This window comes from Rahnella sp. EDr1-12 (assembly GCF_049206505.1).
Classification (GTDB): Bacteria; Pseudomonadota; Gammaproteobacteria; order Enterobacterales; family Enterobacteriaceae; genus Rahnella; species Rahnella rivi.
Map to the genome: position 1 here is coordinate 286,966 of NZ_JBLZNY010000004.1, position 96,134 is coordinate 383,099.

The 96,134-nt window shown below is 53.3% G+C and carries 88 protein-coding genes, 1 rRNA gene and 1 pseudogene (1 of these 90 running past the window's edge); 37 read left to right on the forward strand and 53 right to left on the reverse strand.

The features are described 5' to 3' along the window. On the reverse strand, window positions 1-99 hold the 5' portion of the coding sequence (gene fdnG / locus ACO0U8_RS17980; RefSeq protein WP_421671374.1) for a formate dehydrogenase-N subunit alpha. The gene continues 2,949 nt to the left of window position 1, outside the view; the window shows 99 of its 3,048 coding nt (coding positions 1-99); the start codon lies at window positions 97-99; its stop codon lies off the left edge, out of view. Window positions 100-244: 145 nt separating this feature from the next. On the opposite strand from fdnG, the gene fdhD reads away from it, so the two are divergent. From fdhD to yiiM, 4 genes are all read left to right on the forward strand, one after another. Next, window positions 245-1,087 carry a formate dehydrogenase accessory sulfurtransferase FdhD gene (gene fdhD, locus ACO0U8_RS17985; RefSeq protein WP_136374795.1) on the forward strand — a complete coding sequence of 281 codons (843 nt, stop codon included), beginning with the start codon at window positions 245-247 and terminating at the stop codon, window positions 1,085-1,087. 208 nt (window positions 1,088-1,295) lie between these two features. Then, the gene (gene sodA, locus ACO0U8_RS17990; RefSeq protein ID WP_056775847.1) at window positions 1,296-1,916 is read left to right on the forward strand and encodes a superoxide dismutase [Mn]; all 621 of its coding nucleotides are present in this window, start codon (window positions 1,296-1,298) and stop codon (window positions 1,914-1,916) included. Between the two features lie 277 nt (window positions 1,917-2,193). Then, entirely contained in the window at window positions 2,194-4,137 is a 1,944-nt protein-coding gene (locus tag ACO0U8_RS17995) for a methyl-accepting chemotaxis protein (RefSeq protein ID WP_421671375.1), read from the forward strand. 115 nt (window positions 4,138-4,252) lie between these two features. After that, entirely contained in the window at window positions 4,253-4,933 is a 681-nt protein-coding gene (yiiM, locus tag ACO0U8_RS18000; RefSeq protein ID WP_056775851.1) for a 6-hydroxyaminopurine reductase, read from the forward strand. A gap of 43 nt (window positions 4,934-4,976) precedes the next feature. Here yiiM and ACO0U8_RS18005 read toward each other — a convergent pair whose 3' ends face one another. Then, on the reverse strand, window positions 4,977-5,336 hold the full coding sequence (locus ACO0U8_RS18005; protein ID WP_056775854.1) for a YibL family ribosome-associated protein: 360 nt from the start codon (window positions 5,334-5,336) through the stop codon (window positions 4,977-4,979). Window positions 5,337-5,501: 165 nt separating this feature from the next. Here ACO0U8_RS18005 and ACO0U8_RS18010 point away from each other — a divergent pair, with 165 nt between their 5' ends. After that, window positions 5,502-5,924, forward strand: a complete 423-nt coding sequence (locus ACO0U8_RS18010) for a hypothetical protein (protein ID WP_390973700.1) — start codon at window positions 5,502-5,504, stop codon at window positions 5,922-5,924. Here ACO0U8_RS18010 and ACO0U8_RS18015 read toward each other — a convergent pair. Continuing rightward, a complete protein-coding gene (locus tag ACO0U8_RS18015; protein ID WP_056775858.1) occupies window positions 5,893-7,386 on the reverse strand; it encodes a PLP-dependent aminotransferase family protein in 1,494 nt (497 codons plus the stop codon). The two genes, ACO0U8_RS18010 and ACO0U8_RS18015, sit on opposite strands and share 32 nt — an antisense overlap. Before the next feature lie 144 nt (window positions 7,387-7,530). Here ACO0U8_RS18015 and ACO0U8_RS18020 point away from each other — a divergent pair, with 144 nt between their 5' ends. Next, entirely contained in the window at window positions 7,531-8,139 is a 609-nt protein-coding gene (locus ACO0U8_RS18020; protein WP_122097578.1) for a LysE family translocator, read from the forward strand. A gap of 5 nt (window positions 8,140-8,144) precedes the next feature. On the opposite strand, the gene ACO0U8_RS18025 is transcribed toward ACO0U8_RS18020, so the two are convergent. From ACO0U8_RS18025 to ACO0U8_RS18035, 3 genes are all read right to left on the reverse strand, one after another. After that, on the reverse strand, window positions 8,145-8,693 hold the full coding sequence (locus ACO0U8_RS18025) for an MltR family transcriptional regulator (RefSeq protein WP_056775860.1): 549 nt from the start codon (window positions 8,691-8,693) through the stop codon (window positions 8,145-8,147). 136 nt (window positions 8,694-8,829) lie between these two features. Then, window positions 8,830-9,978 (reverse strand): mannitol-1-phosphate 5-dehydrogenase, encoded by a 1,149-nt coding sequence (locus ACO0U8_RS18030; protein WP_122097155.1) that lies wholly within the window; start codon window positions 9,976-9,978, stop codon window positions 8,830-8,832. A gap of 122 nt (window positions 9,979-10,100) precedes the next feature. Continuing rightward, a complete protein-coding gene (locus ACO0U8_RS18035) occupies window positions 10,101-12,014 on the reverse strand; it encodes a PTS mannitol transporter subunit IICBA (protein ID WP_056775864.1) in 1,914 nt (637 codons plus the stop codon). A 501-nt stretch (window positions 12,015-12,515) separates the two neighbouring features. Between ACO0U8_RS18035 and ACO0U8_RS18040 the strand changes: the two genes are divergently transcribed. After that, the gene (locus ACO0U8_RS18040) at window positions 12,516-12,800 is read left to right on the forward strand and encodes a deoxynucleoside kinase (protein WP_421671376.1); all 285 of its coding nucleotides are present in this window, start codon (window positions 12,516-12,518) and stop codon (window positions 12,798-12,800) included. A 111-nt stretch (window positions 12,801-12,911) separates the two neighbouring features. Further along, window positions 12,912-13,337: a nucleoside triphosphatase NudI gene (nudI, locus tag ACO0U8_RS18045; RefSeq protein WP_056775869.1), complete on the forward strand. Its 426-nt coding sequence runs from the start codon at window positions 12,912-12,914 to the stop codon at window positions 13,335-13,337. A gap of 99 nt (window positions 13,338-13,436) precedes the next feature. On the opposite strand, the gene ACO0U8_RS18050 is transcribed toward nudI, so the two are convergent. The 10 genes from ACO0U8_RS18050 to ACO0U8_RS18095 all read right to left on the reverse strand — a co-directional run bounded on the left by ACO0U8_RS18050 (window position 13,437) and on the right by ACO0U8_RS18095 (window position 25,338). After that, complete coding sequence (locus ACO0U8_RS18050; protein WP_421671377.1) at window positions 13,437-14,231, reverse strand: DsbA family protein; 795 nt, start codon at window positions 14,229-14,231, stop codon at window positions 13,437-13,439. Window positions 14,232-14,317: 86 nt separating this feature from the next. Further along, window positions 14,318-15,037 carry a nucleoside/nucleotide kinase family protein gene (locus ACO0U8_RS18055; protein WP_421671378.1) on the reverse strand — a complete coding sequence of 240 codons (720 nt, stop codon included), beginning with the start codon at window positions 15,035-15,037 and terminating at the stop codon, window positions 14,318-14,320. Further along, window positions 15,015-15,542 carry an MltR family transcriptional regulator gene (locus ACO0U8_RS18060; protein ID WP_122097153.1) on the reverse strand — a complete coding sequence of 176 codons (528 nt, stop codon included), beginning with the start codon at window positions 15,540-15,542 and terminating at the stop codon, window positions 15,015-15,017. Before ACO0U8_RS18060 ends, ACO0U8_RS18055 begins: the two co-directional genes overlap by 23 nt. Before the next feature lie 42 nt (window positions 15,543-15,584). Next, complete coding sequence (locus ACO0U8_RS18065; protein ID WP_421671379.1) at window positions 15,585-16,853, reverse strand: zinc-binding dehydrogenase; 1,269 nt, start codon at window positions 16,851-16,853, stop codon at window positions 15,585-15,587. Continuing rightward, window positions 16,850-18,253 carry a PTS mannitol transporter subunit IICB gene (locus ACO0U8_RS18070; protein WP_421671380.1) on the reverse strand — a complete coding sequence of 468 codons (1,404 nt, stop codon included), beginning with the start codon at window positions 18,251-18,253 and terminating at the stop codon, window positions 16,850-16,852. The genes ACO0U8_RS18065 and ACO0U8_RS18070 overlap by 4 nt, the downstream gene beginning before the upstream one ends. A 30-nt stretch (window positions 18,254-18,283) precedes the next feature. Beyond that, window positions 18,284-18,730 carry a PTS mannitol transporter subunit IIA gene (gene cmtB, locus ACO0U8_RS18075; protein WP_421671381.1) on the reverse strand — a complete coding sequence of 149 codons (447 nt, stop codon included), beginning with the start codon at window positions 18,728-18,730 and terminating at the stop codon, window positions 18,284-18,286. Between the two features lie 326 nt (window positions 18,731-19,056). Next, complete coding sequence (locus ACO0U8_RS18080) at window positions 19,057-19,779, reverse strand: DUF3053 domain-containing protein (RefSeq protein ID WP_056775880.1); 723 nt, start codon at window positions 19,777-19,779, stop codon at window positions 19,057-19,059. 398 nt (window positions 19,780-20,177) lie between these two features. Continuing rightward, window positions 20,178-22,247 (reverse strand): glycine--tRNA ligase subunit beta, encoded by a 2,070-nt coding sequence (gene glyS / locus ACO0U8_RS18085; RefSeq protein WP_421671382.1) that lies wholly within the window; start codon window positions 22,245-22,247, stop codon window positions 20,178-20,180. Window positions 22,248-22,256: 9 nt separating this feature from the next. After that, entirely contained in the window at window positions 22,257-23,171 is a 915-nt protein-coding gene (glyQ, locus tag ACO0U8_RS18090; RefSeq protein ID WP_056775883.1) for a glycine--tRNA ligase subunit alpha, read from the reverse strand. A 166-nt stretch (window positions 23,172-23,337) separates the two neighbouring features. After that, a complete protein-coding gene (locus tag ACO0U8_RS18095; protein WP_421671383.1) occupies window positions 23,338-25,338 on the reverse strand; it encodes an autotransporter outer membrane beta-barrel domain-containing protein in 2,001 nt (666 codons plus the stop codon). Window positions 25,339-25,526: 188 nt separating this feature from the next. Between ACO0U8_RS18095 and ACO0U8_RS18100 the strand changes: the two genes are divergently transcribed. The 11 genes from ACO0U8_RS18100 to ACO0U8_RS18150 all read left to right on the forward strand — a co-directional run bounded on the left by ACO0U8_RS18100 (window position 25,527) and on the right by ACO0U8_RS18150 (window position 37,903). After that, a complete protein-coding gene (locus tag ACO0U8_RS18100) occupies window positions 25,527-26,099 on the forward strand; it encodes a DNA-3-methyladenine glycosylase I (RefSeq protein WP_421671384.1) in 573 nt (190 codons plus the stop codon). Next, on the forward strand, window positions 26,096-26,539 hold the full coding sequence (locus ACO0U8_RS18105) for an N-acetyltransferase (RefSeq protein ID WP_056775887.1): 444 nt from the start codon (window positions 26,096-26,098) through the stop codon (window positions 26,537-26,539). The genes ACO0U8_RS18100 and ACO0U8_RS18105 overlap by 4 nt, the downstream gene beginning before the upstream one ends. 223 nt (window positions 26,540-26,762) lie before the next feature. Further along, the gene (locus ACO0U8_RS18110; RefSeq protein WP_056775889.1) at window positions 26,763-27,425 is read left to right on the forward strand and encodes an OmpA family lipoprotein; all 663 of its coding nucleotides are present in this window, start codon (window positions 26,763-26,765) and stop codon (window positions 27,423-27,425) included. A gap of 95 nt (window positions 27,426-27,520) precedes the next feature. Beyond that, window positions 27,521-28,531 carry a LacI family DNA-binding transcriptional regulator gene (locus ACO0U8_RS18115; protein WP_421671385.1) on the forward strand — a complete coding sequence of 337 codons (1,011 nt, stop codon included), beginning with the start codon at window positions 27,521-27,523 and terminating at the stop codon, window positions 28,529-28,531. Window positions 28,532-28,668: 137 nt separating this feature from the next. Then, the gene (locus ACO0U8_RS18120) at window positions 28,669-30,795 is read left to right on the forward strand and encodes an alpha-galactosidase (protein WP_390973720.1); all 2,127 of its coding nucleotides are present in this window, start codon (window positions 28,669-28,671) and stop codon (window positions 30,793-30,795) included. A gap of 59 nt (window positions 30,796-30,854) precedes the next feature. After that, window positions 30,855-32,141 (forward strand): MFS transporter, encoded by a 1,287-nt coding sequence (locus ACO0U8_RS18125; RefSeq protein WP_122097144.1) that lies wholly within the window; start codon window positions 30,855-30,857, stop codon window positions 32,139-32,141. 46 nt (window positions 32,142-32,187) lie between these two features. Continuing rightward, complete coding sequence (locus tag ACO0U8_RS18130; protein ID WP_421671386.1) at window positions 32,188-33,243, forward strand: LacI family DNA-binding transcriptional regulator; 1,056 nt, start codon at window positions 32,188-32,190, stop codon at window positions 33,241-33,243. A gap of 213 nt (window positions 33,244-33,456) precedes the next feature. Beyond that, a complete protein-coding gene (locus ACO0U8_RS18135; RefSeq protein ID WP_122097142.1) occupies window positions 33,457-34,212 on the forward strand; it encodes a sugar phosphate isomerase/epimerase family protein in 756 nt (251 codons plus the stop codon). A 22-nt stretch (window positions 34,213-34,234) separates the two neighbouring features. Beyond that, window positions 34,235-35,527: an MFS transporter gene (locus tag ACO0U8_RS18140; RefSeq protein WP_136375954.1), complete on the forward strand. Its 1,293-nt coding sequence runs from the start codon at window positions 34,235-34,237 to the stop codon at window positions 35,525-35,527. After that, entirely contained in the window at window positions 35,527-36,504 is a 978-nt protein-coding gene (gene ghrB / locus ACO0U8_RS18145) for a glyoxylate/hydroxypyruvate reductase GhrB (protein WP_056775900.1), read from the forward strand. Before ACO0U8_RS18140 ends, ghrB begins: the two co-directional genes overlap by 1 nt. Window positions 36,505-36,643: 139 nt before the next feature. Next, entirely contained in the window at window positions 36,644-37,903 is a 1,260-nt protein-coding gene (locus ACO0U8_RS18150; RefSeq protein ID WP_056775902.1) for a valine--pyruvate transaminase, read from the forward strand. Window positions 37,904-37,973: 70 nt separating this feature from the next. On the opposite strand, the gene ibpB is transcribed toward ACO0U8_RS18150, so the two are convergent. Together ibpB and ibpA are read right to left on the reverse strand one after the other, a co-directional pair. Next, window positions 37,974-38,408, reverse strand: coding sequence for a small heat shock chaperone IbpB (gene ibpB / locus ACO0U8_RS18155; RefSeq protein WP_056775904.1), 435 nt, complete (start codon window positions 38,406-38,408; stop codon window positions 37,974-37,976). A gap of 140 nt (window positions 38,409-38,548) precedes the next feature. Continuing rightward, the gene (gene ibpA, locus ACO0U8_RS18160) at window positions 38,549-38,959 is read right to left on the reverse strand and encodes a small heat shock chaperone IbpA (protein ID WP_122097139.1); all 411 of its coding nucleotides are present in this window, start codon (window positions 38,957-38,959) and stop codon (window positions 38,549-38,551) included. 393 nt (window positions 38,960-39,352) lie between these two features. Between ibpA and ACO0U8_RS18165 the strand changes: the two genes are divergently transcribed. Then, entirely contained in the window at window positions 39,353-39,730 is a 378-nt protein-coding gene (locus ACO0U8_RS18165; RefSeq protein WP_056775908.1) for a YceK/YidQ family lipoprotein, read from the forward strand. Window positions 39,731-39,771: 41 nt separating this feature from the next. Here ACO0U8_RS18165 and ACO0U8_RS18170 read toward each other — a convergent pair whose 3' ends face one another. The 6 genes from ACO0U8_RS18170 to dnaA form a co-directional block, all read right to left on the reverse strand. After that, complete coding sequence (locus ACO0U8_RS18170) at window positions 39,772-41,037, reverse strand: DUF3748 domain-containing protein (protein ID WP_421671387.1); 1,266 nt, start codon at window positions 41,035-41,037, stop codon at window positions 39,772-39,774. 170 nt (window positions 41,038-41,207) lie between these two features. Continuing rightward, window positions 41,208-42,023, reverse strand: a complete 816-nt coding sequence (gene yidA, locus ACO0U8_RS18175) for a sugar-phosphatase (protein ID WP_056775912.1) — start codon at window positions 42,021-42,023, stop codon at window positions 41,208-41,210. A 142-nt stretch (window positions 42,024-42,165) separates the two neighbouring features. Beyond that, window positions 42,166-44,580 (reverse strand): DNA topoisomerase (ATP-hydrolyzing) subunit B, encoded by a 2,415-nt coding sequence (gyrB, locus tag ACO0U8_RS18180; RefSeq protein WP_183849941.1) that lies wholly within the window; start codon window positions 44,578-44,580, stop codon window positions 42,166-42,168. 19 nt (window positions 44,581-44,599) lie between these two features. After that, window positions 44,600-45,688, reverse strand: coding sequence for a DNA replication/repair protein RecF (gene recF / locus ACO0U8_RS18185; RefSeq protein WP_056775916.1), 1,089 nt, complete (start codon window positions 45,686-45,688; stop codon window positions 44,600-44,602). A 9-nt stretch (window positions 45,689-45,697) separates the two neighbouring features. After that, a complete protein-coding gene (dnaN, locus tag ACO0U8_RS18190; RefSeq protein ID WP_013573353.1) occupies window positions 45,698-46,798 on the reverse strand; it encodes a DNA polymerase III subunit beta in 1,101 nt (366 codons plus the stop codon). A gap of 4 nt (window positions 46,799-46,802) precedes the next feature. Next, window positions 46,803-48,194: a chromosomal replication initiator protein DnaA gene (gene dnaA / locus ACO0U8_RS18195; RefSeq protein ID WP_056775918.1), complete on the reverse strand. Its 1,392-nt coding sequence runs from the start codon at window positions 48,192-48,194 to the stop codon at window positions 46,803-46,805. Window positions 48,195-48,878: 684 nt separating this feature from the next. Here dnaA and rpmH point away from each other — a divergent pair. The 5 genes from rpmH to mnmE all read left to right on the forward strand — a co-directional run bounded on the left by rpmH (window position 48,879) and on the right by mnmE (window position 52,736). Next, window positions 48,879-49,022 (forward strand): 50S ribosomal protein L34, encoded by a 144-nt coding sequence (gene rpmH / locus ACO0U8_RS18200; protein WP_072158100.1) that lies wholly within the window; start codon window positions 48,879-48,881, stop codon window positions 49,020-49,022. A gap of 18 nt (window positions 49,023-49,040) precedes the next feature. Continuing rightward, on the forward strand, window positions 49,041-49,400 hold the full coding sequence (gene rnpA, locus ACO0U8_RS18205; protein ID WP_072158101.1) for a ribonuclease P protein component: 360 nt from the start codon (window positions 49,041-49,043) through the stop codon (window positions 49,398-49,400). Further along, window positions 49,364-49,621, forward strand: a complete 258-nt coding sequence (gene yidD, locus ACO0U8_RS18210) for a membrane protein insertion efficiency factor YidD (protein WP_072158102.1) — start codon at window positions 49,364-49,366, stop codon at window positions 49,619-49,621. The genes rnpA and yidD overlap by 37 nt, the downstream gene beginning before the upstream one ends. A 2-nt stretch (window positions 49,622-49,623) precedes the next feature. Continuing rightward, on the forward strand, window positions 49,624-51,258 hold the full coding sequence (yidC, locus tag ACO0U8_RS18215) for a membrane protein insertase YidC (RefSeq protein WP_056775922.1): 1,635 nt from the start codon (window positions 49,624-49,626) through the stop codon (window positions 51,256-51,258). 113 nt (window positions 51,259-51,371) lie between these two features. Next, window positions 51,372-52,736, forward strand: coding sequence for a tRNA uridine-5-carboxymethylaminomethyl(34) synthesis GTPase MnmE (gene mnmE / locus ACO0U8_RS18220; protein ID WP_056775924.1), 1,365 nt, complete (start codon window positions 51,372-51,374; stop codon window positions 52,734-52,736). Window positions 52,737-52,807: 71 nt separating this feature from the next. Here the strand turns inward: mnmE and ACO0U8_RS18225 are convergent, their stop codons facing one another. Beyond that, complete coding sequence (locus ACO0U8_RS18225) at window positions 52,808-53,407, reverse strand: short chain dehydrogenase (RefSeq protein ID WP_421671399.1); 600 nt, start codon at window positions 53,405-53,407, stop codon at window positions 52,808-52,810. A gap of 98 nt (window positions 53,408-53,505) precedes the next feature. On the opposite strand from ACO0U8_RS18225, the gene ACO0U8_RS18230 reads away from it, so the two are divergent. Continuing rightward, entirely contained in the window at window positions 53,506-54,393 is an 888-nt protein-coding gene (locus ACO0U8_RS18230) for a LysR family transcriptional regulator (RefSeq protein WP_056775928.1), read from the forward strand. On the opposite strand, the gene ACO0U8_RS18235 is transcribed toward ACO0U8_RS18230, so the two are convergent. Next, on the reverse strand, window positions 54,387-55,667 hold the full coding sequence (locus tag ACO0U8_RS18235) for a c-type cytochrome (protein ID WP_421671388.1): 1,281 nt from the start codon (window positions 55,665-55,667) through the stop codon (window positions 54,387-54,389). The two genes, ACO0U8_RS18230 and ACO0U8_RS18235, sit on opposite strands and share 7 nt — an antisense overlap. 145 nt (window positions 55,668-55,812) lie before the next feature. Continuing rightward, window positions 55,813-57,708 carry a methyl-accepting chemotaxis protein gene (locus tag ACO0U8_RS18240; protein ID WP_421671389.1) on the reverse strand — a complete coding sequence of 632 codons (1,896 nt, stop codon included), beginning with the start codon at window positions 57,706-57,708 and terminating at the stop codon, window positions 55,813-55,815. A gap of 323 nt (window positions 57,709-58,031) precedes the next feature. Between ACO0U8_RS18240 and ACO0U8_RS18245 the strand changes: the two genes are divergently transcribed. Continuing rightward, on the forward strand, window positions 58,032-58,757 hold the full coding sequence (locus ACO0U8_RS18245) for a 4'-phosphopantetheinyl transferase family protein (RefSeq protein ID WP_390973736.1): 726 nt from the start codon (window positions 58,032-58,034) through the stop codon (window positions 58,755-58,757). Between the two features lie 92 nt (window positions 58,758-58,849). Then, entirely contained in the window at window positions 58,850-59,419 is a 570-nt protein-coding gene (locus ACO0U8_RS18250; protein WP_136375916.1) for an NADPH-dependent FMN reductase, read from the forward strand. Window positions 59,420-59,481: 62 nt separating this feature from the next. Here the strand turns inward: ACO0U8_RS18250 and ACO0U8_RS18255 are convergent, their stop codons facing one another. Both ACO0U8_RS18255 and ACO0U8_RS18260 read right to left on the reverse strand, forming a co-directional pair. Beyond that, window positions 59,482-60,819, reverse strand: coding sequence for an NCS2 family permease (locus ACO0U8_RS18255; RefSeq protein WP_421671390.1), 1,338 nt, complete (start codon window positions 60,817-60,819; stop codon window positions 59,482-59,484). 296 nt (window positions 60,820-61,115) lie between these two features. Beyond that, window positions 61,116-61,949, reverse strand: coding sequence for a sugar phosphate isomerase/epimerase family protein (locus tag ACO0U8_RS18260; RefSeq protein ID WP_217204188.1), 834 nt, complete (start codon window positions 61,947-61,949; stop codon window positions 61,116-61,118). A gap of 121 nt (window positions 61,950-62,070) precedes the next feature. Here ACO0U8_RS18260 and ACO0U8_RS18265 point away from each other — a divergent pair, with 121 nt between their 5' ends. Then, complete coding sequence (locus ACO0U8_RS18265; RefSeq protein WP_122097128.1) at window positions 62,071-62,763, forward strand: TetR family transcriptional regulator; 693 nt, start codon at window positions 62,071-62,073, stop codon at window positions 62,761-62,763. 67 nt (window positions 62,764-62,830) lie between these two features. Here the strand turns inward: ACO0U8_RS18265 and phoU are convergent, their stop codons facing one another. The 23 genes and pseudogenes from phoU to ravA form a co-directional block, all read right to left on the reverse strand. Further along, window positions 62,831-63,559 carry a phosphate signaling complex protein PhoU gene (gene phoU / locus ACO0U8_RS18270; protein ID WP_056775944.1) on the reverse strand — a complete coding sequence of 243 codons (729 nt, stop codon included), beginning with the start codon at window positions 63,557-63,559 and terminating at the stop codon, window positions 62,831-62,833. A gap of 10 nt (window positions 63,560-63,569) precedes the next feature. Next, entirely contained in the window at window positions 63,570-64,337 is a 768-nt protein-coding gene (gene pstB, locus ACO0U8_RS18275) for a phosphate ABC transporter ATP-binding protein PstB (RefSeq protein WP_013577692.1), read from the reverse strand. An 87-nt stretch (window positions 64,338-64,424) separates the two neighbouring features. Next, on the reverse strand, window positions 64,425-65,312 hold the full coding sequence (pstA, locus tag ACO0U8_RS18280; protein WP_056775945.1) for a phosphate ABC transporter permease PstA: 888 nt from the start codon (window positions 65,310-65,312) through the stop codon (window positions 64,425-64,427). A gap of 1 nt (window position 65,313) precedes the next feature. Then, window positions 65,314-66,270: a phosphate ABC transporter permease PstC gene (pstC, locus tag ACO0U8_RS18285; protein WP_056775946.1), complete on the reverse strand. Its 957-nt coding sequence runs from the start codon at window positions 66,268-66,270 to the stop codon at window positions 65,314-65,316. Window positions 66,271-66,364: 94 nt separating this feature from the next. After that, on the reverse strand, window positions 66,365-67,405 hold the full coding sequence (gene pstS, locus ACO0U8_RS18290) for a phosphate ABC transporter substrate-binding protein PstS (RefSeq protein ID WP_122097126.1): 1,041 nt from the start codon (window positions 67,403-67,405) through the stop codon (window positions 66,365-66,367). Between the two features lie 210 nt (window positions 67,406-67,615). Next, window positions 67,616-68,341: pseudogene (gene rluF, locus ACO0U8_RS18295) on the reverse strand (23S rRNA pseudouridine(2604) synthase RluF); the annotation flags it as partial. Window positions 68,342-68,441: 100 nt separating this feature from the next. After that, window positions 68,442-70,271, reverse strand: coding sequence for a glutamine--fructose-6-phosphate transaminase (isomerizing) (gene glmS / locus ACO0U8_RS18300; RefSeq protein ID WP_056775950.1), 1,830 nt, complete (start codon window positions 70,269-70,271; stop codon window positions 68,442-68,444). 132 nt (window positions 70,272-70,403) lie between these two features. Then, window positions 70,404-71,771 carry a bifunctional UDP-N-acetylglucosamine diphosphorylase/glucosamine-1-phosphate N-acetyltransferase GlmU gene (glmU, locus tag ACO0U8_RS18305; protein ID WP_421671391.1) on the reverse strand — a complete coding sequence of 456 codons (1,368 nt, stop codon included), beginning with the start codon at window positions 71,769-71,771 and terminating at the stop codon, window positions 70,404-70,406. A 271-nt stretch (window positions 71,772-72,042) separates the two neighbouring features. Continuing rightward, complete coding sequence (locus tag ACO0U8_RS18310; protein WP_056775953.1) at window positions 72,043-72,465, reverse strand: F0F1 ATP synthase subunit epsilon; 423 nt, start codon at window positions 72,463-72,465, stop codon at window positions 72,043-72,045. A gap of 33 nt (window positions 72,466-72,498) precedes the next feature. Continuing rightward, complete coding sequence (atpD, locus tag ACO0U8_RS18315) at window positions 72,499-73,881, reverse strand: F0F1 ATP synthase subunit beta (protein WP_056775954.1); 1,383 nt, start codon at window positions 73,879-73,881, stop codon at window positions 72,499-72,501. Between the two features lie 32 nt (window positions 73,882-73,913). After that, window positions 73,914-74,777, reverse strand: coding sequence for a F0F1 ATP synthase subunit gamma (atpG, locus tag ACO0U8_RS18320; protein WP_056775955.1), 864 nt, complete (start codon window positions 74,775-74,777; stop codon window positions 73,914-73,916). 71 nt (window positions 74,778-74,848) lie between these two features. Further along, window positions 74,849-76,390 carry a F0F1 ATP synthase subunit alpha gene (atpA, locus tag ACO0U8_RS18325; protein WP_056775956.1) on the reverse strand — a complete coding sequence of 514 codons (1,542 nt, stop codon included), beginning with the start codon at window positions 76,388-76,390 and terminating at the stop codon, window positions 74,849-74,851. Window positions 76,391-76,402: 12 nt separating this feature from the next. Then, window positions 76,403-76,936 carry a F0F1 ATP synthase subunit delta gene (gene atpH / locus ACO0U8_RS18330; RefSeq protein WP_056775957.1) on the reverse strand — a complete coding sequence of 178 codons (534 nt, stop codon included), beginning with the start codon at window positions 76,934-76,936 and terminating at the stop codon, window positions 76,403-76,405. Window positions 76,937-76,950: 14 nt separating this feature from the next. Continuing rightward, window positions 76,951-77,421 (reverse strand): F0F1 ATP synthase subunit B, encoded by a 471-nt coding sequence (gene atpF, locus ACO0U8_RS18335; protein ID WP_056775959.1) that lies wholly within the window; start codon window positions 77,419-77,421, stop codon window positions 76,951-76,953. 65 nt (window positions 77,422-77,486) lie between these two features. Continuing rightward, window positions 77,487-77,726, reverse strand: coding sequence for a F0F1 ATP synthase subunit C (gene atpE / locus ACO0U8_RS18340; RefSeq protein WP_004093904.1), 240 nt, complete (start codon window positions 77,724-77,726; stop codon window positions 77,487-77,489). A gap of 50 nt (window positions 77,727-77,776) precedes the next feature. After that, the gene (gene atpB / locus ACO0U8_RS18345; protein ID WP_056775961.1) at window positions 77,777-78,559 is read right to left on the reverse strand and encodes a F0F1 ATP synthase subunit A; all 783 of its coding nucleotides are present in this window, start codon (window positions 78,557-78,559) and stop codon (window positions 77,777-77,779) included. A 22-nt stretch (window positions 78,560-78,581) separates the two neighbouring features. Further along, window positions 78,582-78,980, reverse strand: a complete 399-nt coding sequence (gene atpI / locus ACO0U8_RS18350; RefSeq protein ID WP_056775962.1) for a F0F1 ATP synthase subunit I — start codon at window positions 78,978-78,980, stop codon at window positions 78,582-78,584. Between the two features lie 648 nt (window positions 78,981-79,628). Further along, window positions 79,629-80,249 carry a 16S rRNA (guanine(527)-N(7))-methyltransferase RsmG gene (gene rsmG, locus ACO0U8_RS18355; RefSeq protein ID WP_056775963.1) on the reverse strand — a complete coding sequence of 207 codons (621 nt, stop codon included), beginning with the start codon at window positions 80,247-80,249 and terminating at the stop codon, window positions 79,629-79,631. Between the two features lie 132 nt (window positions 80,250-80,381). Continuing rightward, on the reverse strand, window positions 80,382-82,271 hold the full coding sequence (gene mnmG / locus ACO0U8_RS18360) for a tRNA uridine-5-carboxymethylaminomethyl(34) synthesis enzyme MnmG (protein ID WP_056775964.1): 1,890 nt from the start codon (window positions 82,269-82,271) through the stop codon (window positions 80,382-80,384). A gap of 379 nt (window positions 82,272-82,650) precedes the next feature. Beyond that, complete coding sequence (gene mioC, locus ACO0U8_RS18365) at window positions 82,651-83,094, reverse strand: FMN-binding protein MioC (RefSeq protein WP_056775965.1); 444 nt, start codon at window positions 83,092-83,094, stop codon at window positions 82,651-82,653. Window positions 83,095-83,182: 88 nt separating this feature from the next. Then, on the reverse strand, window positions 83,183-83,644 hold the full coding sequence (asnC, locus tag ACO0U8_RS18370) for a transcriptional regulator AsnC (RefSeq protein ID WP_056775967.1): 462 nt from the start codon (window positions 83,642-83,644) through the stop codon (window positions 83,183-83,185). A 14-nt stretch (window positions 83,645-83,658) separates the two neighbouring features. Then, window positions 83,659-85,134 carry an ATPase RavA stimulator ViaA gene (gene viaA, locus ACO0U8_RS18375; RefSeq protein WP_421671392.1) on the reverse strand — a complete coding sequence of 492 codons (1,476 nt, stop codon included), beginning with the start codon at window positions 85,132-85,134 and terminating at the stop codon, window positions 83,659-83,661. 2 nt (window positions 85,135-85,136) lie between these two features. Then, window positions 85,137-86,645: an ATPase RavA gene (gene ravA, locus ACO0U8_RS18380; protein WP_414070239.1), complete on the reverse strand. Its 1,509-nt coding sequence runs from the start codon at window positions 86,643-86,645 to the stop codon at window positions 85,137-85,139. A 267-nt stretch (window positions 86,646-86,912) separates the two neighbouring features. Here ravA and kup point away from each other — a divergent pair, with 267 nt between their 5' ends. The 7 genes from kup to rbsR all read left to right on the forward strand — a co-directional run bounded on the left by kup (window position 86,913) and on the right by rbsR (window position 94,831). Continuing rightward, window positions 86,913-88,781, forward strand: coding sequence for a low affinity potassium transporter Kup (kup, locus tag ACO0U8_RS18385; RefSeq protein WP_112165435.1), 1,869 nt, complete (start codon window positions 86,913-86,915; stop codon window positions 88,779-88,781). Between the two features lie 214 nt (window positions 88,782-88,995). Then, window positions 88,996-89,415: a D-ribose pyranase gene (rbsD, locus tag ACO0U8_RS18390; RefSeq protein ID WP_421671393.1), complete on the forward strand. Its 420-nt coding sequence runs from the start codon at window positions 88,996-88,998 to the stop codon at window positions 89,413-89,415. A gap of 7 nt (window positions 89,416-89,422) precedes the next feature. Next, window positions 89,423-90,928 (forward strand): ribose ABC transporter ATP-binding protein RbsA, encoded by a 1,506-nt coding sequence (gene rbsA, locus ACO0U8_RS18395; RefSeq protein ID WP_421671394.1) that lies wholly within the window; start codon window positions 89,423-89,425, stop codon window positions 90,926-90,928. A gap of 6 nt (window positions 90,929-90,934) precedes the next feature. Then, the gene (gene rbsC, locus ACO0U8_RS18400; protein WP_056775976.1) at window positions 90,935-91,906 is read left to right on the forward strand and encodes a ribose ABC transporter permease; all 972 of its coding nucleotides are present in this window, start codon (window positions 90,935-90,937) and stop codon (window positions 91,904-91,906) included. Window positions 91,907-91,929: 23 nt separating this feature from the next. Then, window positions 91,930-92,820 (forward strand): ribose ABC transporter substrate-binding protein RbsB, encoded by an 891-nt coding sequence (gene rbsB / locus ACO0U8_RS18405; RefSeq protein ID WP_056775977.1) that lies wholly within the window; start codon window positions 91,930-91,932, stop codon window positions 92,818-92,820. A 70-nt stretch (window positions 92,821-92,890) separates the two neighbouring features. Then, window positions 92,891-93,820: a ribokinase gene (gene rbsK / locus ACO0U8_RS18410; protein WP_421671395.1), complete on the forward strand. Its 930-nt coding sequence runs from the start codon at window positions 92,891-92,893 to the stop codon at window positions 93,818-93,820. Next, window positions 93,821-94,831: a ribose operon transcriptional repressor RbsR gene (gene rbsR / locus ACO0U8_RS18415; RefSeq protein WP_136376560.1), complete on the forward strand. Its 1,011-nt coding sequence runs from the start codon at window positions 93,821-93,823 to the stop codon at window positions 94,829-94,831. It begins immediately after the preceding gene. Here rbsR and ACO0U8_RS18420 read toward each other — a convergent pair. After that, window positions 94,814-95,503 (reverse strand): FadR/GntR family transcriptional regulator, encoded by a 690-nt coding sequence (locus ACO0U8_RS18420; protein ID WP_056775982.1) that lies wholly within the window; start codon window positions 95,501-95,503, stop codon window positions 94,814-94,816. The genes rbsR and ACO0U8_RS18420 overlap by 18 nt on opposite strands. Window positions 95,504-96,037: 534 nt before the next feature. Between ACO0U8_RS18420 and ACO0U8_RS18425 the strand changes: the two genes are divergently transcribed. Next, window positions 96,038-96,134 (forward strand): 16S ribosomal RNA (locus tag ACO0U8_RS18425); the annotation flags it as partial.

A 96,134-nucleotide genomic window follows, 5' to 3' on the forward strand; every position in this document is an offset into this window, starting at 1 on the left:
CGCCAGCGCGATTGTCGGGGCAAACCCCAATAATGCCGCTGTTGTGCCGGCCATACCGCCCGCACATATTTTGAATAATTGTCTTCTGCTGACTTGCATGAAAGACTCCTTCCCATCATTTGTTAACACATTGCTTTTCAAATTGCCGCTTTCCGCCGCAGTGGCGTAAGCGGTAAAATTAAGGCCTAAAGTCCTGACAGTTTGTACGGCTTATGTAGCCGGAATGTTTATAAGGTTATTGCTAATGGATGTCCATCAAGTAAACGAACTGGGCAAAAAAGATGATAAAAAAGTGACTCAGATCATCGGAGCGAGCCAAAAAACGGTGATGCAGCGCGCACATCTTGATGAGCCCAAAGATGACTGGATTGCTCAGGAAGTGCCCGTTGCGCTGGTCTATAACGGCATCTCGCACGTGGTGATGATGGCCTCGCCAAAAGATCTGGAAGCCTTTGCGCTGGGCTTTTCGCTGTCAGAAGGGATCATTGAATCCCCCGGTGACATTTTCGGGATGGAAGTGACACCCACCTGTAACGGGATAGAAGTGAATATCGAGTTATCGAGCCGCCGTTTCGCCGGGCTGAAAGAGCGCCGCCGCGCCATGGCGGGGCGCACCGGCTGCGGCGTTTGCGGCATCGAACAACTGGGTGACCTGTTCCGCCCGCTCGCGCCGCTGCCGTTTACCCAGACCTTTGCGCTGGCGAATCTGGATAACGCGCTGAATCAGCTGAAATCCGTGCAGGAAATCGGCCAGCTGACCGGCTGTACCCACGCTGCCGCGTGGATAACCTCGCAGGGCGAATTACTGGGTGGCTGTGAAGACGTAGGCCGTCACGTGGCGCTGGATAAAATGCTGGGTATGCGCGCAAAACAGAATGACTGGACATCCGGCGCGGCGCTGGTTTCCAGCCGCGCCAGCTATGAAATGGTGCAGAAAGCCGCGATGTGCGGCATCGAAATTCTGTTCGCCGTCTCCGCCGCCACCACACTCGCGGTCGAAGTCGCCGAAAAATGTCACCTGACGCTGGTCGGTTTCAGCAAACCGGGCCGGGCGACGGTGTATACGCATCCGCAAAGACTGCGTTAACGCTTTAAGCTTCACGTGCCTTTAGACAATTTAGGATTGTTTGCGGTTATCTGGTTCTAAGCCCCGTATAACAGGCGCTTACGAGTACCCGTACAAAGGGTGGAGCATAGATAATCATTTTCAATATCATTTAATTAACTATAATGATCCGACTGATTACGCGGTGCTCACAATGACGGTGCCGCCCTACACTATGGAGACGATGAACATGAGTTATTCACTGCCATCACTGCCTTACGCATACGACGCACTCGAGCCGCATTTCGACAAAGAGACGATGGAAATCCATCACTCTAAACACCACCAGGCTTACGTGAACAACGCGAACGCTGCACTGGAAAGCCTGCCAGAACTGGCAAAACTTTCTGTTGAAGAGCTGATCGCAAACCTGGACAAAGTCCCTGCGGATAAGAAAGTTGCACTGCGTAACAACGCAGGTGGCCACGCTAACCACAGCCTGTTCTGGAAAGGCCTGAAAACCGGCACCACCCTGCAGGGCGAACTGAAATCTGCTATCGAACGCGATTTCGGCAGCGTTGACGCTTTCAAAGAAACGTTTGAAAAAGCAGCAACCACTCGTTTCGGCTCCGGCTGGGCGTGGCTGGTTCTGAAAGACGGCAAACTGGCCGTTGTTTCTACTGCTAACCAGGACAGCCCGCTGATGGGCGAAGCCGTTTCCGGCGCATCCGGTTACCCGCTGCTGGGTCTGGACGTTTGGGAACACGCTTACTACCTGAAATATCAGAACAAACGCCCTGACTACATCAAAGCTTTCTGGGATGTGGTGAACTGGGACGAAGCTGCAAAACGTCTGGCTGAAGCGAAATAATTTCGCCCTGCCGCCCTTAACGGGCACGATGTTTTCGCCAATGGCGGGTCTGTGACCCGCCTTTTTTATGCCCTGCTTATTCTGCTAAAAACGTTACTCTGATCACTGTTTTACAGCGAATTATCCGCCTGGTTCCCCCCCTTTTCAGACACCGCTCGCATTAATCAAAAATACATCGCAGATCCTATTAAGTTTACCGCCAAATCTACCGATAGATTCTTCACAAAGGCGTAACAAAGCCGCCAACTTTGGCAGGGATGTTTTACGGAGAACGATTATGGGTAACGGCACGGGTCTTTCGCAGTGGATGAATAATCTCAGAGTCGGTACGAAACTGGGTCTGGGGTTTGGGTTAGTGTTAGTGATCGCCGCCGTGATCACCGTGGCGGGCATGGTCAAATTAAATGACATCAGCCAGCGCGCTGAAAAAGTGGATTTCAGTAATCAGATGAATGCATTGCTGAATGACGCCCGCCTGAGCCGCACGCTGTATCAGCTGAAATATGAACCGACGTATCTCCAGCAAAATCAGGAGAAAATCGACGCACTTTCACAGCTGATCGCTCAGTCAAAAGGCAAGCTTGAATGGGACGCCACCAGCCAGGCAAATCTCGATCAGGTACCGGTAAAAATCCGCGAATATCAGCAGGCACAAAACGCCTTTAAACAGGCCGTTGACAGAAAAGACGCCGTGCGTGCCAGCTGGAATCTTTCCGAAACCGAAGCCGTGGTAACACGTTTACAGGATCAGCTTCGCGTGGAAGATGCCGATCCGTCAATCCGTCTGTCTCTGGCAGAAGTGGTTCAGAAGCTTATCAGCGTGCGTTATTACGTGCGCGGCCTGCTGCTGAACATGGATAAAGAATCCGAAGCCACGCTGCTCAAAGCCATTGATGAAACCCAGGCAAATGCAAAAAAACTGAATGCCCTGTTACTGCCCAACCAGCAGGCCACTCTGGCTCCGCTGATGAGTGCGCTGGCGAATTATAAAAGCCACGTCGTCGCTTATATGCCCGCGTATGAAGATGAGCAGAAGAACTCGCAGTTGCTGTCAGTCAAAGCCAGTGAGATGAATACGCTGGTAGCAAAAATCTTCAAAAATGAACTGGCGAACACGCACCTCGATATCAGCCGCGCGCAAATGATGATGATGGTGATCACGCTCGTCGTCCTGCTGGCCGGTATTCTGATCGCATGGCGCATTACCCGCCAGATCACCCAGCCGCTGCGCGATACGCTGAAGACCGCCGAGCTGATTGCCAAGGGCGATTTGACGGCAGCCCATCCGACGGCGCGCCGCGACGAACTGGGTATGCTGATGAATGCGGTTTCGGCGATGAGCCAGAATCTCAGCACCATGATTTATGAGATCCGCTCGGGTGTGACGCAGGTTTCCCACGCTGCCGCAGAAATCGCGGCGGGGAATACCGATTTGTCTTCCCGTACGGAACAACAGGCAGCCGCCGTGGAAGAAACGGCAGCCAGTATGGAACAGCTGAGCGCAACGGTGAAACAGAATGCCGATAACGCCCATCACGCCAGCAAACTCGCCAGTGAAGCGTCCGGGACCGCCACGCTCGGCGGCAAACAGGTCAGCGACGTGGTCGATACCATGCAGCAGATTTCCGGCAGTTCTAAGCGCATTGCCGAAATTACGTCGGTCATCAACGGTATTGCCTTCCAGACCAACATTCTTGCGCTGAACGCCGCAGTAGAAGCTGCGCGCGCCGGAGAGCAGGGACGCGGATTCTCGGTCGTGGCTTCTGAAGTTCGTACGCTGGCACAACGCAGTGCGCAGGCCGCGAAGGAAATTGAAGGGCTGATTGCTGAGTCGGTTGAGCGTGTGAATACCGGCGCGAAGCTGGTGGAAAACACCGGCCGCACCATGCAGGACATCGTGAAATCGGTTTCTCACGTGCGCGATATTATGGGTGAGATTGCCTCGGCGTCTGACGAGCAAAGCCGGGGTATAGCGCAGATATCACAGGCGATTGTCGAGATGGACAGCACCACTCAACAGAACGCCGCGCTGGTTGAGCAATCCTCTGCCGCCGCCGATTCGCTCGAAGATCAGGCTGCCACGCTGACGCAGGCAGTATCCGTATTCCGTCTCGCTGATAACCGCAACATGCAGCACGCACCTGCCGCCAATACCCTGCGTCGCCCGACGTTACCGCCAGTGCAGAATAAATCCAGCCAGGAAAACTGGGAAACGTTCTGATATTCCCTTTCATCCGGCGTGCGTCTCCCCGACGGCGCGCCGGATGATTCTTCCTACTCACACCCTCTAATGCAGGTTATGCTGAGCTCAACGACTGATGAGTGGCGGAGACCTTATGCATTATCCCGACGTTTATATTGGTGCTATTGAGCAGTATCCCGGCTATTCCCCCAGCGCGATTGCCAAACGTCAGGTCAACGGCGGCATGGCATTAACGTCGCTGGGTCTGGAAGGCGATCAGCAGGCTGAAACGTCTTACCACGGGGGCACTGACCGCGCGCTGTGCCACTTTCCCCGCGAGCATTACGCCTGGCTGCGTCAGCAATTTCCCGAGGATGAAGAGCGCTTTCATCCGCCCGCGTTCGGCGAGAACCTTTCCACGCTGGGCATGACGGAAGAAAATGTCTTTATCGGCGATATTTTTCGCTGGGGCGACGCGCTGATTCAGGTTACGCAACCCCGCTCGCCCTGCTACAAGCTGAACCATTTTTTCGACTGCAAAAATCTGTCGCCGTTACTGCAAGACAGCGGCCGCTGCGGTTGGTTGTATCGCGTCGTGGCGACCGGAAATGTCAGTGGCGACAGGCCTCTGGAACTGATGACCCGCAACAGCGAGGTGTCGGTCGCTGAAGCGATTTCCATCGCATTTTCTATGCCGTTCGATGAAGAACAGTATCGTCGTCTGATGTCTGCTGCGGGGATTTCGGCCAGCTGGAGCAAAACGATGCAAATGCGGCTGATTAATCGCAAGATTGAGGATTTTGGACGCAGATTGTTTGGTGCGCAAGGGAAGTGATTTATAGCACCCTCCCCTGTGAAGGGGGAGGGTTGGCGTGACATTAAAATTCTTTTTTGGCGAAACCGGTCACGACTTTCAGGCCCATTTCGCGGCCCAGTGCAGTCATCGGGTGAACCACCACGATACCGCGTACGGTTTTCTTCAGCGTGCCCATATCAGCCTGTTCTTTCTTGGTGATTTCACGGCTGAACAGCTTTTCCAGTTTCTGCGCTTCGGTGCTGAGTTTTTTCACACGCACATCTTTCAGACGCGCAATCTCGGCGGCCAGCTTTTCTTTCTCTTCTTCATGTTTGGCAATCAGCTCAGAATTCCCCTGCTGAATAACGGCCGGGTCTTTGTGATTCAGTGCATCAAGCATGTCGCTGAGACGCTTGATCTCGGCTTTTTCAATTTCTTTCATGGTGACCAATTCGTGTAGTGAACAATTGGGGTAAGTGTAACAGCCCGATGCGCGAGATGCTCGATTTGTGGGGCATACATTTTCCTCTTAATACTTTCAGGATGTTTGCATCGGCATATCAGATTAAGGTGTGCGCCATCATTCTACCTCATGGAAAGAGACATCATGAACCCAACATTCAGCCGCGATCACCGTCTGGAAATGCATTTAAACAACGGCATGTTCAATGGAAAACCGCTTTATATTCATTACACGTCTGCGCAAACCTTCCCCCAGATTATCAACAGCCGTTGTTTTATGGCCCGGCCAAATTATGACCGTCGCGGCGTCGCGGCCAAACCGGGTATCTATCTTGTGCGTAGCATACATGCCTTCAATGCCGAGAAAGCGTTTCAGCAACTGTTTCTCGGCGAAGCTAAATACCGCGACAGCGCTAAGTTCTGCTTCCTCTTTACCTTCAACAGCGATCCCCATTTAACCGGACATCCTGTTTCTGCCGGAAGCAGCGTTGAAGAACTGATCCATCCCGGAAACATCAGTTTTTCAAAAATTAATATTATTTATCAGGGAATGAATCCGTTCCTGTGACTTCCAGCCCCGGCGGCAAACCGCACATCTCACAGGCGCGCTGACCAATGCGGATCATCGCCGAAATATAACGTGTGTCGAAGACATAGCAGCAGGATAACCGCAGGCCGTTGATATAACGCCCGCTCGGCGAATAGAGTTGCCCCGGCGTCATGCAGATTTTATCTTCCAGCAATTGGCGGAATAAGGTTACGCAATTCACGCCAGGCGGGAAATCCACCCAAATAACAAAACCGCCCGACGGTTGCGTCGCACGCGTTCCCTGTGGGAAATGCTGAGCAATCAGCGCGCGTGCCTGCTCGACCTGTGAGGCATAGCGCCGGCGTAAGGCGCGCAGGTGATGGTCGTAACCGCCGGATTCGAGAAATGCCGTCAGCGTTTGCGAGAGCAGCGCAGATTCAGCCATCGACGACACCGCTTTCAGCTTATGCAGCTTCGCGGCAAAACGCCCGCCTTCCATCCAGCCGATACGAAAATCCGGCGCCAGGGTTTTCGTAAAACTGGTGCAGAACAGGATCCAGCCATCGCGATCAAAGGATTTCACCGCCGGAGAGAGCGTCGCGCCGAACTGAATTTCCGCGTATAACCCGTCTTCTATCAATGGTACCTGATGATCGTTCATCATCCGCGCCAGCCGTTTTTTCGCGGCGAGCGGCATGGTAAAGCCCAGCGGATTTTGCGCCGTCGGCATGGCGATCACCGCGTTCAGGCGCTTTTCGGTGAGCAGCATGTCGAGGACATCCAGCGAAAGGCCCGTTTGCGGATCGGTCGGGATTTCCACCGCTTTCAGCCCGAGGCTGGCAAGCAACGGCAGCAGATAAAAATAGGTCGGCGTTTCCAGCCCCACGCTGTCGCCCGGCTTGGTGGTGACGCGCAGCGCCAGCTGTAACGCTTCCATACAGCCGTGGGTAATGGTGATGTCGGTCGGTTCTAATATCATACCCAGCGTCAGCGCACGGCGGGCAATTTGCTGTCGCAGCGGCGGATGCCCCGGCGGCAGCGCATATTGGCCGATCAGATTGGGCTGACGGCGCAGCAAAGACGACATAATGCGCCCCAGTTTTCCGCCAGGATAAAAGTCATTGGATTGCGGGCAGGCCAGCGAAAGATTGGTGTACGTCGGGTCAATTTGCGCGGCGAACACTTTGTCGATCAAATCCAGCACTTCATCTGCCGGTTCGGCGGCAGGCGTCTGCGGCTGTACGTGCGGCGCAGGGTTCAGCCCCGGCAACGCGGCGCGAACATAGAATCCGGACTGCGGCCTCGCCTCGATAAACCCGCGATCTTCCAGCCGCCGGTACGCCGCAACCACCGTATTGATGCTGACCGACCAGGTTTGCGCGCTGCGCCGCACGGAAGGCAAACGGCTGCCCGGTGCGAGCGTGCCACGGCGGATGGCGTCCGCCAGTTGTTCCGCCAGCTGGTTGTAACGGGTGTCGCTGAAATCCGCGGTGTCAGTCATGGTGTCAGTTCCGTGAAAAGTGATGGGCACAGTGTGTATTTACGCAATCTGTAACCCTGACAATAGCGTATTTCTGGCTCTGTTACCTTTGCTGTTCACTGTTTACTCTGGTTATCTGGAAAACAGGGGATGCAGGAACATAAAATGATCGATACCGCTTTTGTCAGTTACGTCACCGTGATGTCTATTACGCCCGGCCCGAACAATCTGTTGCTGGCGGCCTCCGGGGTGAATTTCGGGCTGCGTCGCAGTGTGCCCATGATGGTCGGTATCACGCTGGGCTGCGTGGTGCAGTGCGCGCTGATGACCTCCATGCTGGCGATCTTACTCAGCTGGATGAACGCGGTACGCCTGCCGATGGCGGCCGTGGGTTGCGCCTATCTTTTCTGGCTGTCGTGGAAAATTTACCGTTCAGGTTCGCCAAAAGAAGGCGAAAAACAACAGCCGATGAACCTGCTCAGCGGCGCGTTATTTCAGGCGGTGAACCCGAAGGCCTGGCTGATGGCAACCAACGTGGCGATTCTGTTCACGCCGCCGGACGGCAATATGCTGCATCATACGCTGCTGATTTGTGTCGGCTTCGCGCTGATCAATCTGCCGTGCATTCTGGTGTGGGTGGTGATGGGTGACAGGTTACGTCAGGCGTTACGTGTGGAATGGAAACTGAAAATGTTCAATACGATCATGGGCGGCATGATGGCCTTAACCGCGCTGTGGTTGCTGGTGGGCGAAGTGCGCCATGCCATGATCTGAGGAAATTACTTCTGAACGGGCGAAAGTCTTGAGGGCTGCTGATTACTGATATGGGCGATAAGCCCGGTGACAGAAAGCACCATGGTTGAGCGGACGATTTGCTGGTAACGCTGGCGTTGCATGGCGATCAGCGATTCGTCGGCTTCGCCCGGTTTCAGGAACGTGGGGGCGGGCGGCAGTTCCGTCACACAGTGCAATTCCCCAAACGGACCGAGTATTTCATCATCGGTAAAACGGTACTCTTCGCCGTCGTAATTCAGCTCTTCACGCAGCGCCATCAGTAATTCCGCATCTTCATACTCATGACGGCTGATCACCCCCAGCGCGTAAATCAGTTTAAGACGCACGGAGAGATCGCCCAGCGGGCCGGTGCCGGTCAGCAGGGGTTCAACGGCGTATTTCACCGCGTAATCGTCCTTACGGAAAACCTGCACCACCAGAATATCCAGCGCTTCGGCCAGCAATTCTACGGAGGTCATCAAAAAGCTGCGTACGGTTTTACCCGCATTGAGCTTCTCAAGAACACGGTTTTCAAATGCCTGAGCTTTTTCCATTGGGCTTTCTTGCGATAAAGAACGGATACTTTTAACGCCCTTGGCGTCATCCCTGAAACGCACGTGTCGGGCAGTCACTGCCTGCCCGACAGGGCTTTCTTTGCCTGGTATTGGCGAAATCAAAACGAACGCAGTATTAGTGCATGGATTCGTAGATTTTTACTGCTTCGGCGACCACTTCGCCCTCTTCCGGCAGCCCGGAAATCTGAGCAAGGGCAGCTTTCGGCCCCACTTTCTCCAGCAATTCGGTCAGCTCTTTCGCCTGCGGATCCTGCTCGCTGCGGTAACGCATCGCAGCGGCAATCCCGATAACCAGGTTATTGTGTGGCAGGCGATATTCCTGCGTGCCCAGCAACGGTTTGATCAGACGATCGCCCGCGCTCAGTTTACGCAGTGGCTGACGGCCAACGCGCTCCACGTCATCGTGCAGATACGGATTTTCAAAACGAGTCAGAATTTTTTCGATGTAAGCGAAGTGTTTTTCCGGGTCAAAACCGTAACGGCGGATCAGCACTTCACCGCTTTCTTCCATTGCACCGCGCACAATCAGACGCACTTTCTCATCCAGAATGGCATCACGAATCGTCGCATGGCCTGCCTGCTGACCGAGGTATGCGGTGATGGCATGCCCGGTGTTAAGCGTGAACAATTTACGTTCGACGAACGCCATCAGGTTGTCGGTCAGTTCCATACCGCCGATGTCCGGCAATGCACCTTTGAACTGGGTTTTATCGACAATCCATTCGCTGAAGGTTTCCACCGTCACTTCCAGCGGATCGGTGGTGCCGGCTGCGGCTGGCGGAACGATGCGGTCTACAGCGGAATCGACAAAGCCGATATGCGCTTCCACCCAGGCTTTTTCTTCTTCCGGCAACGCATTGAAGACGTGCTGTTTGAACTGGCTGGTACCGCGCACCATGTTTTCACAGGCGATGATGTTCAGCGGCTTTTCGTTGCCCTGCTGGTGACGCAGCACCAGACCTTTGGCGACGTTTGGCGCGATTTTTTCCAGCACGGTCGGGCCGACGGCGGTGGTCATCAGATCAACTTCAGCGATCAGATTAATCGCTTCCTGGCCGGCGCTGTTGACTGCGCTGACGTTGCTGACCGTCTCAACGGTGGCCTGTTCGCCGACCACGTGTACGTCATAACCTTTACGGCTGTTCAGCGCGTCCAGCAGCACGGGGCTGACATCGGCAAAAGTCAGTTCGATACCGGCATCTGCCAGCAATTTACCGATAAAACCGCGGCCAATGTTACCTGCGCCAAAATGTAGTGCTTTCATAATATTTCCTTCAAATCGGGGGCTATAAGTAGGTAAAGCTGGGGAGCCGCCCGGCTCCGAATCAACAAGCGGGTCTCGTAAGACCCGCTGAGTGACGCTCTGTGACTGCTTATACTTAAGGCTTAACCGCGCAGAATGCTCAGCACTTCGTCAACGCTGGTGGTGTTTGCCAGACGGTCGATGACGCCATCTTCGTCGAGCGCAGTGGTCAGTTTGGTGATCACGTTGATGTGCTCATTATTGCGTGCGGCGATACCGATAACCAGACGCGCGGCATCATCTTCATCATCGCCCCAGCGGATACCCGCCGGATACTGGCAGAACACGATGCCGGTTTTCAGTACGCGATCTTTCGCTTCGATGGTGCCGTGTGGTACCGCGATAGATTCGCCCAGATACGTGGAGGTCAGCTGCTCACGGGCCAGCATCGCTTCAACATATTCTGCCTGAACATACCCGCCTTTCACCAGTTGCTCACCGGCAAAGCGAATCGCTTCTTCTTTTGTGGTCGCCTGCAGGCCGAGGAAGATGTTGCTTTCGCTCATGCGGAACAGGTTTTCGTTGTCATGGTCAGCCACGATGCTGTCGCCGAGCGTGGTGGTCACTTTCTCTTTGTACTGGCTGGCTTTGTTCACTTCCACCAGACGGGAAGTCAGATCAGTGTACAGGCCGCTGTCGAGGAAGTTGGTCAGCGAAATGTGCTGAGCGTGCGGCACCTGACGCATAGCGCGTTCAGTCAGGTCACGGTGGGTAATCACCAGATCCACGTCATCAGGTAAATTGTTGATGGCGCTGTTGGTGACGCTGATATTGGTCAGCCCCGCATCCTGCACTTTTTTGCGCAGCACACCGGCACCCATTGCGCTTGAACCCATACCGGCGTCACAGGCTACGATGATTTTACGTACGGTAGACAGGTCGCCCGCTACGCCAGTCGCTGAAGGTTTGCCGCCTTTAGATTCGGCTTTCATGTCCTGCATGCGACGGGTTGCTTCGTCCAGATCGTCACCGTCTTTCGCTTTGGTGGTTTTCAGCAGCAGCGCAGAAACCACGAAGGATACCGCAAAGGCTGCCACGATAGCCGCGATGTTAGCGAAGTACGCGCCTTTTGGCGTCATCGCCAGAACCGCCAGGATAGAACCCGGAGATGCCGGAGAAACAAGACCGCCGTTCAGCAGCGTCAGGGTGAACACGCCAGTCATACCACCCAGGATAACCGCCAGCAGCAGACGTGGATTCATCAGAACGTATGGGAAATAAATTTCGTGGATACCACCCAGGAAGTGGATGATTGCCGCGCCGCCAGCAGATTGCTTCGCGCTGCCACGACCGAAGAACATGTACGCCATCAGGACGCCCATACCCGGACCTGGGTTCGCTTCGATCAGGAAGAAGATAGATTTACCGGTTTCAGTCGCCTGCTGGATACCCAGCGGAGAGAAGATACCGTGGTTGATGGCGTTGTTGAGGAACAGAATTTTCGCCGGTTCAACAAAGATAGAGGCCAGTGGCAACAGGTTATGAATAACCATGATGTGCACGCCGGCAGCCAGCACTTTAGACAGCGCTTCTACCAGCGGACCGATCGCCAGGAAGGCGAGGATTGCCAGCAGCATACCGATAATACCGGCTGAGAAGTTGTTAACCAGCATCTCGAAGCCGCTTTTGATTTTACCGTCAACCCAACGGTCAAAGCGTTTGATACACCAGCCGCCCAGCGGGCCACCAATCATCGCACCGAGGAACATCGGCATATCCGCACCGACGATCACACCCATCACGGTGATTGCACCGACCACACCACCGCGATCACCGCCGACCAGACGACCACCGGTGTAACCGATGAGCAGTGGCAGGAGATAAGTGATCATCGGGCCAACCAGTTTCGCTAGCGTCTCATTTGGGATCCAGCCGGTTGGAATGAACAGAGCCGTAATGATACCCCAGGCGATAAACGCGCCGATGTTGGGCATTACCATGTTACTCAGGAAGCGACCAAAGTTTTGAACTTTGATCTTAACGTCTGGTGAAAACATAAAACGCACCCCTATTGATACGCGCTGACAATAGAGCGCGTGATATCAGTTAATTATCGGTGACGGTTAATTCGGTTTTTGTGCCACTGCTTTAAAAATCCGTCCGTCGAATTGCTGTCTGCGAGGCGGACTCTACCACGTGATTATAGGCCCCGCGTACCCACCCGACATCCCGTGACGCAGATCACACGTATACCCTCACCACCCCCTGCCTTTTGGTGATCGCCATCACAAAAACACCCTGTAACCCGGCTACAGTGGCGATAATTTAAGCTTGCCACCGCTAAAAATGTGACTTGAGTCACCATTTTTTAACGAGTCTTTATCATTAAAACGTGATATTCGTCACAAAGTATTTTTCGACGAACTTGTGTATTTCGCTTAAAAAGCATTCAGACGTGTCCGAACCGCGCAGAAATGAGTTTACGGGAGGGGTGTTGAAAGAAAATTACAGGGGGGGGAGTAGGGAAAAGCACCTTTCTGAAGAGGTTATCTGCGTGTTTGTTTAAGGAAGATTCGCATACAATCGCTATAGACGAAAAAAGCGTTCACCATTCTCTCCTTCCTTATCTTTTCGATGATACGGCAAACTATGGTTATCTTATCCAGCTTAATTTCATGATACAGCGCGCGCTAATTATAAAGTCATGGGTGGATAAGGGATTCAATCTGGTAATGGAACGCTCCCACCTTGAGGATTACATCTTTATTAATTTTATGTTTAAGGCTGAATGTATCAGCAAAACACAATATGAGGCATATATTACCCCGTGGAATATTCACTGATTTATCTCCATAACGACGAAATACATGGAGTCCGGCCAGAAGAATTTCCTGATGAAACAGACATCTTTTCTGATAAAGTTTTTCAAAAAGCAATGTTATTAAGGAGAAATAATGCGCCAGAGAATAATTGTGTGCCCTGTAATACAAAATGAAGGAGAGTTTCTACTTTGTAAAATGGCCAATGATCGCGGGGTTTTTCCTGGGCAATGGGCTCTGCCTGGCGGAGGGCTAGAACCTGACGAAACCATTGAACTCGCTCTCAGGCGCGAAATCATGGAAGAGTTAGGAGAAGAACTTATTATCACTGACATTAAGCCATGGGCTTTTCGTGATGATACCCGAATAAAAACTTACCCCGATGGCACGACCGAAGAAATTTACATGATTTATCTTATATTCGACTGTGTAAGTGGAAATCGTAATATTACGTTCAACGAAGAATTTCAGGAAGTCATCTGGGTACTTCCTGAATTAATGAAAGATATGGATTTAAATGAGGCGACCCGGGTCACTTTTACCCAAAAAGGCATCATTTAAAGAGGTGCCTTTCGGGGTTATAGCCAGAAGTAGCCGTTCATTTTTTAATTAATGTCAGTGCGGGAAAACCCGACGCCTTGCGACGCCGGGGTTAATGTCTTACTTCCCGCCCTGCGCCTTCACAATGGCTGCCTGTAAATCGTCGGCAGATACAGCGCCTGGCAGCACGGTGGTGTTTTCTGCGGTGGCACCGCTGACTGGCATCACGACAAAACCTGGCGTGCCGCTGAAGCCCAGCGTACGGGCCAGTTCGTCGTTAGCGGCGATGGCTTCGTGCGTGGCTTTACGTTGTGCCTCGGTCGGCAGTGTGGCTTTTGCCGCTTTCACTGCGCCTGCGATATCCGCATCGGTCAGTTTGCCTTCATCATGACCGGTGCGGTAAATGCTGTTGTGATAATCGAAATACGCCCGCGCGCCCTTCTCTTTCCACACGGCCATACCGGTTTCAGCGGCGGTGATGGAAGGTTTCCAGCGGTCACCGAAGATTGGCCACTCTTTGAAGACGAAACGCACATTCGGGTTCGCTTTCACGGTCTGTTCAACCACCGGTGCCATACGGCTACAGTACAGGCACTGATAATCGAAGAATTCGACAAACGCGACTTTCGCGTCTTTCGGGCCATAGCTTGGCGTCGCCGGATCGCTGGTCAGGGTTTTGGCGTTTGCCAGCACCGCGCTCAGGGTTTGTTCCTGCTGCTGATCGGCCTGCTGCGCCTGAAGCTTCTGGCTGACCTGCACCAGAATTTCCGGGTGTTGCAGCAGGTAATCCGCTGCAATTTTACCAATAGCAGCCTGCTGTGCAGGGGTGAAATCGGCGGTTGCGCTGTCGGCAGCCGTTGCCAGCGTCGGAGCCAGTATCAGGGAAGCCAGCAAAGTCATCGTCTGACGTTTCATTAAACATCCTTAAAGTGAATACGGGAAAAAGGGACAGTTGCCTTCAAAAGTAGAGGAATTCCACCGGCTTTGCAGGCTAAAAATTGTCATTTTTTATAAACCTGCACGTGATAGCTGCCGTCTGACGTCATCTCCAGCATGATGTCCGCCCGCCTGCTGTCTTCCAGCACCCGCGTCACATTCGGCCCGTCAGTGGCAGCATAAAAATCACCGGCCTGCTGCGGCGTAAGGCCGCCCCGAATTTTACGGTCGATCAGCCGCCCGCGAAGGTCGTCCGGGCTGGCATGAATAAAAATACTCAGATCGCAATATGAGGCCAGTTCCCGCCAGCCTTCATCTTTGAGCAACAGCCAGTTTCCTTCCACAATCAGCACCGGCGCGGTGACATGAATCGCGTCTTCGACCGGTTCATGAAGCGTCCGGCTGTACTCCGGCCAGCGACTGCCCGGCGTGCGTAAGTCGATCAGGGCATCGCGCAATTTATCCACATCAAATGTCTCTGCGGCGCCTTTTTTCTGACGTAATTGATGCGCGTCCAGCCAGGCATTGCGGCGATGGAAACCGTCCATCGGCAAGGTCTGGACCGGCACTAATCCTGCCGTCTCCGTGGAAAGCGTTTGCCAGAACGCCGAAAGCGTCGATTTACCGGTTCCGGGCGGAGCCACCAGAAACACAATCAGCGGGCGATGTAACTGACGTTGTTGCGCGGAAAAACGCTGTAAAAGGGGAAGATGTAACTGCCCGATATCGTGCTGTGGGAAAAACGCCTGCGTGATCAGCCCGTTAATGGTCAGCGTCACGTTCATAGGTCAGTTCCTTGAGTAAATCCGTCACGGCCAGCGACAACGCCGTTTTCACCAGACCGCCATAGCGCGCAGTATTGAAGATCTCAAAACCGGCATATTTCATTTTCTCAATCGACTGAAACATCAGCGGGTTATCCGTTACGCAACGTAAGTTTTTAACGAATTCATACGCGGTGTCGTCATGAAATTCGACGATCCCCGCCTGCGCGTTGAGATGCTCATCCAGTTGAGAAAACAGCAAAATATCGGCATAGACGGATTTTTTGATTTTCCCCAGGGCATAAATCAGCCGCAGGGAAACATCTATGCTGTCGAGCGGGCCTGATTTGGCGAGCAACGGCCTGACGGCAAATTCGCGAATATCCTCGTCATTATTGATGAAGAGATGAGGAAGGAACTGTTTAATGCCGCTGAGTAAAATAGCGTTCGCGGCATTCAGAAAATCATTGAGGTTCGTCCGGGCGGAAAGCGTCTCCAGCACCTGATCTTCAGTTAATCCAGTCATCCTTCCCTTAACCATCGTTTTTAATGAGGAGAATCGATGATATTACAGCCCGGTGGAAACACCAAAGTGGCTGAGCAGTACGCGTTCCGCCTGTTCATTCCAGACGCCGTGCGTCGGTGCGACCTCCTGCGCCAGCCGGGCAAACAGCGGATCGGTTTTGCCTAATTCTGCAAAATCGTCAATGGCGGTCAGCGGCAGGGAAATGCCGTTATAAATAAGCTTTTTACCGCCAGGAATATGCGGCAGATTGAGCACCGTGTCGGGAACGGCATCCAGACCGCCGATATGCGTGATCATATAGGATGGCTGAATACGACCGGCCGCCGTCAGCGCCAGCGCCTCTTCCATATCGCCGGTCGAGCCGCCGGACGTGCCGACAATATGCGTCGAACCGTAGTGAACGTTGTAGAAATTGAAGGGAACGCTGAAGTTTTTGTCGGTCGGCCCGGCAAAGAAGTTCAGGCAACCGTCTTCGCCCAGCAGCGCATCCCCCAGTTCAATCACTTCCGCCACCGCCGCGTACACAAATACATCATCAAAGCCTGCGCCGCCGGTCATTTGGCGCAAAGCCGCCACCGGATCTGGCAACGTTTTGCTGTTGATATACACCAGCTCGATGCCTTTTTCTGCCGCCATCGCCACAGGTAAAAGCTGTTCTGCGCGCGCCAGCCGTTGCTCGTCGATATCCACCACCACAATTCGCGCCGGGCGCACGTCGCCGTTGATCGCATAATCAATCGCGCCGATGCCCATCGGCCCCGCGCACGCCAGCAGCGCCAGATTTCCCCCCGCTTTGATGCCCATCTGATGCTCATACACATATTGCGTGGTGTGATAACTGGCGTGATACGCGCCGATAATGCAGCACATCGGCTCGGCGAGCGACGCAGCGGCAAAATAGCGGCTTTCGTACGGCAGAACACAGCCCATATCGATAGCCAGTTTCGGGATGATCATGTACGTCGCATTGCCGCCAAAAGTTTCGTAGCTGTAGCCAGCGGAATAGCCGCTTGGCAGCCCCATCGCCGGTTGCAGCACGAAGCGTTTCCCCACTTCAAACCGGTTTCTGAGATTTTTGCCCACCTGCACAATCACACCCGCACATTCGTGCCCCGTGATGGCCGGATGTTCGGCGATATCCTCCGGCACACGTTTATGTTCGCCGCCCAGCAATGCCGCTTTATACGTCGAGAGGCAAACGCTGTCCGAGACGACGCTCACCAGCAATTCGTCATCCGTGATGTCGGGCAATTCAAACTCACGCAGTCTCACATCTTTTTTTCCGTAAATGGCGGCGACGTTGGTTTTCATGCTGTTGCTCCTTGCTGAAGCGGGGAAGTGATATCGGCAAACAACGCATCAAGCGCCGGGTCGCCGAGATAGTTTTTTATCAGAATCAATGGCTGATCGGTCACCCGCTGCGCACGGCCTTCGAGGCTGGCATGGGTGACAATAATGTCAGCGTCGGCCGGAATGTTTTCGATGGAGTAGTGCTTCACTTCGATTTCATAACCGGCTTTTTGCAGCTTTTTGCGAAACGTTGTCGCGCCCATCGCACTCGATCCCATTCCCGCATCACAGACAAACGCTATCAGACGGATATCGCCGGTGACCGGCTGCACCGCATTTTTACCTTCAGCTTTACGCCTTTTACTGGCAGCCTGAGAATCCGCAAACGTGTCTTCCGCAGGCGATTTATCCAGTTTCAGGATGGCCGAGGCGACGACAAAAGAGACGACAGTACCGGCCAGCACGCCGGCGCAGGTTCCCAGAAAGCCCCCGCGCGGCGTCAGCGCCAGATAGGCAAAGATAGAGCCAGGGCTTGGCCCCGCCACCAGCCCCGTGCCAAACAGTTCGAAGACATAAATGCCGGTCATGCCGCCCGCAATCATGGCGATAATCATCAGCGGTTTCATCAGCACATACGGGAAATACAGTTCGTGGATGCCACCGAGGAAATGAATGATCATCGCGCCGGGTGCTGACTTCTTACTCAGCCCTTTGCCGAACAGGGAAAACGCCAGCAAAATGCCCAGACCGGGGCCGGGATTGGAGGCCACCATGAAATAAATCGATTTTCCGGCGACGGCGGTGTCCTGCATGCCCAGCGGATAGTAAACGCCCTGATCTATCGCATTATTCAGAAACAGCACTTTGGCCGGTTCATTAATCACTGACAGCAGCGGCAGATAACCGGTCGCCACCAGCGCCTCAATGCCCTCTTTCACCACGTTATTGGCGGCCATTACCGCCGGGCCGATCACTTCATAGGCCAGCAGGCACAGCAACATGCCGAGAATGCCGAGGGAGAAATTATTGATGACCATTTCAAAGCCCGCAGGAATGCGCTTCTCGAGCGCCTTATCGACGACTTTGATGACATATCCCCCCAGCGGCCCCATCACCATTGCACCGATGAACATCGGAATATCGGCCCCGACAATGACGCCTATGGTGCCGATTCCGCCCATTACCGCACCGCGCTTTCCGCCAATTAAATGGCCGCCGGTTGAGCCAATCATCAGCGGCAATAAATAGGTGATCATCGGGCCGACAAGCTGACCGAAGTGCGGGTCAGGGGTCCATCCGGTGGGTATAAATAACGCGGTAATAAAACCCCAGGCAATAAATGCGCCTATATTAGGAATAACCATTGCCGTCAGAAAGCCGCCAAAAGCCTGCACTCTGGCGCGCATAGATTTATTAGCCATATTAAAATCCTGTGTGATGTTAGGATAAAACTAATAACGCTGAATGATATTAATTAATTCCTCTGAATTATTTGCATTGAGTAATTCATCAATAACTTCATCTTCGCAAAGCATTTCACTTAACGCCTGAATTGCCTCAATATGTGAATCAGAATCTTTCGCGGCTAATCCGATAAGCAAGCGAACCGGCGGGCTTTCAGCATCAAAGCTGACGCCTTCGCGCAGCAACGTCAGGCTCAGCGCCGTACCTAGCGCACCGCACTCCGGCCTTGCATGGGGCATAGCAATGCCGGGGGCAAGCAAATAATAAGGGCCGATTTCACGGGTAGTCTCTTTAATCGCCTGAATATAGTCCGGCGTAATATATTTTCTTTGCAGAAGATTTCCCATCGATAAATCTATCGCCTCAGACCAGTTTTCAGCGGAGGAATATATCGCAATACTTTCACGTTCGAAAAAAGCCATTAATGACGACATAACTCATCCTTATTTTATCGATGATAATTCACTTTCATGAGCATATTCTTTGAAATGGATTTAATCAAACCGGCAAGGATTTGTGACCGACATTATAAAAACTGTCATGGCGATAATAAAATCCAACCAAGATCACACGAATAACGTCATTTTCATAAATAAGGATTTAACGCAACAGGCTAATTGTGGATGAATCCACAGAATTCATTTTTATATTATTGTGTTAATTTGTGATGGAGATCTGATTCACCTGATTGCATTCGCTTCAGATAATAAAAAAGCCACGCAGACATCGCGTGGCTTAACATAAATCGTTTTTAACCGGCTTAGCGGCTGAAATCGCCCTGCGCGACTTTCTGCGCCTCAAGCAATGTCTGCTGTTTGCCCACCAGATTCGACATCATGGTGTTGTACTGCGTCGCCTGCTGCTGCGTCGGGAACTGCACGCCGCCGTTGGCGAATGCCACCTGAGCGCCCTGCTGTTGCAGGTAATCACCGACAGAGACGATATCCTGCGTGAAGCTTTGCAGCGCAGGCACCAGCGGGGTCAGCACGTTAGCGGGTTGCGTCACTACGGTGCTGTACACCTGGCTGTAAACCGCTTTCAGATCGTCCGGCTGTTTCAGTGCAGCCATCGCGGTATCGGCTTTCACTTTCGAGTCACGCAGCTGTGCATTGAGCAGGCTCAGCGTACCGGCCGCCTGTTGCAGCGCACCGCGTTGCGTCATGTAATCCTGCGGTGTGCGCACCTGACCGATTGCGTTGACCACTGGCACGAAGCTGCCATCGACAGCGCCTTTCATCTGACGGGAGAATGACAAAATAATGCCGTAGTCATTCGCGTAATTACCAAAACGTTGTTTCTGATCTTCGCTCAGCGATGGCAGGTTTTGCCCGCTGCGCATCACGGTATTTTGCAAATAATCGATAAAGGCTTTGCGTTGTTCCGGTTCTTTATCGCCACATGCCGTGAGCTGGAAAACGACCAGCAGTGCGATAAACGGCGCCAGCCAGCGAGAAAATGCACCGCTTCTGATCCCTACAGCCATGAGTCCTGACTCCTGATTTCAATGTTCTTCTTCCGGCCAGTTCCCTGCCGATGCTGTGCATTCCATGCGGGTTATAGGATAGAACAATTGGGGGGAGAACGCTTTTTAAAAAAGCCTGTAAAAACGTTAAATTCAACTTAACGTTGAAGTTCAAGGTCAGGAGCAACGCCGGGGGCTTTTTAATTCCCAAGCAGAATGGTTTTATTTTTAAAAGGTGTGGATTGGCGTGCTTAAAAATGGCACCGGATGAAGGGTTCAGGACGTGAGGCCCGACACCTGAAATGAGGGTATCGCGTAGCGCGCAGTGAAAAGAGTGTGGAGTCCAGAGGGAGAACGTTTATTCTCCCTCTGGTCGGTGTGGGCCGACGCCCGCAACCTTAACTTACAAAATCACCGTCTTACTGAAGCAGCGAAATATCTGCGACCTGCAGGAACAACTCCCGCAGTTTAGACAGCAATGTCAGACGGTTGATACGCACTGCTTCGTTCTCATCCATCACCATGACGGTGTCAAAGAACGTATCGACGGTTTCGCGCAGCGCAGCCAGTTCCACCAGCGCTTCTTTGTACTGACCAGCAGCAAACAGTGGTTCCAGCTTGTCGCGCAGCACCACCAGATGCGTCGCCAGTTTCAGCTCAGCAGGTTCTTTCAGCACGGACGCGTGAACGTGATCCAGCAGAACGTCGGTGGATTTCGCCAGAATGTTGGATACGCGTTTGTTGGCCGCAGCCAGCGTTGCCGCTTCGTCCAGCGTACGGAAGTAACTCACGGCTTTCACACGGGCATCGAAATCTGCCGGTTTGGTCGGACGACGTGCCAGCACAGCCTGAATGGTATCGACCGCGTGACCTTCTTCCTGATACCACGCACGGAAACGACCGAGCATGAAATCAACCACTTCATCGACAACCTTGGCGTTAGTCAGCTTGTCGCCGTACAGGCGCACCGCTTCTTCGGTCAGGGTTTGCAGATCGAGTGACAGGTTTTTCTCAACGATGATACGCAGAACACCGAGCGCTGCACGACGCAGTGCAAACGGGTCTTTGTCGCCTTTAGGATGCTGACCGATGCCGAAAATACCGGCCAGGGTGTCCATCTTGTCTGCGATAGCCAGGGCACAGGCCACCAGCGAAGCCGGCAACTCGTCGCCCGCAAAGCGTGGCTGATAATGTTCGTTCAGCGCAACCGCGACTTCTTCCTGCTCGCCGTCGTGACGCGCATAGTGCATGCCCATCACGCCCTGCGTGTCGGTGAATTCGAAGACCATGTTGGTCATCAGGTCGCATTTTGAAAGCAGGCCCGCGCGTTTGGCGTTCTCAACGTTGGCACCGATTTTATCGGCGATCCAGCCAGACAGCGCCTGAATACGGTCGGTTTTGTCACGCAGCGTACCCAGCTGTTTCTGGAACAATACGGTTTCCAGACGCGGCAGGTTATCTTCGAGACGTTTTTTGCGGTCGGTATTGAAGAAGAATTCGGCATCGGCCAGACGCGGACGCACCACTTTCTCGTTACCGGAAATGATTTGCTGCGGATCTTTCGATTCGATGTTGGCCACAAAGATGAAGTTCGGCAGAAGTTTGCCCGCAGCGTCGTACACCGGGAAATACTTCTGGTCGCCTTTCATGGTGTAAACCAGCGCTTCAGCCGGTACCGCCAGGAATTTCTCTTCGAATTTCGCGGTCAGCACCACCGGCCATTCCACCAGAGACGCCACTTCTTCCAGCAGGCTTTCGCTCAGATCGGCGATGCCGCCAATCTCTTTCGCCGCTTTCTCCGCATCCTGTTTGATCAGCGCTTTACGCTGTTCGTAATCAGCAATGACTTTGCCGCGTTCCAGCAGAATTTGCGGATACTGATCGGCGTTGTCGAGGGTGAATTCAGGTTCGCCCATGAAGCGGTGACCGCGGATCGTGCGGGCAGAATCGATACCGAGGATTTTCGCCGGGATCAGTTCATCGCCTAACAGCAGAGTCACGGTGTGAACCGGACGCACAAACTGCACGTCGGAATCGCCCCAGCGCATCAGCTTAGGAATAGGCAGTTTGGACAGTGACGTTGCGATCATCGCAGGCAGCAGCTGTTGCGCGCTTTCGCCTTTGACGTGCGCACGGTACACCAGCCATTCACCTTTGTCGGTGACCAGACGATCGGCCTGATCAACGGTGATACCGCAACCGCGAGCCCAGCCTTCAGCGGCTTTGCTCGGTTTGCCTTCGGCATCAAACGCCTGCGCCACAGCCGGGCCGCGTTTTTCAACTTCGCGGTCAGCCTGAGATTCATGCAGACCGGAGACTTTCAGCGCCAGACGGCGCGGCGCGGCAAACCATTTTACGTCGCCGTGTGGCAGATTCGCCGCATCCAGCTCCGCAGTCAGGTTGGCTGCAAAAGATTCAGCAAGGCTGCGCAGAGCCTTCGGTGGCAGTTCTTCCGTGCCGATTTCCACCAGAAATGTTTTTTCAGTCATGGACTTATCTCACTTCTCGTTCTTTTTGCACATCGGGAAGCCCAGCACTTCGCGGGAAGCGTAATACGCCTCAGCTACCGCTTTAGTCAGGGTACGGATGCGCAGAATGTAGCGCTGACGTTCAGTCACAGAAATCGCTTTACGCGCGTCGAGCAGGTTGAAGCAATGGGCCGCTTTCAGGATGCGCTCGTAAGCAGGCAGCGCCAGTGGCTTTTCAAGCGCCAGCAGGGTTTGCGCTTCTTTCTCGTGCTGTTCGAAGCAGGAGAACAGGAAATCAACGTCGGCGTATTCGAAGTTATAGGTGGATTGCTCCACTTCGTTCTGATGGAACACATCGCCGTAGGTGGTTTTGCCCAGCGGACCGTTGCTCCAGACCAGATCGTAAACGCTGTCTACGCCCTGGATGTACATCGCCAGACGTTCCAGACCGTAAGTAATTTCACCGGTCACCGGTTTACATTCCAGGCCGCCGACCTGCTGGAAGTAAGTGAACTGCGTCACTTCCATGCCGTTCAGCCACACTTCCCAGCCAAGACCCCAGGCGCCGAGCGTCGGGTTTTCCCAGTTGTCTTCAACGAAGCGAATATCGTGGATCAGCGGGTCGAGGCCCAGCTCTTTCAGCGAGCCGAGGTACAGCTCCTGAATGTTTTCCGGTGAAGGTTTGATCATCACCTGGAACTGATAATAGTGCTGCAGGCGGTTTGGGTTTTCGCCGTAGCGGCCATCCGTCGGACGGCGTGAAGGCTGAACATAGGCTGCCGCAAAAGGCTCTGGGCCGAGTGCGCGCAGGCTGGTCATCGGATGCGAAGTACCCGCGCCGACTTCCATATCCAGCGGTTGAACAATGGTGCAGCCCTGCTGCGCCCAATAATCTTGCAGTGTCAGGATCAGGCCCTGAAATGTCTTGGTATCAAACTTTTGCATGTTGGATTCGCACGCGAGAAAGTGGGTTTAAAGAGAGTCCGACAGTATACCCGCTGAACGGAAGATAATCAGCCAGAATCAGGCGAGTGAGCGTTACCGAGAGGGAGTGTTTAGGTTTTGGCGCGCATTTTCGGAAAGTAAAAGGGGCTGAGTGCCCCTTTCGTGGTTAAAACCGGGCACTGATCCCGGCGTTGTAAGACGTTTGTTCGCCGGAATCCAGGCCGGTGGTTTGGGAAATCGCCGCAAAAGCCGAGACGCTGTGGGTTATCTGGACATTCGCCCCGACCGTCATATCGACCCAGTCGTTGTCCTGTTCGCCGGTGGTGCGGCTGAAGCGTGTGCGGGTGGATTTGATCGCGCCGGTGGCGGTGTAAGTGTCATCGCCAAACTGACGGTCATAGGTCACCTGCGCATACGGATTCACGATCCCCAGATCTGCGTTCAGGCGCCAGCCCAGCGCGCCGATTTGCGAGTGAGACGTCTGATCACCAAAGCGCATCGAGGTACTGTTGTTGCCCTTCTCGCTGTATCCCTCAATGCTGCTGTAATCCCAGCTGTATTGCGCCACCGGGCCGGTTTTCAGCACCGGTAAAATCGGGAAATCCCAGCCAGCGGTGACGCGTCCGCCAATCTGTTTGCCGTCCGTTTCACCGCGCTCGGTACGGGTGGTGGGTCCGAGTTTGATGCTGCGGTTGATATCATCGTAATTCAGCGAGCCGTAATGCACATCGCCGTTGATCCAGCCATTTTCGGCGATTTTCACGCCGGTAAAGGCTGTCGCCATCCAACCGCGCGTGCGGTAGCTGTAATGGTCCGTCGGATCCTGTTTATCGTCTGAACCGGAAATCATCAGCCCCATCATCCAGCGATCGGTCATCTGATAATCCATCCCGATATTGAGCGAGTTAGAGGTGAGATCGCCCTCGCCCAGCGACGGATTGATTTTGCTGTCGCCACTTTGCCCGGCGTAACCGCCAAACATACCGAAAGTCCCGGCGTCATTCTCCTGCGTGCGTAACTGCTGATAGCGGCTGTCGAGCAACCCCTGCGTATTGCGCGCCAGCGCCAGCGAACCCTGATTCAGCGCGGTGACCTCCAGCGGGCCGTTGATCACGGACTGCATGTACTCGGCGATCAGCGCATGTGCCTGCGGAGTCGGGTGGAAATGGTCAGAGAACAGAAACGCTTTGCTGGCGTCAAAACCCGGCAGGCTGGAGGTACATTCTGAGGCTGAAGTGCCCACCGGACAGGCGGTCCCGGCAGTATTTGCGAAACCGTACAGCGCCGGATCGGCGACCACTTCATTGAACAGCCCGTTGATATCCACGCGTGCAATATTGCCGCCGGTTCTGGCCAGCGCGATATCTTCGGTGGTGTTGTACGTCTCGGTCAGGCCGCCCGCCACGTCTTTCAGCGCGTCATAGGCCGCTGCCAGCCCTTTGGCGAGGACGTCCTGCACCAGCGGGATCCCCGAGCCTTCCGCCGCCGCTGCCGCCAGTGCGTTGTGAATCGCCTCGGTGCGGGCATCCGTATTCGGTGTGTTTTGCGCATTCAGGTACTGATAGGCCGCTGCCAGCGCCTGTTGCTGCACCGGCAACAAGCCGACCTGAATCACGCCTTCCATCAGCACCGGCGTCAGGCCGATATTGGGCACCGTCGGCACCACGACCGTTCCGGCTCCGGCTTTGAGTAAATCATTGACCTGAGAAGCCGCCTGCGTGGCGCTGTTGGTGGCAATCTCCACTGCCGTGATCGGGTTCAGGCTGAGCGCCGCGGCGGCCAGATCGTTGCCGCCAATCCAGTGAATATACAGCCCTTTCGGATCGGCTTTGCCGCCGGTCGAGGCCAGATAGCTTTTGACCTGCTCCTGCGTGGTGTCATCGGAATCCAGCCCCGGCACCGCGACGCCGCCGCCTTGGGCATAGTTCAGGCCGCCCTTAGCAGAAGGTGTCAGCGTCGTGCCGATATTGTTGGCGAGGATTTCGTCATAAAGCGGATGCGAACTGCTGTCGAAGGTCCAGCGTCCATTATTGCCGGTGTCACTCAGGCTGTCGCCGAAGACATAAAGTTGATCGTAAGCCTGCACCCGAGCCTGTAAACCCAGGCACAGCGCGACGGCGAATGCGCTTTGTGTCAGCCGTAATGCGGCGGTTTTTCTGCCTGTCATTGTCGTCGCTTCCTCAAAAAATGAGCGGTTCTCATCCCTGAAATGTAAGGATTGAGTCATGAATGGCTTTAAATATTGTTCAGATCCGACCAGCGTCAAGGCGGAGCATGAGAAATTGCGACGTTGCAGAGTTATCCGAGAAGCCACACACTGGCCGACGTATTCAGGCTTCTTCTAAGGACAAAAGAATGGCGACCACCCGTTGTAGCTGGGTTTCAAAAGAACCGATTTATCTCGAATATCACGATAAAGAATGGGGCGTGCCGGTCAAAGATGGCCGTGAGCTGTTTGAAATGTTGTGCCTCGAAGGCCAGCAGGCAGGGCTCTCGTGGATCACCATCCTGAGAAAGCGCGAAAACTACCGCCAGAACTTCCACCATTTCGATCCGGTGCGCATTGCCAAAATGACCGATGGGGATGTTGAGCGCCTGGTGCTTGACGCCGGAATTGTGCGCCATCGCGGAAAAATCAAAGCGATCATCCTGAATGCACAGATTTATTTAGCCATGCAGGCCAGCGGCGAAGATTTTTCAGACTTCATCTGGCGCTTTGTTGATCATCAACCGGTCATCAATAATCCGCTCGGACCTGAAGGCGTACCGGCAACCACTGCCGTGTCAGATGCCTTGTCTAAAGCGCTGAAAAAGAAAGGGTTCAAATTTACCGGTTCGACCATCTGCTACGCGTTTATGCAGGCCGCCGGACTGGTGAACGATCATCAGGCTTATTGTTTCTGTCATCCGAAAAATCAACCCGCATGATCCGCCGCTCAGTACCTGCCGACACCGAAGCGATTATGCATCTGTGGCTGCGCAGTACGGTGGCGGCACACCCGTTTATTGAGGTGTCTTACTGGTACGAAAGTTTGCCGATGGTGCGCGAGACGTTTCTGCCACAGGCCCAAACCTGGGTTTCTACCGCCGAAGACGGTGGGATCAATGGCTTTATCGGCGTCTTAAATCAGCAGTTTATCGGCGCGCTGTTTGTGGATGAACGCGTGTACGGTAAGGGCATCGCGCAGCAATTAATGGACGTGGTCAAAAAACATTACCCGCTTTTGCTTCTCGAGGTTTATCAGCAAAATCACCGCGCCGTGGCGTTCTATCGCAAAGAAGATTTCTTAGTGGTCAACGACACGGTTCATCCCGGAACCGGTCTTCCGACCTGGGTTCTGCGCTGGCATCAGCCCCTTTTCGAATAATTTCCCAAAATCCCCTAAAAGACAAAAACGGATAACCGGAATTCTCCTACTGCTTAACGTCACGAAATTGCGCATAAATGGCGCCAGAACGCCGCAGGGCGGATGTCCGCCCGTTGCATTTGTTTATGTTTTGACACCTTTTTCTGTGCAACTTACCAGAAACCCGGCAGTCATAATGCAGCGGTCAGTTTCTAAATAAAAAACATCCTTAAAGGGAAAAAAGATGAGCAAAAGATTACTTGTGGTTGCTGGCGTACTTTGCGTCACGATGGGCCTGTCAGCCTGTACCACCAATCCGTACACCGGCGAATCAGAAGCAGGAAAATCCGGCATCGGCGCAGGGCTGGGTGCAGCTCTGGGCGCAGGCGTGGGGATGCTTTCATCTTCTAAACACGATCGCGGCAAAGGCGCCCTCATCGGTGCCGCAGCAGGTGCTGCGCTGGGCGGCGGCGCGGGTTATTACATGGATGTGCAGGAATCTAAACTGCGCGACAAAATGAAAGGCACCGGCGTCAGCGTGACGCGTCAGGGCGATAATATCGTGCTGAACATGCCAAACAACGTGACCTTCGATACCAACAGCAGCACGCTGAAACCGGCGGGCGCGAATACGCTGACCGGCGTGGCGATGGTACTGAAAGAGTATCCGAAAACGGCCGTGAACGTCGTGGGTTATACCGACAGCACCGGCACGCGCGCGCTCAACATGAAGCTGTCACAGCAACGTGCTGACGGCGTCGGCAGTGCGTTGATCACCCAGGGCGTTGATGGCAGCCGCGTTCGTACCACCGGTGCAGGCCCGGATAATCCGATTGCCAGCAACAGCACCGAAGCCGGTAAAGCGCAGAACCGTCGCGTTGAGATCACCCTCAGCCCGTTGCAGTAACGGCTTCACCTGCCGTATAACGCCGGGGCCAGATGGCCCCGTTTTTATGCATCCTGTGTTATTCTGGCGTTCTCACCTGCGTAACGGATGCCAGTATGTCTCTGAAAGCTATCGCGAAAGATCTCGGTCTGTCTGTGACCACCGTCAGCCGTGCGCTGAACGGTTACGACGATGTTTCAGCGGACACTAAAGCGCGGGTACAGGCAGCGGCGGATTTACGCGGCTACCGGCCCAACACCCTCGCCCGCCGGTTAAAAATGGGCAAGATCGATGCCGTTGGCCTCATTTTCCCCTTCACTTCACATCCGTTAAGCAATTCAGCCTTTGTCGAAATGGTGGGCTGTATCACCCGCGAACTCGCGAAATATGAAATTGATCTGCTGCTGGTGCCGGATGAACTGGGCACGTTTTCGTGGCGACGCCTGATTGAAAGTAAACGCGTGGACGCCATGCTGGTCGCCCATACGCTGGATGATGATCCGCGCCTGCTGGATTTGCAGCAGCGCAACTTTCCGTTTCTGGCGCTCGGACGCAGCCGTTGCCTGACCCAGGATTACGCCTGGTTCGATTTCGATAACCGCGCAGGCATGCAAATGGCGGTCGATCACCTCGCCGCGCTTGGGCATCAGCGCATCGCGTTTCTCGGCGAAAATAATCAGCAGTCGTTTATCGGCCAGCGTCATCAGGGCTATCTCGACGGGCTTCTGACCCACAAACTGCCGCTTTACGACGGGTACGTGAACAAAGTCAGCCCAAGCCGCCGGGCCGGATATCAGTCAACGCAGGCATTGCTGGCCCTGCCGCTGCCGCCGACGGCGATTGTCTGTGACTGCAATATGCACGGTGAAGGCGCGGCGCTGGCGTTGTACGAAGCCGGATTGCTGCTCAACGGCGGCGTATCACTGATTATTTATGACGGTTTACCCTCTGACAGCCTGCCAGACGTGGCGGTCACCGCCATCCGTCAGGGCACCCGGGAAGCGGTCGGCCTGCAAATCGCCGGCATGACGATGGCACTGATCCGTAACGAACCGGTGAGCGGTTTGCAGGTGCTCTGGCAACCAGAATTGCAGGCGGGCGTCACCGCACATCCACCGCGTCAATAATTCCCCTTTCGGTTATTTTTCCACCCTATATCACAAATTTGCACAATCACATTTCCCATCCGAAACGTTTCGGATCAATAGTTACTCCACCAGATAGCGTTTTATCGCTGCAAATTACCCTGTGGAGTAGTGACACTATGGAAAACCCGATCGTCCATTTAACCAGCGAACACAGCAGCCTGATCGTCCGTTGTGCGCCGTTCGCTGAAATCCTCTACTGGGGAAACCGCCTGAGCCAGTTTTCGGCAGACGACGTCATTTCCCTCGCCCGCGCCGTACCCAATGGCCGTATTGATGTGGAAGCACCGGTGAATTTCAGCGCCGATTCAGGCCGGGGCTCGTTTGGTACGCCGGGCGTGGAAGGCCACCGCGACGGGCTGGACTGGTCGCCGGTATTCGATACCACGGACGTGAAACAGCAGGGAAATCAGCTGATCATTACCACCGAAGACGCCATCGCTGGTTTGCAATTTCGCAGCGAACTGCGCCTCGGTGACAGCGGCGTGTTGCAGATGCGCAATGCGCTGACCAGCCTGAAACCCGGCACCTATCAGGTGACGCGGCTGGCCGTCACGCTGCCGCTGCCGGAGCGCGCCGCCGAAGTGATGGCGTTTCATGGCCGCTGGATCAAAGAGTTCCAGCCGCACCGCACGCTGCTCGATCACGGCGGCATCATTCAGGAGAACCGCCGCGGGAAAACCTCTTCCGAATATTTCCCGGCGATGATGATCGGTCATCCGGGGTTTAGCGAGGAACAGGGCGAAGTCTGGGGAATGCATCTCGGCTGGAGCGGTAACCACCGCCTGCGTGCCGACATCAAAATCGACGGTCGCCGACTGGTTCAGGCCGAAGCGCTGTATCTGCCGGGCGAACAGCGTCTTGAACAGGGTGAAACGCTGGAAACGCCGTGGTTGTACGCCAGCTATTCTGCTGCCGGGCTGAACCGCATGAGTCAGCAGTTTCACCGCTTCGTGCGTGAAGATATTTTGCGTTTCCCCGGCGACAAACCGCGGCCGGTGCACCTCAATACCTGGGAAGGGATTTATTTCGATCACGATCCCGACTACATCATGCAGATGGCGACACAATCCGCCGCGTTGGGCGTTGAACGCTTCATTATCGACGACGGCTGGTTCAAAGGGCGTGACCACGACCGCGCCGCGCTGGGTGACTGGTATCTCGATGAGAAGAAATACCCGAACGGCCTGAAACCGGTGATCGACCACGTCAAACAACTCGGCATGGAATTTGGTATCTGGGTCGAGCCGGAGATGATTAACCCGGATTCCGATTTATACCGCGCCCATCCCGACTGGCTGCTGGCCTTGCCGGGGTATCAGCAACCGAGCGGACGCCATCAGTTCGTGCTCGATCTGAACAATCCGCAGGTCTTTGATTATCTGGTGGAACGCATGAGTTGGCTGCTCGGTGAACACGCTGTGGATTACGTGAAGTGGGATATGAACCGAGAAATCGTTCAGCCGGGCCACGAAGGCCGCGCAGCGCTGACCACGCAAACCCGGCAGTTCTACCGCCTGCTCGACGTGCTGGGCGAACGTTTCCCGCAGATTGAATTTGAATCCTGCGCGTCCGGCGGTGGCCGCATTGATTTTGAAGTGCTCAAACGCAGCCACCGTTTCTGGACATCCGACAACAACGATGCGCTGGAACGGCAGAAAATTCAGCGCGGCATGAGCTATTTCTTCCCGCCGGAAGTGATGGGCTCGCACATCGGCAACAAACTGTGCCATGCCACGTCGCGCCAGCACAGCATTGAATTCCGCGGCCTGACGGCGCTGTTTGGCCACATGGGCATTGAGCTGGATCCGGTGAAAGAAGGCGAAGCCGAACGCGCCGGTTTTGCGAAATACACCCGTCTTCATCAGCAGCTTCGCCCGTTACTGCACAGCGGCGACGTCTACCGCGTGGATACGCAGGATGAAACGGTGCTGATTAACGGCGTGGTCAGCGAAAACAAAGATCGCGCCGTGTTTCTGGTCAGCCAGCTGGCGATGCCGACCTGGTCATTACCCGGTGTGTTACGCGTGCCGGGGCTGAAAACCGATGCCCGCTATCGCGTGACGGTGCTGGACGAACCGGCTCTGCTGGCGGGTGGCGGCAGCGGTCACACCATGCGGGTGCAACCGGCGTGGCTGCATGCCTCTGTGGCATTGAGCGGTGAATGGCTGGCGAATGCCGGGCTGACGCTGCCGGTGCTGGATCCGGAAAGCGCTCTGCTTCTGGGCTTCGAAGAAATCAGATAACAACAAAAAAACGCCGGTACGACAGTGCCGGTTTTCATGGTTTCGGCAAGGAAATCACTATGAACCCTACACAAACTTCCGATCGTTGCTTCTATAAAAAAAATACTAACTTCTGGATATTTGGCAGCTATTTCTTCCTCTACTTCTTCATTATGGCGACCTGTTATCCGTTTTTACCGATCTGGCTGTCAGACGTTATCGGCCTGAGTAAAACGGAAACCGGCATCGTGTTTTCCAGCATGTCGCTGTTTGCCATTCTGTTTCAGCCGTTCTTCGGCATCATTTCTGACAAACTTGGCCTGAAAAAACATCTGTTGTGGATCATCGCCGTCCTGCTGTTTCTGTTTGCTCCGTTCTTCATTTACGTGTTTGCGCCTCTGCTGAAAATCAATATTGTGCTGGGCGCAATCCTGGGCGGTGCGTACATCGGCTTCGTCTTCGCGGGCGGTTCAGGGGCTACCGAGGCCTATATCGAAAGGGTCAGCCGCAGCAGTGCTTTCGAATATGGCAAAGCGCGTATGTTCGGTTGTTTCGGCTGGGGGATTTGCGCTTCCACCGCTGGCGTATTATTTAACATCAACCCGGATATCGTGTTCTGGATGGGCTCCGGCGCGGCAGTTATTCTGATGGTATTGCTGCTGATTTCCCGCCCGCAGGAAAACAAAAATGCGCAGGTGATGGACAAACTCGGGGCCAATCAGCCGCAATTCTCGCTGAAAACGGCGGCATTGCTGCTGAAAGAACGCAAACTGTGGATGTTGATTTTGTACGTGGTCGGTGTTGCCTGCGTTTACGACGTGTTTGATCAGCAGTTCGCCACCTTCTTCAAAACCTTCTTCTCCTCGCCGCAGCAGGGCACGGAAATGTTCGGCTACGTGACCACCGCCGGGGAATTGTGCAACGCGCTGATCATGTTCTGCTCACCCTGGATCATCAACCGCATTGGCGCGAAAAATACGCTGCTGCTGGCGGGGACGATCATGTCGATTCGCATCGTCGGCTCTTCGTTTGCCACCACGGCTGCCGAAGTGATTGTGCTGAAAATGCTGCATGCGCTGGAAGTGCCGTTCCTGCTGGTCGGCGTGTTCAAATACATCACCCAGATTTTTGATGTCCGGTTCTCGGCGACCATTTATCTGATTGGGTTTAACTTTGCCAAACAGCTGGCGGCGATTTTCCTTTCTGCTTTCGCAGGCAGCCTGTATGACCGCATCGGGTTCAGCGATACCTATCTGATCCTCGGCGGTATCGCCTTTGCGGTGACGATCATATCCGCCTTTACGCTCAGCAGCAGACCGAAGCCTCAGGCGGTTTCCGCCGTGCGCACGGCCGAAGGTTTGCGCTGACTTGCGGTTACAGCCTTTCGACACTCTGTGCTAGTCTCCGTGGAATATGCATGAGGGGAGAAAGGTTGTGAGCAAAAAACAGGAACCGGGCGCGGCGGTTCGCGCTACGATACGTGACGTTGCCAGTGCAGCAAAAACCGGTAAAACCAGCGTTTCACGTTATCTCAACGGTGAAAAACACCTGCTGTCCGATGATCTCAAAGAGCGCATCGGACGGGCGATCTCCCTGCTGGATTATCAGCCCAGCCAGATGGCCCGCAGCCTGAAAAGCGGCCATACACGTCTGATCGGGCTGATCCTCGCCGATATCACGAATCCGTATTCTGTCGATGTGATGCGCGGCGTCGAAGCCGCCTGCCGTCAGGAAGGGCTGACGTTGCTGGTCTGCAACACCAATAACGAGCTCGATCAGGAAAAGCATTACCTGCAGTTACTCAGCAGCTACCGCGTGGATGGCATGGTGGTCAACGCCGTGGGTATGCGTGAAGCGGCGATCTCTACGCTGCAACAGGCCAATTTACCGATGGTGCTGATTGACCGCAAAGTCGCCGATTTTGCCTGTGACGTGATTGCACTGAACAACGTCGAAGCCACGCAGATGATGACCGATCATCTTCTGCAACAAGGCTTTGAAGCCGTGCTTTTCGTCACCGAACCCGCCAACGTCAATACCCGCCTGGATCGCCTGCGCGCCTTTTTGCAGCGCATGCAGCAATCGCCAGAATGTATCGCCGAACAGGGCGAAATCGAGCTGAGCAACACGGACGGGCTGGAGACGTTGCTGCGCGATTTTGTCGCACGCCATCCAGACAAACATAAAGCGGTGATGTGTGTGAACGGAGCGCTGACGTTACAGGTGTCACGCGCCCTGCGCAGGCTGGATATCACCTGGGGGCCGGACATCGGTCTGTCAGGTTTTGACGAACTGGTGTGGGCAGATCTTGCCGGCGTTGGGATCACCACGTTCAGGCAGCCGACCTATGAAATGGGCGTCGCAGCACTCGGCCAGCTGGTGACGCGCATTCAGGGCAGCACCGCACCGGTCAAAGACCTCGAATTCTCCGGCGAGCTGATTGCACGCGCCTCCACCGCACGCCGCTGATCGCTTTCTTCTCCCCTTTTCTCTCCCGTTCTTCGTGAGCGGGATCATGTTTCTGACCTTCGGGTCTTTTGATTGGAACCGGTTCCAATTAGGTTATATAAAGCGAAACAAATTATTAACAAGAGCACGCAGCGCCATTTGTTCCACTAAGATAATGTCTTCTAAACGCTCGCTGGCACCGCATTCCGGTGCGTTTTAACAGGACAAAGAGTCATGCAAAGAGAGATCGTCATCGTTACTGCCGCTTACGGTAACAGCGTCGTCCGCGCCCTTGGCGGGCAGTCAGAACTGCTGCCGGTCATCGCTGCCGCGAAGGCCGACGGCGTGGAAATCCGCCGTGAACTCTTCACCGGCGAAGAGCTGAACGCCCTGGCGCAACTTGCTGAAAAGATTAAACAGAACGGGCTGTTCGCGGTGTATTCCGTGCCCTTCGCGCTGTTTAACACCGGCGGCAAGCTGAACCCTGACGCGGAACAGTATTTCGATGAGGCCCATACTTTAGGTGCCCGCACCATCAAGTTCTCACTCGGCGAGTTTGAGCCGGGCGCGGACCTGACGCCGCTGAAAGTGCTGCTGGCAGCGAAGCCCGTGAAGCTGGTGGTGGAAAATGACCAGTCGAGCGAATGCGGGATACTTTCGCGCATTAATGCCTTTATGTTTGCGGCTGAATCCCTGCACCTGCCGCTGGATATGACGTTCGACATGGCGAACTGGCTGTGGGTAGGACAGGATCCGGCAACGGCAGCTGAACGGCTGGCGCGTCACGTTGGTTACGTCCACGTCAAAGCGGCAGAAAAGCGTGGCGGAAAATGGCACGCCGTGGCACTCGATGACAGCGATGGCAGCTGGATCCCGTTACTGAAAGCCCTGCCTCAGGATGTGCCGCGCGGCATTGAATTCCCGCTCGAAGGGGAAGATTTGGTCGCCGTGACACGGTATTACGTCGAGCTGTTGCGTAAAACATACTGAGGATCCATCAGGAGAAACCGTTATGAACCAGTCCAGGATTGCACCGCGTCGCTGGTGGTACATCATGCCGATCGTGTTCATCACTTACAGTCTGGCTTACGTCGACCGCTCGAACTTCAGCTTCGCGTCGGCGGCCGGTATCAATGATGATCTCGGCATCACCAAAGGGATGTCGTCCCTGCTGGGCGCACTGTTTTTCCTGGGTTATTTCTTTTTCCAAATCCCCGGCACCATTTACGCCGAAAGGCGCAGCGTTAAGAAACTGATTTTCTGGTGCTTATTGCTGTGGGGCGGGTTTGCCTCTCTGACCGGCGTGGTGAATAACATTCCCATGCTGGCCGCCATCCGCTTTGCGCTCGGCGTGGTCGAAGCCGCGGTGATGCCCGCGATGCTGGTGTACATCAGCAACTGGTTCACCAAGTCAGAGCGCTCCCGCGCCAACACGTTTCTGATCCTGGGTAATCCGGTCACGGTGCTGTGGATGTCGGTACTTTCCGGCTATCTGATCGAATCGTTTGGCTGGCGGGAAATGTTTATCTTCGAAGGTATTCCGGCCGTGATCTGGGCGATTATCTGGTGGTTTACCGTCAAAGATAAACCCGAAGACGTCGGCTGGCTGAGCGCGCAGGAGAAAAAAGCCCTGAGCGAGCAGCTGGCAAAAGAGCAAAAAGAGATCCAGGCGGTGGGCGGTTATCGCGAAGCTTTCCGCTCGCGCAGCGTCATTCTTTTGTGTCTGCAATATTTCTTCTGGAGCATTGGGGTCTACGGCTTTGTGCTGTGGCTGCCATCGATCCTGCACGACGGTAAAGAGATGGGCATGGTCGAGGCGGGCTGGTTATCTTCCGCCCCCTATCTGGCCGCCACGCTCGCCATGATCCTGGTGTCGTGGGCCTCGGACAAAATGCAAAATCGCAAACTGTTTGTCTGGCCGCTGCTGCTCGTCGGTGCGCTGGCGTTCTTCGGCTCCTGGGCAACCGGCAGCCATAACTTCTGGCTGTCTTACGGTTTACTGGTCATCGCCGCGGCTGCAATGTACGCACCTTACGGCCCGTTCTTCGCCATCATTCCTGAAATGCTGCCTAAAAATGTCGCCGGTGGCGCGATGGCGCTGATCAACAGCCTTGGCGCGCTGGGCTCTTTCTTTGGTTCGTGGTTTGTTGGTTATCTGAACGGGAATACCGGCAGCCCTTCCGCCTCTTTTATTTTTATGGCCGTGTCGTTGCTGGTCTCCGCAGGCCTGACCCTGCTGGTGAAACCGCAGCAGGCCGCAACAAAACCTGAAGATGTTTCCTTAACCCAAGGGAGTAATAATTGATGAAGCCGTCTATTGTCCTGTACAAAAAACTGCCCGCCGATCTGCATCAACGTCTCGAACAGCACTTTTCTATCACTGAGGTGGATGGCATCACCGATGAAAACCGCGCTGCGGTGTTTGATGCGCTGCAAAATGCCGAAGGGTTACTGGGGTCTGGCGGCAAGATTGATAAAGAGCTGTTTGACCACGCGCCGCGTCTGCGTGCGGTATCCACCATTTCCGTGGGATACGATAATTTCGACGTGGCAGAGCTGACCCGCCGCGAAATTCCGATGATGCATACCCCGACCGCACTGACCGACACCGTGGCAGATACGGTCATGGCGCTGGTGCTTTCCACTGCGCGCCGCGTGGTGAATGTCGCCGAACGCGTGAAAGCCGGTGAATGGACAGATAACGTCGGCCCTGACTGGTTCGGCACCGACGTACACCATAAAACCATGGGCATCGTCGGCATGGGCCGCATCGGTCTGGCTCTGGCGCAGCGCGCACATTTCGGCTTCGACATGCCGATTCTGTATAACGCCCGCAGTCAGCATAAAGAAGCGGAAGAGAAGTTTGGCGCGCGCAAATGCGAACTGGATGAGCTGCTGAAAACCGCTGATTTCGTCTGTATTCTGCTGCCGATGACCGAACAAACCTTCCATCTGATTGGCAAAGAAGAGCTGGGGAAAATGAAATCCAGCGCGATCCTGATCAGCGCCGGTCGCGGCCCGGTTATCGATGAACCTGCTCTGATTGAAGCCCTGAAAGCCGGGACGATTTATGGCGCAGGGATGGACGTATTCGAGACAGAGCCACTGCCAAAAGACTCACCGTTGCTGAGCCTGCCAAACGTGGTGGCGCTGCCACACATCGGGTCTGCCACGCATGAAACCCGTTACGACATGGCCGCCTGTGCCGTCGATAACCTGATCGCCGCCCTGACCGGCGAGGTGAAAGAGTTCTGCGTTAACCCGGAAGTGTTGAAGAAGTAAGTTTCATCGCCCCGCAGTGATCCTCCCCTTCCGGCACGTCCGGGAGAGGAGGACATTTCAAAACCCGGTGGTCCGATTGCACTGCTTTGCCGCAGGCGTTATTGTGGACATCACATTTCGATAACATACAAAGCTTTCTATGACGTTTTCTGCTTTCGGTGACAAATTTACCCGTTTTTCAGGCATCACCCGCCTGATGGGCGACATGAATGACGGTTTACGCACGCCCGGCGCGGTGATGCTCGGCGGCGGTAATCCGGCGCAAATTCCTGAGATGCAGGATTATTTCCAGACGTTGCTCAGCGAAATGCTGGCCACTGGCAAGCTGACTGAAGCCTTGTGTAATTACGATGGCCCGCAGGGCAAAGACGTTCTGCGCCATGCGCTGGCAGAAATGTTACAGAAAGAACTGGGCTGGCAGCTGGATGCGCAAAATATTGCGCTGACCAACGGCAGCCAGAGCGCCTTCTTCTATTTGTTCAATCTGTTCGCCGGACGTCGCGCCGACGGCAGCATGTCAAAAGTGTTGTTCCCGCTGGCACCGGAATATCTGGGATATGCCGATGCCGGGCTGGATGAAAACCTGTTTGTCTCGGCCAAGCCGAACATCGAATTGCTGCCGGAAGGCCAGTTCAAATATCACGTCGATTTCGATCATCTGAACATTTCCGATGACATTGGCCTTATCTGCGTCTCACGCCCGACCAACCCGACCGGCAACGTCATCACCGACGAAGAGCTGATCCGCCTCGACGCACTGGCACAGCAAAAGAATATTCCACTGTTAATCGATAACGCCTATGGCGTGCCGTTCCCTGGCATCGTCTTTACCGACGCCACGCCGCTGTGGAATCCAAACATCATTCTGTGCATGAGCCTGTCGAAACTCGGCCTGCCAGGGTCGCGCTGCGGTATCGTGATCGCCGATGAGAAAATCATCAAAGCAATCAGTAACATGAACGGCATTATCAGCCTGTCTCCGGGCAGCGTCGGCCCGGCCATCGCTCATGAGATGATTGCGCGCGGCGATTTGCTGCGTCTTTCCGAAGAGGTGATCAAACCCTTCTATTTCCAGCGCGTGCAGGAAACCATCGCCACGCTGCGCCGTTATCTGCCGGAAGAACGTTGCCTGATCCATAAACCGGAAGGGGCGATTTTCCTGTGGCTGTGGTTTAAAGATTTACCGATCACCACCGAAGTGCTGTATCAGCGCCTGAAACAGCGCGGCGTGCTGATGGTGCCAGGCGATTACTTCTTCCCAGGGCTTGAGCATCCGTGGGCGCATACGCACCAGTGCATGCGCATGAATTACGTGCCGGACGCCGAGCAAATCGAGCGCGGCGTTCAGATTCTGGCGGAAGAAGTGGAAAAAGCGCACGCGGAAACGCAGGCACTCTGAGCCGATTTGCAGGCATAAAAAAACCGGGGTTCATCACCCCGGTTTTCTGTTTACACTCAATGTTCAGGTCTTATGACGGCTGGTTTTCCAGCGCAGGTTTTTCACTGCCGATCGCGATTTTCTGCGGTTGCAGCGCTTCCGGTACATCACGCACCAGGCTGATGTGCAGCAAACCGTTGACGAACTCGGCTGCTGACACATGCATATGCTCAGCCAGCGTGAAACTCAGGGTAAAAGGTTTGATAACCAGGCCCTGATGCAGGTATTCCACCTTCGTATCCGCCTGTTCCGGCGTACCACTGACGGTCAAACGCGGCCCTTCCACTTCTATATTCAGGTCACTTTGTTTAAAACCGGCCAGTGCCAGCGAGATGCGATAATGGTTATCGTCTGACTTCTCGATGTTATACGGCGGAAATGCCTGATCTGAACCCTGCATTGAACTGGCTAATTTATCGAAACCAATCCACTGACGCAGTAACGGGGAAATATCATAATTACGCATGGTGTAACTCCTTCTTTGAAGCGAGATTAACAATTCCGTCCTCCATTTTGGATGTGACGGTTCAGCTCCCTGACGGCGAGCCTAAACTTTTTCATTTTCTGACGGTCAATATCCTGATTGACGGGATAGCGACCGTTGAATTAACGAATGTCGATACGGCGCGGTTTTGATGATTCAGGAACAATACGTTCCAGATCGATATACAACAGGCCATTGGACAAATTAGCGGCTTTTATTTGGATATGCTCTGCCAGCTGGAATTTGCGTTCGAAATTACGCTCAGCAATGCCCTGATATAAATAAGTGCGGTCGGTTTCTGTCGGCGCATGCGCACCTTTAACCACCAGCATGTTGTCGTGAGCCGTGATGTCCAGCTCGGATTCTGCGAAACCGGCTACCGCGATAGCAATCCGGTAATGGTTTTCGTCAACCAGCTCGACATTATAAGGGGGATATCCGCCACCCTGATTCTGACCCGATTCGATGAGATTAAATAAACGGTCAAAACCAATAGCAGAACGGTACAACGGGGATAAATCAAAATTACGCATTCTTACTTCTCCTGATATTCAGCGAGTGTTTGTTTTAGCCCTCCGGTCGGACAGGCTGCAACGCATTCCTTCATAACAAACGGTCATGAGAAAAGATCCCTTACGGCGTATCTTTCTGCGTCTCCCTTTAAAAATGGAGACGAAAGGAATATTTTCAAGCGGGGAAAAACAAAAAAATTTCGTTTTCGTTGAACCGGAATAGCCAAAATACAGCACATCGACAGGCGAAAAATCAGGGACAGCAGGCGGTTTCCTGCAGGATTTCAAATAGTAATTACACTTAATGGGATCGCAGCCACAGAGCTACAGCTTGCTTTGTTAATTTTTTGTGTTGAGTGTTATAAGTCACCTTGACTTAAAAGCTCAGCCTGACAGCATAAGATGAGTTCTAACATGATGAAATTTGCATTAACGCCGCTGATGACAGGATGTGTTTTCTTAGCGACGAGCGGTTGCTCCAGCGTGATGAGCCATACAGGGGGTGACACCGGATATTATTCGGGCGCCCGTGCTGATGTGAATATGATAAAAAGCGATGACACCAGCTGGGCCATGACGCCGCTGCTGTTGATCGATTTACCGTTCAGTGCCGCGCTGGATACGCTGCTGCTGCCTTATGATTATTATCGCAGCGGAAAAGTGACGACGCGCGATCGCGTCAAAGCCAGCGAAGAACGCAATATCGCGCTGAGTAACGGGGTCGATATCGATCACATCCCGCCAATGACCACCTCCGATCGAGGTCACAAATCTTCGGCACATAAAAAGTAACCCCATGAAACCGGCCAGAACAGGCCGGTTTTTAACAAACGTTAATCACTGTCTGCCACGCAAAGCTGCGCATATCCTTCCAACTGACGCATAAACGCCACTTTACGGCCATCCGGTGAATACACGACCGCATCAGCGCACGGCGCAATATCCGATCGTGGCGTTAACCGCTGCATCTCTCCGCTTTGCACATCCAGACGCATCACGCTGTTATCACAGATCAGCGCCAGGGATTTCCCGTCCGGGCGCCAGCTGAACGCAGACTGAACGCCCTGAACGCCATGGCTGATTTGCACCGGCTCGCCGCCGTTGGGGGAAACCGTCCACACCTGCACCACCGCGTTATGATCTTTCATCAGAAAGGCTATCTGTGTGCCGTCCGGCGACGCACGCAGCCAGTGGCGCGGCTGGGTGGCGATGCCGTTTTCGGTAAACGTGATACGCCGCTGCTCTACCCCCGCCGGTGGCGCAGGCAGCGTTTCCGGCGTGCCCTGCAAGGGTTTATCACCGGCCTTGCGGTAATCCGCATCATTTTCCGGCAAATCCACCACAAAGATTTCCGGGTGCTTTTCGCCCTCTGCTGAAAGCGTGTCGCCGATAAAGGCCAGTGCCCGGCGCTGACGGGAACCATCGGCTTTCACATAGCCTTCCTGTCCGATCCAGCCTTCTTCATAAGCACGGTTGATGTCATCGCTGCCGGGCTGAGGAGCAGGCGTGGTGTCGCTGACCAGCACGCTGAAATGGCTGCCATCGTATTCGCGGGGATGCTGTTTTGCTGAGGTCACAGGACCACCGGCAAGGGCGATGCCGACATTACGCAGATCAAGCACCGGATCGTGCTCATGCAAAACGTGGTCGTTATAGGTGAAACTCAGACGGGAGCCGTCCGGGCTGAAAACATGAACGTGCGTCCCCCCGCGCAACGCGCCGGGAGTGTAAGGCGCGGTGATGTCCAGGGCATCCAGCGTGACGGCCTGTTCGCGCGCGGGTTCAGAGACGATGACCCCGCGACGATGATGGAAATCATACTGCCACAAGGCATCGGGATTTTCCGGGCCATGAATAAACGCGTAACGGGCGGGCTCATCCGGGCTGACCGTCACCACACCCACGTGTGCGCCGTCCTTCGCCTGGTAAAGCACCTGAGTTTCACCGGTTTCAACATTCACCCGCTCAATGGTTGAGCCGGTAAAAGAACCGCCATGCGGACGCACGTCATACACCAGCCACTGACTGTCCGGCGTCCAGACGTTGATATTGGTGAGCTGATGCCCGCGGGCATCCGTAGTGAGTTGTTTTTCGGTCATGCGTTCAGGTGTGCCCTGCCGTTCAAGGAGTGCCTAAGAATAGGGGACTCAAACGGCAGTGGCAATCTTCAGCAATCGCCGGCACCTTTCACTTCCCCGACCAGGAAGAGATAAGACAACGCGCCCATAATGCACCGGGGAAGAAAACAGGCCGCAACTATCAGAGAGGATCAGTGGCCCAGCACGAACTTATTCACGGCAAACGCCACACCGTCTTCGGTGTTGGTTTTAGTGACGAACTGGCTGACGGCTTTCACGCTGTCGAGCGCGTTCCCCATCGCGACGCCAATACCCGCAAACTCCAGCATAGCAATGTCGTTTTCCTGATCGCCCAGCGTCATTACGTTTTCGCGCGCGATGCCCAGTTTTTCCGTCAGCGTCTTCACGCCTTCGCCTTTATTGACGCGCTTATCCAGGATTTCGAGGAAGTACGGCGAACTTTTCATGATGGTATAGCGCTCTTTGGCTTGCGCCGGAAGCTGGCTGATGGCGCGATCCAGCAGTTCAGGATCGTCAATCATCATGATTTTTGGGAAGGTCAGCGACGGATCCATTTCCTCAGCCGGACAGAATTGCAACGGTATACCGGTGGTGAACGACTCATGCACGGTATAGCGGCTGACGTGGCGGTTGGCAGTGAACAGATCGGTTTTGGTCAGTGCATGGAAATGCACACCCAGCTCACGAGCGAGTTTCTCAAAGTAGTGATAATCGTCAATCTCGAGGGCTATTTCGGCAATCACGCTGCCATCTTTCGCATTGTGCACCAGCGCGCCATTGTTGGTGATGCAGTAACAACCGTCCTGCTGCAAATCCAGTTCCTGCAAATAACGCTGCACGCCAATGAAAGGACGCCCGGTCGCCAGAACGATTTGCACGCCTTTGGCACGCGCATCGGAGAGCGCTTTTTTTACCGCAGGCGTGACTTCGTGCTGCGGATTGAGCAAGGTTCCGTCCATATCAATTGCAATCAATTCAATAGCCATAGCATCCTCAGAGTTTGATTAATCTTTCTCAATGCTAACGCGATCACCCGCTGTAAAGCCAGTCAGAATGCGGGCTGCGTCAGACGAAAAAAAAGTCCGAAGCGGTTTCCCGGTTCGGACTCTTTATCAGCTTATGCCACTATCAGATATCGATATTGGCCGCTTTCAGGGCGTTCTCTTCGATGAAGGCACGGCGCGGTTCAACCGCATCGCCCATCAGGGTCGTGAACAACTGATCAGCCGCAATGGCATCTTTCACGGTCACGCGCAGCATGCGACGTTGTGTTGGATCCATTGTGGTTTCCCACAGTTGCTCAGGGTTCATTTCGCCCAGACCTTTATAACGCTGAATCGACAGACCGCGACGTGACTCTTTCACCAGCCATTCCAGCGCCTGCTCAAAGCTGGTCACTGGCTGACGGCGTTCGCCACGTTCGATGTAGGCGTCTTCTTCGATCAGGCCGCGCAGTTTTTCACCCAGCGTACAGATTTTGCGGTATTCGCCGCCCTGAATGAAGTCTGCATCCAGATCGTAATCGGTATCCACACCGTGAGTACGAATACGCAGGATTGGCTCGAACAGCTGGTGTTCAAGATTTTCGCGCACAATCGCACTGTAGCTGCTGCCGTGCTGCTCTTTTTCGTTGAGCAGGGACACCAGCGTTTCGATCCATTCCTTCACTTTCGCTTCGTCAGCGAGCTCAGCACCGGCTAAGGTTGGCTGATAGATCAGGTTGTTCAGCAGCGCACGCGGATAACGACGTTCCATACGGCCAATCATTTTCTGCACGCTGTGATGTTCAGCGACCAGTTTCTCCAGCGGTTCACCCGCCAGGGCTGGTGCATGGGCGTTGGCGTGTAACGTTGCCCCGTCCATCGCAATGGAGATCTGATACTGATCCATCGCTTCATCATCTTTAATATACTGTTCCTGCTTACCTTTTTTCACTTTGTACAACGGAGGCTGTGCGATAAACACGTGGCCACGTTCCACAATTTCAGGCATCTGACGGTAGAAGAAGGTCAGCAGCAGGGTACGGATGTGTGAACCATCGACGTCGGCATCGGTCATGATGATGATGCTGTGATAGCGCAGTTTGTCCGGGTTGTATTCGTCACGGCCAATGCCACAACCGAGCGCAGTAATCAGCGTCGCCACTTCCTGAGAAGAGAGCATTTTGTCGAAGCGCGCTTTCTCAACGTTGAGGATTTTACCTTTCAACGGCAGAATCGCCTGGTTCTTACGGTTACGGCCTTGTTTTGCAGAGCCGCCCGCTGAGTCCCCTTCCACTAAATACAGTTCGGAATGAGCCGGGTCACGTTCCTGGCAATCAGCCAGTTTGCCTGGCAAACCAGCCAGATCCAGCGCGCCCTTACGACGGGTCATTTCACGTGCTTTACGGGCTGCTTCACGCGCACGGGCTGCATCAATGATTTTCCCGACAACGATTTTCGCATCCGCCGGGTTTTCCATCAGATAATCCACCAGCTTCTCGTTCATCAGTGACTCAACGGCTGTCTTCACTTCGGAAGAAACCAGTTTGTCTTTGGTCTGAGAAGAGAACTTAGGATCCGGCACTTTCACCGAAACCACGGCGATCAGGCCTTCACGGGCATCGTCGCCGGTGGCACTGATTTTGGATTTTTTGCTGTAGCCTTCTTTATCCATGTACGCGTTCAGCGTACGGGTCATCGCAGAACGGAAGCCCACCAGATGGGTGCCGCCGTCGCGCTGTGGGATATTGTTGGTAAAGCAGTAAATATTTTCCTGGAAACCGTCATTCCACTGCAACGCCACTTCCACACCGATATCGTCTTTCACGGTTGAGAAATAGAACACCGTCGGGTGAATTGGGGTTTTGTTTTTATTCAGGTATTCCACAAAGGCTTTGATACCGCCTTCATAATGGAAGTGATCGTTTTTGCCGTCGCGCTTATCCAGCAAGCGGATCGCCACACCCGAGTTCAGGAACGACAGTTCACGCAGGCGTTTCGCCAGAATGTCGTACTCGAATTCAGTCTGATTGGTAAAGGTGTTAAAGCTCGGCCAGAAACGCACGGTGGTACCGGTGACGTCGGTATCGCCCACGACTTTCAAGGGTTCCTGTGGCTCACCGTGCACGTAAGTCTGGGTGTGCACTTTGCCTTCACGACGGATAAGCAGTTCCAGTTTTTCCGACAGGGCGTTAACGACGGAAACACCCACGCCATGCAAACCGCCGGACACTTTGTACGAGTTATCGTCAAATTTACCACCGGCATGAAGTACGGTCATGATGACCTGAGCAGCTGAAACGCCCTCTTCTTCGTGAATGCCGGTTGGAATACCACGACCATCATCCTGCACGGAAACAGAGTTATCCGCATGGATCGTGACCTGAATCTCTTTACAGTGGCCCGCGAGGGCTTCGTCGATAGCGTTGTCCACAACCTCGAATACCATGTGGTGCAGACCAGTGCCGTCATCGGTATCGCCGATATACATGCCCGGGCGCTTACGCACCGCGTCCAGCCCTTTTAATACCTTGATACTTGAGGAGTCATAAGAATTCGACATCAACGTTTCTCGCTCATTTTTAGTCCTGTGATAGAACGGCTATTTTACCTTGTTCCACGCGGAACATCTTGCCCTTTTCACCCATCATGTCGGTCACTTGCTCAGCGCTTATCGCACTGACAAAAACCTGTGCCTGGGTGGCTTTCAGGCGATCGGCCAGCAACCGACGTCGGTCGGCGTCCAGCTCGGAGGCAAAATCGTCAAGAAGATACAGGCAACGCCGCCCGCTCTGTCGGGTGAGAAACTCACCCTGCGCTAATCTGAGCGCACACATCAGTAATTTCAGCTGCCCACGGGACAGCAAATCTTCCACCGGCGTGCCGTCGGCACGAATGCGGAAATCCGCTTTGTGCGGACCTGACGCGGTGTACGTTAAGGCTCTGTCGCGTTCAAAATTACGCTCCAGCAACTCGCCGTACTCGGTTTCCTTGTCCCATCCACGCTGGAAAGAAAAACTGAGGGCGAATTCGGGCAGGAATTGCGCGCAGGTCGCGCTGATATCAGCCGCGATCGCTTCGCTGTATGCTGCCCGCCATTCGCTAATGCGCTCGGCTAACGGGATCAATTCCTGATCCCAGGCACGAATTTGCGCATAACGACTCACCTGTCGCAGCGCGGCGTTGCGCTGCTTGAGTAACCGTCGCAGGTTGCTCCAGGCGATAAAAAAACCGGGATCGTGATGGAAACAACCCCAGTCGATAAATGCCCGCCGGTACTTCGGCCCGCCATTAAGCAGGGTGAAACCTTCGGGGGTGATAAGTTGCATGGGCAGCATCTGGGCCAGTTCAGACACTTTGTGCCCGTCAGTGCCATCAATGCGCACTTTACTGTCGCCCTGACGGCTTTTACTCAGACCGATCGACACTTCGCGATCGCCACCATCATCCACACGGGCATGGAGAACAAACTCCGGCTGATCGTGACGGATAACGCGCCCGGCCTGCAAACTGCGAAAAGCGCGGCCATGCCCCAGGGTATACACCGCTTCGAGCACACTGGTTTTACCGCTGCCGTTGGGACCGACCAGAAAGTTAAAACCAGGCGACGGATCTAAATCCGCCGCCTCAATGTTGCGGAAATCTTTTATCAGTAAGCGCGTTAAGGCCATTAATTCAGACTAGAGCCTCATCGGCATGACAACATACGCGGCCGACTGGCTGGCAGCGTCTTCGATCTGCACGCTGGAGACGGAGTCCGTCAGCAGCAGATTAACGTCTTCGCACTTGAGCGCATTCAGCACATCGAGCACGTAACTGACGTTAAAGCCGATTTCCATTTCGGTACCTTCGTAACCGACATCCAGAATTTCTTCTGCTTCTTCCTGTTCCGGGTTATTCGCGGTGATTTTCAGCTGGTTATGGCTGACATACAAACGCACGCCGCGGAATTTTTCATTGGACAGGATCGCTGCGCGGGCAAACGCCTGTTTCAGCAAATCGCACCCGGCCTGCAGCGTTTTGTCCGGATTTTTCGGCAATACGCGGCGATAGTCAGGGAAACGACCGTCAACCAGTTTAGACGTAAAGATGAAGTCGCCGACGTGAGCACGGATATTGTTGCTGCCAATTTGCAGCTGCAATGTGGTGTCACCGCCGTCGAGCAGACGCACCAGCTCCATCACACCTTTACGAGGCACGATCACCGAATGCGACGGCAAAGACTGGCCGATAGGCATTGAACACACGGCCAGACGGTGGCCGTCGGTCGCAACAGTACGCAGTTCTTCACCTTCGGTTTCGAACAGCATGCCGTTTAAATAGTAACGAACGTCCTGATGCGCCATAGAAAACTGCGTGGCTTCGATCAGACGTTTCAACGTGGCCTGCGGCAGGGTGAATTCTACTTCGCTTTGCCAGTCGTCGAGATTAGGGAAATCTGTGGCCGGCAAGGTCGACAGCGAGAAACGGCTGCGGCCTGATTTTACCAGCATGCGGTCGCCGTCAAGAGCGACGGAAATTTCCGCGCCTTCCGGCAATCCACGGCAGATATCAAAGAATTTACGCGCCGGCACCGTGGTGGCACCCGCTTCATGTGGCTGAGACAGCGCGACTTTCGCCACCATCTCCATTTCCAGATCCGTCCCGGTCAGCGACAGCGCGCCATCCGTCACCTGTAATAACAGGTTACCCAGAATAGGCAGCGTTGGTCGTCCACCCAGCGGGCTACTGACCTGTTGCAGTGGTTTCAGTAAATGCTCACGTTCAACAATAAATTTCATAGCGCTAGGAAGATAATGTTCTGATTAAGTTGGAGAAATCTTCTTTGATGTCGTGACTTTCTTCACGCAACTGCTCGATTTTACGGCAGGCGTGCAACACCGTGGTATGGTCCCGACCACCGAACGCATCGCCGATTTCTGGCAGGCTGTGGTTGGTCAGCTCTTTCGCCAACGCCATCGCCATCTGGCGTGGGCGGGCTACCGAACGGGAGCGCCGTTTGGAAAGCAGGTCAGCGACCTTGATTTTATAATATTCGGCCACTGTTTTCTGAATATTATCGATAGTGACCAGCTTCTCCTGCAGCGCTAACAAATCACGCAGCGCTTCACGCACGAAGTCGATGGTGATCGCACGACCGGTAAAGTTGGCGTTCGCGATCACGCGGTTCAGTGCGCCTTCAAGCTCACGCACATTAGAACGCAGACGTTTGGCAATAAAGAAGGCCACTTCACCCGGCAGACGGATATCATTCTCGTCAGCCTTTTTCATCAGGATCGCCACGCGGGTTTCTAACTCAGGCGGCTCGATCGCGACCGTCAGACCCCAGCCGAAACGGGATTTCAAACGATCTTCCACACCGTTGATCTCTTTTGGATAACGATCTGAAGTCAGGATGATCTGCTGATTGCCTTCCAGCAGGGCATTAAAGGTGTGGAAAAACTCTTCCTGTGAACGTTCTTTATTCGCAAAGAATTGAATGTCATCGATGAGCAACGCATCGACGGAGCGATAGTAGCGTTTGAACTCTTCGATGGCGTTGTTTTGCAGCGCTTTGACCATGTCCTGCACAAAACGCTCGGAGTGCATGTAGACCACTTTTGCATTGGCTTTACGCGCCATAATGCCGTTGCCGACCGCGTGCAATAAGTGGGTTTTACCCAAGCCGGTGCCGCCATAAAGGAAAAGCGGGTTGTACGCGCCACCCGGGTTATCTGCCACCTGACGCGCCGCCGCGCGGGCCAGTTGGTTAGACTTACCTTCTACGAAGTTGTCGAAAGTGTGTTTTGGGTTGACGTTAGAACGGTAAGACAACTCTGGTTGTACCGGCGAGCTGTCCCAGCTTGGACGGGAAGGTGCGAGGCGCGGAATAGCCGGTGCTGCCTGCGAACTGACGCTGGTAGCTACGGGCTGGCTGACGCGCTGAATCAACGGCTTACTGCCCACTTCAAAACGCAGCAACGGGGCATTCGCTCCACAGAAATCGTTAAGCAAGCCGTTAATATTATTTAAGTATTTGTCGCGAACCCAATCCAGGACAAAACGATTCGGAGCGTAAAGCGCCAGCGTATTGTCGTTGAGTTCCGCCTGTAGGGGGCGTATCCACATACTGAATTCTGTGGCAGGTAGTTCATCCTGCAAACGGGCAAGACATTGCTGCCAAAGCGAAAGTGACACGGCGGACTCCACTCGAACAAGATCAAAAAAGAAAAGGATCAGGATATTTTTTAAATCATGATTTTTGACACACGCTCCGCCCGTTGAATGGGGGAAATTTCTTTCACCACCCTGTCAGTGGCGTAAAGTCACGTGCGAACCGCTTTTTGCGGTTTTTGTCGACGGCATCCCGGCTGGGATCGCGATCGGAATGGCGGATCATAACGCAATCCGACACAGAGATCCTCCCCTTCCTGACAGTTTAGATCCTTTTTATCCACAGGCAGCGGTCGGCAAGTGGGTAAGCTTAGCCGATCCTTTTATAATTAGACGATGTAATCATCACTCTGGTGAAAAAATAGGACTCCGCTGAGGCATTTTTCATCAGTTTGCGCACAAGATCTCAGCCCTGTGGATAAGGATCGCCCGAGGATCCTTGCGATTTATATCAGAGTCCGTATAATTCTCAGCCCTATGTGTCAAGCCTGTGTTCCTGATGGTCATAACCAGATGGATTTGCGGTGTGACCACAGGCCATTCTGGTAAACATTTGGACCCTTTCTGGCAATCTAAATTGACTCAGGACTGTACAGTTATTACAATCCCGCTTCTTTATATGTTGCGACAAGGGCATCGGTCGTATTTTCGCCGACATGTCTTCGCGTTTACTGATCAGTAATAATTTAAGTTTAGGTAGAAATCGCTATGAAACGCACTTTCCAACCGTCCGTATTGAAGCGCAACCGCACCCACGGTTTCCGTGCTCGTATGGCAACCAAAAATGGTCGTCTGGTTCTGGCCCGCCGTCGTGCGAAAGGCCGTACTCGTCTGTCAGCTGCTTCCAAGTAATAAAAGCTAATCGAATTAGTGGTTAAGCTCGCTTTTCCCAGGGAGTTACGTTTGTTAACTCCCCGTCATTTCACTTTCGTCTTCCAGCAGCCACAACGGGCTGGCACGCCGCAAATTACGATACTCGGCCGCCTGAACGAGCTGGGGCATCCCCGCATCGGTCTTACCGTCGCAAAAAAACACGTCAAACGCGCTCATGAACGCAATCGGATCAAACGCCTTACCCGCGAGAGTTTCCGACTGAATCAGCATGCGTTGCCGGCGATGGATTTTGTGGTAGTAGCCAAGAAGGGTGTCGCCGATTTAGACAATCGCGCGCTGACGGAAGCGTTGGAGAAATTATGGCGTCGACATTGCCGACAGGCACCCGCATCCTGATTAAACTGATACGTGGTTATCAGTTGTTCATCAGTCCCTTGCTCGGGCCGCATTGCCGCTTTCGACCAACCTGCTCTCAATACGGTATTGAAGCAATTGGTCGTTTTGGCGTGTTAAAAGGCAGTTGGTTGACTTTGAAACGCGTATTAAAATGCCATCCTTTGAACCCAGGTGGTGATGACCCCGTACCGCCGAAAACCGACAATAACAGAGAACTCTAACGATGGATTCGCAACGCAATCTTTTCCTCATCGCTCTGCTGTTCGTGTCTTTCATGATCTGGCAGGCATGGCAAACGGACCACGCTCCGCAACCGGCCAACCAGACCACGCAACAGACTGCGAACACTGCAAACGGTGATGCTGCTAACCAGGCTGTTCCTGGTAGCGGACAGGGCAAATTAATTACAGTTAACAGTGATGTGCTGTCATTAACAATCAACACCCGTGGTGGCGACATTGAGCAGGCTCTGCTGAAGGCTTACCCTACGACGTTGGGTTCTGACCAGCCATTCCAGTTGCTGGAAACCACTCCTAATTTCATCTATCAGGCACAAAGCGGTCTGACAGGTAAAAACGGTCCAGATAATCCGGCGAACGGCGAACGTCCTCTGTTCCAGACCAGCTCGGATACCTTCACGATGACCGAAGGTCAGTCTGAACTGCGCATTCCGATGACTTACACGGCGGCAAACGGGGCGATTTACACCAAAACCTTCGTGATCAAACGCGGTTCTTATGCGGTTAACGTTGAATACAACATCAACAACACCACATCTACCCCGCTTGATCTGACGATGTTTGGTCAGCTGAAACAAACCACCGATTTGCCTAAGCACCGTGATACCGGAAGCAATAACTTTGCTCTGCACACGTTCCGCGGCGCGGCATACTCCTCAAGCGATGACAAATATCAGAAATACGCGTTCGATAAGAGCGAAGTGCTGAATGTCACCACTCAGGGCGGTTGGGTTGCAATGCTGCAGCAGTACTTTGCGACTGCATGGATCCCGTCTGCGAAAGACACCAATACTTTCTTCACCACCACCAATAACGGTATCTCAACGATTGGCTTTAAAGGCACGCCGTTTACCGTTGCACCAGGTGCGCAGCAACAAGTTGCTTCCATCTTGTGGGTTGGCCCGGAAATTCAGGACAAAATGGCGGCTATCGCGCCTCACCTGGATCTGACGGTTGACTACGGTTGGTTATGGTTCATCTCTCAGCCACTGTTCAAACTGTTGAAATTCATTCAAGGGTTTGTCGGTAACTGGGGCTTCTCGATCATCGTAATCACCTTTATTGTCCGCGGTATCATGTACCCACTGACCCGCGCACAGTACACGTCGATGGCGAAAATGCGTATGCTGCAGCCGAAACTGGCCGCCATGCGTGAACGTATCGGTGATGACAAACAGCGCATGAGTCAGGAAATGATGGCGCTGTATAAGTCTGAGAAAGTGAACCCGCTGGGCGGTTGTCTGCCGCTGGTTATTCAGATGCCTATCTTCCTGGCACTGTATTACATGCTGTCTGGTTCCATTGAATTGCGTCATGCGCCTTTCATCCTGTGGATCCATGACCTGTCAGCGCAAGACCCGTACTACATTCTGCCGGTTCTGATGGGTATCACGATGTTCTTCATTCAGAAGATGTCGCCGACCACCGTCACTGACCCGATGCAGCAGAAGATCATGACCTTCATGCCGGTCATCTTCACCGTGTTCTTCCTGTGGTTCCCGTCTGGTCTGGTGGTGTACTACATCGTCAGTAACCTGGTTACCATTCTCCAGCAGCAGCTGATTTATCGCGGGCTGGAAAAACGTGGCCTGCACAGCCGCGACAAGAAAAAGTCATAAGTTAATGTCAGGGCGGGTTTCGTCCTGACAGCTAAACTTGGTGATAAAAAGACAAAGGCGGTCATTTGACCGCCTTTTGCATATCCGTAAAAAGACCAACAGAGAAAATTGCTATGAGCACCTCAGATACCATTATTGCCCAGGCAACGCCCCCCGGCCGCGGTGGTGTGGGCATTTTGCGCATTTCCGGCCGTGCGGCGCGTGATGTGGCACAGGCTGTCTTAGGTAAATTGCCAAAGCCGCGTTATGCCGATTATCTGCCGTTTCAGGATGCAGACGGCAGCACGCTGGATCAGGGCATCGCGCTGTGGTTCCCCGGCCCAAATTCCTTTACCGGCGAAGACGTGCTGGAACTGCAAGGCCACGGCGGGCCGGTCATTCTCGATTTGCTGCTCAGACGCATCATCGCGCTGGAAAACGTGCGAATTGCGCGTCCGGGCGAATTCTCTGAACGCGCTTTCCTCAACGATAAGCTCGACCTGGCACAGGCCGAAGCGATTGCCGATCTGATTGATGCGAGTTCAGAGCAGGCCGCGCGTTCAGCGGTGAACTCGCTTCAGGGTGCATTCTCTAACCGTATTCATCATCTGGTGGAAGCACTCACTCACCTGCGGATCTTTGTCGAAGCGGCTATCGACTTCCCGGATGAGGAAATCGACTTCCTGTCCGACGGTAAAATTGAAGCCAAACTCAATACGGTGATGGGCGATCTGGACGCGGTGCGCGCCGAAGCGCGTCAGGGCAGCCTGCTGCGTGAAGGGATGAAAGTAGTGATTGCCGGGCGTCCGAACGCCGGAAAATCCAGCCTGCTGAATGCATTAGCTGGCCGCGAAGCGGCGATCGTGACCGATATTGCCGGGACGACCCGCGATGTGCTGCGCGAACATATTCATCTGGATGGTATGCCATTACATATCATCGATACCGCCGGTCTGCGCGAAGCCAGCGACGAAGTTGAGCGCATTGGTATCGAACGTGCCTGGAATGAGATCGAACAGGCTGACTTAGTGCTGTTTATGGTCGATGGCACGACAACAGCCGCCACTGAACCTGCGGATATCTGGCCGGAGTTTATGGCCCGCCTGCCTGCCACATTGCCTATCGTGGTGGTGCGTAATAAAGCCGATATCACCGGCGAAGCGCTGGGGCAAACAGAAGTGAATGGTCACTCACTGATTCGCCTTTCCGCCCGTACCGGGGATGGCGTCGATTTGCTGCGCGATCATCTGAAACAGGTCATGGGTTTTAATCACAATATGGAAGGCGGATTCCTTGCCCGCCGCCGTCATCTGCACGCACTGGAAGATGCCGCACAACATCTGGTTCAGGGTAAAGATCAGCTGTTGGGCGCCTGGGCAGGGGAATTGCTGGCGGAAGAACTGCGGCTGGCACAGCAGTCGCTGAGTGAAATCACCGGCGAATTCACCTCCGACGATTTGCTGGGCCGTATTTTCTCGAGTTTCTGTATCGGTAAGTGATTTCTTCGCCGAAAGACAAAAAACCCACATTGCAAAATGTGGGTTTTTTATTGTCTTCAGTGCGACGCGGATTACCACACTTTATAAACGCGGCCTGTCTGGGCACCTTCGACACTGCGTCGGTAGGCTTTTGCCACTCGTGCAGCCGGTGCGGCGTCGAAGCCGGGGAAAAACGGGCCGTAACTTGTCAGCGATTCTTCGACAACCGTCGGGCTGACGACGTTGATACGGATCCCACGCGGCAATTCGATGGCAGCGCCGCGCACGAAACCTTCCACAGCAGCATTCACCGTGGTGGCGTTGGCACCCTGACGGATCGGTTCCTCGGCGATAATGCCGCTGGTCAGGGTGATCGAGCCGCCATCATGCAGGAAGTGCTGGCCGATCAGACCGATGCGCACCTGCCCCAGCAGTTTGTCTTGCAGACCGGTGTTAAACTGTTCAGCCGTCATTTCGGTCAACGGGCCAAAATGCAGACTGCCGGTGGTCGCGATGATCGCATCCAGTTTACCGGTATTGCTGAAAAGCGCTTTGACGCTACTTTCATCGGTGATATCCACCTGAAAATCCCCGTGAGTCTTCCCCGCTGTGATCACGTCATGATTTGTCTCAAGCTCGCTGACCACGGCTTTGCCTAATGTTCCCGTCCCGCCAATCACTAAAATTTTCATCATGTGCTCCTCAGTTGGTGACAGGAACATCATTGACCAAACTTCAGGTTAGATATATAGAACGATTATTCACTCTGAACTAACCACAGGTTAGCAATATGGATAAATTACGGAATATGGAAGTCTTCGTCACCGTGGCTGAAACCGGAAATTTCAGCGCGGCGGCGCAGAAGCTGGGGATTTCTGCCGTGATGGTCGGCAAACATATTCAGCAACTGGAGCGGCATCTGAGTACGCGTCTGGTGCAGCGAACCACGCGTAAGCAGAACCTGACCGAAGCGGGCGCTGTTTTCTACGAGAACAGTAAACGCGTCCTGGAGCAGGTGAAATGGGCAGAAAGTACCGTGGAAGGGCTGCAAACCGCTCCCAGCGGGCTGCTGCGCATCAGCGCGCCGGTGTCGCTGGGGGCGAACGTGGTATCGCCTTTACTGGCGCGCTATCTGGAGGCATTTCCGCATGTGCAGGTCGAGCTGACACTGAGCAACGCCCGTGTGGATTTGATTGAGGAAGGGTATGACGCGGCGATCCGCATCGGGCCGGTGGGTGATGACCGGCTGGTTGCGCGGCCAATGAAACCTTATGAAATGGTGATTTGTGCCACGCCGGCCTATTTAAAAAAATATGGAACACCCGCCACGCCGGAAGAACTGAAAAATCACTCATGTCTGATCCATGCCGTCTGGAATCACAGCGACGGCTGGAAGCTGACCAACACCGACGGCAGCACCTCGAAATGGCCGCTGTCCGGCCGCTATATCTCCAACGACGGAAACGCTCTGCGCTGCGCCGCCTTGCAGGATGCCGGACTGCTGTTGCAACCAAAGGTGTTACTGGCCGACGATCTGGCTTGCGGACGGATGGTGTCGGTGATGGAGGATTTTGTCCCCGTTCCCAGACCCATCAGTCTGGTCTATCTGCCCGATTTCAGGCCGCGCCCGAAGCTGACCAGTCTGATCACCTTCTTTGCGGAACAGGCAGATTACTGACCGCTCTGGCCTGACGTGGTGGTGAGTTTGCGCATCGCTTTCACCTGCGCGGCGCTGACCGCTCCGGCCTGGTTTCCCCAGCCATGGCGGATAAAGGTCACCACGTCGGCAATCTCCCGATCGTCCAGCCCGGCAGAAAAGCCCGGCATTTTAGCCGCTTTCGTGTCGAACTGCGTCGCGGGTGCCGGTGAACCGTTCAGGACAAGATTGATAAGCGAGGAGGGATCGTCGCTGACCACCACCGGATTTTGCGCCAGCTGCGGATAACGGCCACGTTCGCCCTGCCCGCTGGAAAGATGACAATCAAGGCAGTTATCCAGATAAACCCTGGCGCCAGGCACCGTGCTGTCTTCTGCCTCCAGCGCGATGGTCGTCGCATTATCATTAACCTGCGCGCGATAATTTCCGTCAGCCGGCAGTGATTTCAGGTAAACGGCAATCGCCTGGCGGTCAGTATCGCTGAGATATTGCGTGCTGTTGTGGATAACCTCAGCCATTGAACCAAACGCCGTCGCCCTGTCGGTGTGCCCGAGTTTCAGAAACTGGCTGATTTCCGCTTCGTTCCATTGCCCGAGCCCGGTTGTCGCATCTGCCCGTAAATTGGGTGCATGCCAGCCATCCACCGTCCCGCCGGAAAGATAATCCTGTGAAGTCTGATCCAGCGCCTTCTCCTGATACCCCAGACCGCGCGGCGTATGGCAGCTGCCGCAGTGTCCTAACCCCTGCACCAGATAAGCACCTCGGTTCCAGTCTGCGGTTTTTTGCGGATCGGAATACCCGATTTTCTGGACGGTAAACAGACTGTCCCATACCGCCAGCGGGAAGCGCACGCTCAGGGGGAAAGGGATGTCGCTGTCGCGATTTTTCTGGCTGACAGCAGCCACCTGATAGTGGAAAAAGGCATATAAATCAGCCACATCTGCGTCAGTGATTTTACTGAAAGAAGGATACGGCATCGCCGGATACATATGATGGCCATCCCGGGCAATGCCCTGACGTAATGCGCGACTGAAGTCGTCTTCTGAATAGCTGCCAATACCGGTGGCGACGTCCGGGGTAATATTGGTGGTATAAATGGCCCCCAGCGGCGTCAGCATTTTCAGGCCGCCGGCAAAAGGTTTACCGCCAGGTGCGGTATGGCAGGCGGCACAATCTCCGGCACGCGACAGGTATTCGCCCCGTTTGATTTGCGCAGGATCCGGGCTGGCTGCTGCATGAGCGCCGGTAAACATCAGGCAGATCACCATGATAAATCCGCCCTGTATCGCTTTCATTCATCTTCTCCCGCCGTGCCAGTGCGTTAAGTGTGCGACGGTTCCGGCCAGATTGCCGGATATATCGCGAAAATTAAAAAAGCCCGGCGGTAAAATGCCGGGCTGAGGGGTCAGCGCAAAAATCAGCGGATCCTGCGTTAGAGGATCACAACTTAAAACCGGCAACCACGGTTTGCAGCTGAACGGTTTGATCCTGCATCGCCTGTGCGGCGGCTGACACCTGTTCCACCAGCGCAGCGTTTTGCTGGGTGGCGTTGTCCAGCTGGGTGATCGCGACGTTCACCTGCCCTATGCCGAGGCTTTGCTCCTGACTTGACGACATAATTTCATTCATCAGCGTCGCCACGTTATTCACACCGCCCATCACTTCATCCATGGTGGAGCCCGCCGTCGCCACCAGCTGGCTGCCGGTGGCAATATCCGCCACAGAGTCTTCGATGAGTTTTTTAATTTCGCGGGCAGAGGTCGCTGAACGCTGCGCAAGGCTGCGCACTTCGGACGCCACGACCGCAAAACCACGCCCCTGCTCACCGGCACGGGCCGCTTCCACCGCCGCATTCAGCGCCAGAATATTGGTCTGGAAGGCGATGCCGTCAATCACGCTGATGATATCGACGATTTTGTGTGAAGAACGGGTGATAGACCCCATCGTTTCAACCACCTGTTTCACCACTTCCGAGCCTTTTTCAGCAACGGCAGAGGCTTCGCGCGCCAGCTGGTTGGCCCCTTCCGCGTTAGCGGCATTCTGTTTCACCGTGCTGGTCAGCTCTTCCATTGACGCGGCCGTTTCAACAATTGAACTGGCCTGCTCCTCGGTACGCGCGGAGAGATCGAGATTTCCGCTGGCGATCTGCCGTGATGCAGAGGTAATGGCCAGACTGCTGTCGCCGACCTGACGGAGGATCGTTTGCAGGAACGACAGGAAACTGTTGAAGCTCTGATTGATGTCATTGAATTCCGGGCTGCGGCTTTCCGGTAAGCGACGGGTAAGATCCGCGCCCCCCGCCGAAAGCTGGCTGATATTTTTATGCAGCGCAGCAAGCTGACGCATGAACATCTTGATGACCACAATCAGTACAATCAGCAACAGCAATACCATCGGGATTTGCACCATGCCAAGGCTGGCAAGAATACTGTGCGTGCGCGTCAGCAACTGGCTGGTCGGCATGTCCGTGACGATGTACCACGGTCCCTGAATTTTGCTCATGAACATTGTGTGGGACGTGCCGTCGCTGTCGTAATCAGCCATCAGTTCTGGCTGGTTATCAATCTGGTCAAGGCTCTGACGGATTTGTGCCACCAGCGCTGACTGTTCGCCTAATGAAGCCAGCTTTGGCAGTTTTTCATCGCTGGCGTGGCTGGTGCCAACGATGGTGCCGTCTTTCTCAACGATATAAATCTTACCGTTAACCTTCTTCTCCATCGCGATCACCAGCTGGTTAAAGAAGCCCAGCGTGACGTCAATGGTGGCAACGCCCCATTGCTTGTCGCCTTTATAAATCGGCATGGCGCAGTTAGTGCGCGGCTGCGTGCTGGCATCATCGAAATACGCCGGTGCCCAGACACACTGTCCTTTTTGGCCTTTTGACGCCGCCAGATACCAGGACTGATCAAAGTAGTTAGGTGATTCAGCGCTGTTCCAGAAGGTGTTAACCGTCAGGAGATTATTACTATTGCGCGCAAAAAAGGTGCTGAATTTGATTTTTGCGGGATCGCGCTGATTCGGCAACGGCCAGATGCCGCCGCCAAAGACAGCAGAATCACCGTACTGATCGACCAGCGCGGGCAGCAGGCGATCGATACTGTCGCTGTCCATTTGTGCGACAGTTTGCGTGATGGTACGGACCTGTGATTCCACTTTATTCAGGCGATCGTTAATCGCGATCGCCACATCCGCCACCTGACTGGCAACCAGCTTACTCTCGGTTTGTTTCAGTTGGGGTGCGATAAAGACCTGGATAACAATGAGCGTAACGATGATCAGCACAATAAAAAACAAGCTGATCAATGCGATAAAGCGAGATTGTGTTGTTTTTAACATTTTAGGGTACTCACCGGCAAAGCAGCGAGATCGCTGCTTAAATACTAACGGCATTTTCTGATGTTTCTTTATGTTGCTATAGTAGATATATCTGGTGGTCAGATCATCCGGGTGAAAAACCAGAACATCGTGTTGATGAGATCTCTTCTCACCATGAGGGTAAATACGTGATAGCGCTCACTAAAGCGTTATGAAAATCTTTCGGAAAAGTAAAATAAGTGTGGTGTGCCGCGGGTTTTAATCAGTTTTTAATGATTTCTCTTAATGTTATTCTTATCTGATATTGAGAAAATATGGTCGAACCATTAATCATGGAGTGAACAATGGCGTGCCATTTTGCAAGATGGGCAGTAACGGATGCAGAACCTGATACTCACCGGGTGCCCAAAGACATCGTATTATCCGCAAGAAACCTTTCCGAAAAACAGCGCCGTCGCTTTCTGAACGGGCGCGTTCTGCTCGCAGAAATGATTTTCTATCTCTACGGCATCCCCGAACTGCCCAACGTCATTACCTTGCCCAGCGGTCGCCCAAGTTTCGAATCTCCTGATCTTCCCGATTTCAGCCTGGCCTATGCCGGGAGTACGGTCGGCGTATTGATCAGCAGCGAAGGCAAAGTGGGGCTGGATCTGGAAATCATTCACGCCCGCAGTGCGCTGGTTAATCCTCAGCAGCAGGAGCAGTTGTCCGCCGTCGAGAAAACCTGGATTGCCATGCAGTCCGATCCTATCGAGTCTTCATTGCAGTTGTGGTGCATCCGTCAGAGCATGTTGAAAATGTCCGGGATGAATGAGCAGAATCCGCTGACGCTGAGTCTGAATCCTGCCTCGGGGCGATTACGCTCTACCGTGACGCCGGAGGCGCAGGTGATGAGCGACATCGAAGGGCCGATCACCTGGGCGTGCGCGCAGTCGCCGTCGATAATTCGTTTGCAGTGCTGGCGTTATGAACCGGAAAATGGCTTTACCCGCACGCAAACCCTGTCTGTCGATCAGCAATCCGAATCACCGCATTACATGAAATTCATCAGCCTGCCGCCTGCTAAATAAAACTTCACCTATGTTTTCATTAACCTTATATATCGCCATGTCGTTTTTCGTTTAAGGTAGAACCCAAACGTTATCCATAACAGGAGTTAACCATGTCAGCTCAGCCACTGAAGTTTGTCACACTGTTAGGTAGTCTTCGCAAAGGGTCTTATAACGCGATGGTCGCCCGCTCGCTGCCGAAAGTCGCGCCAGCCGGTGTCACGATTGAAGCGCTGCCGTCGATTGGGTCTGTGCCGCTTTACGATGCGGATATTCAGCAGGAAGACGGGTTTCCGGCCGATATCGAGGCCATTGCGGAACAAATCCGTCAGGCCGACGGGGTGATCATTGTGACGCCGGAATATAACTACTCGGTGCCCGGTGGTCTGAAAAACGCTATCGACTGGATTTCACGCCTGCCTGACCAGCCTTTAGCCGGTAAACCGGTACTGATCCAGACCAGTTCAATGGGACCGGTAGGCGGAGCACGTTGCCAGTATCATCTGCGTCAGATTCTGGTTTTCCTGGATGCGATGGTGATGAACAAACCTGAGTTCATGGGCGGCGTGATCCAAAGCAAAGTCGATGAGCAGACCGGTGAAGTGATTGATCAGGGGACGCTGGATTTCCTCAAAGGCCAGCTCACTGCCTTTGCGGATTACACGCACCGCGTCAGCAAATAATTCCCTGTCTCAGAAATGCAAACAGCCCGCAAATGCGGGCTGTTTTTTTATCGTGATAAAAATCAGTGTGCGTCGACAAACGCGATTTTCAGCACGAACAGTAAGGCCACCACGACCACGCACGGGCTGATTTCTCTCCAGCGGCCGGTGCCCAGTTTCATCACCACGTAAGAGATGAAGCCCAGCGCGATACCTTCGGTGATCGAGAAGCTGAACGGCATCATCACTGCGGTCACGAACGCCGGAACGGCTTCAGTCAGGTCATCCCATGACACGCGCGCCAGACTAGACGTCATCAGCACGCCGACATAAATCAGTGCACCGGCGGCCGCGTATTCCGGCACCATACCCGCCAGCGGGGAAATGAAGATCACCAGCAGGAACAGTAAACCGGTCACCACTGCCGTCAGGCCGGTACGCCCGCCCACAGACACGCCAGAGGTGCTTTCGATGTAAGCCCCTACCGAAGATGTGCCGATGAACGCGCCAGCCACAGAGGCCACGCTGTCAACGTACAGCGCCTGCTTCATCTGCGGGAATTTGCCCTGCGCATCCGCCAGACCGGCTTTGTCGGTGACACCGATAAGCGTACCCGAGGAGTCAAACAGGTTCACCAGCATGAAGGAGAAAATGACGCCCGCCAGACCGATGTTCAGCGCACCTTTCAGATCCACCTGGCCGACAACGGTGGTGATACTTGGCGGCATCGACCAGAATCCGTTGTAGTGCACATCGCCAATCATCAGGCCAATGCCGGTGGTAACAATGATCGACACCAGCACAGAGGCGTGGAAATTACGCGACGCCAGAACGGCGATAATGAAGAAGCCCAACACACCCAGCAGAACGTTGTGCGAGGTCAGGTTACCAATGGTCACAATGGTGTCCGGGTTCGGCACAATAATTCCGGCATTTTTCAGCCCCATCATGCCGATGAACAACCCAATACCGGCGGTGATCCCCACACGCAGGCTGACCGGAATATTGGCTATCATCCAGTAACGGATACGGAAAATGGTCAGCAACAGCAAACCCACCGCGCCCCAGAAAATCGCGCCCATCCCGACCTGCCAGGAAACGCCCATCGCGCCCACCACCACAAATGCAAAGAACGCATTCAGCCCCATTGCCGGTGCCAGCGCGACAGGCAGATTAGCGATCACGCCCATCAGGATGCTGCCGAAGGCGGCAATCAGACAGGTGGTCACAAAGACGGCCTGTTTATCCATGCCCGCGACACCCAGAATCTGCGGGTTCACGAAAACGATGTAGACCATGGTCAGGAAGGTGGTTAAACCGGCGATAGTTTCAGTGCGAACCGTCGTACCGTGCTGCGTCAGTTTAAACAGACGCTCAGCCAGTCCTTTACCACCGGTCGCATAGCTGTGTGGTGTGCTCATGTGTGAGTTCCAAAATGGGGGAAAAACAATCGGGGGGTATCCTAAGGATTTTAGCGGAAAAGCGCCAGCACTGGATGGGGAGGATTACATCACTCGTTCGGGCCGGATTCCATAACTCACATCAATGTATTCAGAATAAACACGCAACCACTTGAATAAGTTTTACGCTCTGCCGTTCAGGCACTCAGCGAAGCGTTCAGACACTGCATAAACCCGGCACAGGTCGTCAGCCCGGGGACCTGCGCGCCAGAATGACCGCCAATATGTCACGTCCGCAATGACATATTGGCGATGAATCAGTCTTCGGAGGTGATCTGATGATAAGCCTGCATGCGTTTTTCCAGCTCGGTGAGCGAGCGCAGACCATCCGCGAGCGGCAGGATTTTATCGTTGAAGATTTCCAGTGACCACGGCCCGCTGAAGCCTTTTTGATTCAGCGTACTGACAAAATCCACCAGCGGTAAATCGCCTTGTCCGGGATAGCAGCGGTAGCTGCGGCTCCATTGTTGTACGTTCATGTCTTTGAAGGGCGCGTCGGCCAGTTGCAGGAAGCTGATTTTATCCAGCGGAACCTCGTCCAGCCGGTCGAGATTATCGCCGACGGCCAGCACGTGAAAGCTGTCCAGGACAATGCCCAGCGCCGGGTGATTGACCTCACGCACGCGATCCCAGGCCTGCAGATAGCGGTTAACGTGTTTCCCCCACGCCAGCGCTTCGTAGCCGATGCGGATAGCGTACGGCTGCGCCATGTCGGCCAGGACAGCAAGATCGGCAATCTGTACCTCGCGTTCGGCAGAGCTGTCGGCGTCGGTGTTGCTGCACACCAGCAGATGATCGCAGCCCAGTTCGCTCATGAGATCAAACTGACGCCGGGCGCTGGCGAGTTTTTCAGGCCGTTTTTCCGGCGCGACGCCTTCAAAATCGCGAAAAGGTTGCAGCAGGAAGATACGCAACCCCAGAGAATCCGCCAGATTGCGGATAGCGACCGGCTTGACCGGGTTTTTCAGTAAATCATCTTCAAAAATTTCCACACCATCAAACCCGGCAGCGGCAATCGCCTTCAGTTTTTCAGGCAGGGTTCCGGGCACAGAAACCGTCGCAATGGAACGTAATCGGGAAGTTGCAGGCAAAATAGCGTCCTTTTTATCAGGTTTCGGTTCTTACAGTAGTGGACCCTGAACCCTCGTTCGTCAAGTGTTGCGGGCAGGTGCGCACGGATTGTCGCCAGGCTGATTGTAACCGGGCGAATCAATGGTTAATCTCTGGAGCGTAAATGTGGTTAACGATGAGGGTAAGACGCTGAGCAGCCAAAGTTCCCCGGCGCCGGGACGTAAAAATGATCCGATAGGCCTGAAGCAGCGCATTTTCGACAGCGCACTGGCTGAGTTCGCCGAATCGGGCCTGATGGGCGCGCGCATGGAAAATATCGCCGCCAACGCCAACACCACAAAACGCATGGTGGTCTATCACTATAAGACCAAAGAAGCGCTGTATTTGCTGGTGCTGGAGCACGTGTACCGTGAGATCCGCCAGCATGAGCTGGCGCTGGATTTATCGGCGTTTCCGCCGGCGGAAGCCATCGTGAAGCTGGTGGAAGCCAGTTTTGATTTCCACGTCTCGCATCCGGAATTTATCCGTATTGTCTCCACCGAGAACATGCTGCGCGGGCGTTTTATCCGTCAGTCCACCAGCATTCGGGAGATCAATAAATCCGCGTTAACCTTGCTGGAAGATATTCTGGAACGGGGAAAGCAGAGCCATCTGTTTAAAGATGATGCGCAGGCGCGCGATGTGCACCGGCTGATCAGCAGTTTATGTGTTCACCAGGTGGCTAATCAGTACACTTTCGGCGCGTTATTTGAAAATCCTGATGAAGTGGATTTACAGGTCGCGCATTATCGCCAGCTGGCGGTCATGGTGGCACTGCGATACGTCATGAAATAACCCGCTGATCGGACAGCAAAAAGGCCTCAACGGAGGCCTTTTTCATTGGGACTGTGTCACTGACCGGTTACTCTTTTTTCTCTTTGCTGTCGGTCAGTAATTTATCCAGGGCATCACCGCCGACGTGACGGAAATCCTGACCTTTCACGAAGTAGAAGATGAACTCACAAATGTTCTGACAACGGTCGCCGATACGCTCTATAGAGCGGGCGCAGAACAGCGCAGTCAGCACGCTCGGAATTGTGCGTGGATCTTCCATCATGTAGGTCATCAGCTGACGCACGATGCCTTCATATTCCTGATCCACTTTTTTGTCTTCGCGGTAAATACGCACGGCTTCGTCGAGATCCATGCGCGCAAACGCATCGAGCACGTCATGCAACATCTGCACGGTATGGCGGCCCAGCGATTCCAGGCTGACCAGCAATGGCTGATGCAGATGCGAGAATTTTTCCAGCGCGGTACGGCAGATTTTATCCGCCACGTCACCGATGCGTTCCAGCTCGGAAATGGTTTTGATGATCGCCATCACTAAGCGCAGATCGCTGGCGGTCGGCTGGCGCTTGGCAATAATGCGCACGCAAGCTTCGTCGATCGCCACTTCCATCATGTTCACTTTGTCATCACCTTTGATGACCTGCTGCGCCAGCTCCGCGTCCTGATTGTGCATCGCGGTGATAGCGTCCGTCAGTTGCTGCTCGACCAGCCCGCCCATTGCCAGCACCTGAGTGCGGATGTGTTCAAGCTCTGCATTGAACTGGCCGGAAATATGTTTATTTAAGTTCAGGTTATCCATTTTTCTTACCTCAACCGTAACGGCCAGTAATGTAATCTTCGGTCTGTTTACGCGCTGGCGAAGTGAACAGCGAGTCAGTGTCGCTGTATTCGATCAGTTCGCCCAGATACATAAACGCAGTGCGGTCTGAACAACGCGCAGCCTGCTGCATGTTGTGCGTCACAATCACTACCGTGTAATCGGATTTTAATTCGGTAATGAGCTCTTCGATACGGCCCGTGGAAATCGGATCCAGCGCCGAGCAAGGTTCATCAAGCAGCAACACATCAGGGCGGATCGCGATACCGCGCGCGATACACAAACGCTGTTGCTGGCCGCCGGACAGGCTGTAACCGCTCTGGTGCAGCTTGTCTTTGGATTCATTCCACAATGCCGCTTTGGTCAGCGCCCACTGCACGCGCTCGTCCATATCGGTACGGGAAAGTTTCTCAAACAGACGCACACCAAAGGCGATGTTGTCATAAATCGACATCGGGAACGGCGTCGGTTTCTGGAACACCATGCCGACTTTGGCGCGCAGCAGGGCGATATCTTGCTTATCGACCAGAATGTTTTCGCCGTCGAGCAGGATTTCGCCTTCCGCGTGTTGTTCAGGATACAGCTGATACATTTTATTGAACGTGCGCAGCAGCGTGGATTTCCCACAGCCTGACGGGCCGATGAAAGCGGTGACTTCGTTCTTGGCAATATCCAGGGAAATATTTTTCAACGCGTGGAATTTGCCGTAATAAAAGTTCAGATCGCGAACCTGAATCTTGCTGTTGGATGCGTCAGTCATTCTCAGACATCTCTCTTATTCGTGCGCCGCATCGCGACGCAGGGAAAACAGTGAGGCCAGCCGACATCGCCTGCCCTCAATAATGAATTATTGTTTCTTCTGCGCGAAAATCACACGCGCCAGAATATTCAGCAACAGTACGCACAGCGTAATCAGCAGCACGCCCGCCCACGCAAGTTGTTGCCATTCACCGAACGGGCTCATCGCGAACTTAAAGATGGTCACCGGCAGGTTGGCAATCGGCTGCATCATGTCGGTGCTCCAGAACTGGTTGGAGAGCGACGTGAACAGCAGCGGCGCGGTTTCACCGGCAATACGGGCAATCGCCAGCAAGATACCGGTGATAATGCCGGAAACCGATGCTTTCAGCGTGATGGCCGAAATCATCTTCCACTTTGGTGTACCCAGTGCGTAAGCCGCTTCGCGCAGGCTGTCCGGCACCAGTTTGAGCATGTTTTCGGTGGTACGAATCACAATCGGGATTTGCAGCAGCGCCAGCGCCAGAACGCCCGCCCAGCCGGAGAAGTGCCCCATTTTCGCCACCATAATGGTGTACACAAACAGACCGACGACGATAGATGGCGCAGAAAGCAGAATGTCGTTGATGAAACGAATAAACTCCGCCAGCCAGGATTTACGGCCATATTCGGCCAGATAAATTCCCGCCATCACGCCCAGCGGCGTACCGATCACGGTCGCCCACAGAATAAGTAATCCGCTGCCTGCGATGGCGTTAGCCAGACCGCCGCCCGCGGTATTCGGTGGCGGGGTGTTTTCGGTAAAGAGCGCCAGCGACATGCCGTCTACGCCTTTCACTACGGTCGTAAACAGGATCCACACCAGCCAGAACAGACCGAATGCCATGGTCAACATCGACACCATCAGCGCCAGACGGTTCTTCTGGCGACGCCATGCCTGGCGTTTACGGCGCGATTCCAGCAGTTCAGGTGTGCTTTGCATTTCGAGTGTCGTCATCTTAACGGCCCTCTTTCTTAGCCAGGCGCAGAATCATCACTTTCGACAGCGCCAGAACAATAAAGGTGATAACAAACAGGATGAGGCCGAGTTCCATCAGCGCGGCAGTATGCAGACCGGCTTCCGCTTCCGCGAATTCGTTGGCCAGCGCCGAGGTAATACTGTTGCCCGGCATATACAGCGAGACGCTGTCGAGCTGGTAGGTGTTACCGATGATAAAGGTCACCGCCATGGTTTCACCCAACGCGCGGCCAAGGCCTAACATCACACCGCCAATCACGCCGTTTTTGGTGAACGGCAGCACGATGCGCCAGATCACTTCCCACGTCGTACAGCCAATGCCGTATGCAGACTCTTTCATCATCACCGGCGTTTGTTCAAACACGTCACGCATCACAGACGCGATGTAAGGGATGATCATGATGGCAAGGATCACACCGGCGGCCAGAATACCGATACCGAAACCGGGGCCGGCGAACAAGGCGCCGACGATCGGGATGCCGGAGAGCACGTCACCGACAGGCGTCTGGAAATACTGCGCAAACAGCGGTGCAAAGACGAACAGCCCCCACATGCCGTAAACAATACTGGGGATCGCCGCCAGCAGTTCGATAGCAATACCCAGCGGGCGCTTCATCCAGTTAGGGGCAAGTTCGGTGAGGAATAATGCGATACCAAAGCTGACCGGTACGGCAATCAGCAAGGCGATAATCGAGGTCACCACGGTGCCGTAAATCGGTACCAGTGCGCCGAATTGTTCGTTCGGGGCATCCCAGGTTTTAGTCCACAGGAAGGATAAACCAAACTTTTCGATGCTTGGAAGGGAAGCAATAAACAGCGAGACGATAATACCGCCCAGCATTAATAACACGATCAGCGCAGCCAGTTTGACCAGCGCGCCGAAGATGATGTCACCGTTTTTGCTTGGTGCCTTAATAGCCGGCTTGTATTCAGCCATACCACTCTCTTTTAATTCAGATTTAATTCCCTCCCCGGCCGGAGAGGGAATGAAGCAGAAGACTTGTACTCTATATCAGACGTAAGGTCAGATCCTAGTACAGTGCTTTACCGCTGGAATCTTTAATGTTGGTTTTCCAGGCTGCGCGGATCTGTTCAACAACAGAGTCAGGCAGTGCGGCGTAATCCAGATCGGTCGTCAGTTTGTTGCCGTTTTTGTAAGCCCAGTCGAAGAACTTCAGCACTTCAGTGCCTTTCGCTGCATCGGCCTGGTCTTTGTAAATCAGGATGAAGGTGGTGGAGCTGATTGGCCAGGCGTTATCACCTTTCTGATTCGTCAGATCCTGAGCGAAGGTTTTCTTCCAGTCAGCGCCTTTGGCTGCTGCGCTGAAGGATTCTTCCGTCGGAGAAATCGCTTTACCGTCAGCATCAACCAGTTTGGTGTATGCCAGGTTGTTCTGTTTAGCGTAAGCGTATTCTACGTAGCCGATGGAGCCTGGCAGACGCTGTACGAAGGCCGCGACGCCGTCGTTACCTTTACCGCCCAGACCGGTAGGCCAGTTAACGGTAGAACCTGAACCGATTTTCTCTTTCCACTCGTTGTTCACTTTCGCCAGATAGCTGGTGAACACGAAAGAGGTGCCTGAACCATCAGCACGGCGAACGACCGCGATGTTGGTGTCTGGCAGTTTCACGCCCGGGTTCAGCTTAGTGATCGCCGCGTCGTTCCACTTTTTGATTTTGCCGAGATAGATATCACCCAGCGTTGCGCCGTCCAGCGTCAGCTGACCGGATGTGATCCCAGGGATGTTTACCGCCAGTACCACACCACCGATTACGGTTGGGAACTGGAACAGGCCATTTTTGTTCAGATCTTCTTCTTTCATCGGCGCATCAGAGGCACCGAAATCGACAGTCTTGGCAATAATTTGTTTCACGCCGCCGGAAGAACCGATGCCCTGATAGTTCACCTGGTTGCCGGTTTCTTTCTGGTAAGCATCCGCCCACTTGGCGTAAACAGGGGCAGGGAAGGTACCGCCAGCACCAGTCAGATTACTGGCAGCGAAAGCAGACATTGCTGTGAGGGAAAAAGTCGCTGCTACAAAACCGGCGACGGTGTTACGCATCAATTTCATGTTCCACTCCTGGTGGTTTTAAACTTCCCGACTTAATGTCGACGTTAATTAAAGTGTTTGGCACAGGAGGAAAATAGGACAATTAGGTGACAGTAAAATGTACGTTATATGACAGTTTTATGACAGTGGTCACAATTGGACCGAAGTGGGCAATACAGAGGAAACAAGGGATGCTTTTGGGGGTAAAACGGGCTTTCAGAGCGATTATTGGTCGGAAACCGAATGTTCGATACGCCTGAACAACTCACTCCGCTCCTCGCCGGTTAACTCGCGCGATTCCCCCGGCGGCAGTGCGGCAAGATGGATATTCATGATCCGCACGCGTTCAAGCCGTGTGACTTCATAGCCAAAATATTTCGCCATGCGGCGGATCTGACGGTTAAGCCCCTGCACCAGGGTAATACGAAAGACGTCATCGGATTCTTTGATCACTTTGCAGGCTTTCGTTACGGTTCCCAAAATCGGGACGCCAGCGCTCAGACCGAGAATCAATGCGTCGGTCACCGGTTTGTTAACGGTCACCACGTACTCTTTTTCGTGATCATTACCGGCGCGCAGGATCTTATTCACGACATCGCCGTTATTGGTCAGCAGAATCAGCCCGTGGGAATCTTTATCCAGACGCCCGACAGGAAAAATGCGCTGGCTGTGACGGATGAGCAAACCGATGTTATCCGCCAGACCGTCATCCATTGTGGTGATGATCCCCACCGGTTTGTTCAGGGCGATCAGCACCAGGTCATCCTGGTCGCGCAGCCCGATCTGTTGACCATTCACGTTCACCACATCACCCGGAAATACTGGCGCGCCAAATCCCGCCTGCTTATCGTTGATAAAGACCAGCCCCTGCCCGACGTAACGATCGGCGTCACGGCGCGAACACATGCCGCTATCGCTTATGTATTTATTTATTCGAACGGAAGGAGTGGTCAGCATTCAGCAGTGCCTTTCAGTTAAAGGCGGACTATACCCTGTTGCTGCTCAGAAATAAAAAAAGCGCCCGCAAGGGGCGCTCAGCAACTGATGGGACAGATTGTTATTCTACCGTGACGGACTTCGCCAGGTTACGTGGCTGGTCTACGTCAGTCCCTTTAATCAGCGCGACATAATAGGACAGCAGCTGTAGCGGAACGGTGTAGAAAATCGGTGCAACAATCTCTTCAACGTGAGGCAACTGGATGATTTTCATGCCTTCGCTGTCGGTGAAACCGGCATTCTGATCGGCGAAGACATACAGCAGGCCACCACGGGCGCGCACTTCCTCGATATTCGACTTCAGTTTTTCCAGCAGTTCATTATTTGGCGCAATCACGATCACCGGCATATCGGCGTCAATCAGCGCCAGCGGGCCATGTTTCAGCTCGCCAGCAGCATAGGCTTCTGCATGAATGTAAGAGATCTCTTTGAGCTTCAGCGCACCTTCCATCGCGATCGGGTATTGATCGCCACGACCGAGGAACAGGGCGTGATGCTTGTCAGAGAAACCTTCTGCCAGAGATTCGATGGTTTTATCCAGCGATAACATCTGTTCAATACGCGCAGGCAATGCCTGAAGTGCATGAACAATATCGTGCTCGACCTGAGGCGCCATGCCTTTCAGACGGCCCATACGCGCTACCAGCATCAGCAGAACGGTAAGCTGAGTGGTGAACGCTTTGGTGGAAGCCACGCCGATTTCAGTGCCCGCTTTGGTCATCAGCGCCAGATCGGATTCACGCACCAGCGAGGAACCGGCAACGTTACAGACAGCCAGAGAACCGAGATAACCCAGCTCCTTAGACAGGCGCAGTGCAGCCAGCGTATCAGCCGTTTCCCCGGACTGAGACAGCGTGATGATAAGGCTCCCCGGACGCACGGCGGATTTGCGATAGCGGAATTCAGAGGCGATTTCCACATCACACGGCATGCCGGCCAGCGCTTCGAACCAGTAACGCGCGACCATGCCTGAGTTATACGACGTCCCGCAGGCGATAATCTGAATGTGCTGAACGCGTGACAGAATATCGTCAGCTTTTTCACCCAGTTCGCTCAGGTTCACTTCACCGTGGCTGAAACGTCCTTCCAGGGTGTTTTTGATTGCCAGCGGCTGTTCGTAAATCTCTTTTTGCATGTAGTGACGGTAAACACCTTTATCACCGGCGTCATACTGCACTTTAGATTCAATTTCTTCGCGCTCAACGGCATGACCTTTTTTGTCATACACGCTGACAGAGCGACGTTTAACTTCTGCCACATCACCCTCTTCCAGGAACAAGAAGCGACGGGTAACAGGCAACAGCGCCAGCTGGTCTGAAGCGATGAAGTTTTCACCCACGCCACGGCCAATCACCAGCGGGCTGCCGGAGCGCGCAGCGACCAGAACGGACGGATCGCGTCTGTCCATCACGACGGTGCCGTATGCGCCACGCAGTTGTGGGATAACACGCTGAACCACTTCCAGCAGCGTGCCGCCCTGAAGTTGTTCCCAATGCACCAGATGCGCGATCACTTCGGTATCCGTTTCAGAATCAAAACGGTAACCGCGCTCGATCAGCAATTCACGCAAAGGCTCGTGGTTTTCGATGATGCCGTTATGCACAACCGCAATATAATCAGACACATGAGGATGGGCATTCGCTTCTGAAGGTTCGCCGTGCGTTGCCCAGCGGGTGTGTGCAATACCGGTGCCGCCGTGCAAAGGATGTTGATCCAGTGCATCAGCCAGCATCTGTACTTTGCCGACACGACGTAAACGCCCCATCTTCCCTTCCGCATCAATCACAGCCAGACCGGCTGAGTCATAACCGCGGTATTCGAGACGGCGTAAACCTTCTAACAGAATTTCAGCAATATCGCGTTGCGCTACTGCGCCTACAATTCCACACATCAGTTTTATTCCTATTGAAGGTCTTTCGGACCTTTTTTGATGCCTGACCTGATTTATCCGCGAGCCCCGTTTTCCGGTGTACCTGCGGTTCCCCGAGCCTTGTAGAAGTTGGGGATTATTATGTAATGCTTATTATTTCTTCACCGGTTTTTGCCAGTCAGGTTTATGCACCTGAGGCACCCGGCTTAACAGTAAACCGTTGTCGGGAACATCGCGCGTGACTGTGGTGCCCGCCGCGATGGTCACGTTGTTACCGATACTCACCGGCGCCACCAGCTGGGTGTCAGAACCGACGAAAACATCGTTACCAATAATCGTTTTGCTCTTGTTCACGCCATCGTAGTTACACGTGATGGTGCCCGCGCCGATATTCACGTTATCGCCGATATCAGCATCGCCGAGATAGGAAAGATGGCCGGCTTTAGAGCCTTTGCCTAAACGTGACTTTTTGATTTCAACGAAATTGCCAACGTGAGCATTTTCAGCCAGCTCAGCGCCGGGACGCAGACGGGCAAATGGCCCGACCGTGCAGCCGCTTTCCAGCACGGCATCTTCGAATACGCTGTAAGGGCTGATTTCGCAGTCATCGCCGATCACGCAATTTTTCAGCAAGCAGCCAGCGCCGATTTTGACGCGGTCGCCCAGTTTTACGTGGCCTTCGATAATCACGTTTGTGTCGATCAGCACGTCGATACCGTGAGACAGTTCGCCACGCAGATCAAAACGCGCCGGATCCATCAGCATGACGCCTTCCAGCAGCAGACGCTCGGCCTGTTCGCTCTGATATACGCGCTCGAGACGCGAAAGTTGCAAACGGTTATTTACGCCATCCACTTCGCTGTTGCGCGCAGGATGTACGGTAGCGATCTGGTGACCTTCAGCATGCGCCATCGCAATAATATCGGTGATGTAGTATTCACCCTGCGCATTGTTGTTGTTCAGTTTGCTCAGCCAGCGTTTCAAAGAGGCACCGTTAGCCACCAGAATGCCGGTATTGATTTCCTGAATTTTAAGCTGTTCTTCGCTGGCATCTTTCTGTTCGATAATCCCGGTCACCGTGGCGTTTTCACGCACAATCCGGCCATAACCGGTGGGGTCTTCGAGCACAACGGTCAGTAAGCCAATGCCACCTTCCGGTTTGGCTTTGAGCAATTTTTCCAGCGTATCGACCGAAATTAACGGGACATCGCCGTACAGCATCAGCACATCTTCATCATCGGCAAAGAAAGGCGCTGCCTGTTGCATCGCGTGGCCGGTGCCCAACTGCTCCGCCTGCAATACCCAGTTCAGATCACTGCCTGCCAGATTTTTCTTCAGCAAGTCGCCACCATGGCCATAAACCAGATGCACGTTTTTCGCCCCCACCTGAGTGGCGGCGTCAATAACGTGTTGCACCATTGGCTTACCCGCCAATGAATGAAGAACTTTAGGAAGGTTGGAGTACATGCGTGTCCCCTTGCCTGCGGCAAGGATCACGACACTCAGTGCGCTGTTCGACATAGGTAACCTGACAAATCCAATTTGAGTGACAAAAGTAACCCGTTCAATGGTCGGATTACTACATATTTCGCTTCAAAAACCACCCGCAGGCCGCAGCCTGTAAGGGTTGTACACGCTATAGACTACAGCAAAAAATCTGAGGGTAAAATGCCCACTTATCCGGCAAGTATTCCATTAAAAGCCCTGTTTCGCTTTCGGACAAATGCTAGAAAGTGGCTTATTTAAAAGCAAAAAAAAAGCGACCCAAAGGTCGCCTTTTAAACTGATGTCTTTACATCGCTTTCCTGGTCAGTTCGATAACGCGAAGTTTCGCGATCGCCTTGGCCAGTTCTGCTGACGCCTGAGCGTAGTCAACGTCGCCGTGAGAACTATTGATATGTTCTTCCGCTTTGCGCTTAGCTTCAAGCGCGCGCGCTTCGTCGAGGTCTTGCCCACGGATTGCAGTATCAGCCAACACGGTTGTTGCATTCGGCTGCACCTCAAGGATGCCGCCGGAAAGATAGATATACTCTTCTTCCCCGTGTTCTTTAACAATGCGCACCATGCCAGGCTTGATGGCGGTGAGCAGCGGAGCATGCCCCGGGAAAATACCCAGTTCGCCTTCGCTACCCGTCACCTGGATCTTTTGTACCATGCCGGCAAACATACGTTTTTCCGCACTGACAACATCCAGATGGTAAGCTTTTTCAGCCATGTCATCCTCTCTCAATACCACAACAAACTAGCGTTACAGTTTCTTGGCTTTTTCCACTGCTTCTTCAATGGTGCCAACCATGTAGAACGCTTGTTCCGGCAGGTGATCGTAGTCGCCGTCCATAATGCCTTTGAAACCACGAATGGTATCTTTCAGCGATACGAACTTGCCCGGTGAACCGGTAAAGACTTCGGCCACGAAGAATGGCTGGGACAGGAAACGCTGAATCTTACGCGCACGGGATACAACCAGTTTGTCATCTTCTGACAACTCGTCCATACCCAGGATCGCGATGATGTCTTTCAGTTCCTGGTAACGTTGCAGAATGGACTGCACGCCACGAGCCACATCATAGTGTTCCTGACCAACAACCAGTGGATCCAGCTGACGGCTGGTGGAATCCAGTGGGTCAACCGCCGGGTAAATACCCAGAGACGCGATCTGACGGCTCAGTACCACGGTCGCATCTAAGTGAGCGAAGGTGGTGGCTGGAGATGGGTCAGTCAAGTCATCCGCAGGGACGTAAACGGCCTGTACGGAGGTGATAGAACCACTTTTAGTTGAGGTGATACGTTCTTGCAGAACGCCCATCTCTTCCGCCAGCGTTGGCTGATAACCTACCGCAGAAGGCATACGGCCCAGAAGTGCGGACACTTCAGTACCGGCCAGGGTGTAACGGTAGATGTTATCGATGAACAGCAGGACGTCACGACCTTCATCACGGAATTTCTCCGCCATGGTCAGGCCGGTCAGTGCCACACGCAGACGGTTGCCTGGTGGCTCATTCATCTGGCCATAGACCAGGGAAACTTTGTCGATAACGTTGGAGTCGGTCATTTCGTGGTAGAAGTCGTTACCCTCACGAGTACGTTCACCCACGCCAGCAAACACTGAATAACCGGAGTGCTCGATCGCGATGTTACGGATCAGCTCCATCATGTTTACCGTTTTACCTACACCCGCACCACCGAACAGACCGACTTTACCGCCCTTAGCGAACGGGCACATCAGGTCCATAACTTTGATACCGGTTTCCAGCAATTCCTGGGAGTTCGCCAGCTCTTCATAAGAAGGGGCCGGACGGTGAATTGAACGACGTTCTTCTTCGCCGATTTCACCTTTCATGTCGATTGGTTCACCCAATACGTTCATGATGCGACCCAGAGTCGCTACACCAACCGGAACTTCAATTGGGTGTTCCAGGTTGTTCACTTTCAGATTGCGACGCAGGCCATCTGATGTACCCATTGCGATACAACGAACAACGCCGCCACCCAACTGCTGCTGAACTTCCAGCACCAGTTTGGAGGTACCGTTTTCTACCTCAAGAGCATTGTACACATTCGGTACTGCATCCTGAGGGAACTCGACGTCCACCACGGCGCCGATTACCTGGATAATCTTTCCAGTAGCCATCTTGAATCCTCTACGTAATTCGTAAACCTAGCTTAAACCGCGGAGGCTCCCCCGACGATCTCGGTGAGTTCCTGAGTGATGCTGGCCTGACGAGCTTTGTTGTATACCAACTGCAGCTCTTTGATCAGGCTGCCGCCGTTATCGGTTGCGGCTTTCATCGCTACCATTCGCGCGGCCTGTTCGCTGGCCAGGTTTTCTACGACGCCCTGATAAACCTGGGATTCCACATAGCGACGCAGGAGGGTATCCAGCAGTGCTTTAGGGTCCGGCTCATACAGGTAATCCCAGGATTTTTTCGCCAGTGCGCCGTCTTCTGCCGGTGGCAGAGGCAACAGCTGTACGATGCGTGGTTCCTGAGACATGGTATTGACGAATTTATTGCTGACAACGCATAACTTGTCTAAACGACCTTCGTCGAAAGCCTGCAGCATCACTTTTACCGGTCCGATCAGTTCTGACAGAGAAGGGTTATCCCCCATGCCAGTGACCTGAGCAACAACGTTGCCACCCACGGAGCCGAAGAAAGAGGCTGCTTTGGAACCGATCAGGGCGAGATCAACTTCGACACCTTTTTCGGACCAGCCTTTCATCTCTGCAAGCAGCCTTTTGAACAAGTTAATGTTCAGACCACCACAAAGACCACGGTCGGTAGACACCACCAGATACCCGACGCGCTTAATTTCACGCTCATCCAGGTAAGGGTGCTTATATTCCAGATTACCTAACGCAAGGTGACCAATCACTTCACGAATGGTTTCTGCATAAGGACGGCTGGCCGCCATACGTTCCTGCGTTTTACGCATTTTGGAGGCGGCGACCATTTCCATCGCTTTAGTGATCTTTTGCGTGTTTTGCACGCTGCTGATCTTACTACGTATCTCTTTTCCGCCGGCCATCTCTGCTTCTCCTCATGACCAAACGGCCTGCTGCTTATCTGCCTTAAGCAGGGCAGCAAGGCCGCTTAGTGTTACCAGGACTGGGTTGCTTTGAAGGTATCGAGGATATTTTTGAATTTACCCTCGATCTCATCGTTATACGCACCAGTTTGGTTGATTTGCTGCAGAAGCTCGCCGTGCTCACGGTCGGCAAACGCCAACAGTGCCGCTTCGAAGCTACCGACTTTGGACAACTCAACGTCTTCCAGATAACCACGTTCCGCTGCGAAGATGATCAGAGACTGCGCCACGATTGACATCGGTGCGTATTGTTTCTGTTTCAGCAACTCAGTCACTTTCTGACCGTGGTTCAGCTGTTTACGGGTTGCCTCATCCAGATCGGAAGCGAACTGGGAGAACGCAGCCAGTTCACGATACTGTGCCAGTGCGGTACGAATACCACCGGACAGTTTTTTCATGATCTTGGTCTGAGCAGCACCACCAACACGAGATACCGAGATACCCGGGTTAACCGCAGGACGAATACCGGCGTTAAACAGGTTGGATTCCAGGAAGATCTGACCATCGGTAATCGAGATTACGTTGGTCGGAACGAACGCGGAAACGTCGCCCGCTTGCGTTTCGATGATCGGAAGCGCAGTCAGGGAACCAGTTTTGCCTTTCACTTCACCCTTAGTGAATGCTTCAACGTATTCGGCGTTAACACGCGCAGCACGTTCCAGCAGACGGGAGTGGAGATAGAAAACGTCGCCTGGGTAAGCTTCACGACCTGGTGGACGACGAAGCAACAGGGAAATCTGACGGTAAGCAACAGCCTGTTTAGACAGGTCATCATAAACGATCAGTGCGTCTTCGCCGCGGTCACGGAAGTATTCACCCATTGCGCAACCGGAGTACGGTGCCAGGTATTGCAGTGCAGCAGATTCTGATGCAGTCGCAACAACAACGATGGTGTTTTCCAGTGCGCCGTGCTCTTCCAGTTTACGTACCACGTTAGAAATGGTGGACGCTTTCTGGCCGATAGCCACATAGATACATTTGATGCCGGAATCGCGCTGGTTGATGATCGCATCGATCGCCAGAGCTGTTTTACCGGTTTGACGGTCACCGATGACCAGTTCACGCTGACCACGACCGATTGGGATCATGGCATCAACGGATTTGTAACCTGTCTGCACAGGCTGGTCTACGGATTGACGTTCGATAACGCCAGGTGCGATTGCTTCGACAGCTGAGAAGCCGTCATGCTCTACCGGACCTTTACCGTCGATAGGTGCACCCAGGGTGTTAACAACGCGACCTAACAGGCCACGGCCAACCGGAACTTCCAGGATACGACCTGTACATTTTACTTTCATCCCTTCGGCGAGGTCTGCGTAAGGGCCCATAACAACGGCACCTACAGAGTCACGCTCCAGGTTCAGGGCGATAGCGTAACGGTTACCCGGCAACGCAATCATTTCCCCTTGCATGACATCGGCCAGGCCGTGCACGCGGATGATCCCGTCACTGACGGAAACGATAGTACCTTCATTGTGAGCTTCGCTCACTACATTGAACTGAGCAATGCGCTGCTTTATCAGTTCGCTGATTTCGGTGGAATTCAGTTGCATGCTCCAGTCCCCTTAAGACTGCAAGACGTCTGCCAGGCGTTCTAGACGACTGCGAACGCTGCCATCAATCACCATATCACCTGCACGGATAATGACACCGGCAAGAACAGACTTGTCAATTTTGCAATTCAGCTTAACTTTGCGAGACAAACGTTTTTCCATAGCAGCAGCAATTTTTGCCTGCTGTTCTTCCGAAAGTGGACTTGCTGAAGTGACTTCAACCTCAGCACTAGCCTCCAGTGAGGCGCGCAGTTCGATGAACTGCTGCAACACTTCCGGAAGAACGCGTAAACGTCCATTTTCAGCCATCACCCTAATCAGGTTCTGGCCTGCGTCGTCGAGTTGTTCACCACATACAGCAATAAACGTCTTGGACAGCGTTTCTGGTGCAGTCGCACCGGAAAGCAGCTCTTCAATCATTTCATTGCGTGTGACTTCAGCCGTGAACGCTAACATAGACTGCCAGCGATCTAAGCTTTGGTGCTCAACGGCAAAGTCAAAAGCTGCTTTGGCGTAGGGGCGAGCTACAGTTACAAATTCAGACATCAGCCCCTCCCTCCTTACAGTTCAGCGACCAGTTTATCAACGATGTCGCTGTTAGCAGCTTCATCCACGGAACGTTCGATGATCTTCTCGGCGCCAGCAATGGCCAAAATCCCGACCTGTTTACGCAACTCTTCACGTGCACGTTGGCGTTCGGCGTCAATCTCTGCCTTAGCTTGCGCTACGATCTTGTTACGTTCCTGCTCGGCTTCGGTCTTCGCTTCGTCGACGATCTGTGCTTTACGCTTGTTCGCCTGGTCGATGATTACCTGAGCTTCAGCTTTGGCTTTCTTCAGTTGGTCGGTCGCATCGGCTTGCGCTAAGTCCAGCTCTTTTTTGGCACGTTCAGCAGAAGACAAACCTTCAGAAATTTCTTTCTGACGTTTTTCGATGGCAGCCATAATTGGCGGCCACACGTACTTCATACAGAACAGGACAAACAGGACAAACGCGATAGCCTGGCCGAGGATTGTTGCGTTAAGATTCACAGCACAATGCCTCTTTCAAAGTGAAATATTTGATGTAGTTCGTTTAACCGTGAGCAAGCTCAGTGTTAAGCGACAGCAAACATCACGTACAGACCCAGACCAACAGCAATCATTGGGATTGCATCGACCAGACCCATAACGATAAAGAACTGTGTACGCAACAGAGGGATCAGGTCAGGCTGACGTGCAGCACCTTCCAAAAATTTACCACCCAAGATGCCGATACCGATTGCAGCACCGATTGCCGCCAGGCCCATCATCACAGCGGCAGCCATGTACAGCAGATCCATACTCAGGTTTTCCATGACAGTCTCCAGTTTGTTTCAGTTAAAACGCAGTAGTGTTGAAAGAAAAATCAGTGTTTTTCAGATGCCATCGAGAGATAGACAATCGTCAGAACCATGAAGATAAAAGCTTGCAGCGTAATGATCAGGATGTGGAAAATGGCCCAAGGCACACTCAGAATCCACTGTGACCACCACGGCAGCAGGCCAGCAATAAGGATGAAAATCAACTCACCCGCATACATATTGCCAAACAGTCGCAGACCCAGTGAAACTGGTTTAGACAGCAGGCTGACACCCTCAAGAATCAGGTTAATCGGAATGAAAACCGGATGATTGAATGGCTGCATTGTCAGTTCTTTAACGAAACCGCCAACGCCTTTCATCTTAATGCTATAGAAAAGAATCAGAATGAATACGCCAAGTGCCATGGACAACGTGATGTTCACGTCAGCCGTAGGAACCACACGCAACGCTGGCAGACCAAAGATGTGCTCGCCGATGAAGGGCAGCAAATCGATTGGCAGCAAATCCATCATGTTCATCATGAACACCCAGACGAAGACAGTCAGAGCTAAAGGCGCAATGACTTTGCTTTTGCCGTGATACATGTCACGCACGTTGCTATCGACGAAGCCGACAACCAGCTCGATGGCCGTTTGCAGTTTCCCCGGAACACCACTGGTGGCATTTTTAGCGACGCGATGGAAGATAACCAGAAAGAGTACTCCGAGGAACACGGAGAAAAACATCGAATCGATGTTAATCGACCAGAATCCCGTCCCTATCTGAAGCTGAGTCAGATGGTGACCGATATACTCTTGTGGAGTAGAGATTTCTCCTGATGCAGACATGATGCCTCTTACCCTTTAGTAGTTAAGTACGGTAACTGTTAATGACGGCCGGTGCCAAAATCTGAGTCATCAACACCGATAAATAGGCCAACCCCAACGGAGCGAAAGCCGCCTTGAACAGGCCAAGAGCAATAATCATGAAGATTATCGTCACCAGCACCTTCAGCGCTTCTCCGATAGCAAAGGACCAGGCAACCCGTCCAGAGACCGTTGTTTGCGCCTGATGGCGCCATGCAAACAGCATGAACAGTACATTTGGTACCCAGGCGGCCAACCCACCCATAAGAGCGGAAAGGGTCCATTCCAGGCTTTTGAAACCAAATACTGCACTGAGCAGAACAAAGGTCAATAACTGCAGTAGTAACAGCTTTCTGGCAACCTTCACACTTTGCGTACTGTGTAAAATACCGGATACAGACATGACGTTTGTTCTCTCCGTATCAAGTACCTAGCTGGAGGTATGCTGAATGCCGTATATCACTGCCTTTACTGTTTTGAGTCAAGCAGCAAAAACCGAGCAAATTATACGGTGCACAGGAACGAATTCAATGGATAAGTAGCGAAAAGGTGAACAATTATTTAAATTTTCCTCTTCATCACTATTTTGATAACGAAACTATAGCTGAATTTGCCCTTTTTACTTTGCTTCGGTTATTTCATCACCCGACAAAGAAGCGTGCACTGGATCACATAATTAACCGGAGCCCTTTTATATACCCTGGGCGTCCGGATTGTCTTTAGCTAAACCGGCTTTTTAAAGATGTTATAAATCATCATGTTAAGAAATTTGCGATTGAGAAAACATCTTATTTAAAAATAGACACCCTTCATTGATACATCTACCCAACAAATAACAACATTTTCATTACAAGTTGAATATCAGTCGTTCAATGCCGATTAAATTTCACAAGTGACTATCTCGGTACGGATTAAAATAAAACGTCGCAAAAATGCTATCAGTGTGTAAAAAACCGGTGATTTGTAGAAAGTCACCGCTATTTAATTAGCCTGCTCATTTTTACTCTGATAACACACACATTTTTTAAGGATTAATTGATAATTCTCAACTTTAGTTTGCATTAAGAATTATCAGATGCCGTTCTCCGTCAAGTTCCGGTACCTGCAGTTTCACCACACTTTCCAGTGTGATACCGGCGGGTAAGGCGGCGAGCTCATCATCGGGGCACACGCCCTTCAGCGCATAGAAACGCCCCTGCCCTTTCTTCGGCAGATGGTGGCACCAGGACAACATATCCTGCAACGAGGCGAAGGCACGGCTTATCACGCCATCGAATGGGGGTTCAGGGTCAAACTCTTCAACCCGGCTTTGGACCGGTGTGATGTTCTGCAGCCCCAGTTCATGCTGAACCTGGCGCAGGAAGCGTACGCGCTTACCCAGGCTGTCCAGCAGCGTAAAGTGTGAATCAGGGCGAACGATGGCGAGAGGAATGCCTGGCAGGCCCGGGCCTGTGCCGACATCAATAAAACGGCTGCCCTGTAAATGCTCGTTCACCACAATGCTGTCCAGAATATGTCGCACCAGCATTTGCATCGGATCACGCACGGATGTCAGGTTGTAGGCTTTGTTCCACTTATGCAGCAGTTCAACATAGGCAATCAGTTGGTGTTTTTGCTGATCGGGTAACGCTATTCCTGCCGCAGCAAGCAGCGAGTCCAGTTTCTTTTGCACAGTGAAAATCCTCTGACAGAGTCGGTATTCCGGGAATAGCCCGGTGGGGGGAATGATAAAGCAGCCAGAAAGGCGGGAAAAGCAGGATTTAACCGCCCGTTAGAGCAACAGGGCGGTTATCAGAGAGGTGACTCAGGCGCTGCGACGCAGCAAGCCTTGTTTTTTCAGCCAGATCAGCAAAATGGAGATTGCAGCCGGAGTAATACCAGAGATCCGCGAAGCCTGACCGATCGATGTCGGCTTGTGATCGTTAAGCTTGGCGATCACCTCGTTAGACAGACTGTTCACCTGACGGTAATCGAGATCGGCAGGCAACACCGTATTCTCATTACGCAGCTGTTTGTTGATCTCTTCCTGCTGACGAGCAATGTAACCTTCGTACTTGATCTGAATCTCAACCTGCTCAGCGGCCTCTGCATCAGGGACAGATGGCGCAAAGGGGGACAGTGTTGTGATCAGCGAATAAGTCATTTCCGGACGACGCAGCAGTTCTTCCGCGCTGGCTTCTTTTGAGAGCGGAGCTGACAAGTGTGCATTGATCTCTTCCACCTGCGCGTGATGAGGATTTACCCAGATACCACGCAGACGCTGACGTTCTTGTTCGATCATTTCGAGTTTCTGGTTAAAGCGAGCCCAACGGACATCGTCGACCAGGCCCAGTTCACGGCCTTTTTCCGTCAGACGTAAATCAGCGTTGTCTTCACGCAGCATCAGACGATATTCAGCACGTGAGGTAAACATGCGGTACGGTTCTTTAGTGCCCAGCGTACACAGATCGTCGACCAGAACCCCCAGGTACGCCTGATCGCGGCGTGGGGCCCAGCCTTCATCTTCAGTAGCGCTGCGTGCTGCGTTCATACCCGCCAGAAGGCCCTGAGCTGCCGCTTCTTCGTAGCCTGTGGTGCCGTTGATTTGTCCGGCAAAGAACAGGCCTGCGATGAATTTGCTTTCCAGCGTCGGTTTCAAATCACGCGGATCAAAGAAATCGTATTCAATTGCGTAGCCAGGACGAACGATCACTGCATTTTCCATACCCTGCATGGAACGCACGATCTGCATCTGAACATCGAAAGGCAGGCTGGTTGAAATTCCGTTCGGATAAACTTCGTTGCTGGTCAGGCCTTCCGGTTCAAGGAAGATCTGATGAGAATTACGATCGGCAAAACGCATGACTTTATCTTCGATCGACGGGCAGTAACGCGGGCCGATCCCTTCGATGATCCCGGCATACATCGGGCTGCGATCCAGATTATTACGGATCACGTCATGGGTTTTTTCGTTGGTATAGGTCATGTAGCACGGGATCTGGCGCGGATGTTGCGACGCGTTGCCCATGAAAGAGAATACCGGTGCAGGATTATCACCGTGCTGTTGAGCCAGTACGCTGAAATCAATTGAGCGAGCATCGATACGCGGAGGTGTCCCGGTTTTAAGGCGGTTTACGCGTAACGGTAATTCACGCAGGCGCTGAGAAAGGGAGATCGCAGGAGGATCCCCGGCACGGCCACCGCTGTAGTTTTCCAGACCGATGTGGATCTTGCCATCAAGGAATGTTCCGACGGTCAGTACGACAGTTTTCGCGCGGAATTTCAGACCCATTTTAGTCACGGCGCCAACCACGCGATCGTTTTCCACAATGAGATCTTCGACGGACTGTTGGAAGATCATCAGGTTTGGCTGATTCTCTAATGCCGTACGTACCGCCTGACGATATAACACACGGTCAGCCTGGGCACGTGTTGCCCTGACGGCCGGGCCTTTGCTCGCGTTTAGTATCCTAAACTGAATACCCGCATGGTCGATCGCTGTGGCCATCAACCCGCCGAGAGCGTCCACTTCTTTAACCAGATGTCCCTTCCCGATCCCGCCAATTGCCGGGTTACACGACATCTGTCCCAGCGTGTCGATATTGTGGGTTAACAACAAGGTCTGGCGTCCCATTCGTGCAGAAGCCATGGCAGCTTCAGTACCTGCATGACCTCCACCGATGATAATGACGTCAAATTGATCCGGATAAAACATGCGACTGCACCTCAGCGTTCAAGCGAACTTTCTTTGTATGGCGTTGGGAGGAGGGATTCTACTCAAGTTTAGAGCTTCCACAAGCCCCGGAGGATCTTCCCTAATTAAAAGAAGATCTTTTTTATTTAAAGATCTCTTATTAATACTTCTATTAGGATCGCGATCCTCTGTGCATAAGTCATTTTTGTCTATGAAGATCAGTATGCTAAGAAGGATCGAATGCTGTGAATGATCGGTGATCCTGGACAGTATAAGCTGGGATCAGAATTGAGAGTTATGCACAGCCTGAAAAGCGTACAGCAGTTGTTAGAGGGATAACTACGGGTTTTACACTGCTTTAAAGCATAGTTATCCACATCTGATCGCCTGAAATTTACACTTATTTGAGTAAATTAATCCAATTGATCACCCAAACCTCTGCGGGATCCTCAGGAATTTCATGCTGAGTCACGTCGATCTCAAGACGATCGCCGATCCGTTTTGCCCCTAATGAGGTCAGTTTCTGATCCAGCGCGTTGATCGCACCGCAGAAGGTATCGTATTCGCTGCTGCCCAAACCTAAGGCACCAAAACGAACATTCGACAGATCCGGTTGCTGATCTTCCAGCTGTTCCATGAAGGGTTGCAGGTTATCCGGTAACTCACCGGCTCCGTGCGTAGAGCACACTACCAGCCAGATCCCTTCTGAAGGCACTTCATACAGCTCCGGGCCATGAAACGTCTGTGTGGAGAAACCGGCTTCTTCCAGCTTCTCTGCCACGTGTTCGGCAACATATTCGGCACTGCCAAGCGTACTGCCACTGATCAGGGTTATGTCAGCCATAGAACTCTCACCCGAGAAAAGGAAGACATTGTACGCTGTGAATGAGCTGGGATCTACCTGTGGATAATAGGGGGATAGAAATCAGTGATCAAGGCTGGATGGTACGTGTGATGGGGTTTTGCAGGGAGATCAGTGTCTCAGTAGACTGGATCTCGTCTATTGTCTGGATCTTGTTGATAAGTACGTGTTGCAGGGAATCAATGGAACGGCACATGATCTTTATGAAGATACTGTAGTGACCGGTGGTGTAATACGCTTCGACCACTTCTTCGATGCTTTCCAGCTTTTTGAGGGCTGAAGGATAGTCCTTGGCACTCTTCAATATAATGCCGATAAAGCAGCACACGTCGTAGCCGAGCTGTTTGGGGTTCACGGTGATATGCGCGCCGGTAATAATGCCCGCCTGCTTCATCTTCTCAACGCGTACGTGGATGGTTCCCGGACTGACGGTGAAGACCTTTGCCAGTTCGGCGTAAGGCGTCCTGGCGTTGTCCATCAATGCATTAAGGATCCCGCGATCCAGCTCATCGAGCTGATAAATTTCTGACATGGTTATCTTTCTCTTTAAGGTGAGTTTCTTTGCCATCGGCGCTGCACGCGGCTTTTAACGCCGGTATCAAAGCGCCAGATATGATCGAAGATACGCAAGATCCCGGGCTTTCCATAATGTGACATCGCTAAGGCGTGGAAACGATGCTGCTTTTCCTTTTGCAGCATTTTGACTTTCTTTTGCACTTCGTCAGGCAGCCGCTGGGCGATGAAATCTGAGATCACAATAGCATCTGCATCGTGCCATTGCGGCGAGGCTAGCTTGTCCAATGTCGCACTCAGGCATGCCGCCAGATCGGTACCGCCGCGAAAATGCTGACCGAGAAAACGCAGTGCCTGATCCAGTCCGCCGCTTGACGTCAGTTCATAGTGGATCACTTCACTGGCAAACAACATGATGTAACAGCGACGGTTATCCGCAAGAGCAATTCTCAACAGCGCCAGGCAAAAAGCTTTCGCACACTGTTCATTGAAGCCGCCCATAGAACCGGAAGTGTCCACGCACACCACAAACGGGCCACGCGGTTGTGGTTCCTGTTGCTGATGCACCACCGGCCGCTTTACCACTTTCTCGCGCCAGACGTCGCCTTGCAGGCGGTAAGTCATCAGGCGTTTTTCCAGCAAACGGCGATAAAATTCGAACTCCAGTTCGGGGATCCCCAGCGTGCCCAGTTCGGTGGGCATCAGTCGCAAGATATCATCGCTCTGATGGATGCCATTTACTTCTTCCGGCACCGTAGCGGGTTCGCGCACCATCAGGCGGTGCGTCTCCATTTTAGCATCTTCATGTGGACTGGTTTTGACCGTCTGGCTGCGTCCGAGTTGTTCGGCCAGACGCATCAGTTCAGGCTGCTGTTGCAGGAACGCACCGAAGCGCGCCAGTGACTGAATGTCACCGCGCAGGCGCTTTCCTTTACTCATGTCCCACAGACGGCCTGCCGCGGTATCGTTCTCCGCTAATAAAGGAGACAGCTCGCTGCTTAGCTCCAGCCGTTGCAGTAATTCTTCCTGCAATTTCTCCTGTTCCTGTTCCAGTAGCTGATGATGAACGTTCACCGTCTGGAAGGTCAGGTTCAGGCGCCAGCGCTGAAGAAACAGCGTTTGAAAACTGTTACCGGTCTGCGCCGTACGCGAGGCTTCATTATTTTCCTGTAACGTGCGGGCTTCAGTGGTGAAAGGCGAATTGTGGCGGATTAACTCATCAATAAGTGCCGGTAGCCCGGTCTGGAAGGTGGTGACATCCCTCTGCTGACAGTGCTGATAAAGGTAGAATTCTTTCGCCAGATCCGGCGGTACGGGCGTTTCGTGGATCCTCTGACGCAGCCGTAACTTCCATTCAGGAAGATCTTTGGTCAGTGCGCGCTTCAGCCGGGGAAACTTCTCGAAAAACACCGACAGCGCAGGCGCGGCCAGAAGCCCCACAATAAGTTCTTCGATGATTTCCGTTTCGCTGATAGCCAGCAGCAGATCCAGAGATTCCAGGCTGAACATGGTTAGTGTCCGCTGAACGTCTGTTGCTGATGGCGTAACTGCTCGGTGACCTGCAACAGACTGGCTTCGATTTTTGCCATCCATTCTGCCGGTACAAACAGACAGTTTTGCTGCTGGCTGAATTCCTGCCGCTGCCGGGTCAGTTTTGCCGTCAGATCGCTCAGCGTATTCTTCATTTCGTCAGGCACGGCGATATGTTCATTGCCCGGCAACGTCAGCGGCGTGCTTTGACGGCTGACGTCCAGCACCAGCAGTTGCTGTTTATCATCAATCTCAGCATCAAGGGTTTGCGCAAAACCAATACCGTTCAGTTTGGCTTTCAGGATGCCGCCTTTATTGAGCCACTCTTCCAGCGCCTTGTGGTCGAAGAGCAGATGCGTGACCTTGATTTCATGCAGGTGCAAAGGCGTTTGCAACAACAGCGTCAGGCTGCTGGCGGAAAGAGTGTCTGGCAGGCTGTGCTGAGGTTTACGGCTGAAAATTCCGGCTTTTTTGCTCAGTTTGATCGACTGGCGCGAGCTTTGTTGCTGCTGATATTGCATCCATTGCTGATCCAGTTGCTGGATTTTCATCAGGAGCGTTTGCTGATGATAAGCCTGCTCGGTGATCAGCTGTTCAATCTGAGTTTGCAGAAGATGATAGGTATTGAGGTCATGCCACAGGCAGTCTTTCAGCAGGATCAAATCGACAGGTGTGATGGTGTTTCGTCCGCTGAAAAAGGCGCAGGCCTGCAACAGGCGCAAGGCTTTCTTCCAGCGCCGATCCGACACATACGGCGCTGTATCAAGGGCATCAAGGCGCTGACGAAGCTGGAATACCAGTTCAAAGCACTCGTCCGGCAGACTGACTTTATCTATCTCGCCTTGCCATTGCTGATACTCTTCATCGCTGATGCTCAGAGATTCAGCCACCGGATTGGCGCTTTCGTTAGTCCTGCTGGTCAGCAGGGAGCGGAAATTTTGCTTATCCTGTACCTTATCGAGCCACAAACGGATAAGCATGCGGTCGTATAACGCTTCCAGGCTGCCGTCGGCTTCGGGCAATTCATTGGATGCGCTGACCAGCAAACGTAAAGGGATCGCCTCTTCGCGTTCGCCATTACGAAAGCGACGTTCGTTAATCGCAGTCAGCAGGGTATTGAGGATGGCGGGACCCGCTTTCCATATCTCATCAAGGAAGACGATTTCTGCTTCCGGCAGATACCCTTCGGTAAGACGCAGATAACGGCCCTCATCTTTCAGGGCCTGAATCGAAAGCGGACCAAAGACTTCTTCCGGCGTGGAAAATCGCGTCATCAGATATTCAAAGGCGCGTGCATGGCGGAAGGCATACTTCAGACGACGGGCGATCAAACTTTTCGCAATGCCCGGCGGGCCTAGCAGAAAAACGCTTTCACCGCACAGTGCGGCCAGCAGGCATAAACGAATGGCGTCCTGTCGTTCGTACAAGCCATGTTCCAGTGCGTTAGCAAGACGGGCGATCCGTTCTGCCAGAAGGGGAGATTGCGCCATACTGTCTCTTCCGGTTTCCATTTAGATATTGAATAGTGTACTGGCTCGCAGCGATAAGCCATGATTATTTTTCACTGTATAGCTTGTTGATTACTAAAAATTTTCTATTATCAGAATTGTGACCTCGTTCATCTGAACGCCGGTTTAGCTGCACATTTAAGGGTAGGCAATCTGATTTATTCGTGCATACTGTGCGCCTTTTAGTGGGCATCATTGGACTGAGCGCACGCATCGCTTACGGATGTTCGAGCAAAAAAGAAACGAAATATGAGCACTGAACATAAACGGTCACTCCCAGCAGTAACCCTGGCCGCCATTGGTGTGGTCTATGGCGACATTGGTACCAGTCCTCTCTATACCTTAAGAGAGTGTTTTTCCGGACACTATGGTTTCAATGTTGAGCCTAGCGTCGTATTTGGTTTTCTTTCTCTGATTTTCTGGATGCTGATCCTGATTGTGTCGCTCAAATACCTCACTTATGTGATGCGGGCGGACAATGCGGGCGAAGGCGGTATTTTGACGCTGATGTCTCTGGCGGGCAGGAATACGTCCTCACGCACCACGGCGGTTCTGGTGATCCTCGGCCTCATCGGGGGCAGCTTCTTCTATGGTGAAGTGGTGATCACGCCGGCCATCTCAGTGCTTTCCGCGATGGAAGGTCTGGAGATCGCGGCACCGTCCCTTGATCCTTACATCGTTCCTCTTTCTATTACTGTCCTGACGTTGCTTTTCATTATTCAGAAACACGGTACCGGTATCGTGGGTAAACTTTTTGCCCCGGTAATGCTGGTGTGGTTCCTGACGCTGGCGGTTCTTGGCGTGAACAGCATCATGCAGAACCCGGAAGTGCTGCGTGCCATGAACCCGATGTGGGCAGTTAACTTCTTTATTGAGCATAAATCCTTCTCCTTCCTGGCACTCGGCGCGGTGGTTCTGTCGATTACCGGTGTGGAAGCGCTGTATGCCGATATGGGTCACTTCGGGAAATTCCCGATCCGCCTGGCCTGGTTCACCGTGGTACTGCCGTCTCTGGTTCTGAACTATTTCGGTCAGGGCGCGCTGCTGCTTAAAAATCCGGAAGCGATCAAAAATCCCTTCTTCCTGCTGGCTCCTGACTGGGCGTTGATTCCGTTACTGGTTTTAGCCACGTTAGCGACCATTATCGCTTCTCAGGCGGTGATTTCCGGTGTGTTCTCCCTGACGCGTCAGGCTGTGCGACTGGGCTACTTACCGCCAATGCGCATCATCCACACCTCGGAAATGGAAGCGGGTCAGATTTACATCCCGGCCATAAACTGGTTGCTGTATTTCGCGGTGGTTATCGTTATCGCCAGCTTCGAGCACTCAAGCAATCTGGCGGCGGCGTACGGTATCGCCGTGACCGGCACCATGGTGCTGACCAGCATTCTCTCCTGCACGGTGGCGCTGAAAAACTGGCACTGGAAACCGTTCCTGGTGGGGATTTTGCTGATCGGTCTGCTGTTTATGGATATTCCACTGTTTGCCGCGAACGCCACGAAACTGTTCTCCGGTGGCTGGTTGCCGCTGACGCTCGGTTTGTGCATGTTTATCGTGATGACCACCTGGAAAAGCGAGCGCTTCCGTCTTATGCGCCGTATGAACGAACACGGGAATTCTCTCGAGGCAATGATCGCTTCTCTGGAGAAATCGCCGCCGGTTCGTGTTCCGGGCACCGCGGTCTACATGTCCCGTGCCATCAACGTCATTCCTTTTGCCTTACTGCACAACCTCAAGCACAACAAAGTGCTGCATGAGCGGGTGGTCTTGCTGACGCTGCGAACGGAAGATGCGCCTTATGTGCATAACGTCCGGCGCGTCACCATCGAGCAACTGTCGCCAACGTTCTGGCGGGTGGTGGCGAGTTACGGATTTAAAGAAACGCCGAATGTGGAAGAGATCTTCCATCGCTGCGGTCTGGAAGGGTTGCCGTGCCGGATGATGGAAACGTCGTTCTTTATGTCGCACGAATCGCTGATCCTGACCAAGCGTCCTTGGTATCTCTACTTCCGCGGTAAGCTGTTTATGGCCCTGAGCCGAAACGCCCTGCGCGCGCCAGATCAGTTTGAGATCCCGCCGAACCGCGTTATCGAACTGGGTACTCAGGTGGAAATCTGACGTTCACTTGAGTCTCTGACAGGGTACCTTCGGGTACCCTGTTTTGTTTGCGCGTAATCCTTTCTGAAACGACTAACTCAAATTGCCCTCTGATTTCTGAATCATTCAGCGAAACGTTTCGACGCTGATCACAATTCCATCACATCTTCGTTGCCTTGTGCGGACATTTTCATAAACTCATCCGTGAGCGAAACGTTTCGCTGTAGGAGTCAAAATGAAGAAGTCACCGCTGTTAAATGCCGAAATCTCAACTGTTATTGCCCGGTTAGGTCATACCGATCACCTGGTTATTGGCGATGCCGGACTTCCGGTGCCAGCAGCTTGCCAGCGCATCGATCTGGCGCTAACCCAGGGAGTTCCCACCTTTTTACAAGTCTTAGAGGTAGTGACACACGAGATGCAGGTTGAGCGGGCTATCCTCGCAGAGGAAATCCTCACGAAAAATCCTCAACTCCATGAAGCGTTACTCGCCCGATTGACACAACTCGAACAACACCAGGGAAACACCATTGCTTTGGATTACGTCAGTCATGAGGCATTCAAAGCGCAAACCGAAAAAAGTCGGGCTGTCATCCGCAGCGGGGAATGTTCGCCGTACGCGAATGTGATCCTGTGTGCCGGCGTAACCTTCTGAGGCCTTTATGCAACCTTTGCTGCAACTGACAGGGATTGATAAAGCCTTTCCCGGCGTAAAAGCACTTTCCGGCGCGGCGCTCAGCGTTTATCCGGGACGTGTTATGGCGCTGGTGGGTGAAAACGGCGCGGGTAAATCCACGATGATGAAAGTGCTGACCGGCATCTATCAAAAAGATGCCGGTTCAGTGCATTTCCTCGGAAAGGAAACGGTGTTTAACGGTCCGAAAGCGTCGCAGGAAGCCGGGATCGGTATTATCCATCAGGAATTAAACCTGATCCCTCAACTGACCATTGCCGAGAATATCTTCCTTGGCCGCGAGTTTGTGAACGGTTTTGGCCGCATCAACTGGAAAAAGATGTATGCCGAAGCCGATAAACTGCTGGCGCGCCTGAATCTGCGTTACAAAAGCAACCGGCTGGTGGGGGATTTATCCATCGGCGACCAGCAAATGGTCGAGATTGCCAAAGTGCTGAGCTTTGAATCCAAAGTCATCATTATGGATGAACCGACGGATGCCCTGACCGATACTGAAACCGCCTCTCTGTTCAGCGTCATTCGTGAGCTGAAAGCGGCTGGCTGCGGTGTGGTGTATATCTCCCACCGTATGAAAGAAATCTTTGAAATCTGCGACGACGTCACCGTTTTCCGCGACGGGCAGTTCATCGCTGAGCGTCCGGTCAGTTCGCTGGAGGAAGACACGCTGATTGAAATGATGGTTGGCCGTCGCCTCGAAGAACAATATCCCCGCATTAATCATGAACGCGGTGCGCTGCGTTTGCAGGTGCGTAATGTCAGCGGGCCCGGCGTGGATAACGTCAGCTTTGATCTGCACAGCGGCGAAATCCTCGGCGTTTCAGGGTTGATGGGTGCGGGTCGTACCGAACTGATGAAAATCCTGTATGGCGCGTTGCCGCGCAAAAGTGGCAACGTTTCACTGGATGGCCGCGAAGTGGTGACTCACTCACCGCAGGACGGGCTGGCGAACGGCATCGTTTACATTTCCGAAGACCGCAAACGTGATGGTTTAGTGCTTGGGATGTCAGTGAAAGAGAATATGTCGCTGACAGCGCTGCGTTATTTCAGCCACGGCGGCGGACGTCTCAAACATGCTGATGAACAACAGGCTGTCGGAGATTTCATTCGTCTCTTCAATATTAAAACGCCATCGATGATGCAGCCTATTGGCCTGCTCTCCGGTGGTAATCAGCAAAAAGTGGCGATTGCCCGCGGATTAATGACGCGGCCAAAAGTCCTGATCCTCGACGAACCGACGCGCGGCGTTGACGTCGGTGCAAAAAAAGAAATTTACCAGCTTATTAACCAGTTCAAGCGCGAAGGGCTAAGCATCATTTTGGTTTCCTCAGAAATGCCTGAAGTCATTGGCATGAGTGACCGGGTTCTGGTGATGCACGAAGGTCATTTAAGCGGTGAATTCCCGATAGAACAGGCTACGCAAGAAGTGTTGATGGCAGCCGCTGTCGGCAAGCAATACCGCGTGACGCAGGAGTAATCAGATATGAGTTCTCAGACATTATCAGCCAAAAAGCGCTGGATCAGTAAAGAGTGGTTGTTGGAGCAGAAATCTCTGATTGCGCTGCTGGTGTTGATTGCCGTTGTCTCTTCAATGAGCCCGAATTTCTTCACAGTGAATAACCTGTTTAACATTCTTCAGCAAACCTCTGTTAACGCCATTATGGCCGTGGGCATGACGCTGGTGATCCTGACATCGGGCATTGATTTATCCGTCGGCTCTTTGCTGGCGCTGACCGGTGCGGTTGCCGCCTCGATTGTCGGGCTGGAAGTGAATGCCTTTGTAGCCGTCGGCGCCGCGCTGGCGCTGGGGGCGGCGGTGGGTGGCGTCACCGGTATGATTGTCGCCAAAGGTAAAGTGCAGGCATTCATCGCCACGCTGGTCATGATGTTGCTGCTGCGCGGTATCACGATGGTGTACACCAACGGCAGCCCGATCAGCACCGGTTTTAATGATGTGGCAGATGTCTTTGGCTGGTTTGGTATCGGTCGCCCGCTGGGTATTCCGACACCGGTCTGGCTGATGGCCGTGGTGTTTATTGCAGCCTGGTACATGCTGCATCACACCCGGTTAGGGCGCTATATCTACGCGCTGGGCGGTAATGAATCCGCGACGCGCCTGTCAGGTATCAGCGTTGATAAAGTTAAAATTATCGTCTACTCCCTGTGTGGTTTGTTAGCCGCTCTGGCCAGTATCATCGAAGTGGCACGCCTGTCTTCTGCGCAGCCTAACGCGGGTACCGGTTACGAGCTGGATGCTATTGCCGCTGTTGTTTTAGGGGGGACCAGCCTGTCCGGGGGTAAAGGACGCATTGTTGGAACGCTGATCGGTGCACTGATCCTTGGCTTCCTGAATAACGGTTTGAACTTATTAGGTGTTTCTTCCTACTACCAGATGATCGTGAAAGCAGTTGTCATTCTGCTGGCGGTTCTGGTGGATAACAAAAGCAACAAATAAACTCTCCTACAGGACTTATGACCATGAATATGAAAAAACTGGCTGTCTGGGTTTCCGCCGCAGCGATCACCGCTTCTTTCAGTGCTAACGTGATGGCGAAAGACACCATTGCCTTGGTCGTTTCAACGCTGAACAACCCGTTCTTCGTTTCCATGAAAGACGGCGCACAGAAAGAAGCCGACAAACTCGGCTACAACCTGATTGTTCTCGACTCTCAGAATAACCCGGCGAAAGAACTCGCGAACGTGCAGGATCTGACCGTTCGTGGCACGAAGCTGATGCTGATTAACCCGACCGATTCTGATGCCGTAGGCAACGCCGTAGCAATGGCAAACCAGGCCAAAATCCCGGTGATCACCCTTGACCGCCAGGCAACCAAAGGGGTTGTCGCCAGCCATGTCGCTTCTGATAACGCCTTCGGCGGGAAAATGGCCGGTGATTACATCGCGAAAAAACTGGGCGAAAACGCCAAAGTCATCGAACTGGAAGGGATTGCGGGGACGTCCGTTGCCCGTGAACGTGGTAAAGGGTTCGCTCAGGCAGCTGAAAAACACCATTTCCAGATCCTCGCCAGCCAGCCTGCTGACTTCGACCGTACCAAAGGTCTGAACGTTATGCAGAACTTGCTGACTGCGCATCAGGACGTGCAGGCCGTGTTCGCTCAGAATGACGAAATGGCGCTGGGTGCATTGCGTGCTCTGCAAACTGCCGGTAAAACTGACGTTCTGGTTGTCGGCTTCGACGGCACTGAAGACGGTATTAAAGCGGTAAACAGCGGCAAAATGGGCGCGACCGTGGCACAGCGTCCGGAACAAATTGGCGTGATCGGTGTTCAGACTGCCGATAAAGTGCTGAAAGGCGAAAAAGTCCCGGCGGTTATCCCGGTTGATTTGAAACTGGTTGCTCAGCCGTAAAATCCGCATGATTGATGCTGTAACAAGCGCCTCCTGACGGGAGGCGCTCTTTAAACTCAGGGATTTCCACATGAAGACAGGCAAACTGGTGGTACTCGGCAGTATCAACGCTGACCACATTCTGAATATCAACCACTTCCCGCAACCGGGCGAAACGGTGATCGGTAAGCAATACACCGTAGCTTTCGGCGGTAAAGGTGCGAATCAGGCGGTAGCCGCCGGCCGCAGTGGCGCAGATATTTCGTTTATTGCCTGCGTGGGAGACGACGATATTGGCGAACGGGTTCGCAAACAACTGGCCAGTGACCAGATTGATACGCGCCCGGTTGAAGCCATCAAGGATGCCACCACCGGCGTTGCGCTGATTTTTGTGAATGCGGAAGGTGAGAACGTTATTGGTATTGATGCCGGGGCGAATAATGCCGTCACGCCTGAGTACCTCGAACGTTACAAACAGCAGGTCATTGAAGCTTCGGCTTTATTAATGCAACTGGAATCCCCGTTAGACACGGTGATTGCGGCGGCAAAAATAGCCAAAGAACACGACACTCAGGTGATTCTAAACCCAGCACCGGCCTGTGAATTGCCGGACGAATTGCTTTCGCGGGTGGATATCATCACTCCGAATGAAACCGAAGCTGAAAAGCTGACCGGTATTAACGTCGACAATAATGAAGATGCCGCACGTGCTGCAAAAGCCCTGCATGACAAAGGTATTGCGACCGTCATTATTACGCTGGGGAGTAAAGGCGTCTGGTTGAGTCAGAACGGTGAAGGGAAGTTAGTCGCAGGTTTCCGTGTGAAAGCCGTCGATACCATTGCGGCTGGTGATACCTTTAATGGCGCCTTAGTGACCGCTTTGCTCGAGGGCAAGCAGATGGACAGCGCGGTACGTTTTGCTCACGCGGCTGCAGCGATTGCCGTGACGCGTCCCGGTGCGCAACCTTCTGTTCCGTGGCGTAAAGAAATAGACGATTTTCTCGCACAGCAGGAGGCCTGATTGGCCACCATGAAAGATGTCGCCCGCCTCGCGGGCGTTTCAACCTCTACCGTTTCTCATGTCATCAACAAAAATCGTTTTGTCAGTGAAGCTATTGCCGGCAAAGTGAATGCCGCCGTAGAACAGCTCAATTACGCGCCTTCTGCCCTTGCCCGCAGTCTTAAATTGAATCAGACCCGCACTATTGGCATGTTGTTGACCGCCAGCAGTAACCCGTTTTATTCAGAAGTGGTGCGGGGGGTTGAACGCAGTTGCTATGAACGTGGTTACAGCCTGATCTTGTGCAATACCGACGGCGATGCCGAGCGCATGAATCGCAGCCTGGAAACTCTTCTGCAAAAGCGGGTCGATGGCCTGCTATTAATGTGCACCGAAAATCACCGGCCTTCGAAAGATGCCATCAGCCGCTATCCTTCTTTACCCATAGTAATGATGGACTGGTCGCCGTTTGACGGCGCGAATGACGTCATTCAGGACAATGCGCTGCTGGGAGGAGAGATGGCGACGGAATATTTGATCCGTCAGGGCTATCGTAAAATCGCTTGTATCACCGGGCCGCTGGATAAAACGACGGCGCAGGAACGGCTTAATGGTTACCGTCAGGCGATGAATAAAGCTGGCCTGGCAATTTTACCGGGCTATGAAGTCAGTGGAGATTTTGAATTCGAAGGTGGCGTCCCGGCGATGGAAAAACTGCTGGCACTCCCCGAACCGCCTCATGCAGTGTTTGCCGGAAATGATGCCATGGCCGTCGGCGCCTATCAGGCTCTCTATCAGCGCGGATTACGTGTGCCTGACGATGTGGCTGTCATCGGCTACGATGATATCCAGCTGGCGCAGTATATGATGCCACCGCTGACGACTATCCATCAGCCGAAAGATTCGCTGGGCGAACTCGCCGTCGATGCCCTCTTGCATCGCCTGCAGGACCCGGAGGCGGAACCGCAAGTCCTGGTACTTACGCCGGAACTGGTTGTGCGACAGTCCGTAGGATCATTGGTCACTAAGTAACAGACGCTGACAGGCCAGCAGTGCCGCATTGGCATCGCTGGCAAGAATGGCATCGGTCAGTCGCTGATGATATTCCAGCTTAATCACTTCATTCCCCGTGATCGCCCGGAAGTAACTCTGATAGACCGAACTGAATAAATTCGAAAACGACGTCAGGAAAGGATTTTTCCCCGCCTCATAAATCAGCTGGTGAAACTGAGCATCCACCGTAATCCAGCGCTCCCGATCAAAGCTGTTATGCAGCATTCTCATTTCATACATATAAAGAGAGAGCTGATGCTTTTGATCATCACTGGCCGAAAGAGCGGCTAATGCACAGGCCTGCGGTTCGAGCGCTCTGCGCAATACAATAAAATGTGCCATCACCTGATCGAAGTTTTCACGCGTCATCCACCAGGTGAGCAAATCCTGGTCGAGAAAGTTCCAGCTGGATTGCGGCATCACTCGCGTACCAATACGGGGACGGGGTAAAAGCATGCCTTTTGCCGCCAGCGTCTTCACGGCTTCCCGAACTGCTGTCCGGCTGACGCCAAAAATCTCACCTAACTCATTCTCACCGGGCAGTATCGAACCTTCCGGGTAATCGCCAGACAGAACCCGCTGGGCAATCTTCTCTGCCAGCAAATAGGAAAGATTGCGCTGGGCAGCTTGTTGCTGTGCATTAAGTAACATGGAGGTTATTCCTGAATACCTTTTCTCTTTATTAAAGAGAGTTTACTCCAGCTCCGGGCTTTAAACCGGCGTGTTTTTCGCTGAAATCGGTCGAAATTTATCCGTTACGGGCTTTTTTGATGAATTAGTGAACGGTTGGTAAAATAATTGAAATTAGGGGTTGCGGCCTTCGGAGAACTCCCTATAATGCGCCTCCACTGACCGGGAACAACGACTCCTCTAACGAGAACAAGTCGCCCAGCCAGGAAGAATCAACCCGGTGAAAACACCGCATCTTGCAAAAGAAAATGGTTGACTCTTCAGGGGGAAAGAGTATTATCTTCCTCCCACGTTGCTGAGTTAAGTCTCGCAACGTACGCTCTTTAACAATTTATCAGACAATCTGTGTGGGCACTCACAAGACGATATCAGCCACTTCGGTGGCAAAAAAAATATCAAGTCTTAAAGAGTGACCAAGCAGTAATTCATTTAGTTGAATTATTACGAAAGTTAATTTTTGAGCATCGCTTAACTTGTTTAAGCAAATCGAACTTTTAATTGAAGAGTTTGATCATGGCTCAGATTGAACGCTGGCGGCAGGCCTAACACATGCAAGTCGAGCGGTAGCACAGGAGAGCTTGCTCTCTGGGTG

Excerpts from the sequence above, each read along its gene's own strand:
- mioC (WP_056775965.1), bottom strand. The coding sequence starts at position 83,094 with ATGGCTGACATAACCCTGATCAGTGGCAGTACGCTTGGCAGTGCCGAA.
- rbsD (WP_421671393.1), top strand. The coding sequence starts at position 88,996 with ATGAAGAAGTCACCGCTGTTAAATGCCGAAATCTCAACTGTTATTGCC.
- ACO0U8_RS18230 (WP_056775928.1), top strand. The coding sequence starts at position 53,506 with ATGGATAAATTACGGAATATGGAAGTCTTCGTCACCGTGGCTGAAACC.
- ACO0U8_RS18115 (WP_421671385.1), top strand. The coding sequence starts at position 27,521 with ATGTCTCTGAAAGCTATCGCGAAAGATCTCGGTCTGTCTGTGACCACC.
- ACO0U8_RS18105 (WP_056775887.1), top strand. The coding sequence starts at position 26,096 with ATGATCCGCCGCTCAGTACCTGCCGACACCGAAGCGATTATGCATCTG.
- pstB (WP_013577692.1), bottom strand. The coding sequence starts at position 64,337 with ATGACTGACGCATCCAACAGCAAGATTCAGGTTCGCGATCTGAACTTT.
- atpA (WP_056775956.1), bottom strand. The coding sequence starts at position 76,390 with ATGCAACTGAATTCCACCGAAATCAGCGAACTGATAAAGCAGCGCATT.
- recF (WP_056775916.1), bottom strand. The coding sequence starts at position 45,688 with ATGGCCTTAACGCGCTTACTGATAAAAGATTTCCGCAACATTGAGGCG.
- ACO0U8_RS18010 (WP_390973700.1), top strand. The coding sequence starts at position 5,502 with ATGAACCCAACATTCAGCCGCGATCACCGTCTGGAAATGCATTTAAAC.
- ACO0U8_RS18005 (WP_056775854.1), bottom strand. The coding sequence starts at position 5,336 with ATGAAAGAAATTGAAAAAGCCGAGATCAAGCGTCTCAGCGACATGCTT.
- ACO0U8_RS18020 (WP_122097578.1), top strand. The coding sequence starts at position 7,531 with ATGATCGATACCGCTTTTGTCAGTTACGTCACCGTGATGTCTATTACG.
- yiiM (WP_056775851.1), top strand. The coding sequence starts at position 4,253 with ATGCATTATCCCGACGTTTATATTGGTGCTATTGAGCAGTATCCCGGC.
- ACO0U8_RS18125 (WP_122097144.1), top strand. The coding sequence starts at position 30,855 with ATGAACCCTACACAAACTTCCGATCGTTGCTTCTATAAAAAAAATACT.
- glmS (WP_056775950.1), bottom strand. The coding sequence starts at position 70,271 with ATGTGTGGAATTGTAGGCGCAGTAGCGCAACGCGATATTGCTGAAATT.
- pstC (WP_056775946.1), bottom strand. The coding sequence starts at position 66,270 with ATGGCTGAATACAAGCCGGCTATTAAGGCACCAAGCAAAAACGGTGAC.
- atpE (WP_004093904.1), bottom strand. The coding sequence starts at position 77,726 with ATGGAAAACCTGAGTATGGATCTGCTGTACATGGCTGCCGCTGTGATG.
- ACO0U8_RS18245 (WP_390973736.1), top strand. The coding sequence starts at position 58,032 with ATGGCGTGCCATTTTGCAAGATGGGCAGTAACGGATGCAGAACCTGAT.
- phoU (WP_056775944.1), bottom strand. The coding sequence starts at position 63,559 with ATGGATAACCTGAACTTAAATAAACATATTTCCGGCCAGTTCAATGCA.
- ACO0U8_RS18240 (WP_421671389.1), bottom strand. The coding sequence starts at position 57,708 with ATGTTAAAAACAACACAATCTCGCTTTATCGCATTGATCAGCTTGTTT.
- ACO0U8_RS18100 (WP_421671384.1), top strand. The coding sequence starts at position 25,527 with ATGGCGACCACCCGTTGTAGCTGGGTTTCAAAAGAACCGATTTATCTC.
- fdhD (WP_136374795.1), top strand. The coding sequence starts at position 245 with ATGGATGTCCATCAAGTAAACGAACTGGGCAAAAAAGATGATAAAAAA.
- ACO0U8_RS18150 (WP_056775902.1), top strand. The coding sequence starts at position 36,644 with ATGACGTTTTCTGCTTTCGGTGACAAATTTACCCGTTTTTCAGGCATC.
- pstS (WP_122097126.1), bottom strand. The coding sequence starts at position 67,405 with ATGAAATTGATGCGTAACACCGTCGCCGGTTTTGTAGCAGCGACTTTT.
- glyQ (WP_056775883.1), bottom strand. The coding sequence starts at position 23,171 with ATGCAAAAGTTTGATACCAAGACATTTCAGGGCCTGATCCTGACACTG.
- pstA (WP_056775945.1), bottom strand. The coding sequence starts at position 65,312 with ATGACGACACTCGAAATGCAAAGCACACCTGAACTGCTGGAATCGCGC.
- ACO0U8_RS18165 (WP_056775908.1), top strand. The coding sequence starts at position 39,353 with ATGATGAAATTTGCATTAACGCCGCTGATGACAGGATGTGTTTTCTTA.
- atpI (WP_056775962.1), bottom strand. The coding sequence starts at position 78,980 with ATGTCTGTATCCGGTATTTTACACAGTACGCAAAGTGTGAAGGTTGCC.
- ACO0U8_RS18110 (WP_056775889.1), top strand. The coding sequence starts at position 26,763 with ATGAGCAAAAGATTACTTGTGGTTGCTGGCGTACTTTGCGTCACGATG.
- glmU (WP_421671391.1), bottom strand. The coding sequence starts at position 71,771 with ATGTCGAACAGCGCACTGAGTGTCGTGATCCTTGCCGCAGGCAAGGGG.
- ACO0U8_RS17995 (WP_421671375.1), top strand. The coding sequence starts at position 2,194 with ATGGGTAACGGCACGGGTCTTTCGCAGTGGATGAATAATCTCAGAGTC.
- asnC (WP_056775967.1), bottom strand. The coding sequence starts at position 83,644 with ATGTCAGAAATTTATCAGCTCGATGAGCTGGATCGCGGGATCCTTAAT.
- ACO0U8_RS18225 (WP_421671399.1), bottom strand. The coding sequence starts at position 53,407 with ATGAAAATTTTAGTGATTGGCGGGACGGGAACATTAGGCAAAGCCGTG.
- glyS (WP_421671382.1), bottom strand. The coding sequence starts at position 22,247 with ATGACTGAAAAAACATTTCTGGTGGAAATCGGCACGGAAGAACTGCCA.
- ravA (WP_414070239.1), bottom strand. The coding sequence starts at position 86,645 with ATGGCGCAATCTCCCCTTCTGGCAGAACGGATCGCCCGTCTTGCTAAC.
- ACO0U8_RS18420 (WP_056775982.1), bottom strand. The coding sequence starts at position 95,503 with ATGTTACTTAATGCACAGCAACAAGCTGCCCAGCGCAATCTTTCCTAT.
- mnmG (WP_056775964.1), bottom strand. The coding sequence starts at position 82,271 with ATGTTTTATCCGGATCAATTTGACGTCATTATCATCGGTGGAGGTCAT.
- cmtB (WP_421671381.1), bottom strand. The coding sequence starts at position 18,730 with ATGTCGTCATTAATGGCTTTTTTCGAACGTGAAAGTATTGCGATATAT.
- kup (WP_112165435.1), top strand. The coding sequence starts at position 86,913 with ATGAGCACTGAACATAAACGGTCACTCCCAGCAGTAACCCTGGCCGCC.
- ibpB (WP_056775904.1), bottom strand. The coding sequence starts at position 38,408 with ATGCGTAATTATGATATTTCCCCGTTACTGCGTCAGTGGATTGGTTTC.
- ACO0U8_RS18015 (WP_056775858.1), bottom strand. The coding sequence starts at position 7,386 with ATGACTGACACCGCGGATTTCAGCGACACCCGTTACAACCAGCTGGCG.
- rbsK (WP_421671395.1), top strand. The coding sequence starts at position 92,891 with ATGAAGACAGGCAAACTGGTGGTACTCGGCAGTATCAACGCTGACCAC.
- dnaN (WP_013573353.1), bottom strand. The coding sequence starts at position 46,798 with ATGAAATTTATTGTTGAACGTGAGCATTTACTGAAACCACTGCAACAG.
- ACO0U8_RS18030 (WP_122097155.1), bottom strand. The coding sequence starts at position 9,978 with ATGAAAGCACTACATTTTGGCGCAGGTAACATTGGCCGCGGTTTTATC.
- nudI (WP_056775869.1), top strand. The coding sequence starts at position 12,912 with ATGCGCCAGAGAATAATTGTGTGCCCTGTAATACAAAATGAAGGAGAG.
- ACO0U8_RS18095 (WP_421671383.1), bottom strand. The coding sequence starts at position 25,338 with ATGACAGGCAGAAAAACCGCCGCATTACGGCTGACACAAAGCGCATTC.
- ACO0U8_RS18120 (WP_390973720.1), top strand. The coding sequence starts at position 28,669 with ATGGAAAACCCGATCGTCCATTTAACCAGCGAACACAGCAGCCTGATC.
- ghrB (WP_056775900.1), top strand. The coding sequence starts at position 35,527 with ATGAAGCCGTCTATTGTCCTGTACAAAAAACTGCCCGCCGATCTGCAT.
- yidD (WP_072158102.1), top strand. The coding sequence starts at position 49,364 with ATGGCGTCGACATTGCCGACAGGCACCCGCATCCTGATTAAACTGATA.
- ibpA (WP_122097139.1), bottom strand. The coding sequence starts at position 38,959 with ATGCGTAATTTTGATTTATCCCCGTTGTACCGTTCTGCTATTGGTTTT.
- gyrB (WP_183849941.1), bottom strand. The coding sequence starts at position 44,580 with ATGTCGAATTCTTATGACTCCTCAAGTATCAAGGTATTAAAAGGGCTG.
- ACO0U8_RS18140 (WP_136375954.1), top strand. The coding sequence starts at position 34,235 with ATGAACCAGTCCAGGATTGCACCGCGTCGCTGGTGGTACATCATGCCG.
- sodA (WP_056775847.1), top strand. The coding sequence starts at position 1,296 with ATGAGTTATTCACTGCCATCACTGCCTTACGCATACGACGCACTCGAG.
- atpB (WP_056775961.1), bottom strand. The coding sequence starts at position 78,559 with ATGTCTGCATCAGGAGAAATCTCTACTCCACAAGAGTATATCGGTCAC.
- viaA (WP_421671392.1), bottom strand. The coding sequence starts at position 85,134 with ATGTTCAGCCTGGAATCTCTGGATCTGCTGCTGGCTATCAGCGAAACG.
- yidA (WP_056775912.1), bottom strand. The coding sequence starts at position 42,023 with ATGGCTATTGAATTGATTGCAATTGATATGGACGGAACCTTGCTCAAT.
- ACO0U8_RS18050 (WP_421671377.1), bottom strand. The coding sequence starts at position 14,231 with ATGAAACGTCAGACGATGACTTTGCTGGCTTCCCTGATACTGGCTCCG.
- ACO0U8_RS18080 (WP_056775880.1), bottom strand. The coding sequence starts at position 19,779 with ATGGCTGTAGGGATCAGAAGCGGTGCATTTTCTCGCTGGCTGGCGCCG.
- ACO0U8_RS18265 (WP_122097128.1), top strand. The coding sequence starts at position 62,071 with ATGGTTAATCTCTGGAGCGTAAATGTGGTTAACGATGAGGGTAAGACG.
- ACO0U8_RS18055 (WP_421671378.1), bottom strand. The coding sequence starts at position 15,037 with ATGAACGTGACGCTGACCATTAACGGGCTGATCACGCAGGCGTTTTTC.
- atpD (WP_056775954.1), bottom strand. The coding sequence starts at position 73,881 with ATGGCTACTGGAAAGATTATCCAGGTAATCGGCGCCGTGGTGGACGTC.
- ACO0U8_RS18135 (WP_122097142.1), top strand. The coding sequence starts at position 33,457 with ATGCAAAGAGAGATCGTCATCGTTACTGCCGCTTACGGTAACAGCGTC.
- ACO0U8_RS18235 (WP_421671388.1), bottom strand. The coding sequence starts at position 55,667 with ATGAAAGCGATACAGGGCGGATTTATCATGGTGATCTGCCTGATGTTT.
- ACO0U8_RS18130 (WP_421671386.1), top strand. The coding sequence starts at position 32,188 with ATGCATGAGGGGAGAAAGGTTGTGAGCAAAAAACAGGAACCGGGCGCG.
- atpH (WP_056775957.1), bottom strand. The coding sequence starts at position 76,936 with ATGTCTGAATTTGTAACTGTAGCTCGCCCCTACGCCAAAGCAGCTTTT.
- ACO0U8_RS18065 (WP_421671379.1), bottom strand. The coding sequence starts at position 16,853 with ATGAAAACCAACGTCGCCGCCATTTACGGAAAAAAAGATGTGAGACTG.
- atpG (WP_056775955.1), bottom strand. The coding sequence starts at position 74,777 with ATGGCCGGCGGAAAAGAGATACGTAGTAAGATCAGCAGCGTGCAAAAC.
- yidC (WP_056775922.1), top strand. The coding sequence starts at position 49,624 with ATGGATTCGCAACGCAATCTTTTCCTCATCGCTCTGCTGTTCGTGTCT.
- rbsB (WP_056775977.1), top strand. The coding sequence starts at position 91,930 with ATGAATATGAAAAAACTGGCTGTCTGGGTTTCCGCCGCAGCGATCACC.
- rpmH (WP_072158100.1), top strand. The coding sequence starts at position 48,879 with ATGAAACGCACTTTCCAACCGTCCGTATTGAAGCGCAACCGCACCCAC.
- ACO0U8_RS18070 (WP_421671380.1), bottom strand. The coding sequence starts at position 18,253 with ATGGCTAATAAATCTATGCGCGCCAGAGTGCAGGCTTTTGGCGGCTTT.
- ACO0U8_RS18255 (WP_421671390.1), bottom strand. The coding sequence starts at position 60,819 with ATGAGCACACCACACAGCTATGCGACCGGTGGTAAAGGACTGGCTGAG.
- ACO0U8_RS18310 (WP_056775953.1), bottom strand. The coding sequence starts at position 72,465 with ATGGCTGAAAAAGCTTACCATCTGGATGTTGTCAGTGCGGAAAAACGT.
- ACO0U8_RS18025 (WP_056775860.1), bottom strand. The coding sequence starts at position 8,693 with ATGGAAAAAGCTCAGGCATTTGAAAACCGTGTTCTTGAGAAGCTCAAT.
- rbsA (WP_421671394.1), top strand. The coding sequence starts at position 89,423 with ATGCAACCTTTGCTGCAACTGACAGGGATTGATAAAGCCTTTCCCGGC.
- ACO0U8_RS18250 (WP_136375916.1), top strand. The coding sequence starts at position 58,850 with ATGTCAGCTCAGCCACTGAAGTTTGTCACACTGTTAGGTAGTCTTCGC.
- ACO0U8_RS18170 (WP_421671387.1), bottom strand. The coding sequence starts at position 41,037 with ATGACCGAAAAACAACTCACTACGGATGCCCGCGGGCATCAGCTCACC.
- ACO0U8_RS18035 (WP_056775864.1), bottom strand. The coding sequence starts at position 12,014 with ATGTTTTCACCAGACGTTAAGATCAAAGTTCAAAACTTTGGTCGCTTC.
- ACO0U8_RS18060 (WP_122097153.1), bottom strand. The coding sequence starts at position 15,542 with ATGACTGGATTAACTGAAGATCAGGTGCTGGAGACGCTTTCCGCCCGG.
- mnmE (WP_056775924.1), top strand. The coding sequence starts at position 51,372 with ATGAGCACCTCAGATACCATTATTGCCCAGGCAACGCCCCCCGGCCGC.
- rbsC (WP_056775976.1), top strand. The coding sequence starts at position 90,935 with ATGAGTTCTCAGACATTATCAGCCAAAAAGCGCTGGATCAGTAAAGAG.